Here is a 112963-nt window from a genome sequence, read left to right as displayed (position 1 = left end):
CGAATTCACGCGCTACCCCAGGGCGCAGGTGGTGCTTGACTGGCTCGCTACAGGCCTGCCCCCCGGCCTGGCAATGGCGGAAGTTGTCGAGTAACACGGTCGCATTGCCTTCATTGCCCACCCGCAATTGCCCGCCAGCCTGGCGCATGGATGTCTGATAGCGGGTATCGTTCGGTCGGGTGAACAGCAACGTGCCGTAGCCTGCCAGGAACTGCACACCCGCGCTGAGTGTTTCGCGGTACTGCTCGATTTGCGTTTCACTGAGCGCGAAGCGGTCGTCCTTGTCCGGCAGCACCGGCATGAAGCGCAGGCGGAAATAGCGCTCCGTGTCGCGCTCGCCGCGGTACAGCAAGCGCACCGACTGCATTCCCTGCGCCGGAATGATCAACCGCGCCGGGCTGGCCACCACGCCGCGCTGTTCGAGCGGAAGGTGCTCGATTTCCACCTCCTTTGGCTTGCCCTCGCCGTCATACACCAGCTCCAGCACACTAACCTTGACGAAAGCTGTGCTGTCGCCGCTGTTGTAGATACGTTTGGCCAGCGTGGTCTTGCCCGCTTCGAGGTAATCGTACAGCCCACCCACATTCAACTGCGGCCCGGCCTGGGCCGTCAGCGGCAACAGCGCCAACATGATCAACAACCGTGATATCTGCATTCTCAACCTCGTTCATTTTATGGGTTCAAACCGGTTCGGCCTGATTGGGCGGGGGCACGCAACGCTGGTCGCCCACCATCAACACGTCGTCTTCACGCACCTGCTGTTCGGGGGGCAGGGTCAACAGGCACGCCTGCACACCGGCCAGCTGTATTTCCAGCGTTGGCCGGGCCTCGCTCATTTCCACGGTGAAATAGCCGTCGGCTTCACTCACCGAGCGGCCGGCATCATTGATGACCCGGGCACCCCGTATCGCCTGGCCGTGGCCATCGACCAGGCGGCCAAGCACGGTGACCGTGCGTAACACTTTCAACTGGCGATACTCGACCCCGCCACGGTTAAGGTGGTAATCCATGCTCGCCGGCTGGATCTGCGCCGCCGGCGCTTGCCGGGCGGCAAAATCGAACGTCACATGGCCTTGCTGGTATGCGTTCACCGGAATGACATTGCGCCCGGCATGCAGCTCGCTGCTGCTGCCTTGCTCGTCACTGGCGACCAGGGCCAGGCCCTCAAGGTCGGTGTCGAGATCGATGATCAACCCGGCTTGTTCAGCCATGCCTTGCCCGCTCAAGGTCAGCTTGCCGCCGCCCATGGCGAGGGTGCTCTGCAGGTTCAGGCCGCCGCTGGCCTTGTTGTCGTAAGTGGAGGTCTGGGCGTACAGGTCACCCTCGAAGGTTTGCCCGTGCACGCGACCGTTGGCCGACAAGCCGGTCCCGTAGCGGTCGATCACCGCCCCACCCCCCAGGCTGTGCACGGGGCCAAGCTCGACGTCCTGTTGGTACCAAAGCGAGGCGTACTGGTCTGCGCCCTCGCCGTCGCGGCCTGCGCGGCTGCCAAAATCCATACCCGCCTGGCGCTCGGTCAGGGCCAGGCTCATGCTTACACTCAGGTTGACCCCACGGTTGCGGCGCCCTTGATGGCGACCGGCGGCGGGCCGGTCGAACAGCGACAGCCGGAAATTGCTGTCGCTGCCCAGCAGCTTGCCGTGAAACACCCAGCCGAGGTCGACGCCCAGGCCACTGGCCGCGCCGCTGTCATGCTCCAAGCGCAAGGTGGCGGAACTGCGCGAGGTAACCCGGTGGTTGAGCGAGATGCTGCTCTGGCTGCTCATTTCCAGGCGCGACGCCCCACCCTTGGCATACGACCGGCTTTCGAGCCACAGCTGGTTATGGCTGAGCAACAGCGAGCCATTTGCGTAGGTGTGAGTCACCTGCAGGTCGTAGCCGCTGCCCCGTCCGCCGGTATGGTTGAAGTTGCCGTAAAGCTTTAGTTGCTCGGCTGCATCCCAGTCCAGCGACGTGCCATATTGGCGGGCGCCATCCACTTGCTGGGCGGACAACCCAAGCACCGCGCTGGGGTGCAGCAAGTAGTTGCTCATGATACCGGCCGCCAAGCCATGGGCCTGGGGTTCGTCCAGGTTACTGAGCACGCTGGCCTGCTGGCCCAGGTACAGGTTGTAGCGCCACCGGCTGTCAGGGTTCTGCCATTGCGTTGGTTTGTAGATGAAGGCTTCACTGCGGGAAGTTTCACGGCCATCTTCGATCAACCGCACTTGCACTTCGTAGATCCCCCCCGGCAGCACGCGGGTATCCAGCGTCTGCAACCCAGGCTGCACTTGTTGGCTGTTGATCAGCGAGCCGTTGCGGTAAATCTCCACCAGGCCCGGTCGGTTGGGGGTTACATAAATAGGCACGGTACTGGCCTGGCCGTTTTCCACCAACAGGCTGTCGCTGCTGCCAAACATCACCCCCAGGGTGGTACGTGGGGCGCTGCCGAGCATTGTGGGCTGGCGCACCAGCCCTTGCGCCTCTGGCATTACATAGCCAAGCCGCCAGAAGTGTTCGTCCTGCAGGCGCTCGGCGTACAGCTGCGCCACGCGGTGCGCAACCCTGCCCTGGCGCTGGTCGCCGCGGTCAACCTGGGCATCGGCCAGCCCGGTCCAACTGCCCAGGCTGCCTTGGCCCATCAAGTTGATGCGGCCGCTGGTGCTGTTGCCATCATTCACCATATTGAGCTGATTGCGCAGCAGCAGGCCCGCACTGCCCTGCTCGGGAACGCGGTGATAGCGTGCCGCTTGCGCGGTTTTTTCAGCATTGCGGGTCAGCAACGACAGCTGTGAGTTGGCCAGGCTGTAATGCACGGTCTTGAGGCCGTCCGGGCAGTCAGTTTGACAATCGCCCAGCGCGCGCCCGGCTGCCAAGTGCCGCTGCCACAGGCTCCGTAGCTGGGGAGGTTCATGACTGTCCTGGGTATCGGTGAAATCCAGCAGTTGCACGCGGTTGTCGCGGGACAGGATGACCAGGGCATCGCCCAGGTAACGCCCATCCAGTTCTACGCGTACGGCCAATGGCACATCGAAAAAGTGAGCTTCGAATTCCGCCGGTAACCCTTCGACAGCGCTCAGGGCGGCAGGCGTTTGGCCGTCACGCGCCCAGCTGCAGAACGGCGACAGGCAGGCGCAGACGATCAGCCAGCGACAGTGCTGTCGGCCGACTGCAAGCAAATTGAACATGATTCAAACCAGGGACCAGCCCCCGGCGCCCTCGGTGAACCGAGAGGCCGAGGCGGTTGCATGCTAGGTTTCAGCGACCACTGGGCGCGGCAGTTTCGAACAGGATGCTTACGGTGCCGCTGTAGGTGCCGGCCACGTAACCGCTGCTCGGCTTGATGGCCTCAATGGAAATGGGCAGGTCTTTGCCTTCTTTAGCGTCTGCCTCGCTCATGACCTCCAACGGGGTGAGCAGCAGCGATTGATTGCCCACCTTCACATTCAGCTCGATCGTTCCACTCTCGCTGTTGAGGGTGGCGGCTTGTTGCAGCTTGGCATCGATTGCGCCAACGGAGCTTTTGGCCTGAAACTTGTTGCTGAACGGTACGAATGCCTCTTTGTCCGCTTGATAGTCTAGGACGACGGGTTTATTTGCCCAACTGGCATCGGCTTGGACGGTAAACTCTACAGCCGGAACAATGGCCTCGACCGTAATATCCTTCCTGATAGGTTCAATTGCCAATGCCGAACTTGCGACCAATGCCAAGAACGGCACAGCCATGAAACGCGCTTTCATCTTGATAACTCCTGATTACATTGCACTACAGCCTGCTGCGAAACCGCATCAAGGCGCTAAAACTTCAAACAGCAAGTTGAGGTCTGCGCTGTAACTGCCGGGTGTCAATCGCTGGCCGGGAGGAATGGCTCTTTCGGTCCACAATGCAACATTGAAGTCAGCCCAGCCTGGCGCCTCCATCAACACCAGCGGTGTGCCGTCGCCCGGCACCAACCCGCCTGCTCCCCCCGCCCCGGAGATGGCCACTAGAAGGTCGAGTTCTTCATTGACCTGGTTGTTTTCGTCAACCAACCTGAAATTGCTCGTTTGCCTGACCTGGACGCCCCCCACCGTGCTCTTGATATCCAAGTCTCGGGAGAACTCACTGAAGTCGTCGGCTTCCGGCAGGTAGGTCAACCGGGTTCGCTCCGGCCAGTGGCCGATGGGGTCTACCCGGAATTCTGCAGCTTTCACGGTGGCCGAGAGCTGCAGGTCGTGGTGGACCGCATTCACGGCGAACGCTGGCGTCAACGTCATCGCCCACAGCGGCGCGACGAACTTGAATAGCTTCATGACCAAGGTCTCCCGACTCACAGTGGCGCTTCTGTTTCGAAAAGCAGTTCTACCTGTGCGGTATAAGTGCCCGCTCGGGCGGACCAGCCAACCATCGTCATGGGCCTGAAATAGAAGTCGACCTGTTTGCCAACCGCTGCCTCTGCGGCTGGCAGTATCTGAACGGGCGAGCCGTTGTCCGAAAGTTTCTTGCCATTTATCGACATGATGTAGCGCAGGCCAACCGGTTTGCCGTTGCCATCCAGAAATTCCGGTGTTTTGCCCGCGTATTTAACGGTAACGGCACCGTTCGGACTTTTGATGAAGGCATCATGTTTAACGGCGGGAAAGTTCTGGGCGTCGTTGTTGTACTGCAACGTTACCGGTGAACTTCCCCACTCACCAATCGGCCTGTATTCGAACGCGGGTGCAGCCACCACGGCATTGACCGCAACATCAATCTGTTTGGGTTCCAACGCAATGGCGTAACCACTGGCAACGGTCAGCGCAGACGCCAGCCAAACTCGTATGTTCACGCAGTCCTCCTGAAAACCGGTCAGCCGCCAGGGGCTCAGTAGCGGCAGGTTTTATTCTTGAAATCGGGAGGAATTATTTGCGCCAATGCACGGCGATTGATGTAGGCGTTTACTGCATTAAGGCAGGACAATTTCGGGGAAAAACTTCATGGCCACTAAAAAAACACCCCGCCTAGGCGGGGTGTTTTCATGCACAGCAGCTGGTGCTGCCTGGAGGTCGCTTAGTGAGACACGGCACCACTGGCACCCAGGCCAGTCTGCGAACGCACGAACTGCGGGTAGAACAGTGCACGTTCATCGTCAGCCGCTTTGGACTTGTCGGTGACCGAGAAGAACCAAATACCGACGAAGGCAATCAGCATCGAGAACAACGCTGGGTACTCGTACGGGTAGATGGCTTTTTCATGGCCGAGGATCTGTACCCAGATGGTCGGGCCGAGCACCATCAGCGTCACCGCACTTACCAGGCCCAGCCAGCCGCCGATCATCGCGCCACGGGTGGTCAGCTTCTTCCAGTACATCGAGAGCAGCAGCACTGGGAAGTTGCAGCTGGCGGCGATGGAGAACGCCAGGCCAACCATGAAGGCGATGTTCTGCTTCTCGAACAGGATGCCCAAGCCGATCGCCAGCACGCCCAGGGCGATGGTGGTGATCTTCGACACGCGGATCTCGTCCTTGTCGTTGGCTTTGCCCTTGCGCCATACACTGGCATACAGGTCATGCGACACCGCCGAAGCACCGGCCAGGGTCAGGCCAGCAACCACCGCCAGGATGGTGGCGAAAGCCACCGCCGAGATGAAGCCGAGGAAGATGCTGCCACCCACGGCATTGGCCAGGTGCACCGCTGCCATGTTGTTACCACCCAGCAGGGCGCCGGCGGCGTCCTTGAATTCTGGGTTGGTGCTGACCAGCAGGATGGCGCCAAAGCCGATGATGAAGGTGAGGATGTAGAAGTAGCCGATGAAGCCGGTAGCGTACAGCACGCTCTTGCGGGCTTCCTTGGCGTCACTGACGGTGAAGAAGCGCATCAGGATGTGCGGCAGGCCGGCAGTGCCGAACATCAGCGCCAGGCCGAGGGAAAACGCCGAGATCGGGTCTTTGACCAAGCCGCCCGGGCTCATGATCGCTTCGCCCTTGGCGTGCACCTTGATCGCCTCGGAGAACAGCGTGTTGAAGTCGAAGCCGACGTGCTTCATCACCATCAGCGCCATGAAGCTGGCACCGGACAGCAGCAACACCGCCTTGATGATCTGTACCCAGGTGGTGGCCAGCATGCCGCCGAACAGCACGTACAGGCACATCAGGATACCCACCAGGATCACCGCCACGTGGTAGTCCAGGCCGAACAGCAGCTCGATCAGCTTGCCAGCACCGACCATCTGGGCGATCAGGTAGAAGGCCACCACTACCAGCGAACCGGAGGCCGACAGAGTACGAATTTCCTTTTGCCCGAGGCGGTACGAGGCCACGTCGGCGAAGGTGTACTTGCCCAGGTTGCGCAGGCGTTCGGCAATCAGGAAGAGGATGATCGGCCAACCGACCAAGAAGCCGATCGAGTAGATCAGGCCGTCATAGCCAGAGGTGAACACCAGCGCGGAAATACCCAGGAACGAGGCGGCCGACATGTAGTCACCGGCAATCGCCAGGCCGTTCTGGAAGCCGGTGATCTTGCCACCGGCAGCGTAGTAGTCCGCCGCCGACTTGTTGCGCTTGGAGGCCCAGTAAGTGATACCAAGGGTGAAAGCGACGAAGGCCACGAACATGGCGATCGCCGAGACGTTCAGCGGTTGTTTCTGCACCTCGCCGGTCAGGGCATCGGCGGCCCACACGGCGGGTGCGAAGGCTCCGCAGGCCAGTACGGCCAGGGCTTTGGCGTGGCGAATCATTGTTGCGCCTCCTTCAGGATGGCCTTGTTCAGCTCATCGAATTCGCCGTTGGCGCGGCGCACGTAGATGGCGGTCAGGACGAATGCCGAAATGATCAGGCCGACGCCCAGGGGAATGCCCCAGGTAATCGACGACTCAGGGCTGAGCTTGGCACCCAGCAAATGAGGACCGTAGGCGATCAGGAGGATGAAGGCACAGTACAAGCCGAGCATGATCGCCGAGAGAATCCAGGCGAAGCGTTCGCGCTTGGTAACCAGCTCCTTGAAGCGGGGGCTGTTTTGTATCGAGAGGTAAATGCTGTCGTTCATTGTTTTTGTCCTAGCAGCACAGGTAGGGGTGGAACCCACGCCCTTACTTTATGCGGCTGTAGAACGCCAACCAGACGACCTTAGTCTTAGATGCAACGGTGTTTTACCGATTGCGTAACAAAGTGACGGCCCATTCGCGGGTAAACCCGCTCCTACAAGGGATTTGCACACGCCCGAAGACTGTGGAAATCCCTGTGGGAGCGGGTTTACCCGCGAAGAAACAAAACTGGCCCTGGAAGGTTATTACTTGCCAGTCCACTCCTTCACGCGATCAGGGTGCTTGGCCACCCAATCCTTGGCCGCCGCTTCAGGCTTGGCGCCTTCCTGAATCGCCAGCATCACCTCGCCAATTTCGTCTTTCGACTGCCAGCTGAACTTCTTCAGGAACTCCGCCACTTCCGGCGCCTTGGTCGCTAGCTCCTTGCTGCCGATGCTGTTCACGGTCTCCGCGGCGCCGTACACGCCTTTCGGGTCTTCGAGGAACTTCAGCTTCCACTTGGCGAACATCCAGTGCGGTACCCAGCCGGTCACCGCAATCGACTGCTGCTTGGCATAGGCACGGCCCAACTCCGCTGTCATCGCCGCGCCGGAGCTGGCCTGCAGCTTGTAACCGGTCAGGTCGTAGTCCTTGATGGCCTGGTCGGTCTTCAGCATCACGCCGGAGCCGGCGTCGATGCCGACGATCTTCTGCTTGAAGGTGTCATCCGTCTTGAGGTCGGCGATGCTCACCGCCTTGACGTACTCGGGGACGATCAACCCGATCTTGGCATCCTTGAAGTTCGGGCCGTAATCGACCACGTTGTCCTTGTTCTTGGTCCAGTACTCGCCATGGGTCACCGGCAACCAGGCCGACAACATGGCATCGAGCTTGCCGGTCGCAACGCCCTGCCACATGATCCCCGTGGCCACCGCCTGCAACTTCACGTCGTAGCCGAGTTTCTGCTTGATCACTTCGGCGGCCACGTTGGTGGTCGCCACGCTGTCGGCCCAACCATCCACGTAGCCAATGCTTACTTCTTTAGCCATTGCCTGTGCAGCGCTCATGGCCAGTACCAGGGCGGTGCCCACACCCAGCACACGTCGCATTTTTTTCAAAGTTGCCATCAAAGCATCCCCTCGTCAGGTCTTGGAGATTGCATCATCTGCCTGCAACACAGGGCGACCTGATCCAGCTGCGACCTGTACCCGCCCCATATACGACAGCACTATGCCATTAGCGCCATCGGCCTACGCCGGCCTGCGCGTTCCTTGCATGCCAAAGGTTTGGCGCCGGGCTACTATCTACCCTTTTGCGCCTGACGATGGACCGCCCGATGCCCAGTTCTGCCCGCCTGCTGCTGCCGTTGTACCTGCTTGCCTGCCTGTTGGCCCTGCTTGGGCTGGGGGGGCTCTGGTACGGGCTTGGCAAGCCTGTGCAGCTGCCCGATGTGGCCAGCCCGACGCACAAGCTGCAATGCGCCTCGTATACGCCGTTCGACAAGGACCAGTCGCCCTACGACCAGCCGTTTCGCCTGCGCCCAGCCCGCATGGACGCCGACCTGGCGTTACTGGCTGAGCGATTTCAGTGCATCCGTACCTATTCCATGAGCGGCCTTGAGGCCATCCCGGCGCTGGCGCGCAAGCATGGGCTGAAGGTGATGCTAGGGGCCTGGGTCAATGCCCACCCGGCAAACACCGAAAAGGAAATCGAGTTACTGATCGCCGCTGCCAACGCCAACCCCGATGTCGTTAGCGCGGTGATCGTCGGCAACGAGACGCTGCTGCGCAAGGAAGTGACCGGCGCGCACCTGGCCAAGCTGATCGCCCGGGTGAAACGCCAGGTCACGGTGCCGGTGACCTACGCAGATGTCTGGGAGTTTTGGCTGCAGCACCCGCAGGTGGCGCCGGCGGTGGACTTTTTGACTATCCACCTGCTGCCCTACTGGGAAGATGACCCGCGTGGCATCGACGCAGCCTTGGCCCACGTTGCCGATGTGCGCCGGGTGTTCGGCACACGCTTCGCTCCCAAGGACATCCTGATTGGCGAAACCGGCTGGCCCAGCGAAGGCCGCCAGCGCGAGACGGCGCTGCCCAGCCGGGAGAACGAGGCACGCTTCATTCGTGGTTTCGTCGCCCTGGCCGAAAGCAACGGCTGGCATTACAACCTGATCGAAGCCTTCGACCAACCGTGGAAGCGCGCCAACGAGGGTGCGGTGGGCGGTTATTGGGGGCTGTACGACGCCGACCGGCAGGACAAAGGCGTGCTCGAAGGGCCAGTGAGCAACCTGCCTTTGTGGCCGCAGTGGTTGCTGGCCAGTGCCGTGCTGATGGTGCTGATGCTGGTGCTTGCCGGGCGCCCCGCGACTGCCTGGGCGGCCTTGCTGCTGCCGTTGCTGGCAGCGTTCGGGGCGGGCTGCCTGGGACTTTGGGGCGAGTTGATGCGTACCCATGCGCGGTTTGCCGGGGAATGGCTGTGGGCGGTGGTGCTGGCGGGGCTGAACCTGCTGGTGCTGGCCCATGCCATGCTGGCCTTGGCGCGGCGGGAGGGCTGGCGTGAACGGCTGTTCGCCGGGCTGCAGGCACGGGCCGGCTGGCTGCTGCTAGCGGCGGGCTTTGCCGCGGCGGTGAGCATGTTGGCGATGGTGTTCGACCCGCGCTATCGCAGCTTCCCCAGCGCGGCGTTGGCGTTGCCGGCACTGGTGTTCGCCCTGTGGCCGGTGCGGGCGCGGCGCGCGGAGGTGGCATTGCTGGCGTTCATCGTGGGTGCCGGGGTGGCGCCGCAGTTGTTTGTCGAGGGGCTGCACAACCAGCAGGCCTGGGGTTGGGCAGTGGTGAGTGCGTTGATGACGGCAGCGTTGTGGCGGAGCTTGCGGCTGCGCTCGGCTTGATACCTCGGGGGCGCGCAGCGGCCCCTGTCTGCCTCACCGCGATTGCCTGACCAGGCGCAACCCCGCCAGCACCATCGCGAACACCGCAACGCTGGCGGTATACAGCACCAGCGCTGGCACCGAGAACACCAAGGCCAGTACCGCCAGCCACCAGCCAGCGCGGCCGGTAACTGCCTGTGCCAGCAGCGCCAGGCCCAGCCCGCCCCAGGCCAGCACCTGGTGGTGAATGGCCAACCCCAGCAACGCCCGCACCTCACACTGCCAATAAGCCGCCGGCGCCGTGCACAAGCCCACCCACTGCCCATCTTCCATCAGCCCATAGCGCACGCCATAACTGGCCGCGAGCCACAGCCCCAGAAACAGCACCAGCAGTGCAGCCGGCAGTGAACGAGACATCCAGTTCTCCAATAGCGGTAATCGAAAGCATCCATGATCGCTTATGCCCTGTTGTAAGGCAAAATCACCTTCCTGCAGCTATGTTGCAGATAGCCAGCACACCAAAGGCCACCGCACTGGGCAACTTTGCCCAGCCTGACGTGGTCCTAGGCTGCACACCGCTCGACCTTGCGTTCTTTTGGGGGATTACATGCTTCGATCTTTGCGCCTCGCTGCCTTGCTCGGCGGCCTGCTCATGGCTGTGGCCGCTTCGGCGCGGGATATCGACGCCGCGAGCTATGGATACCCGTTGACCAACCCGTTCGAGGCAACCATCGCCACCACCCCGCCAGACCAGCGCCCGACCTTGCCCAGCGACGAAGAGATTACCCAGTCCGATTACAGCCTGAACCTGCGCCCCGAGCGCGAATTCACCTTGCCCGACAACTTCTGGTCGGTGAAAAAGCTCAAGTACCGCCTGGCCCGCCAAGACCGCGAGGCGCCGTTGATCTTCATCATTGCCGGCACCGGCGCGCCCTATACCAGCACCATCAGCGAATACCTGAAGAAGCTGTTCTACCAGGCCGGCTTCCACGTGGTGCAGCTGTCTTCGCCCACCAGTTACGACTTCATGAGCGCCGCTTCGCGCTTCGCCACCCCCGGCATCAGCCAGGAAGACGCCGAGGACATGTACCGGGTCATGCAGGCGGTGCGCGCTCAGCACCCACGCCTGCCCATCAGCGAGTTCTACCTCACCGGTTACAGCCTGGGCGCGCTAGATGCCGCCTTTGTCAGCCACCTGGACGAAACGCGCCGCAGCTTCAACTTCAAGCGCGTGCTGCTGCTGAACCCACCGGTCAACCTGTACACCTCGATCAATAACCTCGACAAGCTGGTGCAAACCCAGGTCAAGGGCATCGATCACAGCACCACCTTCTACGAACTGATGCTGGAAAAACTCACCCGCTACTTCCAGGACAAGGGCTACATCGACCTCAACGATGCCCTGCTGTACGACTTCCAGCAGTCACGCCAACACCTGTCCAACGAGCAGATGGCCATGCTGATTGGCACCTCGTTCCGCTTCTCGGCGGCCGACATCGCCTTCACCTCCGACCTGATCAACCGCCGTGGCCTGATCATTCCACCGAAGTTCCCGATCACCGAGGGCAGTAGCCTCACGCCGTTCTTCAAGCGCGCCCTGCAGTGCGACTTCGACTGCTACATGACCGAGCAGGTCATCCCTATGTGGCGTGCCCGCACCGACGGCAACAGCATTCTGCAACTGGTCAACCAGGTCAGCTTGTATGCCCTGGAAGACTACTTGCGCAGCAGCGACAAGATTGCCGTGATGCACAACGCCGACGACGTCATCCTCGGCCCGGGCGACATCGGTTTCCTGCGCAAAGTGTTCGGTGATCGCCTGACCCTTTACCCCCACGGCGGCCATTGCGGCAACCTCAATTACCGCGTCAACAGTGACGCCATGCTGGAGTTCTTCCGTGGTTAACAAACTCCTCTTCGCCACTGCCCTGCTTACCGCCGGCCACGCCCTGGCCGCCGAAACCGCGCCGAGGGCCAGCGTGGTCGAGGCCGACCCGCAAGTGACTGCCGCACCGTTGGCACCCGAGGCCGATGGTTTTCTCGACCCGCTGCGCGAGCTGAAATTCAACCCAGGGCTGGACCAGCGCGAATTCGAGCGCTCCACCCTGGAGGCGCTGAACGTGTACGACCCGCTGGAGTCGATCAACCGCCGCGTCTACCACTTCAACTACCGCCTGGACCAGTGGGTGCTGCTGCCACTGGTAAGCGGCTACCAGTACGTCACCCCGCGCTTCGTGCGCACCGGGGTGAGCAACTTCTTCAACAACCTGGGCGATGTGCCGAACCTGTTCAACAGCGTGCTGCAGCTCAAAGCCAAGCGCTCGGCGGAGATCACTGCGCGGCTGATGTTCAACACCATCATCGGCGTGGGTGGGCTGTGGGACCCGGCGACCAAGATGGGCCTGCCGCGCCAGAGCGAGGACTTTGGCCAGACCTTGGGCTTCTATGGCGTACCGGACGGGCCGTACCTGATGCTGCCGGTGCTGGGGCCATCGAACCTGCGCGACACCACCGGGCTGGTGGTGGACTATGCGGGCGAGCAGGCGATCAACTACCTGAACGTGGCCGAAGCCAGCACTGACCACCCAGAAATCTTTGCCCTGCGCGTGGTGGACAAGCGCTACACCACCAAATTCCGCTATGGCCAGCTCAACTCGCCGTTCGAGTATGAGAAGGTGCGCTATGTGTATACCCAGGCGCGCAAGTTGCAGATAGCCGAGTAGGCAGGCCTCGCCCTTTCGCGGGCAAGCCCCCGCTGTAGGCGCGGGCTTGCCCGCGAAAGGGCCGAAACAGGCAACATCAAACCCCCAGGAACTGGCACAACTCGCGCTTCTTGGCCAAGGCATCCCGCCGCCCCAGCTCGATCAGCTCGCTGCAGTAACTGGCCTCGAACAGCAAGTAACTCAACACCCCCGCCCCGCTGGTGCGCGTCGCCCCCGGCCCACGCAGGAACAAGCGCAACGCCGCCGGCAACTCACGGCGGTGGCGCGCGGCAATTTCGTCCAACGGCTGGCTGGGCGCCACCACCAGCACGTCGATTGGCGCCAGCCCCAGGCGCCGCGCATCAAGGTGGGCCGGCAACAAGCGGCTCAGGTGGTTGAGGCGCTGTAGCAGCTCGATGTCGTCTTCCAGGCTGTCGATGAAGGTGCTGTTGAGCATGTGCCCACCAATCTGCGCCAGGCTTGGCTGCTGCCCGCTGAACACCCGCTGGGTCGGCATGGGTGGCGCTGGCCGCTGTGGGTTGCCGCTGACGCCGACCACCAGCACCCGGCTAGCGCCCAGGTGCAAGGCTGGGCTGATCGGTGCCGACTGGCGCACCGCACCATCACCGTAATATTCGTCGCCCAGTTGCACCGGGGCGAACAGCAGCGGGATCGCCGCGCTGGCCAGCAGGTGGTCGATGGTCAACGGGGTGGGCACGCCGATGCGACGGTGGCGCAACCAGGCATCGATGGTGCCGCGGCCCTGGTAGAAGGTCACCGCCTGGCCCGATTCGTAGCCAAAGGCGGTTACCGCGACAGCGCGCAGTTGCTCGGCGGCCAAGGAATGGGCAATGCCATCCAGGTTCAGGTGCGCCTGTAGCAGGCCGCGCAGGGGGCGGCTATCGAGCAGCGCCACTGGCGCCGGGCCACCGAGCCCCAGTAGGTTGTGGCCGACGAAGCGGCTGGCTTGGCGAACCACGCCGGGCCAGTCGCTGCGAATGACCAGGTGGCTACGGAAATTCTGCCAAAAGGCGGTAAGCCGTTGCACAGCCTCGCTGAAATGGGTCGCGCCGCTGGCCAGGGTGACGGCGTTGATGGCCCCGGCGGAGGTGCCGACGATGACCGGGAACGGGTTGTGCGCACCGGCCGGCAGCAGCTCAGCGATGCCGGCCAGCACGCCGACCTGGTAGGCGGCACGGGCGCCGCCGCCAGAAAGGATGAGACCGGTTACCGGGGGTGGGGCCATGGCGTCCTTCCTGGGGTTGGTGTGTTTCAGGCCTGGCCTCTTCGCGGGTAAACCCGCTCCTACAGGGGGCGTGGCTCAGCGCTTTTTCTGGTCATACAGCCGCGGCGCCCCTTCGGGCCGCGACTTGAACCGGCGGTGCGCCCACAGGTACTGCTCGGGGCACTCACGCAAGACGCTCTCGACCCACTGGTTGATGCGCAGGCAATCGGCCTCTTCGCTTTCCCCCGGGAAGTCCGCCAGCGGCGGGTGGATGACCAGACGATAGCCGCTGCCATCCTCCAGGCGCTTCTGGGTGAACGGAATTACCTGCGCCTTGCCCAACCGGGCGAACTTGGTGGTGGCCGTCACCGTCGCCGCCGGGATGCCAAACAGCGGCACGAACAGGCTCTGCTTGGCGCCGTAGTCCTGGTCCGGTGCGTACCAGATCGCCCGGCCCGAGCGCAGCAACTTGAGCATGCCGCGCACGTCCTCACGCTCCACCGCCAGCGAATCAAGATTGTGGCGCTCACGACCGCTGCGCTGGATGAAGTCGAACAGCGCGTTGCCGTGCTCACGGTACATGCCGTCGATGGTGTGCTGCTGGCCAAGCAGCGCGGCGCCGATTTCCAGGGTAGTGAAGTGCACCGCCATCAGGATCGCACCCTGCCCCGCCTGCTGGGCGGCTTGCAGGTGCTCCAGGCCCTCGATATGCGCCAAGCGCGCCAGCCTGGCCTTGGGCCACCACCAGCTCATGGCCATTTCGAAGAAGGCGATGCCGGTGGAGGCGAAGTTGGCCTTGAGCAAACGCTGCCGTTCGTCGCCCGATAACTCCGGGAAGCACAGTTCCAGGTTGCGCGCGGCAATGCGCCGCCGTTCACCGGCAAAGCGGTACATCACTGCACCCAGCGCGGCACCGACGTTCAACAAGACCCGGTACGGCAACTGGACCACCAGCCACAGCAGGCCCAGGCCCAGCCACAGGCCCCAGAAACGTGGGTGAAGGAAATAGGGTCGAAAACGCGGGCGTTCCATTGAAGCTTCCGGAAAGACAAAGGCCGCGCATTCTACAACGGATCAGCGCATGTTGCGGGCAACCGGTGTTCTCGTTATAAGTCAGGGCACTTTTTTCGCAACAAGCCGTCTATGCAGACCATGAGCCCAAACCACACACCCGACACCGCCTCCGTGTTCCAGCTCAAGGGCAGCATGCTCGCCATTACCGTGCTGGAACTGGCGCGCAATGACCTTGAAGCCCTCGACCGCCAGCTGGCGGCCAAAGTTGCCCAGGCACCGAACTTCTTCAGCAACACGCCGCTGGTGCTGGCGCTGGACAAACTGCCGGCCGACGAAGGGGCAATCGACCTGCCCGGCTTGATGCGGATCTGCCGCCACCATGGCCTGCGCACCTTGGCCATCCGCGCCAACCGCATCGAGGACATTGCCGCCGCCATTGCCATCGACCTGCCGGTGCTGCCACCGTCCGGCGCCCGCGAACGCCCGCTGGAGCCCGAGCCCGAAGTGCTGAAGAAGCCCGAGCCGGCGCCGGTACCGCCACCCGCCCCAGAGCCTGAGGTGCGCCCCACCCGTATCATCACTTCGCCAGTACGCGGCGGCCAGCAGATCTATGCTCAAGGTGGCGACCTGATCGTTACCGCCTCGGTCAGCCCGGGTGCGGAACTTCTGGCCGATGGCAACATCCATGTGTACGGCGCCATGCGCGGCCGGGCCCTGGCCGGCATCAAAGGCAATACCAAGGCACGTATTTTTTGCCAGCAGATGACTGCCGAAATGGTCTCTATCGCTGGCCAGTACAAGGTCTGCGAAGACCTGCGCCGCGACCCGCTTTGGGGCACCGGTGTGCAAGTCAGCCTGTCTGGCGACGTGTTGAACATCACCCGTCTTTAACGGATACTTGCCAGCATTTTTAGAGCAACTTTTTTACCGTTGCCTTTATTTGAGCTATTTCAGTTTTTTGCAGGGACAAGTGTCCCGACTATTTTAGGGGTGAAACACCTTGGCCAAGATTCTCGTGGTTACTTCCGGCAAAGGGGGTGTGGGCAAGACCACCACCAGCGCCGCCATTGGTACCGGCCTCGCACTGCGTGGCCACAAGACCGTCATCGTCGACTTCGACGTGGGCCTGCGTAACCTCGACCTGATCATGGGCTGCGAACGCCGCGTGGTGTACGACTTTGTCAACGTGGTCAACGGCGAAGCCAACCTGCAACAAGCCCTGATCAAGGACAAGCGCCTCGAGAACCTGTACGTGCTGGCCGCCAGCCAGACCCGTGACAAGGACGCGCTGACCCAGGAAGGCGTTGAAAAGGTGCTGATGGAGCTGAAGAAAGACTTCGAATTCGTCATCTGCGACTCGCCAGCCGGTATCGAGAAAGGCGCGCACCTGGCCATGTACTTCGCTGACGAAGCCATTGTGGTCACCAACCCTGAGGTGTCCTCGGTACGTGACTCGGACCGTATGCTGGGCATTCTGTCGAGCAAATCGCGCCGCTCCGAGAACGGCGAAGATCCGATCAAGGAACACCTGCTGATTACCCGCTACCACCCAGAGCGCGTGGAAAAGGGCGAAATGCTGAGCATCGCCGACGTGGAAGAAATCCTGGCGATCAAGCTCAAGGGTGTGATTCCCGAGAGCCAGGCAGTACTCAAGGCTTCCAACCAGGGTATCCCGGTCATCCTCGACGACCAGAGCGATGCCGGCCAGGCCTATAGCGATACCGTCGACCGTCTGCTGGGTAAAGAACTACCTTTGCGGTTCATCGAAGTGCCGAAGCAAGGATTCTTCGCGCGCCTGTTTGGAGGCAAGTAAACCATGAACCTTTTTGACTTCTTTCGTGGCAGACAGAAACAGACCAGCGCGTCGGTAGCGAAAGAGCGTCTACAGATCATCGTGGCGCACGAGCGCGGCCAACGCAGCGAGCCGGACTACCTGCCGGCACTGCAGAAAGAACTGCTGGAAGTGATCCGCAAGTATGTGAACATCGGCAACGATGATGTGCACATCGAGCTGGAAAACCAGGGCAGCTGCTCGATTCTGGAGCTGAACATTACCTTGCCGGATCGCTGATCTGCGCTACCGGCAATTTTTGGGGCTGCTTTGCAGCCCTTCGCGGGCAAGCCCGCTCCTACATAGGGTATGCATTCCCCTGTAGGAGCGGGCTTGCCCGTGAAGGGCCGCAAAGCGGCCCCGCTGTTTTCCCCCGATATAACCGAGACCATGCAATGCCGCTGTCCAACATCCAGATCCTGCACGAAGACGCCGCCATCCTGGTGATCAACAAACCAACCCTGCTGCTGTCGGTGCCCGGCCGCGCCGACGACAACAAGGACTGCCTGATCACCCGCCTGCAAGAAAACGGCTACCCCGACGCGCTGATCGTGCACCGCCTGGATTGGGAAACCTCCGGCATTATCCTGCTGGCCCGGGATGCCGCCAGCCACCGCGAGCTGTCGCGCCAGTTCCACGACCGCGAAACCGAAAAAGCTTACACCGCGCTGTGCTGGGGCCAGCCGGCGCTGGACAGCGGCAGCATCGACCTGCCGTTGCGCTACGACCCGCCAACCAAGCCACGGCATGTGGTGGACCACGCGCAGGGCAAGCACGCGCTGACCTTCTGGCGCATCGTCGAACGCTGCGGTGATTACTGCCGGGTCGAGCTGACGCCGATTACCGGGCGCTCGCACCAGTTGCGCGTGCACATGCTGTCGATCGGGCACCCGCTGCTGGGCGATCGGCTGTATGCCAACCCCGAGGCGCTGGCGGCCCATGAGCGGCTGTGCCTGCATGCTTCGATGCTGAGCTTTACCCACCCGGTGTCCGGGGCACGGGTGAAGTTCGAGTGCCCCGCTCCTTTCTGATTTTTCAGCGCCTGTCCTGGCCTCTTCGCGGGCTTGCCCGCGAAGAGGCAGGCACATATTGTCGACATTCTGCGCTAAACTCGCGCCACTGCTGTCTGGAGTGAGCTATGCGCGATGTACTGAATTCTGGCCTTATCGACTTCCTCAAGGCCTCCCCCACGCCGTTCCACGCCACCGCCAGCCTGGCCCTGCGCCTGGAGGCTGCCGGCTACCAGCGCCTGGACGAACGCGACAGCTGGGCCACGGTGGCTGGCGGTCGCTATTACGTCACCCGTAACGACTCTTCGATCATCGCCATCAAGCTGGGCAAGCAAGCCCCGCTGCTGAACGGCATCCGCATGGTCGGCGCGCACACCGACAGCCCGTGCCTGCGGGTCAAGCCGCAGCCCGAGCTGCAGCGCCAGGACTTCCTGCAACTGGGCGTTGAAGTGTATGGCGGCGCCCTGCTGGCGCCGTGGTTCGACCGCGACCTGTCGCTGGCCGGCCGGGTCACCTACCGCCGGGATGGCAAGGTCGAAAGCCAGCTGATCGACTTCAAGCTGCCCATCGCGATCATCCCCAACCTGGCTATCCACCTCAACCGCACCGCCAACGAAGGCTGGGCAATCAACCCGCAGCACGAACTGCCGCCGATCCTGGCCCAGGTCGCGGGTGACGAGCGTATCGACTTCCGCGCCCTGCTCACCGAGCAACTGGCCCGCGAACACGAGCTGATCGCCGACGTGGTGCTGGATTACGAGCTGAGCTTCTACGACACCCAAGCCGCCGCGTTGGTGGGCCTGAACGGCGACTTTATCGCCGCTGCCCGCCTGGACAACCTGTTGTCATGCTACGCCGGGCTGCAGGCCCTGCTGGCCGCCGACAGTGACGAAACGTGTGTGCTGGTGTGCAACGACCATGAAGAGGTCGGCAGCAGCTCGGCCTGCGGCGCCGACGGCCCGATGCTGGAGCAGACCCTGCAGCGCCTGCTACCGGACGGCGACGCCTACGTGCGCACCCTCCAGCGCTCGCTGATGGTATCCGCCGACAACGCCCACGGCGTGCACCCCAACTACGCCGACAAGCACGACGGCAACCACGGGCCCAAGCTCAACGCCGGGCCGGTAATCAAGGTGAACAACAACCAGCGCTACGCCACCAATAGCGAAACCGCCGGGTTCTTCCGCCACCTGTGCATGGCCGAGGAAGTGCCGGTGCAAAGCTTTGTGGTGCGCAGTGACATGGGGTGTGGCTCGACCATCGGCCCGATCACGGCCAGCCACCTGGGCGTGCGCACGGTGGATATCGGCTTGCCGACCTTTGCCATGCATTCGATTCGTGAGCTGTGCGGTAGCCATGACCTGGCGCACCTGGTGAAGGTGCTGACGGCGTTCTACCGTAGCCGCGAGTTGCCGTGATGTAAGCAGGCCTGGCCTCTTCGCGGGTGAACCCGCTCCCACAGGTATTGCACAGCCTTTGAGAGCGGTGCGGTCGCTGTGGGAGCGGGTTCACCCGCGAAAGGGCCGGCCCTGTTCAAGGTCAATCCGCTTCGCTCGCTACCCGCTATGCTTGTCACATGGCCCTACTGCAAAAGGATTGCTGTCCATGTCTCCCTTCCTGTCCCTGTTCGTGCCGGTGTTCCTGTTCCTGTTGCTACTGACCGTCGGCTTCAGCCTGCGCGAGCGCAACATCGGCGTGCTGATGATGTGGGTTGGCACCCTGGGCATCTTCGGCCTCACCTGCTGGAAGATCCTGGAGCAACTGCCGTCATAAACCTCTACACTCGGTCAATCGTTTGACCTGAGGTAGTTTTACCCGTGCCCGCCTTCCTGCGCTGCCTGTTCCTGCTGCTGTTGCTGTTCATCACCCCGGCACAGGCCGCCGGCCTGCCCGGCCTACTTGGGGGCAGCGCGCCCGCGCAACCGGAGGCCACCGAACCGCTGGGCAAGTCGCTGGACGAGGTCATCAAGAACCTGGAAAACGACCAGCAGCGGGCCAAGCTGCTGGCCGACCTGAAAAAGCTGCGCGATGCCACCAAACAGTCGCAACCCAGCGTCGAACAGGGCGTGCTCGGCATGATTGGTGGTGCCCTGCATGATTTCGAACAACAGTTCAGCGGCGACGCCAGCCCGTTCAACCGCTGGGCCACAGAAATCGAACAAGCCCAGGCCGAACTGACCGAGTTGATGGTGCCGGTGCACCAGTGGCCGGCCATCCTGTTCGGCTTTGCTGCCGTCATCGCCGTCTGGAGCCTACTGGCTTACGCCTTTAACTGGGTCGGCCACCGGGTTCGCCTGCGCTTTGGCTTGAGCGAGGAACTGCCCCAGCACCCGCGCACCTGGGACTTGGTGCGCTTTGCCCTGCGCAAACTGGGCCCGTGGCTGGTAGCACTGGTATTCACTGTGTACTTGAGCTTCGTACTGCCGCCGTCGTTGGGTAAATCGCTGGCCATGGTGTTGGCTTATGCACTGGTGGTGGGCACCTGCTTCTCGGCCATCTGCGTGATTGCCTTCTCGTTACTGGACGGCCCCCACCGCCACCGCGCCTTGCACATCCTGCGCCACCAGGCGTTCCGCCCGCTGTGGTTGATCGGCAGCTTCGCCGCGTTTGGCGAGGCCATGAGCGACCCGCGCCTGACGGTCACCCTCGGCACCCACCTGGCCCACGCCTTGGCCACCCTGGCCAACGTGATTGCAGCGCTGTGCACCGGGTTGTTCATCCTGCGCTTTCGCAGGCCCATCGCCCACCTTATTCGCAACCAGCCGCTGGCCCGGCGCCTGACCCGGCGTACCCTCAGCGACACCATCGAAATCCTCGGCAGCTTCTGGTTCATCCCGGCGCTGATCCTGGTGGCCATCTCGCTGTTCGCCACCTTCGTTTCCGCCGGCGACACCAGCACTGCTCTGCGCCAATCGCTGATGTGCACGGTGCTGGTGGTGGTGTGCATGGTGCTCAATGGCCTGGTCCGCCGCCACGCCGCCAACCCCAAGCGCGCCAACAAGCGCCAGGCGGTGTACGCCGAGCGCCTGCGCAACTTCGGCTACCTGCTGGTGCACCTGTTCATCTGGCTGGTGTTCATCGAACTGGGTTTGCGCGTGTGGGGCTTGTCGATGATCAACTTCGCCGAGGGCGACGGCCACGACATAAGCCTGCGCCTGCTGGGCCTGGCCGGCACGCTGATCGTAGCGTGGTTGGTGTGGATCCTGGCCGACACCGCCGTACACCATGCCCTGGTGCGCTCGCGCCGGGGCCTGGCCAACGCCCGCGCGCAAACCATGATGCCGTTGATCCGCAACGTGTTGTTCGTGGTCATTTTCATCATCGCGGTGATCGTCGCCCTGGCCAACATGGGCATGAACGTCACGCCGTTGCTGGCCGGTGCCGGGGTGATCGGCCTGGCCATCGGTTTTGGCGCGCAGTCACTGGTGGCCGACCTGATCACCGGGCTGTTCATCATCATCGAAGACTCGCTGGCCATCGACGACTACGTGGATGTAGGCGGCCACCTGGGCACGGTGGAGGGGCTGACCATCCGTACCGTGCGCCTGCGCGATATCGACGGCATCGTGCATACCATCCCGTTCAGCGAAATCAAGAGCATCAAGAACTACTCGCGGGAGTTTGGCTACGCGATCTTCCGCGTGGCAATCCCGCACAGCATGAACATCGACCAAGCCATCACCTTGGTGCGCGAAGTAGGCCAGAAGCTGCGCAACGACCCGCTGATGCGGCGTAATATTTGGTCGCCGCTGGAGCTCCAGGGGGTGGAGAGCTTCGAGTCAGGGTCGGCGATCTTGCGGGCACGGTTCAAAACCGCGCCGATCAAGCAGTGGGAAGTGTCGCGGGCGTTCAACCTGGCCTTGAAGCGCCAGCTGGATGAGGCCGGGCTGGACTTGGCGACGCCGCGCTTGTCGGTGCAGGTGGTCACTGCCGGCGGTGGCGGGATGGCGGAATCCGGCTCGTAGGAGCGGGTTTATCCGCACCTTATCCAGCCTGGGCGCGGATGCGGATGGCATCATGCCGCCAATATTCCAGGTCACAGTCGATCAGATGCCCATGCTGGTCACTGTTGACCCGGGTGATATGCAGCCCGGGGCTCCCCGCCGACACTTTCAACGCACTGGCCGCCGCCACCGGCAACGCCGTCGGCAAGATCTCGAAGCACACCTGCCCATACTGGATGCCATACACCCGCCCATAAATCTCGGTCAGCGACTGCGCCAGGTCGTGTTCGAGAACCTGCGGGAAGTACCGCGGGTTGAGGTGATGTTCGGCATACAGCACCGCCCGCCCATCGATGCGCCGTAGCCGACAGATGCGCACCACGCTGGACAACGCTGGCAACTGCAAGCGCGCGCAGATGGCCGCCGAGGCAGGTTGCAACCGCGCTGACAGCAGTTCGGTACTGGGCACCCGCCCCTGGTCGCGCACCATGGCATGGAAGTGGCTGCGCTCGATCAGGTCGTAGGTCAACCGCTCGGGCGCGACGAACCAGCCACGCCGCTCTTCGCGGTAGATCAAGCCCTGGGCTTCCAGCTGCACCAACGCTTCACGCAGGGTAATGCGCGTGGTGTCGAACACCTCGCTGAGCCGGCGTTCGGCCGGCAGCTTGCCGCCCGGCGCCAGCAGGCCGTGCTCGATCTGCTCCTGCAGGGCGTGGCAAATGGCTGTTACCGCACGCGGTGGCATCGACTGCATCAAAGGTTACCTATCTGGACTAGTCCAGCCCCATAACAGGGCAGTTGGAGAATAGTGCAAGCCTAGGCAGGGCTGATGAACATCCTGTGACATAGCTGCGCCCAAGGCACTGCCAGAATCGGGCCAGCCCCACAAAACCCGGGGTGTTACATGGTCTACGCTGTATTGCCAGGAGCCCGCAGCCACCCGTGTGGGACCGTTCCTACATCAAACTGTCACGCAAGCGGCCTACCTTGGCTCAAGGTTTGCTGACCTAGACCAAAGGTGCCAGTCAACGGCTTGCAACGGCTTCACCCAGAACAACGATCGCAAAGGCACCCACCCAAAGGAGCTTCGGATGAAAAAGTTCTTCATGGCGTCACTGCTTGGTTCGGCCATCGCGTTGTGTACCACGGCCATGGCCGCCGGCACCGACCTCAAGGCCCTGGAAGACGCCGCCCGCAAGGAAGGCAACGTCAACAGCGTGGGCATGCCCGATGCCTGGGCCAACTGGAAAGGCACCTGGGAAGACCTGGCCAACAAGTACGGCCTCAAGCACAGCGATACCGACATGAGTTCGGCCCAGGAAATTGCCAAGTTCGAAGCCGAGAAAGACAACGCCAGTGCCGACATCGGCGACGTCGGCGCCGCCTTCGGCCCCATCGCCGTGACCAAGGGCGTGAGCCAGCCCTACAAACCCAGCACCTGGGACCAGGTACCGGCGTGGGCCAAGGACAAGGACGGCCACTGGGCACTGGCCTATACCGGCACCATCGCCTTCATCATCAACAAGGACTTGGTCAAGGAAGGCGAGCGCCCGAGCAGCTGGCATGACCTGGAAAAAGGCAAATACAAGGTTGCCATCGGTGACGTCGGCACCGCGGCCCAGGCCGCCAACGGCGTGCTGGCCGCGGCCATCGCCTACAAGGGCGACGAAAGCAACGTAGCGCCGGGCTTGCAGTTGTTCACCAAGCTGGCCCAGCAGAAGCGCCTGTCGCTGGCCAACCCAACCATCCAGACCCTGGAAAAGGGCGAAGTGGAAGTTGGCGTGGTGTGGGATTTCAACGGCCTCAGCTACCGTGAACAGATCGACCCCAAGCGCTTTGAAGTGCTGATCCCGTCGGATGGCTCGGTGATCTCCGGCTATACCACCGTCATCAACAAATACGCCAAGCACCCGAATGCGGCCAAACTGACCCGCGAATACATCTTCAGCGACGCCGGGCAGATCAACCTGGCCAAAGGGCATGCGCGGCCAATCCGTGCCGAGCACCTGAAGCTGCCGGAAGACGTGCAGGCCAAGCTGCTGCCCAACGAGCAGTACAAGGCCGCTCAGCCGATCAAGAACGCCGAGGCCTGGGAAGCGACCTCGAAGAAACTGCCGCAGATGTGGCAGGAGCAAGTGATCATCGAGATGGAGTAAGGGGCTAGCTTTTGTAGTGCCTGATCCGGCCCTTTCGCGGGTAAACCCGCTCCCACAGGTACAGCGCGCACCTCAAGGCTGGCGCATGCCCCTGTGGGAGCGGGTTTACCCGCGAAGAAGCCAACGCGGTTTATGACTGGAGCCACCATGCAACACAACGTCATCCTGGTCCTGCTAGACGGCCTCAACTATCAGGTCGCCCACCACGCGATGGGCCACCTGCATGCCTATGTCGAGGCCGACCGTGCCGCGCTGTACCGCGTGGAGTGCGAGCTGCCATCGCTGTCTCGGCCGCTGTACGAATGCATCCTTACCGGCGTCCCGCCCATCGACAGCGGTATCGTGCACAACAACGTCAACCGCCTGTCCAACCAGCGCAGCGTGTTTCACTACGCCCGCGAAGCCAACCTGGGCACCGCAGCGGCGGCCTATCACTGGGTGAGCGAGCTGTACAACCGCTCCCCCTTCGACCCGCAGCGCGACCGCCATACCCACGCGCCGAAGTTGCCGATCCAGCACGGGCTGTTCTACTGGGACGACCGTTACCCCGATTCGCACCTACTGGCCGACGGCGAATACCTGCGCCGCCGCCATGCACCCAATTTCCTGCTGGTGCACCCAATGAGTATCGACGACGTCGGCCACCATCACGGCCTGGACAGCAGCCAGTACCGCAACGCCGCGCGCAGTGCCGATATCCTGCTGGCCGACTACCTGCCGGGCTGGCTCGAGGAGGGCTACCAGGTACTGGTCACGGCCGACCACGGCATGAACAACGACCGCTCGCACAACGGCCTGCTGGCCGAGGAGCGTGAAGTGCCGCTGTTCGTCTTCGGCGACGCCTTCAGCCTCGACCCGGCCGCCAAGCCGCTGCAAACCGAGCTGTGCGGGACCATCTGCGAACTGCTCGGCGCGGCGCACGACAAGAGCGTTTGCCGGGAGCTGCTGAAGTGAATGGCGGCACCCGTGGTCGCTACTTGGCGCTGCTCTGCCTGCTGCCGTTCGGCGTGTTCTTCATCATCTTCCAGATCGCCCCACTGGCCTGGGTCGCGATCAACAGTGTGCAATCGGAAGCGGGCTGGGGCGTGGACAACTTCAGCAAGGTGTTCGCCTCGAAGTTTTACCTGCAAGCCCTGCAACGCAGCCTGGAAATCAGCTTCTGGTCGAGCCTGTTCGGCATTGTCATCGCCACCCTCGGCGCCTACTCACTGCGCCAGGTGGACTCCAAGCTGCGCGACTTCGTTAGCGCCTTTGCCAACATGACCAGCAATTTCGCCGGGGTGCCGCTGGCCTTCGCCTTCATCATTCTGCTCGGGTTCAACGGCGCGCTGACCCTGCTACTGAAGCAGGTTGGCCTGTTGGAAGACTTCAGCATCTATTCCAAGAGCGGGCTGATCCTGGTGTACACCTACTTCCAAATCCCGCTGGGCGTGCTGCTGCTGTACCCCGCCTTCGACGCCCTGCGTGAAGACTGGCGCGAGTCGGCCGCATTGCTGGGCGCCGGCCACTGGCAATTCTGGCGGTACATCGGCCTGCCGGTGCTGACCCCGGCATTGCTGGGTACCTTCGTCATCCTGCTGGCCAACGCCCTCGGTGCCTACGCCACCGTGTACGCATTGACCACCGGCAACTTCAACGTACTGCCGATCCGCATCGCTGGCCTGGTGGCCGGTGACATCAGCCTCGACCCGAACCTTGCCAGCGCCTTGGCGATGGTGCTGGTGGGGCTGATGACGCTGGTCACGGTGGTGCATCAATGGCTGCTGAAAAGGAGCTACCATGCGCGCTGACGCCCGTCCCGGCGGCTGGTACCACCGCGTGGTGGTGTACCTGCTGTTCCTTATCCTGCTGCTGCCACTGGCCGGCACCCTGCTCTACTCGTTGGCCACCAGCTGGTCCGCCAGCCTGCTGCCCAGCGGCCTGACCCTGAAATGGTACGTGGCACTGTGGAGCGAGCCGCGCTTCCTCGCTGCCTTCGGCCAGTCGCTGCTGGTGTGCGTGGGGGCGCTGCTGCTGTCGGTGGTGCTGATCCTGCCGCTGCTGTTCGTGGTGCACTACCACTTCCCCAAGCTCGACGCGCTGATGAACATCCTCATCCTGCTGCCGTTCGCGGTGCCGCCGGTGGTGTCGTCGGTGGGGCTGCTGCAGCTGTATGGCAGCGGGCCGATGGCCATGGTCGGTACGCCGTGGATCCTGATCGGCTGCTACTTCACCATTGCCCTGCCATTCATGTACCGGGCCATCACCAACAACCTGCAGGCGATCAACCTGCGCGACCTGATGGACGCCGCCCAGCTGCTGGGCGCCAGCACCTGGCAGGCGGCGCTGCTGGTGGTGCTGCCGAACCTGCGCAAAGGCCTGATGGTGGCGCTGCTGCTGTCGTTTTCGTTCCTGTTCGGCGAGTTCGTGTTCGCCAACCTGCTGGTCGGCACCCGCTACGAAACCCTGCAGGTGTACTTGAACAACATGCGCAACAGCAGCGGCCACTTCAACAGCGCGCTGGTGATCTCCTACTTCGCCTTCGTGCTGGTATTGACCTGGGTCGCCAACCGCCTGAACAAGGACAAGACCTGACATGAGCTTCGTCAGTGTACAAAACCTGCAAAAAAGCTACGCCGGCAGCCCGGTGTTCGAAAACATCGACTGCCACATCGAACGCGGCGAATTCGTCACCCTGCTCGGCCCGTCCGGTTGCGGCAAGTCCACGCTGCTGCGCTGCATCGCCGGGCTGACCCCGGTGGACAGCGGGCAGATCCTGCTCGATGGCCACGACATCGTGCCGCTGAGCCCGCAAAAGCGTGGCATCGGCATGGTGTTTCAGAGCTATGCGCTGTTCCCCAACATGACCGTTGAACAGAACGTTGCCTTTGGCCTGCGCATGCAGAAGGTCAAGGCCAATGAAAGCCAGGCACGGGTGCGCGAGGCGCTGGAGCTGGTGGAGCTGGGCAGCTTCGCCGGGCGCTACCCGCATCAGTTGTCCGGCGGCCAGTGCCAGCGCGTGGCCCTGGCCCGCTCGTTGGTCACCCGCCCGCGCCTGCTGCTGCTCGATGAGCCGCTGTCGGCGCTGGATGCACGCATCCGCAAGCACCTGCGCGAGCAGATCCGCGCCATCCAGCGCGAACTGGGGCTGACTACCATCTTTGTCACCCACGACCAGGAAGAGGCGCTGACGATGTCCGACCGCATCTTCCTGATGAACCAGGGGCGCATCGTCCAAAGTGGCGATGCCGAAACCCTCTACACAGCGCCGGTGGACCTGTTTGCCGCCGGCTTCATCGGCAACTACAACCTGCTCGATGCCGACAGCGCCAGCCGCCTGCTGCAGCGCCCGGTGGCCTGCCGCCTGGCGATCCGCCCAGAGTCGATAACCTTGGGTGTGCACGGCGAGCTCGACGCCGAGGTACGTAGCCACAGCCTGCTGGGCAACGTGATCCGCTACCGGGTACGGGTGCGCGAGGTAGAACTGGTGGTCGATGTGCTCAACCGCTCGCCAGGCGACCTGCACGCGGACGGGCAGCGGGTAAGCTTGGCGATCGACCCCACGGCACTGCGGGAAGTGGCCTAAGGAGAATCAACAGCATGGCACTGGCAATTTTCGATCTGGACGAAACCCTGATCCACGGCGACTGCGCGTCGTTGTGGAGCGAGCAGATGGCCCGGCTGGGCTGGGTCGACGGCAAGGAGTTCCTGCGCCGTGACCATGAACTGATGGAGGCCTACGGCAGGGGGCACCTGCAAATGGAAGACTACATGGCCTTTAGCTTGGAACCGATTGCCGGGCGTACCCTGGAAGAGGTCGAGCACCTGGTGGCACCGTGGGTCGAAGAGGTGATTGAGCCGATCATCTACGGCGATGCCTGCCGCTGTATTGCCGAGCATCGCAAACGCGGGGACCGGATCTTGATCATTTCGGCTTCGGGCGCGCATCTGGTCGGGCCGATTGCGGCGCGGCTGGGGGTGGATGAATACCTGGCTATCGAGCTGGCAGCGGTGAACGGGGTGTATACCGGCAAGACCCATGGGGTGCTGACCTACCGCGAGGGCAAGATCACCCGGCTGCTGGAGTGGCTGGATCAGGAGCAGGAGAACCTGGAGGGAGCAAGCTTCTATTCCGATTCGCGCAACGATCTGCCGCTACTGCTGAAAGTGGATTACCCGCATGTGGTGAACCCGGATGCGGTGTTGCGTGAGCATGCCGAGATCAACCAGTGGCCGATCTTGAGCTGGACCTGAAGCTGTACCGGCCTCTTCGCGGGCAAGCCCGCTCCTACACGGACCGCACGATGTTGGAGTGGGTGCTGACCTTGTAGGAGCGGGCTTGCCCGCGAAAGGGCCGGGCCTGGTTACACCAGGCTAGGGTCGATCACCATCACCAGCTTGCCCGACACCTGGTTGGTCTCAAGCTCGGCATACGCCGCCTGGGCAAACTCTACCGGGTAGGTGTCCACCAGTTGCGGCGACAAACGCCCTTCGCCAAAAAGCGGCCACACCTGCTGCAACAAATCGCGCAGCAGCTCGGCCTTGAAACCGTCGTCACGGTTGCGCAGCGTGGAACCGGTAATCTCCAGGCGCTTGCCCAGCACCTGTGCCAAATCCAGCTCGAACTTGCGCCCACCCATCAGGCCGATGATCACCCAGCGCCCGTCGCGCGCCAGCAACTTCAGGTTGAGCTCGCCGTAACTGGCACCCACCGGGTCGAGAATCACGTCGAACGGGCCCAATGCTTCTAGCGCCTCCAGGTTCTCGTTACGTACCACACCACCCGCAGCCCCCAGCGCTTGGCAATAGGCCAGGCGGTCCTGCGAACCGACGCTGACCCACACTGGGCTGCCAAACGCTTTGCACAACTGGATGGCGGCCGAACCAACGCCGCTCGCGCCAGCGTGCACCAGCACCTTCTCGCCCGCCTTCAAGCCACCCAGCTGGAAGATATTCAGCCAGGCGGTGGCATACACCTCCGGCAACGCCGCCGCTTCTTGCAAATGCAGCCCATCGGGCACCGGCAACACATGGCGGGCATCCACCACCACTTCCTCGGCCATGGCGCCGCTGGCAAGCAGCGCGCACACCCGGTCGCCCACGCGCCAGTCGGCACCGGCCCCCACCTCTTGAATGACCCCAGCGCACTCCAGGCCCATGTACGGGCTGGCGCCTGGCGGCGGTGGGTACAGGCCCTTCATTTGCAACAGATCGGCGCGGTTCAGCCCCGCAGCAGCCACGCGAATGCGTACTTGGCCCGCGTCACAGGCCGGGCGTTCGGCCTCGACCCAAGCCACATGTCCGTCAACGCCTTGCAATGCCTTCACAGTGCCTCCATAGTTGAATCATATGACCGAGCCTGGGGTCGCTATGCCCCAGGCTTTTTGCAGTATGCGCCCGGCTCTGATGGAGCTGGCGAACGGAATAGACGGCCTACTATGCGTGATCAAATGCCCCCACGTCGAATCAGCATGAAGCATTTCCTCCCAAGCACTGCCCTGGCCATGATGATCGGCCTGGGTAGCCTTGCGCTCGGCGGCAATGCGGCGGCCGCCAACAAGTGGGACAGCCTGCAACCGGACCGTGACGAGATCGTCGCCAGCCTCAACGTGGTGGAGTTGCTCAAGCGCCACCACTACAGCAAGCCACCACTGGACGACGCTCGTTCGGTCATCATTTACGACAGCTACATCAAGTTGCTGGACCCGGCGCGCAGCTACTTCACCGCCGCCGACATCGCCGAATTCGACAAATGGAAAACGCAATTCGACGATTTTCTCAAGAGCGGTAACCTGGACCCGGGCTTTACCATCTACAAGCGCTACCTGGACCGCGTCAAGCAACGCCTGGACTTTGCCTTGGCCGAACTGAACAAGGGCGTGGACAAGATCGACTTCAACGCCAAGGAAACCTTGCTGATCGACCGCAAGGACGCGCCGTGGATGAAAAACCAGACCGAGCTCGACGATTTGTGGCGCAAACGCGTGAAGGACGAAGTGCTGCGCCAGAAGATCGCCGGCAAAGAACCTAAGCAGATTCAGGAAACCCTGACCAAGCGCTACAAGAACCAGCTGTCGCGCCTGGACCAAACCCGTGCCGAGGACATCTTCCAGGCCTACATCAATACCTTCGCCCAGTCCTACGACCCGCACACCAACTACCTGTCGCCGGACAACGCAGAAAACTTCGACATCAACATGAGCCTGTCGCTGGAAGGTATCGGCGCAGTGCTGCAAAGCGACAACGACCAGGTCAAGATCGTGCGCTTGGTGCCGGCAGGCCCGGCGGCCAAGACCAAGCAAGTGGCCCCGGCCGACAAGATCATCGGCGTGGCCCAGGGCAACAAGGAAATGGTCGACGTGGTTGGCTGGCGCCTGGACGAAGTGGTCAAGCTGATTCGTGGCCCGAAAGGCTCGGTAGTGCGCCTGGAGATCATCCCTGCCAGCAACGCGCCTAGCGATCAGACCAGCAAGATCGTGTCGATCACCCGCGAGGCGGTAAAACTCGAGGAGCAGGCAGCGAAGAAGTCGGTGCTCAAGCTGAAGCAGGACGGGCGTGACTACAAGCTGGGCATCATCGAAATCCCCGCCTTCTACCTGGACTTCAAGGCCTACCGCGCCGGTGACCCGGAGTACAAGAGCACCACGCGTGACGTGAAGAAGCTGCTCACCGAACTGCAGAAAGAAAAAGTCGACGGCGTGGTCATCGACCTGCGCAACAACGGCGGCGGCTCGCTGCAGGAAGCCACCGAGCTGACCAGCCTGTTCATCGAGAAAGGCCCAACCGTACTGGTACGCAATAGCGACGGCCGTGTCGACGTGCTGGAAGACGAAAACCCTGGCGCCTTCTACAAGGGCCCGCTGGCACTATTGGTCAACCGCCTATCGGCCTCGGCCTCGGAGATTTTCGCTGGCGCCATGCAGGACTATCACCGGGCACTGATCATCGGTGGCCAAACCTTCGGTAAAGGCACCGTGCAGACCATCCAGCCGCTTAACCATGGCGAGCTGAAGCTGACCCTGGCCAAGTTCTACCGGGTTTCCGGGCAGAGCACCCAGCACCAGGGCGTACTGCCGGACATCGACTACCCGTCGATAATCGACACCAAGGAAATTGGCGAGAGCGCCCTGCCCGAGGCCATGCCGTGGGACACCATCCGCCCAGTGGTCAAGCCGGCGGCCGACCCGTTCAAGCCGTTCCTGGCCCAGCTCAAGGCGCAACATGAAGCGCGCAGCGACAAGGACGCGGAGTTCACCTACATCCGTGACCGCCTGGCCCTGACCCAGAAGCTGATGAACGAAAAAACCGTCAGCCTCAACGAGCAGGACCGCCGCGCACGCCACGACGACATCGAGGCCAAGCAACTGGCGCTGGAAAACATCCGCCGCAAGGCCAAAGGTGAAGAGCCGCTGAAAGAGCTGAAGAAAGAGGACGAGGATGCGCTGCCGACCGAGGATGAAAACACCAAGCCGGAAGACGACGCTTACCTGTCGGAGACTGGTCGCATCCTGATCGACTACCTGAGTGCGAGCACCAAGGTGGCCAAGAAGTAAGGCAATGGGGCAGTGATGGCAAATTAACGCGAGCTGAGCAAGGCCGCTCCTATAAAAGTGTAGGAGCGGCCCCATAAGGGACCGCGTTACCCGCTACCAATCAGGCTGTTTCGGGGTAGCTGTATTCAAATACCCGCACAACCTCGGAGGCATGCCACGACGCCGCCTCCATGCCATCGACCGGCCCGGAGAAACGCCCCAGGCGCTCCACACATTCAAAAAAGCCGGTACGCGGCAAACGGCTGGCACCTTGGCTAATGACCAATGAGCTGCGCAATGGCTGCTCGGCGCGGGCATCCAGCACCGCCAGGTACTCCAGCGCGGCGGTCAGCGTTTGCATGGCCGGGCTGGGCAACTGCAAGCGCTCGATCAGCGCTCGGTAAGTCAGCAAGTGGCGTTGACGACGGGCCAGGTCAAGCTCGCCCAGCAGGTTATCCCAGTGCTGTCGGCTGATCCTGACCTGGCTCATGAGGGTTCACTCCAGCCAGCCACCCCCAGATGCCAGGCCAGGGCTCGACGGATGGCCGCGTCCGGCTGCCGTTCGCCCGATTCGATCATGGCCAGGTAAGCCGGGCTCACCCCCACATTGCGCGCCAGCTGCTCAGGGGCAATGCCCTTGGCCTGGCGAATTTGCGCCACTTCGCTGAACGCGGGCAGTGGTGCAGTGGCTGCGGCACTGGCTGGCGCGCTGGTAACTGCCTCGGCTGGTGCCTGCCCCGCGGCCTTGAGCAGTGCCTGATACTGCTCCCAGGGAACGACGGCGTACTCGGGTTGACCGTCCCGGCTGATGACCTGAATACCCATTACAAACCCCTTTAAAAAGGATTACAGCATGTAATCCGTAGGCATAACCCTTATGCCAATTATATTACCAACTCCGGGGTCTGTGCAGTTGCGGTGCAGTTCAGGCGGTATTCATGGCGTATTGCGCTCCAAGCGCAAGGCTTCGGCGCTGGCGGGCAGGCGCTCGACCACACGCAGCCGCTCGGGCGCCTGGCTGTCACGCCAGGCTTTGAAACGCGCCAGTTCATCGGCCACGGTCTTCAACACCCAGCCCAGTACCGCAATGTCATCGAGAAAGCCCACACCCAACAGCCAGTCGGGGATGGCATCGATGGGGCTGACGAAATACAGCAGGCCAGCCACGATGGTGACCAGTGCCTTGGGGCTGATGGCGCGGTATTCGCCGCGCCACCAGGCCAGGCACAGTGACTGCAGTAACTTCACGTCTTCCCGCAGTTGGCCGAGGCGCGGGCCTTTACGGGCCACCGCGAACAGCAGGGCCGGCAACCGGCCACGGCTGAGCAGGCGCTCAGCCAGCGGCAGGAAACGGGCAAAATTCCAAGGTGCGCTCATGGAGCCTCCGAGAGGGAAAGGTTATCCACATTTATTGTGGATAACCTTGTGAACAGGGCGATATTTCTGACCTCAGGTGCCTACCAGGCAAGGGCCCCGGTCAGATCGGGCGTTTTTTACACAACCGTTTCACACCCGCTGGGTGTATGCCGCAAACGATTTGCGTCAGAAGCGTCCTACTTCTTCACGCTGCATTTCCTCGGACAGTATCAGCAGTTGCTGGTTCGTCCAACCATCCGCCACAAACGAAAACGCCCCGTTATGACGGGGCGTTTTGCACAGACCGGCCAGCGTTACTTGGCAGGTGCTTCGGCGGGTGCTTCAGCTTCCGGCTCTGCGCCTTGCAGCTGGGCCGGGTCCTTGATGGCGATCAGTTCCAGGTCGAACACCAGTACCGAGTTGGCCGGGATCAATGGGCTTGGGCTCTGCGCGCCGTAGGCCAGTTCAGCTGGGATGAACAGCTTGTACTTCTCGCCGACGTGCATCAGCTGCAGGCCTTCGACCCAACCTGGGATCACGCCGCTGACCGGCAAGTCGATCGGGCTGCCGCGCTCGACGGAGCTGTCGAACACCTTGCCATCGATCAGCTTGCCTTCGTAGTGGACGGTAACTACATCGGTCGGCTTAGGCTGTGGGCCATCGGCTTTCTTGACCACTTCGTACTGCAGGCCCGAAGCGGTAGTGACCACGCCTGGCTTCTTGGCGTTTTCTTCGAGGAATTTCTTGCCGGCCGAGGCGGCTTCTTCGCTGGCCTTGGCCAGGCGCTCTTCGGCACGCTTCTGCAGCGCGGTGAAGGCCTCTACCAGCTCTTCGTCCTTGAGACGCTGTTCTTTCTTGCCAACGGCGTCTTCGATGCCGAGGGCGACTGCTTTCGAATCAAGGTCTTCCATGCCTTCCTGCGCCAGGCTCTTGCCCATGTTCAGGCCGATACCGTAGGAGGCTTTCTGTGCCGGAGTCTTCAGCTCGGGGCTGCTGGCTTGTTGATCGCAGCCAGCCAGTACCAAGCCTACCAGGGCAACCGCAGCCGCCAAACGATGCTGTTTCATGCTATTTCCTTGTTCATGCGCCATAAGGGCAATCAGGGTAAAGCCGCGAGCTTAGCAGGCGGCCATGACCAATGGCTACCGGCATAGGAGCGGGTTTTGCTAAGGAAGTTCAGTCGTTAAACGCTTATTCATCCAAGGCATTGCAGCCACTGGCCAGTATTGACCCTGTGGGATGGTTTTGCCGGTTTTCTTGGCTAGGTTGGGGAAGTCTGCAGCCAGCCAACAGAGCGGGGGCCTTCCACCGTGCTCAGGGGTAATTACCTTCGCGATACTGCCCCGCCACTTCGCGCAACACTTCGCACACCCACTGCCCTGGCAGGCTCTGCGCCAAGGCAGCATTGCGGCAGATGCCCACCGAACCGCCCGGCTCGCGCACCCCCAAGTCGAGTTCGACCAGTTCGCCACGGCGCAAGTCGAGCAACACCGCATCGCGCGGTGCTACCCACACTGCATCGCTGCCCAGCAGGTAGCGCCGGCTCAACGCCAGTGACAGGGTTTCCAGGCGCTGGGCCGGCATCTGGATACCGCACTGCACGAACAGGCTGTCAGCATGCTGGCGGATGGTGGTGCCGGCGGGCGGCAACACCAGCGGGTAACGCCCCACCTGCGCGCGCTCCACCGGAGTACTGGCCAGCAGCGGGTGGTCCGGGCGCACCACCAGGCTCATCGACTCGCTGTACAGGTGCTCGAACGACAGGCCTTGGATCTGCGGGCTGTCGGTCATGCGCCCGACCACCAGCTCCAACTCCCCTACGCGCAACTGGCCAAGCAGTTGCGCGCTAACCCCGGTGACCACACTGATCACCAGCGCTTCATGACGCTGGTGCAAGCGGCACAGCACTTCGGGCATGAGCAGGCCTTCGACCGTGGACAGCACACCGATGCGCACCTGCGACGGTGCCCGGGCTTCGCCACGCAGGCTGCTTACACCATCACGCAGGGCCTGCACGCTGGGCCCGGCGTAGCGCATGAATCGCACCCCGGCTGGGGTCAGCTCGACGCCCTGGCGGCTGCGCGCGAACAGACGCGCCTCCAGCAGGTCTTCGAGTTCCTTGAGGGTCTTGGAGATCGCCGGCTGGCTGATCGCAAGCATGTCGGCAGCCCTGGCCAGGCTGCCCTGCCGGGCAATCTCCAGAAAGCACAGCAGGTGGCGGTATTTGATGCGGGTATCGAGGTTCATGGCCTCAAGCTTAACGCATTGCCTGGGCGGGTTAGGTATTTCGCCTGCACTGGCCTCTTCGCGGGTAAACCCGCTCCTACAGTATCTGGCAGGCGAGCCCGAGGTGATGCTTGTAGGAGCGGGCTTGCCCGCGAAAGGGCCGGGGTGGGCTGCCGATGAATATCAAGCCACTGCCAACTCCACCGCCCCCTCCTTCAAGCGCACCGGCCACACCCGCAAGCACTGCCCGGCATCCTCAAGGCACTCGCCGCTCTGTAGGCTGAAGTGCTGCTTATACAACGGCGCCGCCACCACCAGTTCCCCCTGCACACTGCCCACCAACCCCCGGCCGATAATATTGGCCCCGGAGCGCGGGTCGCGGTTATCCACCGCATACAGCGGCTGCGCCTGCCCCGGCAGGTAGAACAGCGCTACCTGAGCCCCCTCAAGCCACACCACCACCCCGGAATCGGCCACCAGGTCATCCGCCTGGCACACCGCCTGCCAGTTCTCTTGACTTTTTACAGCAGCATTGGACAGGTTCATCAGACAGCCTCTTCGACGGTTGGGATCAGGTGCAACGGCGCAGCAGGCCGGCGTTGTTGGCGTTCGCGCACGAAATGCACGTCTGGGTCGGCACGCCGGTCGTTGACGAAAGTACGGAAGCGCTTGAGCTTCTCGGGGTCGTTCAAGGCGTTGGCCCACTCGCATTCATACTGGTCGACCACATGCTGCATCTGCGCTTCCAGCTCGCAGGCCAGGCCCAGGCTGTCGTCGATGACCACCTGCTTCAGGTAGTCCAGCCCGCCCTCCAGGTTCTCGCGCCATACCGAGGTGCGCTGCAGCTTGTCGGCGGTGCGGATGTAGAACATCAGCACGCGGTCGATCAGGCGCACCAGGGTTTCGTCGTCGAGGTCGGTGGCGAACAGTTCGGCGTGCCGTGGGCGCATGCCGCCGTTGCCGCACACGTACAGGTTCCAGCCCTTGTCGGTGGCGATCACGCCGATGTCCTTGCTTTGCGCCTCGGCGCATTCACGGGTGCAACCAGACACCGCGAACTTGAGCTTGTGCGGGCTGCGCAGGCCCTTGTAACGGTCCTCCAGGCGCAGCGCCATGCCGACGCTGTCCTGTACGCCGTAGCGGCACCAGGTGCTGCCGACACACGACTTCACCGTGCGCGTCGACTTGCCATAGGCGTGGCCGGTTTCGAAGCCGGCCTCGATCAGCTCACCCCAGATCAACGGCAGTTCATGCAGCTGAGCGCCGAACAGGTCGATGCGCTGGCCGCCGGTGATCTTGGTGTACAGGTCGTACTTTTTCGCCACCTGGCCGATGACGATGAGCTTGTCGGGGGTGATTTCACCGCCGGGGATACGCGGCACCACCGAGTAGGTGCCGTTTTTCTGCATGTTGGCCATGAAGGTGTCGTTGGTGTCCTGCAGCGGCACCAGCGCGGGGTCCATGATCGGCTGGTTCCAGCACGAGGCGAGGATGTTGCCCACTGCCGGCTTGCAGATGTCGCAGCCAACGTGGCCCTTGCCGTGGCGCCCGAGCAATTCGTTGAAGGTGCGGATGCCCTCCACCCGCACCAGCCCGTACAGCTCCTGGCGGGTATAGGCAAAGTGCTCGCACAGGCTTTTGTCCACCGCTACGCCACGCGCGCTCAGCTCGTGCTCGACCACCTGCTTGAGCAGTGCCGCGCAACCACCACAACCGCTGGCGGCCTTGGTGCAGCCCTTGACCGCAGCAAGGTCGCCACAGCCGCTGTCGATGGCGGCGCAGACTGCGCCCTTGCTGACGTTGTGGCACGAGCAGATGGTCGCGCTGTCGGGCAGCGCATCGGCCCCCAGGGCCGGCGCGCCAGTGCCTTGCGGCAAGATCAGCGCCGCCGGGTCGGCTGGCAGGGTAATGCCGTTCTGGGCGTACTGCAGCAGGGTGTCGTAGTAGCTGTTGTCACCGACCAGCACTGCGCCAAGCACGTATTTGCCGCTGGCATCGACCACTAGCCGGCGATAGGCGCTGTTGGCCTCGTCGATGAAGCGGTAGCTGCGCGCGCCCGGCGTGGCGCCATGGGCATCGCCGATCGAGCCGACATCCACGCCCAGCAATTTCAGCTTGGTCGACATGTCGGCGCCGGTGAACTCGCCAGCGGCTTCGCCCATCAACAACGCCGCCAGGTTACGCGCCATGCTGTAGCCAGGGGCTACCAGGCCGAACACGCTGCCGTTCCACGAGGCGCACTCACCGATGGCGAAGATGCGCGGATCGCTGCTGCGGCAGTGGTTATCGATCACCACCCCGCCACGCGCGGCGATCTCCAGGCCGCAGGCACGGCCTAGGGCATCCTGCGGGCGAATACCGGCCGAGAACACGATCAGGTCGGTTTCCAAGTGCTCGCCGCCGTCGAAATTCATGCGGTAGCGGTAGTCTGCGCCCGCACTGATCGACTGGGTGGCACGTGACAGGTGTACGCCCACCCCCAGGGCTTCGATCTGCGCCTTCAGCGCAGCACCGCCCTCGCCGTCCAGTTGCACCGGCATCAGCCGTGGGGCGAACTCCACCACGTGGGCTTCTAGGCCCAGCGACTTCAGTGCGTTGGCCGCTTCCAGGCCAAGCAGGCCACCACCAACTACCACGCCACGGCGCGCTTCACTGGCGGCAGCGCGGATAGCGTCAAGGTCATCGAGGGTGCGGTAAACCAGGCGGGCATTGCCGCTGGAGCCTTCGATCGGCGGCACGAAGGGGTAGGAACCGGTGGCCAGCACCAGCTGGTCGTAGCCGTAGCGGCCCTCGGCGGTGACCACTTCGGCGCGCTCACGGTCGATTTCCAGCACCGCTTCGCCCAGGTGCAGGTGCACGCCGTTGTCGCCGTAGAAGCCCTGCTCGCACAGGGCCAGGGTTTCGGCACAGCTGCCGCCGAAATACTCGGACAGGTGCACGCGGTCGTAGGCGCGCTGGCGCTCTTCGCCGAACACGTGCACCTCGAAGCGCTGCAGGGCGCCGCGGCTGACCAGTTGTTCGACGCAATGGTGGCCGACCATGCCGTTGCCGACGATGACCAGTCGCTCTCGTTGCCCGCTGCTCGCTGTTGCCTTCATAAGCCGATCCTCGATCAAAAAAAAAGCGCCTGGAGCCGAAGCTCCAGGCGCCTTTGCCTGTATTCATCACGGTAGGGGGCCCAAGTTGATCGCCGTTGATCAGTGGGCTTTGTTGTTGCTGGGATAAAGCAGGGACTGTGCCAACTGGGTTGCCTGTACTGCCCTCTTCGCGGGCAAGCCCGCTCCTACAACGGTCTGCGCAGCGTCATGCACTGGTAGGAGCGGGCTTGCCCGCGAAGAAGCCGGCACAGGCCATGCACATTCACAGTGCACAACACCCCATCGCGGTGCATTCAGTACACATCCCGCCGATACCGCTTGGCCCTGCCCAGCGCTTCGACATAGGCCGCAGCCGCCGCTGCATCCATGCCGCCATGCTCGGCCACGATCGCCCGCAACGCCGCATCCACATCCTTGGCCATGCGCTGCGCATCGCCACACACATAGACGTACGCCCCCGCCTGCAGCCACTGCCACAGTTGTGCCCCCTGCTCGAGCATGCGTTGCTGCACATAGACCTTCTCGGCCTGGTCGCGCGAAAACGCGGTGTCCAGGCGCAAGTGCCCTGCTGCCTGCCAGGCCTGCAGTTGCTCTTGGTAATAGAAGTCGCTGGCCGCGTATTGCTCGCCAAAGAACAGCCAGTTGCTGCCTTTCGCCGCCCGTGCCTCACGTTCTTCGAGGAAGGCACGGAACGGCGCAATGCCGGTGCCGGGGCCGACCATGATCAGCGGCACGCTGTCGTCCTCGGGTAGGCGGAAGTGCTTCGACACCTGCGGGAAAATCGCCACCTTAAGCGCTTGCGCGCGGTCGGCGAGGAAGCTTGAACACACGCCTTTACGCGCGCCATAGCGCACCGTGGACACGGTCAAGTGCACCTGCTGCGGGTGCGCCAGCGGGCTGGAACTGATTGAGTACAGGCGCGGCTGCAACGGTTTCAGCAGCTCCAGCCAACGGGCCAGAGACAGCTGCTGAGGGAAGGCGCGCAGCACATCGACCAGCTGCCGGCCCCACAGCCAGTCGTGCAACTCGGCCTTGCACTCAGGTAGCAGCAGGCGCTGCAGGTCTGGGGCGTTGGCGGCGAAGGCCTGCAGTTGCTGCGCGGTGACCTTGGCGATTTCCAAGTGCGCTTGCAGAGCTTCAGCCAGCGGCATGGCTGGCTGGCCTTTCAGCTCGACCGGTGCTTGGCCATCGAGCTGCATCAGCGCCAGCAGTTCGTCGACCAGCGCCGGGCAGTTGCGCGGCCACACGCCCAAGGCATCACCAGCGGCATAGGTGAAACCACTGCCGCTCAGGTCAAACACCAGCTGCCGGGTTTCTTTGCTGGCACCCGGGCCGTTAAGCAGGCGGTTCTCCAGCAAGGTGGCGGCCCAGGGTTGCTGCTTGTTGTAGGGCGCCACCGCAGCCGGTGCGCTGACCGGCGGCGACGCCGCGGCACTGCCCAGGGTGGGCAGCAGCGCGTCGAGCCAGGCGGCGAAGGCTTCGTCGAAGTCCGGTTCGCAGTCCACCCGCGGCAACAGGCGTCGCCCGCCCAGCTCGGCCAGGCGCTGATCGAGCTTACGGCCAAAGCCACAGAACTGCTCGTAACTGGAGTCGCCCAGGGCTAGCACGGCATAGGGCAGTTCGGCACAGTGGCTACCCTCCTCGCCCTGCAAGGCGTGCCAGAACCCGGCAGCGCTGTCGGGCGCGTCGCCATCGCCAAAGGTGCTGGTGATCAGCAGGACACTGGCGGCGCCCTGCAACTGACGCGGGCTGAGCGCTTGCATGCAATTGAGCTGCACGTCCAGGCCGGCATCGCGCAAGCGCTCGGCACAGCGCTCGGCAAGCAGTTCGCCGTTGCCGGTTTGCGAGGCCCACAGCACCTGGTGCCGTGGCGCCGCCACCGCGGTATCGGCGAGCAGCGCCGGCTGGGCGAACAGCCCGGCCAGCAAGCCATCAACGAACAACCGGCAGTTGGCAGCCAACGGCGCACTGGCCGGCAAGCTGGGCACGCCAGCGGCACGGGCCTGCTCCAGGCCGAGCAGGAAACCTTGCAAGTACTGGCGTTCCTGCTCGGCCAGTACCGGCGCTGGCAGGGTATCCAGGCCAAGCAGACGGGACAGGGTGGCGGTGGGCATGCGGGCTGGCTCCGGCAGGGGGGCGGTGGCGCCCAGTTCAAGGGCGTCGATACGTTCGCCGGCAACCCGTTGCAAGGCCACCGCGCAGTGTTTGAAGGCCGGCTGCAGCGATAGCGGGTCAACCGCATCGCAGGTGACGGCGTTGATCGCCAGTTGCGCGCCAAACAGGTCGCCCCAATGGAACGGGGCGAAGCAGTTGCCCGGCAGCACGCGGTCACTGATGCGCGCGGGCAGCACGGCTTGGCCACGGCGCGAGCGAATGGCTACCTGGTCCTTTTCGGCAATGCCCAGCCGCGCAGCGTCTTCAGGATGAATTTCGACGAAGGGGCCGGGCGCCAGTTTGTTCAGCGCCGGCACCTTGCCGGTCTTGGTCAGGGTGTGCCACTGGTGCTGCACGCGGCCGGTATTGAGCACAATGGGGTAGTCGTCATTCGGCAACTCCGGCGCGGGCAACCAGGGCCGGGCGAAGAAGCGCGCCTTGCCGCTGGCGGTGGGAAAGGCCAGCGCCGGGCAGCCACCCTGGGCGTCTTGCCGCAGCGCCTGGCTGTTGCCATCGTTGAGGTAGCGAACCGGGCTGCGTGGGGTGTCGCGGCCTGGCGCGCAGGGCCACTGGCGTGGTTGCTCACGCAGTTCGGCATAGCCAATGCCCCGCAGGTCGTAGCCGGTTGCCGGGTTGTGGAAGCGGCGGATTTCCTCATACACCGCTTCGGCATCAGGGTAGTCGAAGGCGTCGGCGTAACCCATGGCGCAGGCGACCCGGGCAATGATCTGCCAGTCCGGCAGGCTCTGCCCTGGCGGTTCGACGGCGCGGGGCATCAGGGTCAGGTTGCGCTCGCTGTTGATCATCACACCCTCGCCTTCGGCCCACAGCGCAGCCGGCAGGAGGATATCGGCGTAGCGGTTGGTTTCGCTGTCGAGGAAGGCATCCTGGGTAATTACCAGCTCGGCCTGGCGCAGGCCGTCGATCACTTGCTGGCGGTTAGCGACGCTGGCTACCGGGTTGCTACAAATGACCCAGCAGGCTTTCACCTCGCCAGCCTTCATCTGCTCGAACAGCGCAATGGTGCCCTCGCCGCCTTCGCTACGCAGGCTGCCCGGCGGCAAGCGCCACTGCCCCTCGACGAAGGCGCGATCCTCTGCCACCAGCGCCGAGCGCTGGCCGGGCAGGCCCGGGCCCATGTAGCCCATCTCGCGGCCGCCCATGGCGTTGGGCTGGCCGGTCAGCGAGAAAGGCCCGCTGCCGGGACGGCAAATGGCGCCGGTGGCCAGGTGCAGGTTGCAGATGGCGTTAGTGTGCCAGGTGCCGTGGATGCTCTGGTTCAGGCCCATGGTCCAGCAGCTCATCCAGTTGCTGGCAGTGCCGATCCACTCAGCGGCCTTGAGGATGTCGGCCTCGGCCAGCCCGGTGATAGCGGCCACGCGTGCCGGGGTGTAGTCATCAAGAAATGCCGGCAACTCGTCCCAGCCTTCGGTGTGGCGGGCAATGAAACCGGGGTGGGTGTGGCCGTTGCGCTGCAGCAAGTGCAGCAAGCCGTTGAGCAAGGCCAGGTCGCTACCAGGGCGCACCTGCAAGAACAGGTCGGCCTTGTCGGCGGTGGCGCTGCGCCGTGGGTCGACGACGATGAGCTTGGCGCCAGCCTTGACCCGGTCGAGCAGGCGCAGGAACAGGATTGGGTGGCAGTCGGCCATGTTAGCGCCGATCACCAGGAACACCTCGGCGTGCTCGAAGTCCTGGTAGCTGCCGGGTGGGCCGTCGGCGCCAAGCGACAGCTTGTAGCCACTGCCGGCGCTGGCCATGCACAGGCGCGAGTTGGACTCGATGTGGCGGGTACGGATAAAGCCCTTGGCCAGCTTGTTGGCCAAGTACTGGGCCTCCAGCGACATTTGCCCGGACACATACAGCGCCACGGCGTCGGGGCCGTGCTGGTCGATGATGCCGCGCAGGCGGGCGGCGGCATCGGCGATGGCCTGGTCGATAGCGGTGCGCGCCGGCTGCTGGCTGCGCTGCTGGCGCACATAGGCATCTTCCATGCGCCCGGCGGCAGCCAGCGGCAGGTGCGCGGTGAGGCCTTTGGTGCACAGGCGGCCAAAGTTGCTGGGGTGCTGCTTGTCGCCGCTGATCTTGCCGACCTTGCCATCGGCGACGCTCATGACGATGCCGCAGCCGACGCCGCAATAGGGGCAAACGCTGCGTACTTCGCTGTTGGCCATGGGGCGGGCTCCTGTGGGAAACGCAAAAAGGCGCCGGCTGCCCGGCTTGCTTGGCAAGCGGGCAACACGGCGCCTTTGTCGTGAAGTTGTGCGGGCTGTCGACGTTGATAGCCCTGAATGGGGGTGAAACAGCAATTTATGGGCCAGCTGTGCCGGCCTCTTCGCGGGTAAACCCGCTCCCACAGGGATATGACAAGGCCTGACGGCGGTGATGTACCTAAGGGAGCGGGCTGGCCCGCGAACGGGCCGGCACAGGCAACGCACCATACGGTGGCAAATCAAGGCACCCGGGCGCTATGCTGGGGCATATTCCAGCCTGAGCCATTGCCATCCCCTCATGCCCCAAGTGATCCTCAAAACCCCTGCCCAACTCGCCGTGATGCGCCGTGCCGGCCAACTTCTGGCCCAGGTGTTCGCCGACCTCGACAGTTTCATCCGCCCCGGCGTGACCACCCTGCAAATCAACGACCGCGCCGAGGCGTTCATCGTCGGCACGCTCAAGGCCCGCCCAGCGAGCAAGGGCCAGTACGGTTTCCCCTATTCGCTCAACACCTCGGTCGACCACGTGGTGTGCCACGGCATGCCCAAGGTCGATGAAGTGCTGAAGGAAGGCTCCATCGTTAACGTCGACATCACCTTGGAACAGGGCGGCTACATTGCTGACTCGTCGAAGATGTACAGCATCGGCAAAATCAGCGCTGAAGCCCAACGCTTGGTCGACACTGCTTATGACGCGCTATGGAAAGGCATCGAGCAGGTACGCCCTGGGGCAACGCTGGGCGATATCGGCCATGCCGTCCAGGCCCACGCTGAGGCCGCTGGTTACAGCGTGGTGCGTGAGTATTGCGGGCATGGCATTGGCCAGCAGATGCATGAGGCGCCAGAGGTGCTGCATGTTGGCGCGCGTGGCATCGGTATGAAGCTGAAGCCGGGGATGGTGTTTACCATCGAGCCGATGATCAACCAGGGCGGGCGTGGCACGCGCGAGTTGAAGGATGGCTGGACGGTAATTACCCGCGACCACAGTTTGTCAGCGCAGTGGGAGCATACGGTGGCGGTGACCGAGGATGGGTTTGAAGTGCTGACGTTGCGGGCAGAGGAGCTTCGCCGCTGACATTGCGCAGGAGGCAGAAACAAAAAAAGCGACCCTAAGGTCGCTTTTTTTGTTACTTCCGGGTGTTCAGTGGGCCCTGGAAGTGGAATATGGCGCAGCGGACGGGACTCGAACCCGCGACCCCCGGCGTGACAGGCCGGTATTCTAACCGACTGAACTACCGCTGCGCTATACATCGAGTGGTGGGTGATGACGGGATCGAACCGCCGACCCTCTGCTTGTAAGGCAGATGCTCTCCCGGCTGAGCTAATCACCCATGTCTCTCGGTGTGGCGCGCATTCTACGGGCGACTTGGCGCTCTGGCAAGCACTTATCGAAATTTTTGCAAACTTTGATGAAACACCAAAAAACAGGCGAAAAAAAAGCGACCTTAGGGTCGCTTTCTTTGTTACTTCCGGGTGTTCAGTGGGCCCTGGAAGTGGAATATGGCGCAGCGGACGGGACTCGAACCCGCGACCCCCGGCGTGACAGGCCGGTATTCTAACCGACTGAACTACCGCTGCGCTATACATCGAGTGGTGGGTGATGACGGGATCGAACCGCCGACCCTCTGCTTGTAAGGCAGATGCTCTCCCGGCTGAGCTAATCACCCTTCGTCTCGGTGTGGCGCGCATTCTACGGACGCCCCCTCCCCCTGGCAAGCACTTTTTTTACTTTCTTCAAAAAAAACCTCAGGCCTTTCAAAGACCTAGCGTTGCCGGGCGTTTTCTTCATCGACAACCCGCTACTGGCCCTCTGACAGGGTTGGCCTCGGAGCACTGCTCGGAGAATAATGCCCGCCTTATGCATTAAGGAGAGATTGCCCCTCATGTGGTTCAAGAACCTGCTGACCTACCGCCTGACCCAGGAAGTCCCGTTCGAGCCTGAAGCGCTGGAAGCGGCCCTGGCCAGCAAGCCGGCCCGCCCCTGCGCCAGCCAGGAGCTGACCACCTATGGTTTCGTCGCGCCGTTCGGCAAAGGCGAAGACGCTCCCCTGGTGCATGTCAGCGGCGAGTTCCTGCTGATTGCCGCACGCAAGGAAGAACGCATCCTGCCTAGCAGCGTGGTCAACGACGCGGTCAAGGAAAAGGTCGAAGAGATCGAGACCGAGCAAATGCGCAAGGTCTATAAGAAGGAACGCGACCAGATCAAGGACGAGATCATCCAGGCCTTCTTGCCGCGCGCGTTCATCCGCCGCTCGATGATCTTCGCTGCCATCGCCCCGCGCCTGGGTGTGATCCTGGTCAACTCGGCCAGCGCCAAGCGCGCCGAAGACCTGCTGTCGACCCTGCGTGAAGTGATGGGCTCGCTGCCCGTGCGCCCGGCCACGGTAAAAATCGCCCCGGTGGCCACCATGACCGATTGGGTCAAGTCGCAGCAGGCGGCCGAAGGCTTCTATGTGCTGGACGAATGCGAACTGCGCGACACCGCCGAAGACGGCGGCATCGTGCGCTGCAAGCGCCAAGACCTGACCGGCGAGGAAATCCAGCTGCACCTGAGCACCGGCAAGGTGGTCACCCAGCTGGCCTTGGCCTGGCAGGACAAGCTGTCGTTCATTCTGGACGACAAAATGGTGATCAAGCGCCTGAAGTTCGAAGAGCTGCTGCAAGAGCAGGCCGAGCAGGATGGTGGTGATGAAGCTGCGCAGCAGTTCGATGCCAGCTTCCTGCTGATGATGATGACCTTTACCGAGTTCCTGCCGGTGCTGTTCGAAGCGCTGGGTGGCGAGGAGATTCCGCAAGGGGTCTGATTGGCATGAAATGCCGGTGCCGGCCTGGGAACTACGTTCAGGCAGCACCGGCCCTTCCGGCCTGTTCGAGGTCGGCTGGGCCGTCGGCCTGAACGTCAGCGCCAGCTATACCCTCGCCTAGCGCAGGTTGCCGCGTAAACGGCTGACTTGCTCACGCAACGTTTCTGGCTGCGCTGCCTCCACCGGAATGGCAGCGCCTGCCACGATGGTTACCCGCGACCACAGCCGCTTGAAAAAGCCCTTGGCCGGGTCACGGCTGAAGAAGCTGCCCCACAGCCCCTGCAAGGCCAACGGAATCACCGGCACCGGGGTTTCTTCGAGTATGCGGTTGACGCCGCCTTTGAACACATCGATCTCGCCGTCCCCGGTCAGCTTGCCCTCCGGAAAGATACACACCAGTTCGCCATCGGCCAGGTATTGGGCAATGCGCGCGAAAGCGCGTTCGTAGGTTGCTGGGTCTTCGTTACGCCCGGCAATCGGGATAGCGCCTGCGGTGCGGAACACAAAGTTGAGCACCGGTAAGTTGTAGATCTTGTAGTACATGACAAAGCGGATAGGCCGGCGGATGGCCCCACCGAGCAGCAGCGCGTCGACGAACGATACATGGTTGCATACCAACAACGCCGCGCCTTCGTCAGGGATGCGCTCGAGGTCACGGTGCTGCACGCGGTACATCGAATGGCTGAGCAGCCAGATCAGGAAGCGCATGGTGAACTCGGGCACGATCCTGAAGATATAGGCGTTGACCGCGATATTGAGCAGCGACACCACCAAGAACAGCTGCGGGATGCTCAGCTCGGCCAGGCCGAGCAGGATGATGGTGAGCACCGCCGACACCACCATGAACAAGGCATTGAGGATGTTGTTGGCAGCGATCACCCGGGCACGCTGGTCTGCGGCGGTGCGGGCCTGGATCAGTGCATACAACGGCACGATATAGAAGCCACCGAACACGCCTAGGCCGACGATCGACAGCAGAATCCACCAGGCCTCGCTCATGCCCAGCAGCGCCAGCCAGTCGTGCGGCGCCGGCGCAACCGGCACATCGCCGGAATGCCACCACCACAACAGGCCGAACAGGGTCAGGCCGAACGAACCGAACGGCACCAGGCCAATTTCCACCTTGCGCCCGCTCAGCCGCTCGCACAGCAGCGAGCCCAGGGCGATGCCCACCGAAAACAGGGTCAGCACCAGGGTGACTACCGTGCCGTCACCGTGCAGCCAGTCCTTGGCGTACGCCGGGATCTGCGTCAGGTAAATGGCACCGACGAACCAGAACCACGAGTTGCCAACGATCGAACGCGACACCGCGGGCGGCTGCCCCAGGCCCATGCGCAAGATCGCCCACGACTGCCTGAAAATGTTCCAGTCGAGCGCCATGTGCGGTGAGGCGGCCGCGGCCCGCGGGATCCAGCGGCTGGCCAGGTAGCCGAGCAGCGCAGTGCCGACCACACCAGCGGCCACCACCGTGGCATAGCTGGCGGACGACATCATCACCCCGGCGCCGATGGTGCCGGCGAGGATCGCCAGGAAGGTGCCGGTTTCCACCAGCCCGTTGCCGCCAACCAACTCCTCCTCGCGCAGGGCCTGCGGCAGGATCGAATACTTCACCGGGCCAAACAACGCCGAATGGGTACCCATGCCGAACAGCGCCACCAGCATCAGCGCCAGGTGGTTGGTGATGAAACCGAGTGCACCGACCGCCATGATCGCGATTTCGGCCAGCTTGATCGCGCGGATCAGCGCGTCCTTGGCAAACTTTTCGCCAAACTGACCGCCCAGCGCCGAGAACAGGAAGAACGGCAGAATGAACAGCAAGGCACACAGGTTGACCCAGATCGACCGGTCACCGTCGCCCAGGCTGAGTTTGAACAGTATCGCCAGGATCAGCGACTGCTTGAACAGGTTGTCATTGAAGGCACCCAGTGACTGGGTAATGAAAAACGGCAGGAAACGCCGTTTGCCGAGCAAGGTAAATTGCGAGGAGTGACTCATCGTCCTTGGTCCTGGGGCTTTTTCAATTGGAGGCGCGCCGGGCGCGACAAGCCACAAATCTGCATGGGAAATGCGCTGACTGGCAAGCGCTGGCTATATAGCCGCTACAACGCGCGGTGTGTGGCTTATGCTAGTGCCTGGCAACTTGGAACAAGGACGTGGCAATGTTCGCCGCAATAAGACACTACCCGCACACCGTTCGCCTGCTGCTGCTCACCACCTTCACCTTAACCGTCGCCCGCGCCCTCACGCTGCCCTACCTGGTGGTGTACCTGGCCGACAACTTCCAGCTGCCGATCAGCCAAATCGGCCTGTTGATCGGCGGCGCGCTGATCGTCGCCTCGCTGCTGAGCCTGTATGGCGGCCACTTGGTGGACACTTTGCGCAGCCACATGCTGGTCAGCGCCAGTACCCTGCTGTTTGCCCTGGCTTTCCTTGGCGCCGTCGCCAGCCGTTCGGTACTGCTGTTTTTCCTGTGCTTGGTGCTGATCAACCTGGCCCTGGCCGTGGTGGACATCGCGGCCAAGGCGGGCTTTTGCGCCTTGCTGCCAGTGGAGGAACGGGCCGAGGTGTTCGCCATCAAGTACACCCTCAGCAACGTCGGCTACGCCGCCGGGCCGTTGCTGGGCGTGGCCATGCTGGAGCTGAACGACGGGATGCCGTTCATCGCCTCCGCCCTGCTCGGCCTGGGCATGTGCCTGGCCTACTGGCGCCTTGGCGACCGCAGCCTGCAGGCCAGCCCGCCAGACAAGCCTGCGGCCGGCTTTGGCCAGGTGGCGCTGGGGCTGGCCGGTGACCGGCGGCTGGTATGCTTCACCCTGGGTGGGGTGCTGAGCGCGGTGGTGTTCGGCCAATTCACTGCCTACCTGTCACAGTACCTGGTGGTGACCCGCAGCCCGGCGGAGGCGGCGCGCCTGGTCGGCTACCTGGTCACGACCAACGCGCTGACGGTGATTGCTTTGCAGTACCTGATCGGCCGACGTATCAGCCGCCAGCGCCTGATGCCTTGGCTGCTGGCCGGAATGGGCCTGTTCATCGCCGGGTTGCTGGGCTTTGCCCTGGCCGGCTCGGTGCTGGCGTGGTGCCTGGCGATGCTGGTGTTCACCCTGGGTGAAATCATCGTGATACCGGCCGAATACATGTTCATCGACCTGATCGCACCGGAGCACTTGCGTGGGGTGTATTACGGCGCGCAGAACCTGTGCAACCTGGGGGCGGCGTTGGGGCCGGTGATGGTGGGGTTTGCCCTGGTGCATCTGTGGCCGGGGGCGATCTTCTACCTGCTGGTGTTGTCGGTGATACTGGCGGGGGTGTTCTACTGGCTGGGCACCTGCAAGCGTTGAGGTTGGCAGTAGCGGCCTCTTCGCGGGCAAACCCGCTCCTACAAGGGATATCGCTACCCTCAGGGCTTTGATATCCCAGGTCGGACCTGCGACCACCTGCCACTGCGACCATCGTCTGCGCTGACGAAGCGGCACCTGCGTGCCAGACTGATTGATCGGGACCGCGTTATCTTTTTTGCTTCGGAGTTTTCATGTCGTTGTCCAGCGGGCTGATCGCCGTGGTCGCCCTGGCCTATATGGCCATCATGTTCGCCATCGCCTTCTATGGCGACCGCCGCAGCACGCCGTTGCCGCCGAAGCTGCGTGCCTGGGTGTACAGCCTGTCGCTGGCCGTGTACTGCACCAGCTGGACCTTTTTCGGCGCGGTCGGCCAGGCCGCCGAACAGCTTTGGGCCTTCCTGCCGATCTACCTGGGCCCGGTGCTGCTGCTGATCTTCGCGCCTTGGGTGCTGCAGAAGATGGTGCTGATCAGCAAACAGCAGAACATTACCTCGATTGCCGACTTCATCGCCGCGCGCTACGGCAAGTCGCAAACCCTGGCGGTGGTGGTGGCGCTGATCTGCCTGGTCGGCGTACTGCCGTACATCGCTCTGCAATTGAAGGGCATCGTGCTGGGCGTCAACCTGCTGATCGGCGCCAACGCTGATGCCACCGGCACCCGCGTGCAGGACACCGCGCTAGTGGTGTCACTGGTGCTGGCACTGTTCGCCATCGTCTTCGGCACCCGCAGCCTGGACGTAACCGAACACCACCGCGGCATGGTCCTGGCGATTGCCTTCGAATCGCTGATCAAGCTGCTGGCCTTCCTTGCCGTGGGCATCTTCGTCGTCTTCAACCTGTACGACGGTTTCGACGACCTGTTCAGCCAGGCACGCCAGTCGATCCACTTGCAGGACTATTGGCAAGAGACCATCAACTGGCCGTCAATGGTGGTGCAAACCGCCGTGGCGATGATGGCAATCATCTGCCTGCCACGGCAGTTCCACGTCACCGTGGTGGAGAACATCGAACCGCAGGACATGCGCCTGGCGCGCTGGGTGTTCCCGATGTACCTGGCGCTGGCCGCGCTGTTCGTGGTGCCAATTGCCCTGGCCGGGCAGATGCTGCTGCCGGGCACGGTGATTTCCGACTCGTTCGTCATCAGCCTGCCGCTGGCCGAGGCGCACCCGAGCCTGGCCCTGCTGGCGTTCATTGGCGGTGCCTCGGCGGCCACAGGCATGGTCATTGTCGAAGCGGTGGCGCTGTCGACCATGGTGTCCAACGACATGCTGCTGCCTTGGCTGCTGCGCCGTAACAATGCCGAGCGGCCGTTCGAAGCGTTCCGCCACTGGATGCTCTCGGTACGCCGGGTAACCATCGTGGTGATCCTGCTGCTGGCCTATGTCAGCTACCGCCTGCTGGGCTCCACCGCCAGCCTGGCGACCATCGGCCAGGTCGCCTTCGCCGCCGTGACCCAGCTCACCCCGGCCATGCTCGGTGCGCTGTACTGGAAGCAGGCCAACCGCCGCGGCGTGTTCGCCGGCCTGGCCGCCGGTATTTTCCTGTGGTTCTACACCCTGGTGCTGCCGATTGCCGCGCACAGCGTGGGCTGGTCGCTGCAGCTGTTCCCGGGGCTGGCGTGGCTGCACGGCAACCCGCTGAACCTGCCGATCAGCCCGCTGACCCAAGGCGTGGTGCTGTCGCTGGCGGGTAACTTCACCCTGTTTGCCTGGGTCTCGGTGCTGTCGCGCACGCGGGTTTCCGAGCACTGGCAAGCCGGCCGCTTCATCGGCCAGCAGACCAGCGCCCGCCCTAGCAGCAAGCCGCTGCTGGCAGTGCAGATCGATGACTTGCTGACCCTGGCCTCGCGCTTTGTCGGTGAGGAACGTGCCCGGCAAAGCTTCATCCGCTTCGCCTACCGCCAGGGCAAGGGCTTCAACCCCAACCAGAACGCCGACGGTGACTGGATCGAACATACCGAACGCCTGTTGGCCGGTGTACTGGGCACCTCGTCGACCCGCGCCGTGGTCAAAGCTGCCATCGAAGGCCGCGACATGCAGCTGGAAGACGTGGTGCGCATTGCCGACGAAGCCAGCGAGGTGCTGCAGTTCAACCGCGCGTTACTGCAAGGGGCCATCGAGAACATCAACCAGGGCATCAGCGTGGTCGACCAGAACCTGCACTTGGTAGCCTGGAACCGCCGCTACCTGGAGCTGTTCAACTACCCCGACGGGCTGATCAGTGTCGGCCGGCCGATTGCCGACATTATCCGCTACAACGCCGAACGCGGCCTGTGCGGCCCAGGCGAGGCGCAGGTGCATGTGGCGCGGCGCCTGCACTGGATGCGCCAGGGCCGTGCGCACTCCTCCGAGCGGCTGTTCCCCAATGGCCGGGTGATCGAACTGATCGGCAACCCGATGCCGGGCGGCGGCTTCGTCATGAGCTTCACCGACATCACCCCGTTCCGCGAGGCCGAACAGGCCCTGCGCGACGCTAACGAGGGCCTTGAGCAGCGGGTGGCAGAACGTACGCATGAGCTGTCGCAACTGAACCAGGCGCTGTCCGAAGCCAAGAGCCACGCCGAAGCCGTGAGCCAGTCGAAAACCCGTTTCCTGGCCGCAGTCAGCCATGACCTGATGCAGCCGCTGAACGCCGCGCGGCTGTTCTCCGCAGCCCTGTCGCAGCAGGCCGAAGGCATGAACGAAGAGGCCCAGCAGTTGGTGCAGCACATGGACAGCTCGCTGCGCTCGGCCGAAGAGCTGATCAGCGACCTGCTGGACATCTCGCGCCTGGAAAACGGCAAGATCACCCCCGACGCCAAACCTTTTGCCCTAAACGAACTGTTCGACACCCTGGGCGCCGAGTTCAAGGTGCTGGCCGCTGAGAAGGGCCTGGAATTCCGCCTGCGTGGCAGCCGCCTGCGGGTGGACAGCGACATGAAGCTGCTGCGCCGGGTGCTGCAGAACTTCCTGACCAACGCCTTGCGCTATGGCAAGAGCCCGATCCTGCTGGGCGCGCGTCGCCAGGGCGAGCGCCTGTGGTTGGAGGTGTGGGACCGTGGCCCAGGCATCGCCGACGACAAGCTGCAAGTGATTTTCCAGGAGTTCAAGCGCCTGGACAGCCACCAAACCCGCGCCGAAAAAGGCCTGGGCCTGGGCCTGGCGATCGCCGACGGCCTGTGCCGGGTGCTGGGGCACACGTTGGAAGTACGCTCATGGCCGGGCAAGGGCACGGTGTTTCGTGTCAGCGTGCCGATTGCCCGGCACGCCGCCCCAGCGCCCAGCGCCCCAGTGGAACAGGGCGGCCAGCCACTGGCCGGGCTGCAAGTGCTGTGTGTGGACAACGAAGACAGCATCCTGATTGGCATGAACAGCCTGCTCAGCCGCTGGGGTTGCCAGGTATGGACCGCGCGCAACCAAGCCGAATGCGAAGCCCTGCTGACCAAGGGCATCCGCCCGCACCTGGCACTGGTGGACTACCATCTGGACGATGGCGAGACCGGCACCGGGCTGATGGGCTGGTTACGTACGCGCCTGGGCGAGCCGGTACCGGGTGTGGTGATCAGCGCCGACGGCAGCAAGGAAACCATTGCCATGGTGCATGCGTCGGGCCTGGACTACCTGGCCAAGCCAGTCAAGCCGGCAGCCTTGCGCGCCCTGCTCAATCGCCATCTGAGCCTGGTTCAGTAACGGCTGCGTCTGGCAACGCCTCGTCGGACAGCGCCCGCTCCAGCAGGTCTGCCGGCAGGCTCTTGCTGGCGCGGGCACCCAGCAGCTTCAACTGTTCGCTGCGGCTCACCAGGTTGCCGCGCCCTTCGCACAGTTTGTTGCGCGCTGCAGCATAGGCCTTGTCCACCTGTTGCAGGCGGTTGCCTAGCTCGTCCAGGTCCTGGATGAACAGCACGAACTTGTCGTATAGCCAGCCGGCGCGCTCGGCGATCTCTCGGGCGTTCTGGCCTTGGCGCTCCTGCTTCCACAGGCTGTCGATCACCCGCAGGGTGGCAAGCAAGGTGGTTGGGCTGACGATCACGATCTGGCGGTCGAAGGCTTCCTGGAACAAGTTCGGCTCAGCCTGCAGGGCTGCCGAGAAGGCCGCCTCGATAGGCACGAACAGCAGCACGAAATCCAGGCTGTGCAGGCCTTCGAGGCGGTTGTAGTCCTTGCTCGACAGGCCTTTGACGTGGTTGCGCAGCGACTGTACGTGCTGCTTGAGCGCGGCCTCGTCATTGCCGGCGACAAATTGCTGGTACGCCGTGAGGCTGACCTTGGCATCTACCACCACCTGCTTGTCGCCGGGCAGCATGATCAGTACATCGGGCTGGAAACGCTCGCCATCGGCGCTCTTCAGGCTTACTTGGGTCTGGTATTCGCGGCCTTTTTCCAGGCCAGCATGCTCCAGCACCCGCTCGAGAATCAGCTCGCCCCAGTTGCCCTGGGTTTTCTGGCCCTTCAGGGCCTGGGTCAGGTTGGTGGCTTCGTCGGACAGGCGCAGGTTGAGCTGCTGCAGGCGTTCCAGCTCCTTGCCCAGCGAGAAGCGTTCGCGGGCTTCCTGCTGGTAGCTTTCTTCCACGCGCTTTTCGAAGGACTGGATGCGCTCCTTGAGCGGGTCGAGCAATTGGCCGAGGTGCTGCTGGCTGGTCTGGGCGAAGCGCTGCTCGCGCTCGTCGAAGATCTTGGTGGCCATGTCGGCGAACTGGGCACGCAGGGTGTCGCGGGCTTCCTGCAGGTCTTCCAGGCGCTGCTGGTGGCTTTCCTGCTGCTCGCGCAATTCTGCTTCCAGGCGTGCGGCCTGGGCCTCCAGGCGACGCAGCTCGGCTTCCCGGTTGGCACGCTCGAGGCTCCAGGCGTGGGCGGCATCACGGGCGTTGTCACGGTCGATCTGCAGCAGTTCCAACTCACGGCCCTGGGCGGCCAGCTGGGCCTGTTTGACGGTGTTGGCCTCGCTGAGGTCGCTGACCTCGTCGCGGCTGGCTTCCAGTTGCGCCTGCAGACCGGCCTGGGCCAGCAGGGCGGCGTTGAGGCGCTCTTCGAGCAAGGCCTGCGCGCCTTGCCGTGCGCCCTGGCGGCGCTGTAGTTGCATGACCCACCCCAGGCAGGGTAAAGCACCTGCCACCAAGCCCAGCAGAATGCTGGCCAGATCCACTGTCATGCTTACCCCGAAAGATTCTGGATGATTGCTGCGCAGCTTATCAGCCTAAGCGCTGTGCTGCCTGTTCCGGCCTGTTCGCGGGCAAGCCCGCGCCTACATGGATTTGAGCGGGTTTGCCCGCGAAGAGGCCGGTGCAGGCAATACACCTCAGGCAGGAAACCACTGCCGCAGCAGCCGTCGTGCCTCCTGCGAGCCCTGCCCCGCCGCCAGCTCCAGCCAATACCGCGCCTGCTCCGGTTCGTTGTGCTGGCACAGCCGGGCATATTCCAGCTGCGCACGTCGGTCACCCGCGCGGGCGGCCTGGCGTAGCAGTTCATGGCCGATGCGCCGGTCGCGGGCATTGCCACAATCGCGGCACAGCATCTGCCCCAAGCGGCTTTGCGCCACCACCACGCCCTGGCGCGCAGGCTGCTTCAGCAGGCGCCCGGCCAGGTGCTTGACCTGTGGCTTGTCGCCCAGGCGCGGGTTGTCGAGCAACCACAAGGCTACTTTGAGCGAAAACCGTTTTGGGGGAGGCACAGACATCAATGCCGTAGGGCTGGCGAGGGGTTTACCGCGAAACTTCATGAGCAACAGGTTTGGCAACTCGAAAGGCGCGCCACTCTACCCGTTTTTTACCGCTGTGACGTGGCGATTTTTGGCCAATTGAAAAAAAATCCAATGATCTTTTCTTGACGTTTTCGAGTGGATGACCAACCGGTCTGTTGGAGCATGTCGATTGTCGGACAGTTCGCTGTATTGCTGGCACGCCCGTCCTAGAGCAAGCGCTTGGGACAATCCACAGTTCCTGTGGATAACTCGGTGGACAACCCCCTCGCACGGCCCGCAAACCCTTATGAATTGGGGCTTACAGTCAAACTGACGATTTTTTCACCAGCAAAAAATAGTGTTTTTTTTCATTGACTTAACCGTGCAGTCAAGGCATTGGCGAGGCAATTGGGCGGTGTTGCAGCACTGCTACAGGGGCTGCACCGAATGTGTACAAGTGCGCCGTGAGCCTTCATTTGGATGCACAAAATGAGGACAACAGGCCGAATACCGGCCTTTTCCCCCTCTTCCCAGCAGGGCAAATACGCGCCATACTGCTCGGCTCACCTGCCTCGACGCAAAATACTTGCCAAGTGTGTTCACTTTCGGTAAGGTGGCCCTCGTTAGTACCAAGCTGAAAGTCAATTCTGGCCTCAAGCGTCCTTGCAGACCTGCTCCCCATGAGCGACCTGCTGAAACCAGGACCGGCCCACTCAATGATTCACTCGCCAGCCCCGCGCTGTTCAAGCACGAATCATGTAAAAGATTGATCAGGATCCCACCCCGACGGCCTAGAACCTTGGCCCCGGCGTGCTGCCTGCCTTCCTAAGTACCTACCAGTCAGCCCAAGCGCCCACCTTTGATTGCGCTCCCTCTGGCTGCTTTGTTCCAGTCAGGTTCGTTTCGTCCCTTAATAATGGCGTCACTGGAACGTTTCTATCATGCACGGATCATAACCCCCGTGTTTAAAGCAGGAACCTCCAACAATATGCAAACTCATCATCAGATTCAGGCTGCCATTGGCACCCTCTCCCAAGCCTTCTCGCCGTTGAAGTGCCTTATCGTTGCTCCCCGCAAGGGCAGCTTCAGCTTCACCCTGGTAGACGAACACGGCGTCGCCTGCCACACCGAGCGCCTGTACCCTGAACAGTACAGCCGCAACGAACCGCTGCAGGCAGTCATTGCCCGGACCCGCCAGTCGCTCGTTGCGTGAACGGCGAATACTCCGGTATTCAAGCGCTGAATCATCCCATCGCGAGCCTGCCTGAACGTTCCTGGCGTAATTGCCTTAGGGCATATAGCCCGGTACGTCAGGCAGCAATCGATTTAAAAACAGCCTTTTACGCCACGGTTATCACACTACACTTCAACTCGAGCGGTACTTACCGCTTCCGGCGGGCCTGAACATTCACCAGCTGCCAAGCTCCAGCGCCCGTCCGGCCCTTTACTGCTCGAGGGCATCATGGGTATCGCGGCGAATGAATTGTGTCAGTATGTGATCCGACCAACCTTGGTCTACCTGAACCGTCACTGCGCCAGCGCCGAAGCTTTGTTGCTGGGCATCGCCGCCAGTCAGTCAGCCTTGGGCTCGGCCTTGCACGACCGGCGAGGGCATGGCCTGTACCGCATCGGCGCGCACCGTCACCAGGCTCTTTGGGACGACTTTCTGGCCCGTGACCCCGATCTAGCCAGCCTAGTCCGCGGCCTCGCCAGCCAGCACGCCTTCCTTGGCGGCCCGCACCTGGAACTCACCGTAAACCTGCGCTACTCCACCGCCATTGCCTGGATGCTCGTCGAAGAGCAATCCACGCCCTTGCCTGCCCCCGACGATCTGCTGGCCCTGGCGCGGATCTGGCGCCAGATTTTCAACCCTCAAGGTCGCCTGCGCGACTTCACCCACGCCTGGCATACCTGCATAGATCAGAGGTTGCCTCAGGCATCTTAGGAAGCGTCCTACAAAATACTCGGAAAAAATGGAATTTTGGTCGGATTGTCCTACAAAACCGCTCTATCTCCTGCGATCGAGGCTATAGCGCGGCGCGTAATTTGTTGGTAGCTTTTCGCCCCGGAGATCCCAAGGAGTTTTCTAATAATGAAAAAAGTAATGCTCAAAACCTCCCTCGGCATTGCCGTTGCACTTGCTTCAAGCCAATTGCTCGCCGCCGGTTTCGCGCTGAACGAACAAAGCATCAGCAGCATGGGTACCGGTTTTGCGGGGCGTTCGTCTTCTGCCGAAGATGCCAGCACGGTGTATGGCAACCCTGCCGGCATGTCGCGCCTGAAGCGTGAACAGGTCACCGTGGGCGGCGCTGCCGTCATTGCCAAGTCTGATATTTCGGGGCGCGGTAGCAACTTCGGGGGGGAAACCGATGGCGACATGGTGCCGGTGGTGGGCGTACCCATGGGCTATTACGTCAAACCTATCGATGATCACTGGAGCGTAGGTTTCGGCGTTTACGTGCCTTACGGCCTGATTACCGACTACGGTAGCGATGACGCGGCACGCTACTGGGGCAAGAAGAGCAAGGTCGAGGTTGTCACCTTCCAACCAACCATCAGCTATGCCTTCAACGACAAGGTGTCGATCGGTTTTGGCCCGACCATCAACCGCATCAAGGGTGAACTCGGCTCGAACCTGAGCAGCAAGGCCCTGCTGGGGCCCAATGGCCCTGATGGTGAAACCAAGATCAAGGGCGACGACACCGCGATTGGCTACAACATCGGCGTACTGGTGCAAGCCACAGACCGTACCCGTGTGGGCCTGACCTATCACTCGATGGTCGATTACGAACTGGAAGGCGATACCCGTGTTTCCTACCCGATTCCTCAGCTTGGCCTAAGCGGCAAGTTCGACGCCAGCCTGAAAATCAAGACGCCAGAGTCCGTGGACTTCTCGGTCACCCATGAATTGGATGACAACTGGACACTGTATGCGGGTAGCACCTGGACGCGCTGGAGCCGCCTGGAAAGCATCGTTGTCAAAAACGACGCACCAGCGGGCTACCCACTGCAAACAATCACCGAAGAGCAGAACTGGCATGACACCTGGGCACACGCCATTGGTGCAGCCTACAAGGTGAACAAAGAGTGGACCCTGCGTGCAGGCTTCTCCGTCGACCAGTCGCCCACCAACAACCACGACCGCTCGCCGCGCATTCCTACCGGCGATCGCAAGGCGGTCAGCTTTGGTGCTGGCTGGAGCCCCAACGATGACATGACCATCGATGTTGCCTACTCCTACCTGTGGGAAGAGGACACCAAGGTCAACAATTTGCCGAGCTCGCAGACACAAGGGCTGTTGAAAGGCACCTACCAGGCCAAGTACGAGAACAGCGCCCACGGTATCGGTGCATCCCTCACCTACCGTTTCTGATTGGTACGCGTTACCTGAAAAACCGCCCTCGTGGCGGTTTTTTCATGCCCGCACCTGCCACCTGTCGCCCAGGCATCCGTGCAGGTAGTCCATGAACACACGCACCTTGGCGGTCATGGCGAAGCGGTCAGCCACGCACACGTAGATATCCATGGGTTCGGTCTGGGCGTAGGCCTGGCCACTGTCGCTGTATTCGAACAGCGGTACCAGCGCGCCGGAGGCCAGGTGCGGTTGCACGATGAACTCGGCCAAGCGGGTAATACCGCCATCGTGCACTGCCATCTGGGTCAAGGCATCGATGTCATCGCTGATCAATACGCTGCCGAACTCGGCCTCGAAACGCAGCCCGTCACGCACGAACCCCCAACGCAGGAAGCGCCCCTCCACCGGGTAGCGGAACACCAGGCAGCGGTGATCGCGCAAGGTCTCGGGCGTGGCCGGCACCCCGGCTTTTTGCAGGTAACCGGGCGAGGCGCAGCAAATGAAGGGGATACGAGCGATGTGCCTGGCCAGCAGTTGGTCTTCCAGTTGGGGGGAGATGCGCAGGCTCACATCGACATCTTCCCGCGCATGGTTGACGCGCCGATCAGTCGTTACCAACTCTATCGAAAGCAGTGGGTAGCGGGCACTGAATGCGGGGATCAACGGTGCCAGGACGTGGCGACCAAAGGCAGAGGTAGAGGCAATGCACAGCCGCCCCTGAGGCTCAGTGTCGGGGGTTGAGACGGCCTGCTCGGCCAGGGCGAGGTCACGCTCGATGTGCCTTACGCGTTGATAATACTGGGCGCCGGCAGGCGTCAGCGCCATGCTGCGAGTGGTGCGGCTGAGCAGGCGCGCCTGCAAGTGGCCCTCCAGACGGGCCAGGTTCTGGCTCACCGCCGCCGGGCTCAGGCCCAGGTTACGGGCGCCAGCGGCGATGCTGCCGGCTTCGACTACCTTGATGAAACTGCGGATGGCGTTGAGCAGGTCCATGCTGAGCTCTTCGAATCGTAAGAATCTCTTTATAAAGAACTCATTACCGCTGGTCTACAGCTGCCGTCCGGCGCCTTGCTAACCTGCGCCTCCACTGACCTTTCAGGAGTTCGCATGAGCAACCTGTCCCAGGCGCGCAGCCGACGCAAATTGCACCCGGGCGCCACGCCCTACGTCTTTGCCTTCTACATGTCGTCGATCATGGCGCTGTTGATGTGCTTCGTGATTACCGCGGCGAATGCTGGGGTTAACCCGGAGTACCTGAACAATGTGCTGAAGGCTTACCAATTGGCGATGCCAGTGGCGTTCGTTTGTGTGTTGATGGTGAGGCCGATGGTGGTGCGATTGGTGGCGATTACGGTGCATGCAAAGTGACGCAAGCCCGCCCCCCCGAGCACAGTACCCGCTCTTGATCTTGATCTTGATCTTGATCTTGATCTTGATCTTGATCTTGATCTTGATCTTGATCTTGATCTTGATCTTGATCTTGATCTTGATCTTGATCTTGATCTTGATCTTGATCTTCGCGACTTCAGGAGGCCGAACGCAGGTCTTGCGGAGGGAGGTGACGGGCATGGATGCCCGTCAAGCGCTGGGCCCCAGGATGGGGCCTGCAGCGCGGTCCTCCCGGGAGCAAGGCCGGAGAGAGGGGACCCCGGAGCGCAGCGTAGGGGCCGGATGATGGGAGCGCAGCGTTTTTTGGTTACTTTTTGTCGCGTTTGACAAAAAGTGACTCGCCGTAAGGGCGAAAAGGTGAGTCAGCGTCGCCATCGCCAATGGACTATGCGCTATAGAAAAACCCGCACTATCCCGCTTTTCGGGCATCCATGCCCGCCCTCCCCCTCCGCAAGCCCGTCGCTCGGCCTCCTGAAGTCGCAATCGGCGGCGCCTGAACTATCGCGCGCTTAGAAGCAAAAGCCGAAGCAAGAGCAAGAGCGGCTACATCACTGCTGTGAGGCTATAGCCTTTTCGATGGCTGCCCGGAACGCCGGATCATCCGGCTTGGTCAGGCTGGAGAAGTTGCCGATCACCTTGCCCTTGCGATCAACCACGTACTTGTAGAAATTCCACTTCGGCGCACTGCTCTGGCTGGCCAGCCCAGCAAACAGCGGAATCGCATCCTTGCCCCGCACCGCCTGTGTCTTGGTCATGGTGAAGGTGACGCCGTAGTTGGCATAACAAACCTTGGCCGTTTTCTCGCTGTCAGCATCTTCCTGCTTGAAGTCATTGGACGGCACGCCAAGCATTTCCAGGCCCTGTTCGTGATACTCCTTGTACGTCGCCTCCAGCCCCTCGAACTGTGGCGCGAAACCGCAATAGCTGGCCGTGTTCACCACCACCAGCGGCTTGCCGGCAAAGCGTTGGCACAGGTCGACCTGCCCCTTGCCGCGCAACTCGGGTAGGCTGCCCTGCAATAACGCCGGGCAATCGGCGGCCCAGCTCGAGGCGCTGGCAAGCAGGGCCAGCACCGGCACCGTCAACCACTGTCCACGCATGGTTCGTTTCTCCCGCAAAACTATCCTTGAGCTTGCAGGGTAGCGCCTAACAAACACTCATGCCCAGCTGCATCAACGCCATGCCGCCTTTGTGCCAGCCCCACCACACCAGCGCCAGCAGCAGCAAGGCGGTGATGGCCAGCAGCCCGCGGGCCAGGTAGCGGTTCATGCGGCCTGGGCCTGCAGGCGCGCGACCGGGCGTTCGCGCACCGGCCAGTTGAGGGCGGCGGCCAACAGGCTAAGCAGGATGGAAATCTGCCAGACCAGGTCGTAACTGCCGGTGCGGTCATACACCACCCCACCCAACCAGCCACCCAGGAACGCGCCCAGCTGGTGGAAGAGGAAGACGATACCGCCAAGCATCGACAAGTTGCGCACACCGAACAGCGTAGCCACCGTGCCATTGGTCAGCGGCACCGTGGACAACCACAGCAGGCCCATGGCGATGCCGAACAGGTAAGCGCTGTATTCCGTTACCGGCGCCCACAGGAACAGCACGATCACCACCGCGCGCAGCAGGTACAGCCCGGTCAGCAGGCGCGGCTTGGACATGCGCCCGCCCAGCCAGCCGGCAGTGAAGGTGCCGACGATATTGAACAGCCCGACCAGCGCCAGCACCGTGGTACCGGTGGTCGCGGCCAGGTGCTGGTCAACCAGGTAGGCCGGCAGGTGCACGCCAATGAATACTACCTGAAAACCACAAACGAAGAAGCCCAGTGCCAGCAACCAGAAGCCGGAGTGCGAGCACGCTTCGTGCAGGGCCTGGCCGAGGGTCTGTTCCGTGCCATGGCTGGGCAGCGGGCGGTCGCGCAGCAAGCCGACGAAGGGCACGATCAGTGCCACCATCAAGCCCAGTACCAGCAACGCTGCGGACCAACCCAGCCACTGGATAAGCCCGAGGGTGCCCGGCAACATCGCGAACTGGCCAAACGAGCCGGCAGCACTGGCGATACCCATGGCCATGCTGCGCTTGTGCGCCGGCACGGCACGCCCGACCACGCCGAGGATGACCGAGAAAGAGGTTCCGGACAGGCCGATGCCGATCAGCAAGCCGGCACTCAGCGACAGCGACCAAGCCGAATCGGCCGTGCCCATCAGCATCAACCCGACGGCGTAGAGAATGCCGCCAATGATCACCACCCGCGCCGCGCCCAAGCGGTCGGCCAAGGCACCGGCGAACGGTTGCGCCAGCCCCCAAATCAGGTTCTGCAAGGCAATGGCGAAAGCGAACACTTCACGCCCCCAGCCAAAGTCGGCGCTCATCGGCGCCAGGAACAGACCAAAGCCGTGCCGCACGCCCAGGGACAGCGCCAGGATCAATGCCGCCCCCACCAATACCCACCCGCTGGTTCGCCACACCGAAGTCATTGTCGTTATCTCCAGCACATCGCAAGGATTTTACGGGTATATACCCGCTTATAGTCGTATCAATTCAAGCCAGTTGATTGAGCAAGCGCACCAATTCATCCCGCTGCCCGACCCCTAACCGCTCGACCAGTTCGGCCTGGGCCTGTTCCCAAGCCGGATGGGCAGCGCCCAGCAGCTGTTTACCGGCCTCAGTCAGTAGCACCACGCGGTTGCGCTGGTCGTCGCCATCGGCCAAGGCCACCAGCCCTTCAGCCTCAAGCACGCGCAGGTTGCGGCCCAAGGTACTACGCTCCAGGCCCATGGCCTCGGCCAAGGTCGTGATACTCGGGCGGTCGAGCCGCTGCAGATGCCGCAGAAGGGAAAACTGGGCGACATTGACCCCGAAGCCGGCAAGGGCCTCGTCGTAATGCCGGCTCACCCCACGGGCGGCACGACGCAGATGGGTACAGATACATTCACTGGTCAGCATGAATACGTGTATATACCCGCGTCATGATTGTTGCAAGAAATTTCAGGATGCCAGGATACTGGGCGGAGTGCTCGGGCTTCGACCTTGTTAGCGCGCACGCCCGCCCCTGCAGGGCGCGTCGGCCTGGAGATCAAAGGCCCAACGCCAAGCCCAGCACCACGGCCAATTCCAGCAACTCCAGCAATGCGCCAGCGGTATCGCCGGTGGTCCCGCCCAGGCGTCGGCACATCACTTGCCGCAGCCAGGCAAACACTGCCAGCGCCAGCGCCACGATCCATCCGCCCATCAGCAGGCAGAAAAGCGCACAACCCAGCAGTACCCACCCCGCTACACGCCGGGGCAGATGCTCGGCCAACGCCTGCCCCAAACCACCCTGTCGCACATAGGGCGTAGTCAGAAACAGCCCGAGCATCGCCGCCCGCCCAATCAGCGGTGCCAGCAGCAACTGCGCACCGATCCCCTGCTCAACCAGTACCCATAAAGCGCAGAACTTCAGCAACAGCACCAGCACCAGGGTGACCACGGCAATCGGCCCGCTGCGCGGGTCTTTCATGATCCGCAGGGTGCGTTCGCGGTCGCCAAAACCGCCCAACCAGGCGTCTGCACTGTCAGCCAGGCCATCCAAGTGCAAGGCACCACTGAGCAACACCCACAAGGTCAGCAACAACGCCGCATGCAGCGGCGCCGGCGTGCCCTGCAGCAGATAGCTGGCCAGCCACAGCAACAGGCCGAACAGCAACCCGACCAGCGGGTAGCACAGCAACGAACGCCCCACCTCACGCGGTGCCGGCATGCCCGGCAGGCGCACGGGCAGGCTGCTAAGAAACTGCACGGCGATCCACCATGGCAACATCTCAGCGCACCTCGACCAGCTGGCCATCATCCGCCGGCACCAGCCGCATCAGCGCAGCGTGGCCAACTTCGACCTGCAACAACTGCGCCCTCGGCAAGCCACGGGCGCGGGCCAGCAACAGCCGCATCACGCCACCATGGGTGACCAGCAGCACCCGCTTGCCAGCATGCTGACAAGCCAGGCGCTCGACAGCAGCCAACACACGCTCGGCAAACGCCGCGACCGGCTCGCCGTTGGGCGGCGTAAACGCGTAAGGGTCTGCCCAGAATTGCCCTAGCGCGTCCGCCTGGTCTTCCATGATCTGCGCCGCGCTGCGGCCTTCCCAATCGCCAAAATGCAGCTCCTGCAGGGCAGCCTCACGTTGCACTGGCAGGTTTAGCCGCGCCCCTAGCTCATCGGCAAAACGCGCACAACGCTGTAGCGGCGAGCTGACCAGCACCTGCCATGGCCCGGCCCCTGCCACGGCGCTGCGCATCTGCGCCCAGCCCTTGTCGGTCAGGGCATCGTCGAGGCTGCCACGCAGGCCGCCCTGTTCCGTTTCACCATGGCGCAGCAAGTCGAGGATCATGCCGGGCGGTCCGCCACCGCGGCCTCGGCGAAGGTCGCCATCTGCCCGTGCAACGCACAGGCCAGGCGCAACAGTGGTACGGCCAGCGCCGCGCCACTGCCCTCGCCCAGGCGCAAGCCCAGGGCCAGCAAAGGTTCGGCCTGCAGCGCGGCGAGCAAGGCTTTGTGCCCAGGCTCTGCACCTTGATGGGCGAACAGCAGCCACGCCCGGCATTGCGGGTTGAGGCGCACTGCCACCAGCGCGGCGACGCTGCAGATGAAGCCGTCCACCAGCACCGCGATACCGGCCTGCGCGCAACCAATGTAGGCACCGGCCAAGGCAGCGATCTCGAACCCCCCGACACAGCCCAGTGCCTGCAATGGCTCTTCGCCGCGCAGGCTATGCAGGCTCAGCGCGCGCTCGATGACCTCGGCCTTGTGCCGCACACCGGCGTTGTCCAGGCCGGTGCCCGGGCCGCTCAGCTCAGTGGCTGGGCACCCCAACAGCACGCTGGCCAGGGCTGCAGCGGACGTGGTGTTGCCAATGCCCATCTCGCCACCGATGAACAGCTGCGCACCTTGTTCGGCAGCGCGCAGGGCGCTGTCGCGACCTGCCTGCAAGGCGGCTTGCAGTTGGCCCGCGGTCATCGCTGGCTGGCGGGCGAAGTTGGCAGTACCGGCACCCAGGCGCAGATGGCGCACGCCGGGCAGCTCCAGATGCGGGTCGATGGTACCCAGGTCGACGACCTCCAGGCTGGCTTGCAGTTGGCGCGCCAGCACGCTGATCGCCGCACCACCGCCGACGAAGTTGTGCAGCATCTGCCCGGTCACCGCCTGCGGGTAGGCCGAGATGCCCTCTTCGACCACGCCGTGGTCGCCGGCAAAAATGCTGATCGCGACGCGCTCCAGGGTTGGCCGTTCACAGCCCTGCAGGCCAGCCAGCTGGATGGCCAGGCCTTCCAGCTGGCCGAGCGAGCCGGCAGGTTTGGTGAGCTGCTGCTGACGGGCGCGAGCCTGGTCCATGGCGGCGGTGTCTTGGGATTGGCAGGGGGTTTGCCACCAGGGTTGAGTCATGGTTATAGGCCTGTTTGGGAATGGGTAATGGGGGTTATCAGTGCGTGGTGGGGCTGGCGGGTGCTTGGCTGGAGATCTTCACCCCCCCCTTGAGATCGAGCCCCCGGCGGCGCTCGATCTCACAGGCGCCACACACCCCAAGGCAAGCACCTCTGCGCGCCAATACAATCTCAACCCAGCCCCCCTCACAACGCAGGCCCTTTCAGCATCAAGGGCAACCCCGCCACGGTCAGCACCACCCGCTGACAGCGCTCAGCCACAGCCTGGTGCAGCCAGCCGGCCAGGTCGACATAGCGCCGAGTCAGCTCGCCCATGGGCACCACGCCCAAGCCGGTTTCATTACTGACCAAGATCACAGTGCCCGGCAACTCTTCAAGGCAGGCCAGCAAGGCATCACGCTCCTCGGCCAGGCGCTGGTCATCTTCAAGCATCAGCAAATTGGTCAGCCACAAGGTCAGGCAATCCACTAGCAGGCAGCGCCCTTCGGCCGCTTCGGTGCGCAGCACTGCGGCCAGGGCCAGGGGTTCTTCGATGAGCCCCCAGTCATCAGGGCGACGCTGGCGGTGCAACCGTACGCGTTCGCTCATCTCGCCATCCAGCGCCTGGCTGGTGGCGACGTAGGTCACCGGCAGGTCACTGGCACTGGCCAGCTGTTCGGCCAGGCGGCTCTTGCCAGAGCGGGCGCCGCCGAGGATCAGGTTGCGCATGTCAGGCTACCCCACACAGTTGGCGCAGGCGCGCGGTGTCCAGGTGGTTTTCCACCAGGTCGGCCAAACGCTCGATGTCGCGTTCGCGCAAGGCCTGGTAATCGATGGTTTGCACATCCTCCAGGCCAGCCCAACGCAGCAGTGCCGCGCACGACTGGCTGCCTTCGAACAGGCCGTGCAGGTAGCTGGCGAGGATCTGACCATCGGCGCTGATTGCGCCATCACAACGGCCATCGGCCAACTGCACGGCAGGCTGCTGCAAGGCAGGCCCGGTGGTGACGCCGGCATGAATTTCATAACCGCTCACCGGTACAGCTTCAAGGCTCAGCGCGCCGGCAACGTTGCGCAGTTGCTTCTCGGCTTCGAGCACCGTGGCGTAATCGAGCAGTCCAAGCCCTGGGCTTGAGCCAGCAGCGCCTTCCAAGCCCAGCGGGTCATGCACTTCACGGCCAAGCATCTGCAGGCCACCGCAGATGCCAATCAGCTTGCCACCATAACGCAGGTGCCGTTCGATGGCCTTGTCCCAGCCGCGTTCGCGTAGCTGCGCCAGGTCACCACGCACGCTTTTCGAGCCCGGCAGAATGATCAGGTCGGCAGCCGGGATAGGCTGGCCCGGGCCGATGAACTGCAGGTCAACCTGCGGGTGCAGGCGCAGCGGGTCGAAGTCGGTGTGGTTGCTGATGCGCGGCAGCACCGGCACGATCACCTTGAGCACACGCTCGGTCTTCACCCCCTGACGCACATCGATGCCGTCTTCGGCTTCCAGGTGCAGGTCGGTGACATACGGCAGCACGCCCAGCACCGGTTTGCCGGTACGTTGCTGCAGCCAATCCAGCCCCGGTTGCAGCAAGGCGATGTCGCCACGGAAGCGGTTGATGACAAAGCCTTTGACCCGCGCCTGTTCACTGGCCGACAGCAGCTCCAAGGTGCCCACCAGGTGGGCGAAGACGCCACCGCGATTGATGTCGGCGACCAAGATCACCGGGCAGTCCACCGCTTCGGCAAAGCCCATGTTGGCGATGTCGCCGGCACGCAGGTTGATCTCCGCCGGCGACCCCGCGCCTTCGACCATGACCACTGGCCAGGCGCTGCTCAGGCGTTGGTGCGAGGCCAGCACCGCCTGCATGGCAACCGCTTTGTAGTCGTGGTAGGCCACCGCATTCATGCTGGTAACGGCCCGGCCGTGGATGATCACCTGGGCGCCGGTGTCGCTGTTGGGCTTGAGCAGCACTGGGTTCATGTCGGTGTGGGGCGCCAGCCGGCAGGCCTGGGCCTGCACCGCCTGGGCCCGGCCGATTTCACCGCCGTCAGCGGTCACCGCGCTGTTCAGCGCCATGTTCTGCGGTTTGAACGGCACCACGCCGACGCCCTGGCGCAACAACCAGCGGCACAATGCGGTCACCAGGGTGCTCTTACCGGCGTCGGAGGTGGTGCCTTGCACCATGAGGGTGGTCATGCCGTTTCCTTTTGGTAGGCCGCCAGGGCCTGGGCCAGGCGCTGTTCGTCTGCGGCACAGGCAGGCAGCCCCAGGCGTACTGCCGGTGGTTGCTCGAACAAGCGCACCAGGATGCCGCGACGGGCGAGAAAATCGTGCAGGTGCGCAGCCTGCTCGCAGCGCACGTACTGGAACAGCTCGCAGCCACCGCTGGGCGCCAGGCCAGCGGTGCGCAACAGCATCGCCAGCCGCTGGCTGGCAGCGGCACAGCGCTCGGCCTGCAGCCGCTGGGCGGCGTGGTCGGCCAGGTTGGCCTGGGCCAGCACCCGGGTGGGGCCATTGACAGTCCACGGGCCTAGCCACTCGGCAAGGCGCAGCAGCAGGCTGCGTTCGGCGGCAACGAAGCCCAGGCGCACGCCAGCCAGGCCGAAGAACTTGCCGAACGAGCGCAGTACGATCAGGCCAGGGCGCTCGGCACAATCGACCACGCTGTCGACAGGGCTGTTGTCCATGAACGCTTCGTCGACCACCAGCCAACCACCGCGGGCGGCCAGGCGCGCGTGCCAATCCAGCAGGCGTTCACGCGGCACCCGACGGCCGGTGGGGTTGTTGGGGTTGACCAGCACCAGCACGTTGAGGCTATCGAGCGCCGCGTCGACTTGCGCTTCAGCCAGCTCCACCAGCTGGTGCCCTGCCCGCTGCCAGGCATAAGGGTGCTCGGCATAGCAAGGCGTCAGTACCCCAACCCGGCTGGCCGCACGCAGCAGCGGCAAGGCCTGGATCGCGGCCTGGGAACCGGCCACCGGCAGCAATTGGCTGGCACCGTAGTAGGCACGCGCAGCGTCTTCCAGGCCGTCCTCGGTCTCTGGCAGACGCGCCCAGGCGTCAATGGGGATCGACGGGATCGGGAACGGCCAGGGCGCAATACCGCTGGACAGGTCGAGCCACTGTTCGCGGGCGACGCCGTATTGCCGCACCGCGCGTAGCAGGCGGCCACCGTGTTCAAGCATTGATATAAGCCCCCAGGCAGATCACCAGCAGCCACAGCCACACGCCGCGCTGCACCAAGCCCCAGCCGCGCTCGATGGCGTCGGCGTCGGCCATTGGCCCGTCACCCAGGCGTGGCCGCTCATGCAGCTCGCCGTGGTACACCGCCGGGCCACCCAGCTCCACACCCAGTGCACCCGCACCGGCGGCCATCACCGGTCCAGCGTTGGGGCTGTCCCACAATGGGCCCTGTTTGCGCCAGCAGGCCAAGGCCAGGCGGGTTTTGCCCAGCAGCGCGTAGGTCAACGCTACCAGCCTTGCCGGGATGTAGTTGAGCACGTCGTCGACGCGCGCGGCGCACCAGCCGAAGCGTTCGAAGCGTTCGTTGCGATAACCCCACATAGCGTCCAGGGTGTTGCTCAGGCGGTACAGCACCACGCCCGGCGCACCGGCCACGACGAACCAGAACAGCGCGGCGAACACCGCATCACTGCCGTTTTCCAGCACCGACTCGGTGGCCGCCCGGGCCACGGCGGGTTCGTCCAGCTCGCGGGTTTCGCGGCTGACCAGGTAGCCGACACGGCGCCGAGCTTGCGCCAGGTCGCCGTGACGCAAGGCCGTGGCCACTGGCAGCACATGCTCACCCAGGCTGCGTAGCCCTACCGCGCAGTACAGCGCCAGCATATCGACCAGCCAGCCGATGTACGGCAGCCAGGACAGGATCAGCGCCAACAAGGTCAGCGGCACCACCGCCAAAAACCACGCGCTGACGCCGTGGCTGCGCCAGCCGCGCCCACCGGCATTCAGGCGGCGCTCAAGGTTGCCAGCCATGTTGCCAAAGGCCACCAGCGGGTGGCGCCGCTGCGGTTCGCCCAGCAAGGCATCCAGGGCCACCCCGGCCACGGTCAGCAAGGCCACGCTCATTGGCGTTCTCCCCATTGGTTCTCAAACAGCATTTCACTCAAGGGCCGTGGTTCGGCCCAGTTTTCCAGCGCCAGCATGGGTGCCGGATAAAACGCCGTTACCGGCCCCAGGCACAGCACCGCGACTGGCTTGGCCCCGGCCGGCATGCCCAGCAGCGCCGCCAGCGCCAATGGGTCGAACAGCGACACCCAGCCCATGCCCAGCCCTTCGCCACGGGCCGCCAGCCACAGGTTCTGGATGGCGCAGGCCAGCGAGGCGAGGTCCATTTCCGGCAGGGTGCGCCGGCCAAAGATATGCGGCTCGCGGTTGTCCATCAGGGCGGCCACCAGCAACTCGGCACAATCGTTGATGCCTTCCACCTTCAGTTTCATGAAGGCGTCGGAGCGCTCGCCCAAGGCCTCGGCAGTGCGCACCCGCTCCGCCTCGACCAAGGCCTGGATGCGAGTGCGCAGGTCGCGTTGGGTAATGCGGATAAAACGCCAGGGCTGCATCAGGCCGACGCTGGGCGCCTGGTGCGCGGCGGCCAGCAGGCGGCCGAGCAGCTCTGGAGCCACCTCGCCACCGGCAAAATGGCGCATATCGCGGCGTTCGCCGATGGCCCGGTAGATCGCGGCGCGCTCGGCGTCACTGAAAGCGTGCTCGCTCATGGTCGCAACAGCGCCGCCGCCGCATCCGGGTTGGAGGGGAAATAGAAGTGCACGTAGGAAGCCGTCAACCGCCCCAGGCGGTACACCGCTTCGTTGCCGCGCCCGCCGTTGGGGCTCAAGCCACGGGCGATCGGCGCCAGCGCGGTGTTGGTCAGCGAGTGGTGATAGGTGTGGCCGCGCAGGGTACCTTCTGGCAGTTCAACCGCCTGCAGTGCCAAGGCCGCCAGGCGCTTCTGCATGGTCGCCTCGCCCGGCAGCAGGCCGAGCAGTTGGGCACGCTCACCGGCTACGTCGGTCAGCGCATCAAGCAGATACAGCATGCCACCGCACTCGGCCAGCAAGGGTTTGCCCTGGGCGTGATGGGCACGGATTGCCTCGTTCATCGGCGCATTGCCAGCCAAGGCGTGATGGTGCAGCTCGGGATAGCCGCCTGGCAGGTACAGGCTGTCTACCGCCGGCAGCTCGCGGTCGTGCAATGGCGAGAAGAATTCCAGCTGCGCACCAAGGTTGCGCAGCAGGTCGAGGTTGGCGCCATAGGTGAAGGCGAATGCCTCGTCCCGTGCCACGCCGATGCGTACGCCGGCCAGCGAGGCAGCGCCCGTTTGCGGTTCAGGTTCGGCAAACGTCACCGGCGGTGGCAAGGCGGCGTCACAGCTTGCACCCAGCGCCTCGGCGGCCGCGTCCAGGCGGGCGTCCAGGTCGTTCAGTTCACTGGCTTGGACCAGCCCCAAGTGGCGGCTGGGCAGTTCGATGCCGCGCTCGCGAGACAAGCCGCCATACCAGCGCAGGCCTTCGGTCAGGCTGCCTTCCAACAATTGCGCGTGGCGCAGGCTGCCCACCCGGTTGGCCAGCACCCCGGCAAACGGCAGGTCGGCCTGGTAACGTGCCAGGCCCAAGGCCAGGGCACCGAAGGTCTGGGCCATGGCCGTGCCGTCGATTACCGCCAGCACCGGCACGCCGAAGTGGCGCGCCAGGTCGGCGCTGGACGGGGTGCCGTCGAACAGCCCCATTACCCCTTCGATCAAGATCAGGTCGGCTTCGCCCGCGGCTTCCCACAGCAGGCGGCGGCTTTCCTCGGCACCAATCATCCACAGGTCGAGCTGATACACCGGCGCGCCGCTGGCCCGCTCAAGGATCATCGGGTCAAGAAAGTCGGGCCCACACTTGAACACCCGCACGTTGCGCCCGAGGTTGCGGTGCAAGCGGGCCAGGGCGGCGGTGACGGTGGTCTTGCCCTGGCCAGAGGCCGGCGCCGCGATCAAGACGGCAGGGCAATGACGGGGCTGGCTCACAGTTCGACGCCCTTCTGTGCGCGGATGCCCGCCTGGAAGGCATGCTTGAGCATGCCCATCTCGGTCACCGTATCGGCCAGCTCGATCATCTCTGGCTTGGCCGCACGACCGGTAACGATCACGTGCTGCATCGGTGGGCGGGCCTGGATGTCGGACAACACCTGGTCAAGGTCGAGGTAACCGTGCTTAAGGGCGATGTTCAGCTCATCCAGCACCACGAACTGCACGCTCGGGTCTTGCAGCAGCTGGCGCGACACCGCCCAGGCTGCTTCGGCGGCAGCGATGTCCCGCTGGCGGTCCTGGGTTTCCCAGGTAAAGCCCTCGCCCATCACGTGGTAGCGCACCTGTTCTGGGAAGCGGCGGAAAAACAGCTCTTCGCCGGTGCTGTTGCGGCCTTTGATGAACTGCACCACACCGCACTGCATGCCATGGCCCAAGGCCCGCGCGAGCATGCCGAAGGCCGAGCTGCTCTTGCCCTTGCCATTGCCGGTCAGCACCAGCAGCAGGCCGCATTCGTTAGGGGAATTGGCGATGCGTTCGTCGATGATCGCCTTCTTGCGCTGCATGCGCGCCAGGTGGCGTTCGTCGCGTTCGGTGGTTTCGCTCATCAGGGCTCTCCGCTGGCTGGCGCCACGGCAACGCGCGGCGACAGGTAAAAGGCAGGCAGACGGAGAACACGCAGGGGCCGTGGCCGGGCGCCACGGTGCACTGCGCATCACCCTCCGTGATGCCGTTGGCAGTATCAGGCCGGTCTCCGGGCTTGTGAGCGGGCCTTGGCCCAAGCCTGCGCGCCTTCCCGGGTGCTGGCACCCAGTGGCCTTGCGCGGCCGCGACTCACCTACCGTTGCGGGGGCAGCGCCGGAATCGCGCCATGCTGGCGCCCACCGGCTTCCCTGTTTCACCCTGCCCAGACAAGGCTGGCAGGGCACCTGAAACACGCGCGAAGGTTAGAGGGTTGCACCCGGAGCGTCAATCGGAGCGGGCCGCTTCGCAGGCCCACAGGCCCCACCTGGGCAGTGGCCAAGTTACCGATGTGTGCCACACTGGACAGGGTGATATCACATAGCCATCACCCTCAGCTGGACGCGATCACAACAACAAGAGGAGAGCGCAGCATGCGAGGCCATATCATCAACAACCCACACCTGGAGTTTCTCGGCCCGGTGCTGGAGCGCTGGGTCGACTGTGTAGACCGCTTCAACCAGTTTGCCGGCGATGCCGAAGCCCCCTATTGGCATGGCGCTGCCGCCAACAGTGGGTTGCTCGCGGCTGCAGCCTGGCAGGCCGAGTTAACGGCGCTGCAGCAATTTGCCGGGAAGAAGCAGCGTGACGAAGGCGAGTATGAGGGGCGCTGCGACCTGTCGATCAGCAGTGCCGACGAAGCGCTGTACCTTAGTGTGAGCCAGCGCTGGCCGAAAATTGCCCGGCTGGACATGGCAGCCGCCTTGCAGCAAACCGCCGCCCTCGCCCGTCAGGTGGCGTACCCCAGCCAATTGAAAGCTGGGGCGCTGTTCATCAGCCCGTGGAAGGCTGGCCAGCACGCCAGCCCCGAAGAGCTGCAAGACCTGGTCGACGACCTGCACAAGCACACCGCCTGCGCCATCGCCTGGTATTTCCCGTATGCCTACCGCAAGTTGCATAACGAACTGGGGCAGTATTTCCCGGGGGTAGCGCTGCTGCTCAAGCAGGCCTGAGCCAGCTATTTGCGAGAGGCGAAGGAAGTGCGCAACCAGAAGCCAAGACCTTGATCTTGATCTTGATCTTGATCTTGATCTTGATCTTGATCTTGATCTTGATCTTGATCTTGATCTTGATCTTGATCTTGATCTTGATCTTGATCTTGATCTTGATCTTGATCTTGATCTTGATCTTGATCTTGATCTTGATCTTCGCGACTTCAGGAGGCTGAACGCAGGTCTTGCGGAGGGAGGTGACGGGCATGGATGCCCGTCAAGCGCTGGGCCCCAGGATGGGGCCTGCAGCGCGGTCCTCCCGGGAGCAAGGCCGGAGAGAGGGGACCCCGGAGCGCAGCGTAGGGGCCGGATGATGGGAGCGCAGCGTTTTTTGGTTACTTTTTGTCGCGTTTGACAAAAAGTGACTCGCCGTAAGGGCGAAAAGGTGAGTCAGCGTCGCCATCGCTGCTGGACTATGCGCAATAGAAAAACCAGCGCTATCCCGCTTTCGCTTTTCGCTTTTCGCTTTTCGGGCATAGGCTTTGACAACAACGTCAACATTCATTGCCGAAGGTGGCGCTCAGTCACCTTTCCGCCCTTACGGCGGGTCACTTTTTGTCAAACGCGACAAAAAGTAACCAAAAAACGCTGGCTCCCATCATCCGGCCCCTACGCTTCGCTCCGGGGTTCCCTCGCTACGGGCTTGCTCCCGGGAGTACGCGCCGCAGGCCCCATCCATGGGGCCTCAGCGCTTGACGGGCATCCATGCCCGTCACCTCCCTCCGCAAGCCCTTCGCTCGGCCTCCTGAAGTCGCAATCTGTGTTGCCTGAACTATCGCGCGCTTAGAAGCAAAAACAAAGGCAAAGGCAAAGGCAAAGGCAAAGGCAAAGGCAAAGGCAAAGGCAAAGGCAGTTGGATGATGGCCGGGAACCGTTCGAACATCGCTGACCTCTCAAGCTCATAGGCCTTCTCCGGAGCAAGCCGCCCATGAAACCCTTGATGCCTTGGCTGCTGGTCGCAAGCCTCACCGCCTGCGGCGAATCCGCCATGCTGGATGTACGCGATGGCAGTGGCCCGACCCCTCGGCTGCCTGATCCGGTCAAGACTGTCTTGCCCACCGTGAACATCGCCCCGGCAGTGGGCTGGCCCAAAGACGCCAAGCCCAAAGCAGCACCGGGCACTCAGGTAACGGCGTTCGCCAGCGAACTGGACCACCCCCGCTGGCTATATCTGTTGCCCAACGGCGACGTGCTGGTGGCCGAGACCAACGCACCACCCAAACCCGAAGATGGCAAAGGCCTTCGCGGCTGGGTCATGAAGAAGGTGATGAAACGCGCGGGGGCGGGTGTGCCCAGCGCCAACCGCATCACCCTGCTGCGGGATGCCGACCATGACGGCGTTGCCGAAATGCGCATCACGTTCATCGAAGGGCTGAACTCACCTTTCGGCATGACGCTGGTAGATAAGGATTTGTACATCGCCAACACCGACAAACTGCTGCGTTTCCACTATGAACCTGGGTCGATGCTGCTTCGCGGTAAAGGACAGCCAGTGGTTGAACTGCCTGGCGGCCCCCTCAATCACCATTGGACCAAGAACGTGATCGCCAGCCCCGATGGCAAGAGGCTGTTCGTGACCGTCGGCTCCAACAGCAACGTAGGGGAAAACGGCCTTGACCAGGAGCAAGGCCGCGCGGCCATCTGGGAAGTGGACCCCGCCAACGGCCAGCAGCGGCTATTCGCCACCGGCCTACGCAACCCCAACGGGTTGGCTTGGGAGCCCAACACAGGTGCGTTGTGGACGGCCGTCAACGAGCGGGACGAGATCGGCAGCGACCTGGTGCCCGACTACATCACCTCGGTAAAGGACGGGGGGTTCTATGGCTGGCCTTACAGCTACTACGGCCAGCATGTCGACGAACGGGTACAACCGCCCGCCCCTGACAAAGTGGCCCAGGCGCTGGTACCCGATTATGCCGTGGGCCCGCATACCGCATCGCTGGGGTTGGCGTTCGCAGAACCGGGCGCGCTGCCGCCACCGTTCGACCACGGCGCATTCGTAGGCCAGCACGGCTCATGGAACCGCAAGCCCCACAGCGGCTACAAGGTGATTTTTGTGCCGTTCGACCGCTCAGGAATACCTTCGGGCCCGCCTGTAGACCTGCTCACCGGGTTTCTCGACGAGCGGGGCAAAGCCATGGGACGCCCAGTCGGGGTTATCACCGATGGGCGGGGTGGCGTGCTGGTGGCCGATGATGTTGGCAATGTGGTGTGGCGGGTAAGCAAGGCACCGTGAGCCCGGTAGTGCACCGGGCTGGTATTCAGGGGATCTGCGCCAGGTTCCCTTGCGGTATTACCCGCTTGGCCTGCAGGTAGGCCTTGGCCCAATAGCTGTTGGACAGGTAATCCAGGCGCACCGTACCGCCCGCAGAAGGCGCATGCACGAAGCGCCCTTCACCGACATAAATACCTGCATGGCTGACCTGCGAGCCGCCACTGGTGGCGAAGAATACCAAGTCACCAGACTGCAGCGCCTTGGCATCCACCGTGGGTGCCCGCATGACGATCATCTCCCGCGTAGAGCGCGGCAGGCTGATGCCCGCGGCATCACGGTAAACGTACTTGATCAAACCACTGCAGTCGAAACCGGCATCCGGCGTATTGCCGCCCCAGCGATAGGGCGTACCTACCAAACCGATGGCGCGAATCAACACGTCGTCGGCAATTGGCGAAGGGCTAGGCTGACTATAGGTGACTTGCGGCTGTACCACAGGGGCCGGTGCAGGCGCACGGCTGGAGCAGGCAGCCAACAGGGCCGCCAGGGAAATAAATGCAAAGCGCGCCATCTTTACCATGGCCAGAACATCCTGTCTGAGATCGCTGGGCCGCAGCCGAAAAGAGTTGAGAATTTAGATTAGACGCTTTCTATAAATGCGCACGGCGGCGAGCTTTTTTCAAAGCATCGCCGCCGCGGCAGGATATATCATTTTGCTATCAGTTGCGCGCGATATTGGTCGGCGCCATGGCCAAGGCACGCTTGGCTTCGATGAAGGTCTTGCTCCAGTAACGGTCACCGAGGCTGTCGATGCGCACGCCACCGCTGCGGCGGCTGCTGGAGTGGATGAACTGGTTGTCACCCAGATAGATGCCGGCATGGCTGACACGCCCGCGACCATTGGTGCTGAAGAACAGCAGGTCACCTGGCTTGAGCTTGTTGCGGGCCACTTTTGGGGCATCGACGTTGATCATTTCACGCGTCGAACGTGGCAGGGTCACGCCCGCCTCTTCGCGGAACAGGTAACCGATGAAGCCACTGCAGTCGAAGCCGGACTTTTCCGAGGTACCACCAAAGCGGTAGCGGGTGCCGATCAACGACATGCCGCGCTCGAGAATGCTGTCAGCCAGCACCGGCAGCTGGTAAGGCTTGCTGCTGGAGAAAGCCGCCAGGTCATCTTCGCCGGCCAGCTCTTCCGGCTCGCCGAATACCGACGAAGACGAGGCTTTGGCTTTGAATGCCGATTGTGCAGTGATCGAAGTGTGATCCTGGGGCTGCAACTCTGAATGAGAAGCCGGGCCTTGGGCCGCGCAGCCAAAAAGCAGGGTCACGAGTGCGAGTGGCACGAGGGGTGCGAAGCGCTTTAGCATGGGCACGACCGTGTCTGTAATCCTTTAGAAGGGTGAAACTATGCCCTCTATCAAAGCCATTTGCAAATTTTATCGAAAAACATGTGACTTTTTTGTTTTGCCGCTCTGGCCCAGCGTTTTCAGGGGGTTACCAACCCAGCGTTTCCTTCAGGAATGGGATGGTGAGTTTGCGTTGTGCCTGCAGCGAGGCCTGGTCGAGGCGCTCGAGCAGGTCGAACAACGCACTCATGCTGCGTGCACCACGGGTAAGAATGAAGTGGCCGACTTCGTCGGTGAGGTGCAGGCCACGACGTGAAGCACGCAGTTGCAGGGCACGCAGCTTGTCTTCGTCGGACAGGCCACGCATCTGGAATACCAGCGCCAGGGTCAGCCGCGACTTCAGGTCCGGCAGCTTGATCGGCAGCTCGCGCGGCGATGCCGACGCCGCCAGCAGTAAGCGCCGGCCGCTGTCACGCAAGCGGTTGAACAAGTGGAACATGGCCTCTTCCCAGTCAGCCTTACCGGCGATCACGTGCAGATCGTCGATGCAGACCAGTTCGTATTGGGCCAGGTAATCGAGCAACTCCACGCCACGTTCGAGCAGTTGCGCCAATGGCAGGTAGACGGCGGGCTCGCCACGCTGCTGGAAACGATGGGTTGCAGCCTGCAGCAGGTGGCTGCGGCCCACACCCTGCTTGCCCCAAAGGTAGATGAGGCTCTCGGTCCAGCCGGCGTCGGCTTCGCACAGCCGCTCGACGTAGCCCAATGCCGCAGCATTGGCGCCCGGATAGTAGTTGATGAAGGTGGCGTCATCGCGCAGGCGCACACCTAGGGGCAACTGGATCGGTGGTTTCATGCTCGCGGGCGGTCGGCAGGACCGCAGGGGGCCTTTGGTGAACAATCTGCAAAGTCTATACCCGCAACGCAGGGTGCACAATCACGACGGCGGATAGCATAAACAAAATCAATAAGTTGCGCGCTAAACGCCGGCAATGCGTGGCCTAGGGTCACAGCTCCGGGTCGACACCGCCAGCGTACATGTCCGATTCCTTGTACAAGTCGTGCACGTGGCGCAGCAACACCATGATCACCGCCGCCACCGGCAGTGCCAGCAATACCCCAGTAAAGCCGAACAGCTCACCGCCGGCCAGGATGGCGAAAATAACCGCCACCGGGTGCAGGCCGATGCGGTCGCCCACCAGCAAGGGGGTCAACACCATGCCTTCCAGCGCCTGCCCGACCATGAACACCGAAACGATGCCCAGCATCGGGTACAGGTCGCCACCGAACTGGAACAGGCCAGCCACCAGGGCAGCGCCGATGCCGATAATGAAGCCCATGTACGGCACGATGGCCGCCAACCCGGCGAGCATGCCGATCAGCAGCCCCAGCTCCAGCCCTACCAGCATCAGCCCAGCTGAATAGATGACGCCCAGGGCCACCATCACCATCAATTGCCCGCGCACGAACGCCCCCAATACTTCGTGGCATTCGCCCGCCAGGCCCACTACTTGAGGCTCGCGCTGGCGTGGCAGCAGGCCGCGCAGCTTAGCCATCATCAGGTCCCAATCGCGCAACAGGTAAAAGCCCACCACCGGGATCAGCACCATGTTGGCCAGCCAGGCCAGCAGCGCCAGGCCAGAGGCGGTGGCATGGGACAGCAGCATGCCGACAATGTCGGTGGTTTGGCCCATGTGCGCGCCAATGGCGGCCTTGATCTTGTCGAACTTCCAGAAGCCGTCAGCCAGGCCCAGGCGGCTTTGCGCCCAGGGCAATGCCACATGCTCGAGCCAGTCGAGCATCTGCGGCGCCAGTTCGTACAGGCGCAGCAGCTGCTTGGCCAGCAGCGGCACCAGCACCAGCAGCAAGGCCAGCAACAGCAGGGTGAAAAGACCGAACACCACCATCACGCCCCAGGCGCGCGACAGCCCCAAGCGTTCGAGGCGATCGACCAGCGGGTCGGCCAGGTAGGCCAACAGGATGCCGACCAGAAACGGGGTAAGAATGTTGTGCAGGCTATACAGCAACACGGCGACCAGCAGGGCAGCGCCCAGCCAGATCCAGCGACGTACATCGGTCACAGTGTGCGCCCCTTACCAGCGAAAACGCAGGCCGTCGAACGGCTTGGGCGCTGGCTGGGCCGGTGCCGGCGGCTCGCCCCCGGTGCCCACCACCGGGGCTGGTGCAGCCGGCAACGCAGGTGCCTGCTCTAGCGGTACTTCCTGCAGCTTGGCGAGGGCCAGCTGGGCGCGCAGCTGTTCGCGGTTGGCGGTTATGCCATAGGTCAAGGTTCTGCCTTCGGCCATTTGCAGGCGCGGGCCATAGGGTTCGAGCACGCGGGCAAGCTCGGCGTAACGCTGCAGGTTCATCCCCTGCACTTGCACCTGCAACTGGCCGCTAGCGCCTGGGCGGGTGACATAGCGCGGCGCCAGGCGGCTGCTGACCGCCAGCATCACGGCGTCGGCCAGGGCTGCCGGGTCGGCGGCCTCGGCAGTGCCTTGCTCGCGCTGGTCGCCCAACCACAGCTGCCACTTGCCCTGCCACTTGTCGTCGGCTTGCTGGGCATGTACCGCCAGCAAGGCATCGGCGCCATAACGCTCGGACGCTTCGCGCAGCGGTGCCGGGTCGCCGCCTTCGAGCTGCTTGGCATTGGCCACCAGTTGTTCCTGCAGGTCGGCCAGCGGCAGGTGCAGCGGCAGGCCACGGTGCTGGGCGGCACGGCGCAAGGTTTGCGCGCTGGCCTGGCCGTCACCGACCAGGTTGCTGCCGTCGGCGCTGTCGTTCAGCCACCAACCAAGAATCGACGGCCGATTACTGCCCCACAGGGCCAGGCCAGCCTTGCGCAGGGCCCGTTCGGTACTGCCGGGGTCGAATTCGACCAGCACAGACTCGGGCGGGCCGGCTTCACTGCCCACCTGGTTGATGATTTGCTGCGGGTCCTTGCGCAGTTCGGCCAATGCCGGGCTTTGCGCCGCCTTGGGGTCGCCGGTCAGGCGCAACACCAAGGTGTCGAGGGCCTTGACGGTCGCTGCGGCACGGGCTTCGGCGCCCTGGCCGGTGACCGCCTCGCGTACCTGATAAAGGCCGGAGATATTTTCAGCCTGGGCAGTGGCCGCGATCAGGGCCAGGCAACCGAGTGCCAGAAAGTTGATGAAGCGCATGGAGGATTCCTGTCCAGTCGAGCTTCAAGCCGTAAGCTTCAAGCAGCAAGAAAAAGCAGGCCGAGCAGCGAGCTGCTTTTTTTTGCAGCGTGAAGCTCGTTGCTTGCAGCTTATACACATGCAACCGTATCAACCACTCTCTGCCATTTTTCACAAATTTACCGCCCTGCCCGTCGGCCTGAGGATGGCCGCTGCCCGGCAACCCTGATAAAATCGCGCGCCTTCACAGACCACTGAACGTTTCAGGCAGCCGCCGCTTATCCGCCGGCCTTGGCCGTCATGGTCGTTTTTAAGAATCCCTCCCTCCTAAAGGCCTGGATCAATGAGCAAGCAACCCTCCCTGAGCTACAAGGACGCCGGTGTAGACATCGACGCCGGCGAAGCACTGGTCGAACGCATCAAGGGCGTGGCAAAACGCACCGCACGCCCTGAAGTCATGGGTGGCCTGGGTGGCTTCGGCGCCCTCTGCGAGATCCCGGCCGGCTACAAGCAGCCGGTGCTGGTCTCTGGCACCGACGGCGTCGGCACCAAGCTGCGCCTGGCGCTGAACCTGAACAAGCACGACAGCATCGGCCAGGACCTGGTCGCCATGTGCGTCAACGACCTGGTGGTGTGCGGCGCCGAGCCGTTGTTCTTCCTCGACTACTACGCCACCGGCAAGCTCAACGTTGACGTGGCCGCTACCGTGGTCACCGGCATCGGCGCAGGTTGCGAACTGGCCGGCTGCTCGCTGGTCGGTGGTGAAACCGCCGAAATGCCTGGCATGTACGAAGGCGAAGACTACGACCTGGCCGGTTTCTGCGTGGGCGTGGTGGAAAAGGCCGAGATCATCGACGGTTCCAAGGTCGCTACCGGCGACGCGCTGATCGCTCTGCCGTCCTCGGGCCCGCACTCCAACGGCTACTCGCTGATCCGCAAGATCCTCGAAGTGTCCGCCACCGACATCGAGAACACCCAGCTGGACGGCAAGCCACTGACCGACCTGCTGATGGCGCCGACCCGCATCTATGTCAAGCCGCTGCTGCAACTGATCAAGAACACCGGCGCGGTCAAGGCCATGGCCCACATCACCGGTGGTGGCCTGCTGGACAACATCCCGCGCGTACTGCCGAAAAACGCCCAGGCCGTGGTCGATGTGGCCAGCTGGCAGCGCCCGGCAGTGTTCGACTTCCTGCAAGAAAAAGGCAACGTCGACGAGCATGAAATGCACCGCGTACTGAACTGTGGCGTGGGCATGGTCATCTGCGTGGCCCAGGACCAGGTCGAAGCCGCCCTGAACGAACTGCGCACCGCCGGCGAGCAGCCATGGGTGATCGGCCACATCGCCGAAGCCGCCGAAGGCGCTGCCCAGGTCGAGCTGCAGAACCTCAAGGCACACTGATGCCGGGTAAGACGTGCAATGTAGTCGTACTGCTGTCGGGTTCCGGCAGCAACCTGCAAGCCCTGATCGACAGCTGCCAAGGCCCGGACAGCCCGGTGCGCATCCGTGCGGTGGTTTCCAACCGCGCCGATGCCTTCGGCCTGCAACGCGCCGCGGCGGCCGGCATCGACAGCGTCGTGCTCGAGCACACCCAGTTCGACGGCCGTGAAGCCTTCGATGCCGCGCTGATGGCGCGCATCGACGGCTTCGCCCCAGACCTGGTGGTGCTTGCCGGTTTCATGCGTATCCTGAGTGGCGACTTCGTGCGCCACTACCAGGGCCGCCTGCTCAATATCCACCCGTCGTTGCTGCCCAAATACAAGGGCCTGCATACCCACCGCCGGGCGCTGGAAGCAGGCGACGCCGAGCATGGCTGCAGCGTACACTTCGTGACTGAGGAACTCGATGGCGGCCCACTGGTCGTACAGGCTGTGGTACCCGTGGCGCTTGACGACACCGTCGATAGCCTGGCCCAGCGGGTACACCGCCAGGAGCACCAGATCTACCCACTGGCAGTGCGCTGGTTCGCCGAAGGGCGCTTGCGCCTTGGCGAACAGGGTGCATTACTGGATGGCCAGCCCCTGGCGGCCAGCGGTCACTTGATTCGATCCTAGGAGAATTTATGCGTCGCGCCCTGCTCTTGGCTCTCGCCGTGCTCGCCCTGCCCCTCCAGGCAGCTGATCTGAAGCCGTTTTCGGCCAGCTACACCGCCGACTGGAAGCAGTTGCCCATGAGCGGCACCGCCGAGCGCAGCCTGGTCAAAAATGCCAACGGTACCTGGGACCTTAACTTCAAGGCTTCCATGATGATCGCCAGCCTGACCGAGCAAAGCACCCTGCGCCTGGACAACGACACCCTGCTGCCGCAGAAGTACCACTTTGAACGCGGCGGCCTGGGCAAGGCCAAAAAGGTTGACCTGACCTTCGACTGGAACGGCAAGAAGGTCACTGGCAGCGACCGTGGCGATGCCATCAACCTGCCGCTGAACCGTGGCGTGCTGGACAAGTCTTCCTACCAACTGGCCCTGCAACATGACGTGGCCGCTGGCAAGAAGAGCATGACCTACCAGGTGGTCGACGGTGACGAGATCGACACCTACGACTTCCGCGTGCTGGGCACCGAAAAGGTCACTACCAAGACCGGCCAGGTCGATGCGGTGAAAGTTGAGCGTGTGCGCGACCCGAGCCAAAGCAAGCGCATCACCGAGCTGTGGTTCGCCAAAAGCTGGGATTACCTGCTGGTGCAACTGCGCCAGGTCGAGACCGATGGCAAGGAATACGTGATCGTGCTGCAGGAAGGCACGGTCGATGGCAAGTCGGTAAAAGGCAACTGAGCCAGCACTGCCAGCCGCTCCCGAAGCCCCGCCTTGTGCGGGGCTTTTTCATACCTGCCCTGCGCAGGCCGCTCCTACATTCGGACCGCGTCTGCCTACATGAAAGTTGTTTCATGGCGGTTTTACTTACTTAGCCAGCTATCAAACTCTATAAAGGGGGTGTGCGACAGAGTGTCGCAGCCAACCGAAACAGTGGAGTTTACCGATGACAGTCCAAGTAACCGAACGCGACGAATCGAGAATGTCCCACGAAGGCCTGGCCGCTGGCGTGCGGATCTGGGATGTGCACCAGCAAGGCCAGCTGGTAGGGATGTTCCATAGCGAACACGATGCACAGCAGTACCGCGTAGAGCTGGAAGACCTGGAAAACCAGCGCACCACACAATGACGCCCTCTTCAAAAAGAAACCCCGCCTAGGCGGGGTTTTTCGTGTTTACCACATCAGATCATCCGGGATCTTGTACGCCGCATACGGGTCGTCCGCGTCCGATTCCTCGACATGGGTGTTAAGCAGCAGGATGCGGTTGGGGTCGCGCTCCTGAATTTTCACCGCCGCCTCACGGGGGATGACTTCGTAACCGCCGGCATGGGCCACCACGGCCAGCGCACCGTTGCTCAGCTTGGTCCGCATCAGGGCGTTGACGGCAATGCGCTTGACCTTCTTGTCGTCGACGAAGTTGTAGTAATCCTCAGTATTCAGCTTCGGTAGGCGGGTCGCTTCGATCAGTTGCTTGATCTGCGCGGCACGGGCCTTCTGCTCGGCTTTTTCCTGTTGCTGACGGTTGAGCTCCTGGTCTCGCTTGGCCTTTTCGGCCATGGCTTCCTTGGCGATGCGCTGCTGGCTGTCGTCGACTTCGACCTGGCCTTTGTGCTCCATGCGCTTCTGTTTCTTTTCAGCTTTGTTGGTCTGCGAGACCTGTTTCTGGTTGACCAGACCGGCTTTGAGCAATTGGTCGCGAAGGGAAAGGCTCATGAATATTCACTCACTTATGCAACAGCTCAGCCGCAGCTGGGCAGGTTCTTTTCCTGACGTTTGGCTTCACCCCAAAGGGCGTCCAACTCGTCAAGGCTACAATCTTCAATGGGGCGACCACTGTCGCGCAATGCCTGCTCGATAAAGCGGAAGCGTCGCTCGAACTTGCGGTTGGCCCGGCGCAGGGCGTTTTCCGGGTCGTGCTTGAGGTGGCGGGCCAGGTTTACGACGGCGAACAGCAGGTCACCGACTTCGTCCTCGAGCGCATCGGCATCGCCGTCGGCCATGGCCTGCAGCACTTCGTCCAACTCCTCGCGGACCTTGTCCAGCACCGGTAGTGCCGCAGGCCAGTCAAAACCGACCGTGGCCGCGCGCTTTTGCAGTTTGGCTGCCCGCGACAACGCCGGCAATGCCGCCGGCACGTCGTCGAGCAGCGACAGCTGTTCTGGCTGGCTTTTTTCCGCGCGCTCTTCGGCCTTGATCTCTTCCCAGCGTGACTTTACCTGGGCCTCGCTCAGGCTGGGGGTGTCTACCGGCGCGTACAGCTCACCGGTGGGGAAAACGTGCGGGTGACGGCGGATGAGTTTGCGGGTGATGCTGTCGACCACGCCGTCGAACTCGAAACGCCCCTCCTCCCGGGCCAGCTGGCTGTAGTAGACCACCTGGAACAGCAGGTCACCCAGTTCACCTTGCAGGTGCTCGAAGTCGCCGCGCTCGATGGTGTCGGCGACCTCGTAGGCCTCTTCGATGGTGTGCGGGACGATGCTCGCATAGTTCTGCTTCAGGTCCCATGGGCAGCCGTACTGCGGGTCGCGCAGGCGGGCCATGAGGTGCAGCAGGTCATCAAGGGTGTAGGTCATGTAAGCAGGTCCTTCGACGGTGGCTGCTTCGCGGGCTTGCCCGCTCCCGCAGGTACCCTACAGATCTTGAATCCTGTAGCCATCCTGTGGGAGCGGGCAAGCCCGCGAAGCCGGCGCCGCGGTGTCAAGGGGTACGATTACGCCGCGTTTCGATGATGTTCGGCAACTGCGAGATACGCCCCAGCAGGCGCCCCAGCGCGTCCAGGCCTGGAATCTCGATGGTCAGCGACATCAGTGCGGTGTTGTCTTCCTTGTTCGAGCGGGTATTCACCGCTAGCACGTTGATCTTCTCGTTCAGCAGCACCTGCGACACGTCGCGCAGCAGGCCCGGGCGGTCGTAGGCACGGATGACGATGTCGACCGGGTAGGTCTGCACCGGGATCGGCCCCCAGCTGACCTGGATCATGCGCTCCGGCTCCTTGCCCGCCAACTGCAACGCCGAGGCGCAGTCCTGGCGGTGAATGCTCACGCCTCGGCCTTGGGTGATATAGCCGACGATGGCGTCACCCGGCAGCGGCTGGCAGCAGCCGGCCATCTGCGTCAGCAGGTTGCCGACACCCTGAATCTGGATGTCACCACGCTTGCCAGTCCGCGGCCCGGTAGGCTTGCGCGGTACCAGTTCGATCTGCTCGATGCGCTCGGGCTCCAGCAACTGCTGGGCGGCGTTGACCAAGTGGGCCAGGCGCAGGTCGCCGGCACCCAGCGAGGCGAACATGTCCTCGGCGGTCTTGACGTTGGTTTTCTCGGCCAGGCGCTCAAAGTCCACTTGCGGCAGGCCCAGGCGGCTGAGCTCGCGTTCGAGCAAGGTCTTGCCGGCAGCGACGTTCTGGTCACGTGCCTGCAACTTGAACCAGTGCACGATCTTGGCCCGCGCCCGCGAGGTAGTGACGTAGCCCAGGTTGGAGTTCAACCAGTCACGGCTAGGGTTGCCGTGCTTGCTGGTGATGATCTCGACCTGCTCGCCGGTCTGCAAACTGTAGTTGAGCGGCACGATGCGCCCGTTGATCTTGGCACCGCGGCAGTTGTGGCCAATTTCGGTGTGCACGCGGTAGGCGAAGTCCAGCGGCGTAGCGCCTTTGGGCAGGTCGATGGCGTGGCCGTCGGGGGTAAATACGTAGACCCGGTCGGGCTCGATATCCACCCGCAACTGCTCGGCCAAGCCACCGATGTCGCCCAGTTCTTCGTGCCATTCCAGCACTTGGCGCAGCCAGGAGATCTTTTCTTCGTAATGGTTGGAGCTGGGCTTGACGTCGGTGCCCTTGTAGCGCCAGTGGGCGCAAACCCCCAGCTCGGCTTCCTCGTGCATGCCATGGGTGCGGATCTGCACCTCCAGCACCTTGCCCTCGGGGCCGATCACTGCGGTGTGCAGCGAGCGATAGCCGTTTTCCTTGGGGTTGGCGATGTAGTCGTCAAACTCCTTGGGGATGTGCCGCCACAGGGTGTGCACGATACCCAGCGCGGTGTAGCAGTCGCGGATTTCCGGCACCAGCACGCGCACCGCACGCACGTCGTAGATTTGGCTGAACTCCAGGCCCTTGCGCTGCATCTTGCGCCAGATCGAATAGATATGTTTCGCCCGGCCGCTGATATCTGCGTTAACGCCGGTGGCTAACAGCTCGTTCTGCAGCTGGTTCATCACGTCGCTGATGAAGCGCTCGCGGTCCAGCCGGCGCTCGTGCAGCAGCTTGGCGATTTGCTTGTACTGGTCGGGTTCAAGGTAGCGGAAGGACAGGTCCTCCAGCTCCCACTTGATGTGGCCAATACCCAGGCGGTGCGCCAGCGGCGCATAGATGTCAGCCACCTCGCGCGCGACGCGCAGGCGTTTCTCGTCGTCGGCGGCCTTGACCGCACGGATCGCGCAGGTGCGCTCAGCCAGCTTGATCAGCGCCACGCGCACGTCGTCGACCATGGCCACGAGCATCTTGCGCAGGTTTTCGACCTGCGCCTGCGAGCCCAGCACCAGCGACTGCCGTGGGCTGAGGCTGGCGCTGATAGCGGCCATGCGCAGCACGCCGTCGATCAGCTTGGACACCACCGGGCCAAACCGCTGGCTGACCTCAGCCAACGTCACCTTGCCCTCGCGCACCGATCGGTAGATAACCGCTGCCACCAGGGAGTCCTGATCGAGCTTGAGGTCGGCGAGTATTTCGGCGATCTCCAAACCTGCCTGGAAGCTGGAGGTACCGTCCGCCCAGGAATGCTTGGCCGGGTTACCCTTTCTCTCGACCTCATGGGCAAACTCGCAGGCTTCTTTCAGCGCTGCGCGATCCAGTGCCGAATCGACGCTTACCACATGGTCCAACCATGCTTCGAGATTGATACTGCCGTCGGTGTTGACCGGCTGGTGCACTCTCACCTGTACCATCTTTTTTTACCTTTCCATACAGCGCAGCTCTTATGGCTGCGCTGGCGATCACCGTACGGCCGCCATTCCGTGGAAGCCGCACCAAGGGGCCAGTCAGCTAGCCCGCTTCGAATAACGCCATGGCCTCGACATGCGCCGTCTGAGGAAACATGTCGAGAATCCCGGCCCTTTTTAACCGGTACCCCTGGCCGACCAACACCTGGGCGTCTCGCGCCAGCGTGGCCGGGTTGCACGATACATAGACCAGTCTGCTGGCCTTGAGGCGGGCGATGCCTTGCACCACCTCGAAAGCACCGTCGCGCGGTGGATCCAAGAGTACCGCAGAAAAGCCTTCGGCGGCCCATCCGGCGCCAGCCAAAGGCTGCGATAAATCGGCCTGAAAAAACCGTGCGTTATGCACATTGTTGTTTCGGGCATTGGCCGCGGCTCGATCGACCATGGCCTGCACACCTTCCACTGCCACCACCTCACGCGCCTGGCGGGCCAGCGGCAGGGCAAAGTTGCCCAAGCCGCAGAACAAGTCCAGTACGCGCTCGTCGGCCTGCGGTGCGAGCCAGGCCAGGGCCTGCTCGATCATCGCCGTGTTGACCTGTGCGTTCACCTGCACGAAGTCGCCCGGGCGCCACGCCAGTTCCAGCTGCCACGGTGCCAGGGCAAAGCCCAGGGGTGCGGCTTGGCCCACCTGCGCCGGCTCACCTTCGCCTTGCAGCCACAGTTGGGCATTGGCCTGCTCGCAGAACGCCTGAAGCTTAGCCAGGTCTTCTACTGGCAGCGGCGCCACATGGCGCACCAACACCGCCTCGGCGGTACCGCTGAACAATTCCACATGGCCCAGCGCCTGTGGCTTGCTCAACGTGCGCAGCACGGTCGGCAAGTGGCGCAGAATCGATTGCAAGGGCTGTACCAGCACCGCGCAATCGTCGATCGCGATGATGTCCTGGCTGGCTTCGGCGCGCAAACCCACCTCTAGCTGGCGTGCCTTGACATCCCAGCGCACTGCCACCCGGGCGCGGCGCCGGTAGCCGAATTCTGGCCCGCTCAGCGGTGCAGCCCATTCCTCGGGCTGCACGCCAGCTACCCGTTGCAGCTGCTCGGCGAGGGTGCGCTGCTTAAGTGCCAACTGCGCTTCGTGCGGCAGGTGCTGCAGGTTGCAGCCACCGCAGCGCTGGTAATACGGGCACGGTGCCTGACGGCGCTCGGGGCTGGCTTGCAGCAAGCGCTCCAGGCGGGCTTCGACCACTTTGCCACGGGCATTGAGCACCCGCGCTTCCACGGCCTCACCGGCCAAAGCACCACTGACAAACCAGGTGCGCCCTTCGTGGAAGGCGATGCCCCTGCCGTCACCGGCCAGGCGCTCGATTTCCAGGTGCTGCTTTTTGCCCACGGGTACCTGGGGGCTGCGGTTGCCGCCGGCCGGCTGAAAGCGCAGGCCGCTGCTGTTGCTTTTTTTCTTGGACATTTAGCTCGGGTCGAACAGGCCGGTGGACAGGTAACGGTCGCCGCGGTCGCAGATGATTGCGACCATCGTGGCATTTTCCACCTCGCGGGACAGGCGCAGCATGGCTGCGACCGCACCACCGGAGGACACACCGCAGAAAATGCCCTCTTCACGGGCAAGGCGGCGGGTGATGTCTTCGGCTTCCTGCTGCGACATGTCGACCACGCGGTCGACGCGGGTGGCGTCGAAGATCTTCGGCAGGTACTCCTCAGGCCAGCGGCGAATGCCTGGGATGGCCGAGCCTTCCATGGGCTGCAGGCCAATGATCTGCACCGCCGGGTTCTGCTCTTTGAGGTACTGCGAGCAGCCCATGATGGTACCGGTGGTGCCCATGGAGCTGATGAAATGGCTGATGGTGCCCTGGGTTTGCTGCCAGATCTCAGGGCCGGTGCTGTTGTAGTGGGCAATTGGGTTGTCGCCGTTGGCGAACTGGTCCAGCACCAGGCCACGGCCTTCGGCCTGCAGCTTCTCGGCCAAGTCACGGGCGCCTTCCATGCCCTCCTCCTTGGTCACCAGGATCAGCTCGGCGCCGTAGGCGGTCATGGCAGCCTTGCGTTCGGCGGTGGAATTGTCGGGCATGATCAGGATCATTTTGTAACCCTTGATCGCCGCCGCCATCGCCAGGGCGATACCGGTGTTGCCGGAGGTGGCTTCGATCAGGGTGTCGCCGGGCTTGATCTGGCCGCGCAGTTCGGCGCGAGTGATCATCGACAATGCCGGGCGGTCCTTCACCGAGCCGGCGGGATTGTTACCTTCGAGCTTGAGCAGGAGGGTATTGCTGGTTTTGCCAGCAATGCGCTGCAGGCGAACCAGAGGCGTATTGCCGACGCAATCGGCGATGGTTGGGTACTGCAAGGTCATGGCGTATTTCACAATCCGGACGGCAGGGGCGCCTATCATACCGGCAAACCCTTGCCGGCCATATCACGCAATCTGTGGTGCATATAGCTACAAGATATAAAGGTGTGACCTGTGCCGGCCTCTTCGCGGGTAAACCCGCTCCTACAGGTACCGCACTGCCCGCGAGAACAATGTTCTACCTGTTGGAATAGCCGGCACATGTAACGGCAAGCGCATGCACAAGCGCAGCCCACGTTGGCCGTTCTGCGCCCACAAGGTCCCGCCCTGGCGCTGGATGGCGCTGCGGGCGATGCTCAGCCCCAAGCCGAAGCCACCATCCCCCGGGCGCGAGCCATCCAGCCGCGAAAATGGCGCAAAGATCCGCTCCAGGTCCGTTTCGGCCACGCCGCCGCCGTCATCTTCCAACCACAGCCGCCAGTAGCTACCCTCACGCTGCCCACCCAGGCGCACCACCCCCTCGGCTGGCGAGTGACGGATGGCATTGCGCAACAGGTTCTCAAGCGCCTGGGCCAGATGGTTGAGGTTGCCCTGCACCCAGCAGTCGGTAGGCACTTCGCAACGCAGCCGTGCCAGCGACCAGCCGCTCTCGTAGCTGGCATTTTCGGCCAGCAGCTCCCACAACGCGTGGACCTCGATCGGCTCCAAGTTCATCGGCGCACGCTCAGCGTCCTGCCAGGCCAGCTGCAGGGTGTCCTCGACCAGTTGCTGCATGCAGTCCACCTCGCGCGACAGGCGTTCGCGTAGGCGCTGCAGGTCGGCCTCCCCCTCGCAAGCCACCCGCAGTCGGCTGAGTGGCGTGCGCATTTCGTGGGACAGGTCGCGCAGCAGTTGTTGCTGCATGGCTACCGTGCCCTGCAACCGTTCCGCCATCTGGTCGAAGGCGCGGGCCAGCTCGCCCAGTTCGTCATGCCGGGCGATGGTGCGCGAGTCGAGGCGTGCCGACAGCTGATCGGCACGCCAGGCATTGGCCTGCTCGCGTAGCTGGTTCAGCGGCACGATCAACATGCGGTAAAGGCCCACGCACAGCAGCAAGGTGAACAGGCCAGGGATAATGCCGTTGGTGACGATGCGCCACAGCAACCGGTGTTGATCGGGGTTGAACCGCTGCGGCAGCTCGATCACCAGCATGCCCAGCTCCGGCGCCCCGGGGAACGGGATGCGTAGCCACGGTTGATCGACGCTGCGCCGGCTCATCGGCCAGTCGACACCGCGCAGGCGGGTCAGGCGCTGCATGATCTGCGGGTCTAGGGTGGCACTGTCGAGCGGCAACAGGTTGCGGTCGAGCACGCCAACCCAGCCGCGCTCGCGCTGTTGCATCGCCGCCACCCATTGGTCCAGCCCTGCCCGTCCGCCGCTGCGCAGGGCGTGCTCGGCCTCGGCGGCATAGCCGCGCAAAACCTGCCGCGCGGGCTCCGAAAGGAATGCGTTTTGGGCTTCGATGTGCCGGCCCCAAGTGTAGCTGAGGCCGATCATCAGCAGGCAGAAGCCCACCAGCAGGATCGCCAGCTTCCAGAACAGCGAATGGCGGTCAAGCATGGGTCACTCCACCTCGCTGGCACTGAGCACGTAACCCTTGCCCCACACGGTGCGGATCTGCCGTTCGTGATAGCCGATACCCTTCAACTTGCGGCGGATCTGGCTGACGTGCATGTCCAGGCTGCGGTCATGCCGCGAGTAGCCCCGCTGCAGCACTTGCTGGTAAAGGAACGGCTTGCTCAACACCTCGTCGAGGTTGCGGTGCAGGGTATCGAGCAGGCGATACTCGCTGGGGGTCAGGCCGGCCAAGCGGCCATCGAGACGTACGTCGCACAGCCCCTCGTCGAACTGCAGCTCGCCGCAGGCGGCCTGTACCAGCGGCGCTTGATGGCGACGCTCGAGCGCCACCCGACGCAGGATCGCCTCGATGCGCACCCGCAGCTCGGCGATGCTGAACGGCTTGGGCAGGTAGTCGTCAGCACCGCGCTGGAAACCGTTGATACGGTCGGCCTCGGCGCCCAGCGCCGACATCAGGATCACCGGCGTGGCACTGTGCTGGCGCAACTGCGCCAAGGCGTCCAGGCCGTTGAGACCGGGCAACAGGATGTCCAAGAGCACCACATCGAAGGCCTGGCGACCCGCCGTTTCCAGGCCCTCCAGGCCATTGCGACACCAGGTCACCTGGAAGCCGCCACGCTGCAGCTCTTCGTGCAGGTAGGCACCGAGGACCGGGTCATCCTCGATAGCAAGGATATTGGAATTGTGAATGGCTACACGATTCATTGGCAATCGCTATAAATTCTCAATTACCTGATTATTGAGCATCCAGCACCTGCCAGGCAACCGCCCTGCGACCAACGCCCCGGCCAAGGCGCAAAACCCGTACTAAAGAGGTGCAATAGCGCGACAGGCGGAGTAACTTCCCGGCTTGGCCGTCAGCACTTGACGGCGTCCAGGCACATGACAGGAGGCGAGTGTGCTCGATCGCTTGGGAATTCGTAGCCGAGTCATGCTGCTGGCCCTGCTACCGGCCGGCCTGATGGCCGTGGTGCTGGGCAGTTACTTCACCTGGCTGCAACAGAACGACCTGCGCACCCAGCTGCTGCAACGCGGCAAAATGATTGCCGAGCAACTGGCCCCGCTGGCCGCGCCGGCCATGGCCAAGCTGGCGCCAGCGCAACTGGAGCGCATTGCCGCGCAAACCCTGGAACAAGCCGATGTGCGCGCGGTCGCCTTCCTGGCCCCGGACCGCACGCGCCTGGCCCATGCCGGCCCGAGCATGCTCAACCAGCCCCCCAGCGGCGGCAGCGGCACCCAGCTGCTGCAACGTAGCGGCAATGACGCCACCCGCTACCTGATGCCAGTGTTCGGCCACCACCGCGACCTGGCCACCGATGCCGTGCCGGCCGAAGCCGAGCGCCTGCTGGGCTGGGTCGAGATCGAACTGTCCCACGACGGCACGTTGCTGCGCGGCTACCGCAACCTGTTCACCAGCCTGTTGCTGATCCTCGCCTGCCTGGTGCTCAGTGGCCTGCTGGCACTGCGCATGAGCCGCACCATCAACGACCCTATCGAGCGCATCAAGCATGCGGTCAACCAGCTCAAGGACGGCCACCTGGACGCCCGCCTGCCAGCGCTGGGGAGCCATGAACTGGACGAGCTGGCGCGCGGTATCAACCGCATGGCCGAAACCCTGCACAGCGCCCACGAAGAACTGCAGCACAGCATCGACCAAGCCACCGAGGACGTGCGCCAGAACCTGGAAACCATCGAGATCCAGAACATCGAGCTGGACATGGCGCGCAAGGAAGCCCTGGAGGCCAGCCGCATCAAGTCGGAATTCCTGGCCAACATGAGCCACGAAATCCGCACGCCGCTCAACGGTATCCTCGGCTTCACCCACCTGCTGCAGAAAAGCGAGCTGCCGCCGCGCCAGCTGGACTACCTGAACACCATCGAAAAGTCTGCCGACAACCTGCTAGGGATCATCAACGAGATCCTCGACTTCTCCAAGATCGAGGCTGGCAAGCTGGTGCTCGACAGCATCCCGTTCAACCTGCGCGACCTGATCCAGGACACCCTCACCATCCTTGCCCCGGCCGCCCACGCCAAGCAGCTGGAATTGCTTAGCCTGATTTACCGCGACACCCCGTCGTCGCTGATTGGCGACCCGTTGCGGCTCAAGCAGATCCTCACCAACCTGGTCAGCAACGCAATCAAGTTCACCCGTGAAGGCACCATCGTCGTGCGGGCCATGCTCGAAGACGAACACGAAGACAGCGCCCAGCTGCGCATCAGTGTGCAGGACACCGGGATCGGCCTGTCGCCGCAGGATGTACGCACGCTGTTCCAGGCCTTCAGCCAGGCCGACAACTCGTTGGCCCGCCAGCCCGGCGGCACCGGCCTTGGGCTGGTGATTTCCAAGCGCCTGATCGAGCAAATGGGCGGCGAGATTGGCGTCGACAGCACCCCGGGCGAGGGCTCGCAGTTCTGGATCAGCCTTAACCTGCCCAAGGCCCACGACGATGTCGAGCAGCTGCCGCTGCAGCCACTGCTGGGGCGCCGTGCGGCCATCGTCGACGGCCACGAACTGGCACGCCAGGCCTTGGAACACCAGCTGGAGGACTGCGGCCTCAGCGTCAGCCTGTTCGCCTCCTACGACCAGTTGCTGCAGGCAGTACAAGCCGCCAGCCAGGCCGGCCAGCCGTTCGAGTTCGCCGTGCTTGGGGCCACCCTGGGCAGCCTGTCGCCTGAACAGTTGAGCCATTACCACCAGCAGCTCGAACGCTACCATTGCCAATGCGTGGTGCTGTGCCCCACCACCGAGCAGGCGCTGTACCACCCGTACCTGCCCAACGGCCATGGCCAGTTGCTGTCCAAGCCAACCTGCACGCGCAAACTGCGGCGCCTGTTGCTGGAACTGGTGCAACCGCGCCGCCCGCAGGGCGAGGCGAATAGCGTCAACGGCCGGCGCCAGCCGAAAGTGCTCTGCGTCGACGACAACGCCGCTAATCTGCTGCTGGTGCAGACCCTGCTCGAAGACTTGGGCGCCGAGGTGCTAGCCGTCAACAACGGTTATGCTGCCGTGCAGGCGGTACAGGATGAGCCTTTCGACCTGGTGCTGATGGACGTGCAGATGCCCGGCATGGACGGCCGCGCGTGCACCGAGCAGATCCGCCTGTGGGAAAACACCCAAAGCGGCCACCCGCTGCCGATCGTCGCCCTCACCGCCCACGCCATGGCCAACGAGAAGCGTGCGCTACTGCACGCGGGCATGGATGACTACCTGACCAAGCCGATCAGCGAGCGGCAGCTGGCCCAGGTGGTGATGAAATGGACCGGCCTGAGCCTGGGCGCACCGCACCCAGAGCGCCTGGCCGAGCAAACCGCCAGTGGCGACGAACTGAAGGTGCTCGACCCCGAAGAAGGCCTGCGCCTAGCCGCCGGCAAAGCGGACCTGGCAGCCGACATGCTGAGCATGCTGCTGGCCTCGCTGGACGCCGACCGCCAAGCCATACGCGCCGCCCGCGAGGCCGATGACCGCCCTATGCTGATCGAGCAAGTGCACCGCCTGAACGGCGCCTCGCGCTATTGCGGCGTACCGCAGCTACGTGCCGCATGCCAGCGCAGCGAGACCTTGCTCAAGCAGGAACACCCTCAGGCGCAGCAAGCATTGGATGAGCTGGATGCGGCAATCAATCGCCTGGCTGCACAGGCAAGATTGAGCGCCTGAGTGCTTTGGGGGGCTGGCTTGACAGATGTGTTGGCTGGGAGATCGAGCGCCGCCCGCGCGGCGCTCGATCTCACAGGCACTGACTCCCCCAAGACATGCACCGCAAAAGGAAACCCCACCATGCGCGCCCTGTTGTTCAGCAGCCAGCACTACGACCAGGAAAGCTTCACTCAAGCCGCCAGCGGCACCGCCCTGGACTTGCATTTCCAAGCCGCCCGCCTGACCCTCGACACCGCCGCCCTGGCCGACGGCTACGAGGTGGTCTGCGCCTTCATCAATGACCAACTCGACGCCCCGGTGCTGCAACGCCTGGCCGAAGGCGGCACGCGCCTGATCGCCCTGCGTTCGGCCGGCTACAACCATGTCGACCTGGCCGCAGCCCAGCGCCTGGACCTGACCGTAGTGCGGGTACCGGCCTACTCGCCGCACGCCGTAGCCGAACACGCCGTAGCGCTGATCCTGGCCCTCAACCGGCGCCTGCACCGGGCCTACAACCGCACCCGCGAAGGTGACTTTTCCCTGCACGGGTTGACGGGCTTCGACCTGCACGGGAAAACCGTCGGGGTGGTCGGCACCGGCCAGATCGGCGCCGCCTTCGCCCGCATCATGGCCGGTTTCGGTTGCCAGTTGCTGGCCTACGACCCCTACCCTAACCCAGAGCTGCTGGCCCTGGGCGCGCGCTACCTGCCATTGCCCGAACTGCTACGCGAAGCCCGCATCATCAGCCTGCACTGCCCGCTGACCGAGCACAGCCGGCACCTGATCAATGCGCAAAGCTTGGCGCAACTACAACCCGGCGCCATGCTGATCAACACCGGCCGGGGCGCGCTGGTCGACACCCCGGCGCTGATCGACGCGCTGAAAAGCGGCCAACTTGGCTACCTGGGCCTGGACGTCTATGAAGAAGAAGCCCAGCTGTTCTTCGAGGACCGCTCTGACCTGCCGCTGCAGGACGACGTGTTGGCCCGCCTGCTGACCTTCCCCAACGTGATCATCACCGCCCACCAAGCCTTCCTCACCCGTGAGGCGTTGGACGCCATCGCCGCGACCACGCTGGACAATATCAACCGCTGGGCGGCAGGCAATCCACAGAATCTGGTGATGGGTTAGTGCTAGGATACGCGGCATTTCTGGAGGACCCATGGTCGAGCACGATTTCCGCTACACCCTTTTCAACCCGCAACACACCCTGATCGAGTGCCGCGCACTGGTACCGGGCCGTTACCAGGTCACTGGCAACGGCGGTTCGATGCACAAAGGCGATACTCTGCTGGTCACCCTGAAGGGCAGCAAGGACTTGTCCATGCGCCTGATCGTGGAGAGCGTGCGCCACCTGATCAACCCGCGCGGCCAGTGGGTTGCCGTGGCCAGCGGCCCGGTATTCAACGAGCTGGAAATCCTCACCTGGCAAGTCGCGTGCGACAGCTGCGATGCCGTGCTGGACTTCGAGTTTGCAGTGGACGCCAAGCTGGGCAAAAAAGCCCGTCAGCCTGCTGCCAGCGCACGCATCGCCGAACTGGGCTGGGCCAGCCGTGGCGACAAACACCTGTGCCCGCGTTGCCAGGAGAGCGCCGAGTGAAGAATCTGCTGACCGGCGTGCTGATTGCCACCGGCCTGCTCGGCTGCGCCGCACAACCTTCAAAGCTGCAGCAAGAACGCAGCTACGTGCTGGAGTGGATTGGCGAACGACCGCTGATCGACTACAGCCACCTGACCCTGACGTTGGCCAGTGATGGCCGTGCCTATGGCAACGGCGGCTGCAACCACTGGTTTGCGCCGTACACGCTGGATGGCGAGCACCTGAGCTTCGGCAAGGTCGGCAAGACCCGCAAGCTGTGCGCACCGGCGTTGATGGAGCAGGAAAAGCGCTTTTTGCAGGCGCTGGAAACGGTGCAGCGCTGGGACGTGTCGCCCGTGGAGCAGATACGCTTCTGGCCGGCCGAAGGCAAGCCGCTGCGGTTCTGGCCTGAGGAAGGCTGACAGAGCTGCAAGCTGCAAGAGAAGGCGGGGCAGCGCTCGGTCTGCTTCTTCTTGCAGCTTGCAGCTAGCAGCAGGTCAGGCGCCTTTCAGGGCCTTGATCTTGGTTTGCAGCCCTTCCAGGGTCTGCTCGCCCATCAACTGTTCACGCACCTTGCCCTTGTCATCGATGATGTAGGTTACCGGTAGCGCCTCACTGCGGGGCAGGTCGTAACGCTCGGCCGGGTCCTGCGCCAGCACGGTAAAACCGATGCCCAGGGTTTCGGCTGCCTGTTTCAGGTCCGGCCCCTGCAAACCATCGAAGTTAACCCCCACCACCTTGATACCGTCAGCTGCCCATTGCTTGGCCGCTGCGTTCAGCTCGGGGATTTCGGTACGGCACGGCCCGCACCATTCGGCCCAGTAGTTGAGCACCAGCCAGTGCCCATCGATCTGTTCGGCCTTAACCGTATTACCGTGTTGGTCCACGCCATAATCGGCACCGCAACCACCGAGCAACAAGCTTGCGGTGATGGCCAGTACTGCTGCCAGACGCCTTGCCATGGGTCAATCCTTCTCGAGTTTTCAAGCAAATAGGTCAGTCGCTGCGGTTAGAATAGCCGCCAAACCCTGCTGGATGCGACCCGACATGACCGACCTCACGCTCTATCATAACCCGCGCTGCTCAAAATCCCGCGGCGCGCTGGAACTGCTCGAAGCCCGCGGCCTGGCACCTACCATCGTGCGCTACCTCGAAACCCCGCCCGACGCCGCCACCCTCAAAGCCCTGCTTGGCAAGCTGGGCATCGCCCCGCGCCAACTGCTACGTACCGGCGAGGACGAGTACAAAGACCTGAACCTGGCCGACCCGGCGCTGACCGACGCACAGCTGATCGACGCCATGGCACAGCACCCCAAGTTGATCGAGCGGCCGATCCTGGTCGCCGGTGACAAGGCCGTGGTTGGCCGCCCGCCCGAGAAAGTGCTGGAGATCCTACCGTGAGCGCGCCCTACATCTTGGTGCTGTATTACAGCCGCCACGGTTCGACCAGCGAAATGGCCCGGCACATCGCCCGCGGCATCGAGCTGGCCGGCATGGAAGCCCGCCTGCGCACGGTGCCGGCGATTTCCACCGAGTGCGAAGCGGTAGCCCCGGACATCCCTGCCAGCGGCGCGCTGTACGCCACCTTGGACGACCTGCGCCACTGCGCCGGCCTGGTGCTGGGCAGCCCAACCCGCTTCGGCAACATGGCGGCGCCGCTCAAGTACTTCCTCGATGGCACCAGCAGCCTGTGGCTGGGCGGTGAGCTGGTCGGCAAGCCGGCGGGCGTGTTCACCTCCACCGCCAGCCTGCACGGTGGCCAGGAAACCACCCTATTGTCGATGATGCTGCCGCTGATGCACCACGGCATGCTGGTAATGGGCCTGCCGTACAGCGAGTCGGCCTTGCTGGAAACCCGCGGCGGCGGTACGCCGTATGGTGCCAGCCATCATGCTGGCGCCGATGGCAAGCGCGAGCTCGATAGCCATGAGATTGCCCTGTGCCGTGCCCTTGGCCAACGCCTGGCAACTACAGCCAAGGCCCTGGAGGCCGCACGTGGCTAAAAAGCCCAAGGTGTTGCCGCCGCTGCAATGGCTGGCACCGCGCCTGCGCCTGACGCGGGCGTTGAGCCTGGCATTCTTCTTTGGCCTGATCGCCCTGCTGGTGGTGAATAACCTATGGTTCGCCAACCTGCACGGTGCCCGGGTAACGGTGATCCTGGCAATCGAACTGGTGCCGCTGCTGCTGTTGCTGCCGGGCATGCTGACCGGCAGTGCCCGGGCGCATGCCTGGACCTGCTTCGTGGTGAATATCTATTTCATCAAGGGCGTACTGGCGGCGTTCGACCCGGCGCGGGCGGTGCTTGGCTGGGTTGAAGTACTGATGAGCCTGGGGCTGTTCATTGCCGGGCTGCTGTATGTGCGCTGGAAGTTCCAGCATGAGCGGCGCCTGGCGGGCGAAGGCAATTGAATTCGGGGCCGCTTTGCGGCCCCAGCGATCTCAATGGTTGACGGTATGCGCCAGCATCACCGACAACTGGCACAACGGCCGCCCACTCTCCGCGTGCCACTGATTGAACGCCTGCTGCACCAAGGCCAGGTCACGCTGGCTGGTCGGCTGCTTGTCGATCACCTTCTGCGCAATCAACGCTGCGGCCATGTCATCGGTAGGGATGAACGTGTCCTTGCCGACCATGCGCAAAAACCGCGGCGCCGACAAGCCACCCAGCTGATTGCCGTGCTTGGCCAGGTACTTCCACAATCCGACGATATCGGTCACCGGCCAATCGGCAATGAACGCGCCGAAGCTGCCCTTCTCTTTTGCGATATCCATCACCATCTGGGCATTGCGCGGCACGCTCTTGAGCTTGCCCAGGTGGCGGATGATGCGCGCGTCGTGCATCAACCGTTCCAGGTGCTCGGCGCCCATCAGCACCACCTTCTCCGGGTCGAAGCCGAAGAATACCTGCTCGAACGCCGGCCACTTGGCATCCACCAGGCTGTGCTTGAGCCCGGCGCGGAACACGCGCAGGGCCAAGGTCGACAGGTAGCGGTCATCACTGATGTCACGCAGTTGCGCCGGCGTGCGCGGCTGCGGCAGGAACGCTTCAAGGGCCTGGGCCGAGCCGAAGCGGTTCAGGCAATACGCATGCAGCCACTGGTAATCGCGCATGGTCTCAGATGTTCAGCACATCAAGGAAGCGCGGGGTGGCGCTTTCGTCGATCTTCAGGCTGGTGAAGTCGAACAGGTTGCGGTCAGCCAGCTGCGACGGCGCCACGTTCTGCAGGGCGCGGAAGATGCTCTCGGTGCGGCCTGGGTGCTTGCGCTCCCACTCCACCAGCATGTCCTTGACCACCTGACGCTGCAGGTTTTCCTGCGAGCCGCACAGGTTGCACGGGATGATCGGAAATTCCTTCATGTCCGAGTAGGCCTGGATGTCCTTTTCGCTGCAGTAGGCCAGCGGGCGGATCACCACGTTGCGGCCATCGTCGGCGCGCAGCTTCGGCGGCATGCCCTTGAGCGCGCCGTTGAAGAACATGTTGAGGAAGAAGGTTTCGACGATGTCGTCGCGGTGGTGCCCCAGCGCCATCTTGGTCGCGCCGATTTCGTCGGCGAAGGTGTACAAGGTGCCACGGCGCAGGCGCGAACACAGCGAGCAGGTGGTCTTGCCCTCGGGTACCAGCTCCTTGACCACCGAGTAAGTGTCCTTCTCGACAATGTGGTACTCGACCCCCAGTTCCTTGAGATAGGCCGGCAGCACGTGCTCGGGGAAGCCCGGCTGCTTCTGGTCCATGTTCACCGCGACGATCTGGAAATTGATCGGTGCCACCTTCTGCAGGTGCAACAGAACGTCGAGCATGGTGTAGCTGTCCTTGCCGCCGGACAGGCAGACCATGACCTTGTCGCCATCCTCGATCATGTTGTAGTCGGTGATGGCTTCGCCGGCGAGGCGACGCAGGCGTTTTTGCAGTTTGTTCTGGTTGACCGAGAGGGTGCCCATAGCGCTTGGATCCGCGAGGTGTGACAAAAGCCGGCTATTTTACGCACAAACGCGGCGGTGCTGTAGGCATTCCGATAAAGACTTCAAGGTAATCAACAGCGCAGCGTAAAGCGCAATTTGCTCTAAAAAGCACGGTTTATGCGGGTAACGGCTTCCTATACTGCGACATAAGGCCACATTACCGCTTGCTTCGGTGTTCGGCCTCGGGCCGCTTGCGCTCCATCTGGGGGGCGTTTGGCAACATTCAGAGGAGTGACCGGCATGATTCATCACGTTGTGGGGCTGTTTACCCATCCCGACCAGGAATGGCGGGAAATTCGTGGCGAAGAAGAAACCATCAGCCACATGTACCTGACGCACACCTTGATCCTGGCAGCAATCCCCGCCATTTCGGCGTTCATCGGTACCACCCAGGTCGGCTGGGTGATCGGCGACCGGCCGGCAGTGATGCTGACCATGGAAAGCGCTATCTGGATGAGCATCATGTCGTACCTGGCGATGCTTGCCGGGGTAGCGGTAATGGGGGCGTTCATCCACTGGATGGCCCGCACCTACGATGCCAGCCCGTCCATGGCGCAGTGCATCGCCTTTGCCACTTATACCGCCACCCCGCTGTTTGTCGGTGGTTTGGCGGCACTGTACCCACACCTGTGGCTGGGCATGTTGATCGGTACCGCCGCCATTTGCTACACGGTGTACCTGCTGTACGTTGGTTTGCCGACGTTCATGAACATTCCGTCCGACGAAGGCTTCCTGTTCTCCAGCTCGGTGCTGGCAGTGGGCCTTGTAGTACTGGTGGCGATCATGGCCGCCACGGTGATTATCTGGGGACTGGGCGTGGGGCCCGTCTACACCAACTAGAACAGACTCAACCAACACTGGGGCATATCAACCAGGGGCCGCCGCAAGGCGGCCTTTGGCTGTGCGCTGACCGGTGGCTCGGCAGGCTGCCAGGGGTTGCGGCATAATGCCCGGTCAGGAGAACCATCCCGTCATGCCCGAGCTGCTCAAGCAACGCGTCGAAACCTGTTACCAACAAGCCGAAACCTTCTTCAAACGCCCTTTCCCGCGCCCGCAAGTCAGTTTCAAGCTGCGCGGGCAAAAGGCCGGTGTCGCGCACCTGCACGAGAACCTGCTGCGCTTCAACTTGCAGTTGTATCGCGAAAACCAGGACGACTTCCTGCGCCAGACCGTGGCCCATGAAGTGGCGCACCTGGTGGCCCATCAATTGTTCGGCGACCGTATCCAGGCGCATGGCGAAGAGTGGCAGTTGATCATGCGCGGGGTGTATGAACTGCCGCCCAACCGTTGCCACAACTACGAAGTGCAACGGCGCGTGGTGACCCGTTACATCTACCGCTGCCCGTGCCCACAAAGCGACTTCCCGTTTACCGCGCAACGGCACAAGTTGGTGCGCCAGGGGCGGCGCTACCTGTGCAAGCGCTGCCGGGAGATATTGGTATATAGCGGTGAAACGCGCGTCGAATAAACTGGGTTTGCCTGCACTGGCCCCTTCGCGGGCAAATCCGCTGCTACACCTCAGGGCTTGTGATAACCCTGTAGGAGCGGGTTTACCCGCGAAAGTGCCGGAACAGCCAATGCAATAATTTCAGGCAAAAGAAAGGCGACCCGAGGGTCGCCTTCTTGTACCAGACAGCGCCTTACTTCTCGACGAAGGCACGCTCGATCAGGTAGTCACCCGGCTCACGCATGCGCGGGGAGATCTTCAGGCCGAAGCTGTCCAGCACTTCACTGGTTTCGTCGAGCATGCTCGGGCTGCCGCAGATCATGGCGCGGTCGTCCTGCGGGTTGATCGGTGGCAGGCCGATGTCGCTGAACAGCTTGCCGCTGCGCATCAGGTCGGTCAGGCGCCCCTGGTTCTCGAACGGCTCGCGGGTCACGGTTGGGTAGTAGATCAGCTTGTCGCGTACCGACTCACCGAAGAACTCGTTCTGTGGCAGGTGCTCGGTGATGAACTCGCGGTAGGCCACTTCGTTCACGTAGCGCACGCCGTGCACCAGGATCACTTTTTCAAAGCGCTCGTAGGTTTCCGGGTCCTGGATGACGCTCATGAACGGCGCCAGGCCAGTGCCGGTGCTCAGCAGGTACAGGTGCTTGCCTGGGTTCAGGTCGTCGAGTACCAGGGTGCCGGTAGGCTTTTTGCTAATGATGATCTCATCGCCTTCCTTCAGGTGTTGCAGCTGGGAGGTCAGCGGGCCGTCCGGCACCTTGATGCTGAAGAACTCCAAATGCTCTTCCCAGTTCGGCGAAGCGATGGAATAGGCACGCATGAGCGGACGGCCGCTTTCCTGCTGCAGGCCGATCATCACGAACTGACCGTTCTCGAAGCGCAAGCCCGGGTCGCGGGTGCACTTGAAGCTGAACAGGGTGTCGTTCCAGTGGTGCACACTGAGGACACGTTCGTGGTTCATGTTGCTCATCGATGGGGCTCCTGAAGAAAAACGCAGCGCGTGCAACACGCACAGTTGCGCGATAGTTTAGGGGCAGCGACAATATCTGTTAACTGGATTATCAAGATATGTGTTATCGGTTATATCGATATGCGATTTACACTTCGTCAGCTGCAAGTCTTCGTTGCCGTGGCCCAGCATCAAAGCGTCTCTCGAGCCGCTAGCCTGCTGGCTTTGTCGCAGTCGGCAGCCAGTACCTCCATCACCGAATTGGAGCGGCAATCGAGCTGCCAATTGTTCGACCGAGCCGGCAAGCGCCTGGCCCTCAATGCATTGGGCCATCAACTATTGCCCCAGGCGGTGGCCCTGCTCGACCAGGCCAAGGAAATCGAAGACCTGCTCAACGGCAAGTCCGGTTTCGGCTCATTGGCAGTGGGCGCCACACTGACCATCGGCAACTATTTGGCTACCCTGCTGATCGGCAGCTTCATGCAGACCCACCCAGAAAGCCAGGTAAAGCTGCATGTACAAAACACTGCGCATATCGTGCAGCAGGTCGCACACTACGAAATTGACCTGGGTCTAATCGAAGGCGACTGCAACCATCCGGACCTGGAAGTGCAGCCGTGGGTAGAGGACGAACTGGTTGTGTTCTGCGCGCCCCAGCATCCGCTGGCCAAGCTGGGCCGTGCCAACATCGAAAGCCTGTCGCAAGAGGCGTGGATTCTGCGTGAACAAGGCTCGGGCACACGCCTGACCTTCGACCAGGCCATGCGCCACCACCGTGCCAACCTGAATATCCGCCTGGAGCTGGAGCACACCGAAGCGATCAAGCGCGCGGTGGAATCGGGCCTGGGCATTGGCTGCATCTCGCGCCTGGCCCTGCGTGACGCTTTCCGCCGTGGCAGCCTGGTGCCGGTGGAAACCCCCGAACTGGACCTGATGCGCCAGTTCTACTTCATTTGGCACAAGCAGAAGTACCAAACCTCGGCGATGCGCGAGTTTCTTGAGCTGTGCCGCAACTTCACCGCGGGCTTTACCCGCAGTGATGAGATCGTATTGCCGCCAATCGCTTAAAGCAGGATCACGCCCCACACCAGCGCCACCATGGTCAGCGCCACCAGTTGCGCTGCGCTGCCCATGTCCTTGGCGTTTTTCGACAGCGGGTGGCGCTCCAGCGAAATGCGGTCGATGGCCGCTTCCACCGCCGAGTTGAACAGCTCGACGATCAAGCCCAGCAGGCACACCGCGACCATGATCGCCCGCTCGGCTCGGCTGACCGGCAGCCAGAAGGCGATCGGGATCAGCAGTACGTTGAGCAGCACCAGTTGGCGGAACGCGGCCTCGCCCTTGAAGGCGGCGCGCAGGCCGTCCAGCGAATAGCCGGCGGCGTTGAAGATGCGTTTGAGGCCGGTCTGGCCTTTGAATGGCGAGGTCATGTGAGTCACTTCACAACAGAAAGGCCAGCAGACTAGACCGGCTCGGGTCAAAAAAGCGTGAAGCCACGCGCAGTCAGTTGCTGGCAACCGATTCAAGTTGTTGCAGCAGCAGCGCGGCCTGGGTCCGGGTACGCACGCCCAGCTTGCGGAAGATCGCGGTCACGTGGGCCTTGATGGTCGCTTCCGACACACTCAGCTCATAGGCGATCTGCTTGTTCAACAAGCCTTCGCAGACCATGGTCAACACGCGGAACTGCTGCGGTGTAAGGCTAGCCAGGCCTTCGCTGGCGGCCTTGGCCTCGGCCGAGACATCGACCTTTTCGAACGCCTGCGGCGGCCACCACACCTCGCCATCGAGCACCTTGCGCACCGCATCCTGAATCACTTCCAGGGTGCTGGACTTGGGAATGAAACCACTGGCGCCGAACTCGCGGGACTTGACCACCACCGCGGCCTCTTCCTGCGCAGAAACCATCACCACGGGAATTTGCGGGTATTGCCCGCGCAACAGTACCAGCCCAGAAAAACCGTAGGCGCCCGGCATGTTCAAGTCCAGCAACACCAGGTCCCAGTCGGCTTTTTCGCTCAGGCGGGTTTCCAGTTCGGCAATGCTTGCAACTTCGACCAGGCGCACATCCGGCCCCAGGCCGAGGGTAACGGCCTGGCGCAGAGCGCCACGGAACAGCGGGTGGTCATCGGCAATCAGGATTTCGTAAGTGGCCATCGATCTAAGGATCCTGTTCTGTGCCAGGCGCTCGGGGGTAAGGGAAGCGCCCGGCGGGGAATCGGCGCCAAGGATGCCGAGCACGGTCGAGGGTGGTCAAGCCAATCGCCCCGCCGTCTCGCCCACCCTGGCTGCCAGCCCCGTCATTATGAACCAAAGCAGGGGTTGTGCCCCTTGTACTATAGGAAGGTATGCAAACGCTGATGGGTGTCGTCCTGCTCGTCCAACGGCAGGCGCCGCTTGCCGCTCAGGTAATGCAGGCTGAACACGTCCAGGTAGGCGTCTAGCGCCTGCGAGGCGTGGGTATCGCCCGCCAGCTCCAGGCACATGGCCGCAACTTCCGCCGTGCAGAAATGATCATCGCGCTTGGAGCGCCGCAGGCGGTAGCGGGACATCTGCTCAGCCTGCAGGCTCAGCACCGGGAAGCGCTCAAGGTACGGGCTTTTGCGGAACATCTTGCGGGCTTCGGTCCAGGTGGCATCCAGCAGGATGAACAATGGGCGCTTGCCTGGCACACGCACCACTTCGTTGACTACCCGCTCCTGGGCAACGAATTCGCCGGGAAAAACGATGTAAGGCTGCCAGCACGGGTCGTTTAGCAAGGCCAGCAAACGTTCGTCGACCGAAGTGCGCAGCCAGCCGAAGGCTGAGGTGTCTTCGATCAGGTCGGCGATCAGCCAGCCGGTATTGGTAGGCTTCAGCGGCTCGGTATCGTGCATCAGCAGGCATACGCCCGACTCAGCCTGCACCCGGGGCTTCCAGGCACACAAACAATGAGTGGCGATAACCCGGCAATCGGGGCAGCGCTCGGCACGCGAGCCACGGGCGATAAAGGGCTTGTTACTGCGGGCCAGGCGTTCGGCGCGCAGGCGCGCTACCGCATGGCTCATGCCGGCAGGCCTCTGAACAGGTTGGGAATGCACACAAGGATGACTCGGAGAAAACAAGGGCGCCAGTCTACCAGAACAGGGGGCAATTGCTGTGCAGGTGGCAAGGCGGTCCTTATAATCGACGTTTACCGTGCCCGAATCTCGCGCCCGCGATTTTCACGGAACACCGTCGACCCGCGCCTGTCAAAGCGCCAGTCATCGAACCAGGAGAGATTCATGCTGCGCCTTATCGTCCCGACCCTGAGCCTGCTGCTCGCCCTGCCCCTGGCAGCCCAGGCGGCTTCAAAGCAGGATTACGACCTCAACAACATGCTGCAGAAGGTCGCCAAAGAGAGCAGTGTCGGCACCCCGCGCGCCATCAACGAGGATATCCTCGACCAAGGGTACACCGTGGAAGGCAAGGCCTTGGTCAACCACCTGAGCGTGCGCCAAGAGCACGCCGAGCGTATGCAGGCCAACCCCGCACAAGTACGCAGCCAACTGGGTGACAGCGTGTGCCGCAACGCCGGCTTTCGCAACCTGATGTCCAAAGGCGCGGTCATGGTCTACCGCTTCACGGTGTACAAGACCAACCAGCCGATCATGGACCAGGCTTTCGACAAAGCCAGCTGCATGGCCGGTAACAAGAAGAAGTAACGGTAGCGCTCAATCGCTAGACCTTTTCGTCCTCCCGGGTGCACCAGCGCCCTTCAGCAGCATCGGCACGCATCTCTGCCAGCAGCGCCTGCAAGTAGCGCGACTGGCACTCCAGCCCCGATAACCGGCGTCGGCACTCGGCCTCAAGGCTCAGGTGATGCACCTGGGCCGCATTTTCCAGCTGCTGGTATAGCTGCCGGTCCACCTCGATGATCAAGCGATGCATACCGCCACCTCCTGCATCGACACGTTTCGCTTCTCCAGTTAACCAAACCCGCATCGCCCGTGGCTATGTGCCGACGAGCGGCGCTGCGAAACGCCCCGGCACAATCGCGCGCGAGGGTCTAGATTGAGGTCATAGGTATTGATGCAGAAGGAGACGTTGCATGCCTTACCAATCGAATGACCTGCTGTTCAGCCACTTCCGCGATAACAACATCGACCTGAGCAACATCGACGCACAATTACAATTGGTGGCGCCAAACAGCCCCAACCTGCCGCTGTACCGCGACATGATGCTGACCATCCTGCGCATGGCCCATGACGACACCGACCGTTGGAGCGCCAAGATCACCCTGCAGGCCCTGCGCGAACTCGACCAATCGTTCCGAACCCTGGAGCGCTACAAGGGCCGACGCAAGGTGACCGTGTTCGGCTCGGCACGCACCCCACTGGAACACCCGATGTACGCCCTGGCACGAGAGCTTGGAGCTACCCTGGCGCGTTCCGACCTGATGGTCATCACCGGTGCCGGGGGCGGCATCATGGCCGCCGCCCATGAAGGCGCTGGCAGCGACCACAGCCTGGGTTTCAATATCACCCTCCCTTTCGAGCAACACGCCAACCCCACAGTGGGCGGTACCGACAAGCTGCTGCCGTTCCATTTCTTCTTCATCCGCAAGCTGTTTTTCGTCAAGGAAGCCGATGCCTTGGTACTGTGCCCAGGCGGCTTCGGCACCCTGGATGAAGCACTGGAGGTGCTGACCCTGATCCAGACCGGCAAGAGCCCGCTGGTACCGGTGGTGCTGCTCGATTCGCCGGGCGGAAGCTTTTGGCGCGACTGCCTGGACTTCATCAGCCGCCAGCTGGAAGAAAACCGCTACATCCTGCCCAGCGACCTGAAGCTGTTACGCTTGGTGTACAGCGCCGATGAAGCCGTGGAGGAAATTAACCAGTTCTACAGCAACTATCACTCCAGCCGCTGGCTGAAGAGCCAGTTCGTGATCCGCATGCTCCACCCGCTTAGCGAGGCGGCGCTGTATGACATCCAGGAAGGCTTTGCCGACTTGCGCCTGAGTGGCAAGTATCACCAACAAGCGGATAGCAGCGCCGAACACGAGGTGGGCAAATTCAGCCACCTGACGCGTTTGTCATTTGCCTTTAATGGCCGCGACCAGGGGCGCTTGCGTGAGCTGGTCGACTTTATCAACCTGCCGGAGAACTGGGCCAAACCGCAGCCCATGCATACCACGCAGCGGGCCAGGGATGCGTTGAAGGTCAGTTGATACCTGTGCCATTGGCACTGCGGGAGCGGGCTTGCCCGCGAAACATCCGACGGTGCCTGGCACCCGCTGCGCCGGTGTTCGCGGGCAAGCCCGCTCCTACAAGGATTTGCGCGGTTTAAGATTGGTTCGGGAGTCAGTAATCGTCGAGCTCACGCCCGCTGAGCAGGCGGCCGATCATATCCATGGGGAAACCCCGGTAAGCCAGAAAGCGGGTCTGTTGGGCGCGGCTGCGGGGGTCGAGGGGGCGCTGCCCGGCAAATTTGCGCTGCCACACCTCCCCCATACGCTCACCCCAATCGACATCGCTGTCGCGTAACGCCTGCTCGATATCAGCACGCGCCAAACCGCGCTGGCCTAACTCCTCGCGGATACGCAAAGGGCCATAGCCGGAACTGGAACGGTAGCGAATGAAGCTTTCGAGGTAGCGGGCTTCACTAAGCAGCCCTTCTTCGGCGAGCCGGTCGAGCTCAGGCTCGATCAGCTCGTCCGAAGCGCCGCGCTGACGCAATTTGCGCGTCAGCTCGACGCGACCGTGCTCGCGTCGCGCGAGCAGGTCCATGGCTGTCCGCCGGATGGCGACGGGGGTGTCGAGTACGGCGGACATTCAGCTATCTACCGCGCAATCAATAACCGGCGTCAGCGTCAGCCATGTCGTCGGCATCAGCTTCGGCAGCAGCAGCTTTGCTGGCTTCAGCAGCAGCACCTGCTTTCAGCAGCTTCTCACGAATCTGCTTCTCGATTTCGGCACCAATCGCCGGGTTCTCCGCCAGGTACTTGGCAGCGTTAGCTTTACCTTGACCGATCTTGTTGCCCTGATAGGCGTACCAGGCACCCGACTTCTCGACCAGACCCTGGGATACACCCAGGTCGATGATCTCGCCGTTACGGTAGATACCCTTGCCGTAAAGAATCTGGAACTCAGCCTGACGGAACGGAGGCGATACCTTGTTCTTGACGATTTTGACGCGGGTTTCGCTGCCGACCACCTCGTCGCCTTCCTTGACCGCGCCGGTACGGCGGATGTCCAGACGCACCGAGGCGTAGAACTTCAGGGCGTTACCACCGGTGGTGGTCTCCGGGCTGCCAAACATCACACCGATCTTCATGCGGATCTGGTTAATGAAGATAACCAGGCAGTTGGCATTCTTGATGTTACCGGTGATTTTGCGCAGCGCCTGGGACATCAGGCGAGCCTGCAGACCCACGTGCATGTCACCCATCTCGCCTTCGATCTCGGCCTTGGGCACCAGCGCGGCCACGGAGTCGACGATGATCACGTCGACGGCGTTGGAACGCACCAGCATGTCGGTGATTTCCAGGGCCTGTTCACCGGTGTCCGGCTGCGAAACCAGCAGGTCGTCGACGTTGACGCCCAGCTTGCCGGCGTACTCTGGGTCGAGGGCGTGTTCGGCGTCGACGAAGGCGCAAGTAGCACCGTTCTTCTGGGCTTCGGCGATGACCGACAGGGTCAGCGTGGTTTTACCCGACGATTCCGGGCCGTAGATCTCGACGATACGGCCTTTTGGCAAGCCGCCGATACCAAGGGCGATATCCAGGCCAAGGGAGCCGGTGGAAATAGCCGGAATGCCTTGACGCTCCTGGTCACCCATGCGCATGACCGCGCCTTTACCGAATTGGCGTTCGATCTGACCCAGGGCCGCAGCCAAGGCGCGCTTCTTGTTGTCGTCCATTGAAATCCTCACGTGTTCGACGTGGCCCTGACGGCCGGAATACCTGTATAAGTAGCCAGTATTATTCCACAGGCAGGCGCCCACGCAAACCCCTGTCGTCGATTTACTCGGCCCCAAGCTGTAACAAGCCGTCTAACGCAGCGATCACCGTTTGTCGGCGCACCGCCTCGCGGTCGCCGTCGAACTGGCGGCGCTCGCTGAACACCTGGTTGCCGTCACCCCAGGCCAGCCACACGGTACCCACTGGCTTGGCAGGCGAACCACCGTCCGGCCCGGCTACGCCGCTCACTGCCACCGCAAAGCGCGCACCGCTGGCGGCCTGAGCGCCGCGGACCATGGCTTCGACCACTTCCTGGCTGACCGCCCCCACTTGGCCGAACAACGCCGCGGGCACCCCCAACTGGCGGGTTTTCTGGGTGTTTGAATACGTTACGTAACCGGCCTCGAACCAGGCCGAGCTGCCAGGCACGCGGGTAATGGCTTCGGCAATACCACCGCCGGTGCAGGATTCGGCGGTGGTCACCTGCGCATTGAAGCGACGCAGGTGTTCACCCAGGCGGGTGGAGAGCGTGGTGATCGGGTCCATGTCGGGCTCCTTGGAGGCTAGGTAGTCACCCTATCATCCCGGCAGCCTTCTAGTGTGCATCGCCCCAACCCAAGCGCCTGCAACGCAACAAAAAAGCCTGTACCATTACCGGTTTACCATCGCCAACCAGATCACCCGCTGTAAGGCCCTGAATGTCTGATCTCTCCGCACACACACCGATGATGCAGCAGTACTGGAAGCTGAAAAGCCAGCACCCGGACCAGCTGATGTTCTACCGCATGGGCGACTTCTACGAGATCTTCTACGAAGATGCGAAGAAGGCCGCGAAACTGCTGGATATCACCCTGACCGCCCGCGGTCAGTCGGCCGGTCAGTCCATCCCCATGTGCGGAATTCCTTTCCATTCGCTGGAAGGCTACCTGGCCAAGCTAGTCAAGCTCGGCGAATCGGTGGTGATCTGCGAGCAGATTGGCGACCCGGCCACCAGCAAGGGCCCGGTTGAACGCCAGGTGGTGCGCATTATTACCCCTGGCACGGTCAGCGACGAGGCTCTGCTCGACGAGCGCCGCGACAACCTGATCGCCGCGCTGCTCGGTGACGAGCGCCTGTTCGGCCTGGCTGTGCTGGACATCACCAGCGGCAACTTCAGCGTGCAGGAAATCAAGGGCTGGGAAAACCTGCTGGCCGAACTCGACCGCCTCAATCCGGTGGAGCTGTTGATCCCCGATGACTGGCCGCGCGACCTGCCCGCCGAAAAACGCCCCGGCGCCCGCCGCCGTGCGCCCTGGGACTTCGACCGCGACTCCGCGCGCAAGGCCCTGTGCCAGCAGTTCGCAACCAAGGACCTCAAGGGTTTTGGCTGCGACAAGCTGACCTTGGCCATCGGCGCCGCCGGCTGCCTGCTGACCTACGCCAAGGAAACCCAGCGCACCGCCCTGCCGCACCTGCGCAGCCTGCGCCACGAGCGCTTGGACGACACGGTCATCCTCGACGGCGCCAGCCGCCGCAACCTGGAACTGGACATCAACCTGGCCGGTGGCCGTGATAACACCCTGCAGTCGGTGATCGACCGCTGCCAGACCGCCATGGCCAGCCGCCTGCTGACCCGCTGGTTGAACCGTCCGTTGCGCGACCTCAAGGTGCTGCAGGCACGCCAGTCCTCCATCAGTTGCCTGCTCGACAGCTACCGCTTCGAGAAGCTGCAGCCGCAGCTCAAGGAAATTGGCGATATCGAGCGGATCCTCGCCCGTATCGGCCTGCGCAACGCCCGCCCACGCGACTTGGCACGCCTGCGCGATGCCTTGGGCGCGTTGCCCGAACTGCAAAACGCCATGGCCGAACTGGAGGCGCCGCACCTGGCGCGCCTGGCCGCCATTACCGGCACCTATCCCGAGCTAGCCAGCCTGCTGGAGCGGGCGATCATCGACAACCCGCCGGCGGTTATCCGCGATGGCGGCGTGCTCAAGGCCGGCTATGACAACGAACTGGACGAGTTGCTGGCAATCAGCGAGAACGCCGGCCAGTTCCTGATCGACCTGGAAGCCCGAGAAAAGGCCCGCACCGGCCTGGCCAACCTCAAGGTGGGCTACAACCGCGTGCACGGCTACTTCATCGAGCTGCCGACCAAGCAGGCCGAACAGGCCCCCGGCGACTACATCCGCCGGCAGACACTCAAGGGCGCCGAGCGCTTCATCACTCCCGAGCTGAAGGCATTCGAGGACAAGGCATTGTCGGCCAAGAGCCGCGCCCTGGCCCGCGAAAAGATGCTCTACGACGCCTTGCTCGAAACCCTGATCAGCCACTTGGCACCGCTGCAGGACAGCGCCGCCGCCCTGGCCGAACTGGACGTGCTCAGCAACCTGGCCGAACGTGCGTTGAACCTCGATTTGAACTGCCCGCGCTTTGTCGATGAGCCGTGCCTACGCATCGAGCAGGGCCGCCACCCGGTGGTAGAACAGGTATTGACCACGCCGTTCGTGGCCAACGACCTGAGCCTGGACAACAGCACGCGCATGCTGATCATTACCGGCCCGAACATGGGTGGTAAGTCCACCTACATGCGCCAGACCGCCCTGATCGTGCTGCTGGCCCACATTGGCAGCTACGTGCCGGCGAGCCGTTGCGAGCTGTCACTGGTCGACCGCATCTTCACCCGCATCGGCTCAAGCGACGACTTGGCCGGCGGCCGCTCGACCTTCATGGTCGAAATGAGCGAAACCGCCAATATCCTGCACAACGCCACCGACCGCAGCCTGGTGCTGATGGACGAAGTGGGCCGTGGCACCAGCACCTTCGACGGCCTGTCGCTGGCCTGGGCCGCCGCCGAGCGCCTGGCCCAGCTGCGCGCCTACACGCTGTTCGCCACGCACTACTTTGAACTAACCGTGCTGCCGGAGAGCGAACCGCTGGTGGCCAACGTGCACCTGAACGCCACCGAGCACAACGAGCGTATTGTCTTCCTGCACCACGTGCTGCCTGGGCCTGCCAGCCAAAGCTACGGCCTGGCCGTGGCGCAGTTGGCGGGTGTGCCGGCGCCAGTGATCCTGCGCGCACGCGAGCACCTGGGCCGCCTGGAAACCACCAGCTTGCCCCATGAAGCGCCCGCGGCCAAAAAGGCCAAGGACGAGCCGCAAGTCCCGCATCAAAGCGACCTGTTCGCCAGCCTGCCGCACCCGGCCATCGACAAGCTGGGCAAGCTGGACCTGGACGACATGACCCCGCGTCAAGCTATCGAAATGCTATATCAACTAAAGAACCTGTTATAACGGCGACCACTACAAGCTGGTAGAATCCGCCGCGGTTTGCTGGTGCTGCAGGTTATTAGCCTGGCCTGCAGCCAAATACCCGTAAACCGCGCGGCCCTGAGAGGAAGGGCCGCCGCCGTTGCCTGAGGAGAGAACTAGAAATGACCTTCGTCGTCACCGACAACTGCATCAAATGCAAATACACCGACTGCGTGGAAGTCTGTCCGGTGGACTGCTTCTACGAAGGCCCGAACTTCCTGGTCATTCACCCGGACGAGTGCATCGACTGCGCCCTGTGCGAGCCGGAGTGCCCAGCGCAAGCCATTTTCTCGGAAGACGAAGTGCCTACGGGCATGGAAAACTTCATCGAGCTGAACGCTGAACTGGCGGAAATCTGGCCAAACATCACCGAGCGTAAGGATGCCCTGCCGGACGCTGAAGAGTGGGACGGCAAGACCGGTAAGATCGAACAGCTGGAGCGCTGATAGCGCCCGGACACAAAAAAGGCCCCTCGGGGCCTTTTTCGTTTTTCTGCGGGCAAAAAAAGGGGCGGTTTGACCCGCCCACATTTTTTTCCGTAGTCCCTGCTTGTCCCAAACATCATCCTGATGAAATCGCTTCTTGCGATGTCCCTGGCTTTCGTCCTGAAAGCCTGTGCATGTCCCTGTGCACAGTTCGAATACTAGCGGGTTGAGCCGGGCGGACAAGCGCGAAAGCTCACAGGGTGTTGCGAGGGACACACTTCCACACAGGCGAATAAGCCAAGTATTTCAATGGGTTGGAAAAAGGCAGGATATGAAAGCGGCAATGATTTACTGACGCTTACATAGATAGCTTACAAAACAAGTAAGCAAAGGCTTACACGCAATGTTACTGGGGTAGCGCGGTACATATTCGACAGCTGCTCTGCCTATCAATATTTTTGGACGTTGCGCCTGCCCGGCCATACCCAATGAAAAGCCTTTTTACGCCACATACAAAAACGCCCCGAGGTTATCGGGGCGCTCTGTTTACCGGCGTTGACTACTGGAACAACGACTCACTGGACAAACCGTTCTTCTCCAGGATCTCGCGCAAGCGCTTGAGCCCCTCTACCTGTATCTGCCGCACCCGCTCACGGGTTAGGCCGATTTCCAGGCCAACATCTTCCAACGTACTGCTTTCATGCCCACGCAGGCCAAAGCGACGCACCACCACTTCACGCTGCTTGTCAGTCAGCTCACCCAGCCACTGGTCGATGCTCTGTGACAGGTCGTCATCCTGCAACAGTTCGCACGGATCGGTCGGGCGGTCATCGGTCAGGGTGTCGAGCAGGGTTTTGTCCGAATCTGGGCCGAGCGACACATCCACCGAAGACACCCGCTCGTTTAGCCCGAGCATGCGCTTGACCTCAGCGACTGGTTTCTCCAGCAGCGTGGCGATTTCTTCTGGCGAGGGTTCGTGGTCCAGTTTCTGGGTCAACTCACGCGCCGCGCGCAGGTAGACGTTCAGCTCTTTGACCACGTGGATGGGCAGGCGAATGGTGCGGGTCTGGTTCATGATTGCCCGCTCGATGGTCTGGCGAATCCACCAGGTCGCATAGGTCGAAAAACGGAAACCACGCTCCGGGTCAAACTTCTCGACCGCACGGATCAACCCCAGGTTGCCCTCTTCGATCAGATCGAGCAGCGACAGGCCGCGGTTGACGTAACGACGAG

General features: G+C 63.0%; 109 protein-coding genes, 4 tRNA genes and 1 riboswitch (2 of these 114 running past the window's edge). Of the genes, 45 read left to right on the top strand and 68 right to left on the bottom strand.

The genetic code is table 11. From position 1 onward, the window contains the following. From DV532_RS06440 to DV532_RS06405, 8 genes are all read right to left on the bottom strand, one after another. Positions 1-655 carry the 5' portion of a hypothetical protein gene (locus tag DV532_RS06440; protein WP_056807421.1) on the bottom strand. Its footprint begins 80 nt before the window's first position, so 655 of the gene's 735 nt are visible here — the first part of the coding sequence; the start codon lies at positions 653-655; its stop codon lies beyond the left edge, outside the window. A 25-nt stretch (positions 656-680) separates the two neighbouring features. Further along, on the bottom strand, positions 681-3167 hold the full coding sequence (locus DV532_RS06435; protein ID WP_056807423.1) for a TcfC E-set like domain-containing protein: 2487 nt from the start codon (positions 3165-3167) through the stop codon (positions 681-683). A gap of 70 nt (positions 3168-3237) precedes the next feature. Then, positions 3238-3720: a CS1 type fimbrial major subunit gene (locus tag DV532_RS06430; protein ID WP_056807427.1), complete on the bottom strand. Its 483-nt coding sequence runs from the start codon at positions 3718-3720 to the stop codon at positions 3238-3240. A gap of 48 nt (positions 3721-3768) precedes the next feature. Beyond that, positions 3769-4272, bottom strand: coding sequence for a hypothetical protein (locus DV532_RS06425; protein WP_120715310.1), 504 nt, complete (start codon positions 4270-4272; stop codon positions 3769-3771). 17 nt (positions 4273-4289) lie between these two features. Continuing rightward, a complete protein-coding gene (locus DV532_RS06420) occupies positions 4290-4787 on the bottom strand; it encodes a hypothetical protein (RefSeq protein ID WP_056807433.1) in 498 nt (165 codons plus the stop codon). Between the two features lie 221 nt (positions 4788-5008). Then, the gene (locus tag DV532_RS06415) at positions 5009-6673 is read right to left on the bottom strand and encodes a cation acetate symporter (RefSeq protein ID WP_056807435.1); all 1665 of its coding nucleotides are present in this window, start codon (positions 6671-6673) and stop codon (positions 5009-5011) included. Beyond that, positions 6670-6981, bottom strand: a complete 312-nt coding sequence (locus tag DV532_RS06410; RefSeq protein WP_039604303.1) for a DUF485 domain-containing protein — start codon at positions 6979-6981, stop codon at positions 6670-6672. Before DV532_RS06410 ends, DV532_RS06415 begins: the two co-directional genes overlap by 4 nt. A 243-nt stretch (positions 6982-7224) precedes the next feature. Continuing rightward, positions 7225-8085 (bottom strand): glycine betaine ABC transporter substrate-binding protein, encoded by an 861-nt coding sequence (locus tag DV532_RS06405; RefSeq protein WP_056807438.1) that lies wholly within the window; start codon positions 8083-8085, stop codon positions 7225-7227. 197 nt (positions 8086-8282) lie between these two features. On the opposite strand from DV532_RS06405, the gene DV532_RS06400 reads away from it, so the two are divergent. Continuing rightward, positions 8283-9848 (top strand): hypothetical protein, encoded by a 1566-nt coding sequence (locus tag DV532_RS06400; RefSeq protein ID WP_056807441.1) that lies wholly within the window; start codon positions 8283-8285, stop codon positions 9846-9848. Positions 9849-9881: 33 nt separating this feature from the next. Here DV532_RS06400 and DV532_RS06395 read toward each other — a convergent pair whose 3' ends face one another. Continuing rightward, a complete protein-coding gene (locus DV532_RS06395) occupies positions 9882-10244 on the bottom strand; it encodes a hypothetical protein (RefSeq protein WP_056807444.1) in 363 nt (120 codons plus the stop codon). 190 nt (positions 10245-10434) lie between these two features. On the opposite strand from DV532_RS06395, the gene DV532_RS06390 reads away from it, so the two are divergent. Both DV532_RS06390 and DV532_RS06385 read left to right on the top strand, forming a co-directional pair. Continuing rightward, the gene (locus tag DV532_RS06390) at positions 10435-11733 is read left to right on the top strand and encodes a serine/threonine protein kinase (protein ID WP_056807446.1); all 1299 of its coding nucleotides are present in this window, start codon (positions 10435-10437) and stop codon (positions 11731-11733) included. Positions 11734-11806: 73 nt separating this feature from the next. Next, the gene (locus tag DV532_RS06385) at positions 11807-12550 is read left to right on the top strand and encodes a VacJ family lipoprotein (RefSeq protein ID WP_056807567.1); all 744 of its coding nucleotides are present in this window, start codon (positions 11807-11809) and stop codon (positions 12548-12550) included. Between the two features lie 76 nt (positions 12551-12626). Here the strand turns inward: DV532_RS06385 and DV532_RS06380 are convergent, their stop codons facing one another. Together DV532_RS06380 and DV532_RS06375 are read right to left on the bottom strand one after the other, a co-directional pair. Beyond that, positions 12627-13775: a patatin-like phospholipase family protein gene (locus tag DV532_RS06380; RefSeq protein WP_056807449.1), complete on the bottom strand. Its 1149-nt coding sequence runs from the start codon at positions 13773-13775 to the stop codon at positions 12627-12629. Between the two features lie 75 nt (positions 13776-13850). After that, a complete protein-coding gene (locus DV532_RS06375; protein WP_056807452.1) occupies positions 13851-14786 on the bottom strand; it encodes a lipid A biosynthesis lauroyl acyltransferase in 936 nt (311 codons plus the stop codon). A 111-nt stretch (positions 14787-14897) separates the two neighbouring features. Here DV532_RS06375 and minC point away from each other — a divergent pair, with 111 nt between their 5' ends. From minC to DV532_RS06345, 7 genes are all read left to right on the top strand, one after another. After that, the gene (minC, locus tag DV532_RS06370) at positions 14898-15659 is read left to right on the top strand and encodes a septum site-determining protein MinC (RefSeq protein WP_056807455.1); all 762 of its coding nucleotides are present in this window, start codon (positions 14898-14900) and stop codon (positions 15657-15659) included. Between the two features lie 109 nt (positions 15660-15768). Continuing rightward, on the top strand, positions 15769-16581 hold the full coding sequence (gene minD / locus DV532_RS06365; RefSeq protein WP_056807458.1) for a septum site-determining protein MinD: 813 nt from the start codon (positions 15769-15771) through the stop codon (positions 16579-16581). A 3-nt stretch (positions 16582-16584) separates the two neighbouring features. Beyond that, positions 16585-16839 (top strand): cell division topological specificity factor MinE, encoded by a 255-nt coding sequence (gene minE / locus DV532_RS06360; protein ID WP_003252572.1) that lies wholly within the window; start codon positions 16585-16587, stop codon positions 16837-16839. 155 nt (positions 16840-16994) lie between these two features. Further along, positions 16995-17630 (top strand): RluA family pseudouridine synthase, encoded by a 636-nt coding sequence (locus DV532_RS06355; protein ID WP_056807463.1) that lies wholly within the window; start codon positions 16995-16997, stop codon positions 17628-17630. A 107-nt stretch (positions 17631-17737) separates the two neighbouring features. Continuing rightward, positions 17738-19027, top strand: coding sequence for a M18 family aminopeptidase (locus tag DV532_RS06350; protein ID WP_056807466.1), 1290 nt, complete (start codon positions 17738-17740; stop codon positions 19025-19027). 187 nt (positions 19028-19214) lie between these two features. After that, positions 19215-19382 (top strand): hypothetical protein, encoded by a 168-nt coding sequence (locus DV532_RS30175; protein WP_162948969.1) that lies wholly within the window; start codon positions 19215-19217, stop codon positions 19380-19382. 44 nt (positions 19383-19426) lie between these two features. Beyond that, positions 19427-21574 carry a mechanosensitive ion channel family protein gene (locus DV532_RS06345; RefSeq protein ID WP_056807469.1) on the top strand — a complete coding sequence of 716 codons (2148 nt, stop codon included), beginning with the start codon at positions 19427-19429 and terminating at the stop codon, positions 21572-21574. Between the two features lie 19 nt (positions 21575-21593). On the opposite strand, the gene DV532_RS06340 is transcribed toward DV532_RS06345, so the two are convergent. Then, positions 21594-22307 carry a UTRA domain-containing protein gene (locus tag DV532_RS06340; RefSeq protein ID WP_056807472.1) on the bottom strand — a complete coding sequence of 238 codons (714 nt, stop codon included), beginning with the start codon at positions 22305-22307 and terminating at the stop codon, positions 21594-21596. A 337-nt stretch (positions 22308-22644) separates the two neighbouring features. Here DV532_RS06340 and DV532_RS06335 point away from each other — a divergent pair, with 337 nt between their 5' ends. From DV532_RS06335 to DV532_RS06310, 6 genes are all read left to right on the top strand, one after another. Continuing rightward, positions 22645-23709 carry an ABC transporter substrate-binding protein gene (locus tag DV532_RS06335; RefSeq protein ID WP_056807476.1) on the top strand — a complete coding sequence of 355 codons (1065 nt, stop codon included), beginning with the start codon at positions 22645-22647 and terminating at the stop codon, positions 23707-23709. 147 nt (positions 23710-23856) lie between these two features. Next, the gene (locus DV532_RS06330) at positions 23857-24663 is read left to right on the top strand and encodes an alkaline phosphatase family protein (RefSeq protein WP_056807479.1); all 807 of its coding nucleotides are present in this window, start codon (positions 23857-23859) and stop codon (positions 24661-24663) included. Then, the gene (locus DV532_RS06325; protein WP_056807482.1) at positions 24660-25499 is read left to right on the top strand and encodes an ABC transporter permease subunit; all 840 of its coding nucleotides are present in this window, start codon (positions 24660-24662) and stop codon (positions 25497-25499) included. The genes DV532_RS06330 and DV532_RS06325 overlap by 4 nt, the downstream gene beginning before the upstream one ends. After that, positions 25489-26283, top strand: coding sequence for an ABC transporter permease (locus DV532_RS06320; RefSeq protein WP_056807485.1), 795 nt, complete (start codon positions 25489-25491; stop codon positions 26281-26283). The genes DV532_RS06325 and DV532_RS06320 overlap by 11 nt, the downstream gene beginning before the upstream one ends. 1 nt (position 26284) lies before the next feature. Further along, positions 26285-27274 carry an ABC transporter ATP-binding protein gene (locus DV532_RS06315; RefSeq protein WP_056807486.1) on the top strand — a complete coding sequence of 330 codons (990 nt, stop codon included), beginning with the start codon at positions 26285-26287 and terminating at the stop codon, positions 27272-27274. Between the two features lie 14 nt (positions 27275-27288). After that, entirely contained in the window at positions 27289-27942 is a 654-nt protein-coding gene (locus tag DV532_RS06310) for an HAD family phosphatase (protein ID WP_056807489.1), read from the top strand. A 110-nt stretch (positions 27943-28052) separates the two neighbouring features. Here DV532_RS06310 and DV532_RS06305 read toward each other — a convergent pair whose 3' ends face one another. After that, on the bottom strand, positions 28053-29015 hold the full coding sequence (locus DV532_RS06305) for an NAD(P)H-quinone oxidoreductase (RefSeq protein WP_056807491.1): 963 nt from the start codon (positions 29013-29015) through the stop codon (positions 28053-28055). Between the two features lie 144 nt (positions 29016-29159). On the opposite strand from DV532_RS06305, the gene DV532_RS06300 reads away from it, so the two are divergent. Next, entirely contained in the window at positions 29160-31241 is a 2082-nt protein-coding gene (locus DV532_RS06300; protein WP_162948968.1) for a carboxy terminal-processing peptidase, read from the top strand. Between the two features lie 100 nt (positions 31242-31341). Here DV532_RS06300 and DV532_RS06295 read toward each other — a convergent pair whose 3' ends face one another. The 8 genes from DV532_RS06295 to DV532_RS06260 form a co-directional block, all read right to left on the bottom strand. Continuing rightward, a complete protein-coding gene (locus DV532_RS06295; protein ID WP_013971408.1) occupies positions 31342-31710 on the bottom strand; it encodes a hypothetical protein in 369 nt (122 codons plus the stop codon). Beyond that, positions 31707-32045: a helix-turn-helix transcriptional regulator gene (locus DV532_RS06290; RefSeq protein ID WP_056807497.1), complete on the bottom strand. Its 339-nt coding sequence runs from the start codon at positions 32043-32045 to the stop codon at positions 31707-31709. Before DV532_RS06290 ends, DV532_RS06295 begins: the two co-directional genes overlap by 4 nt. A gap of 111 nt (positions 32046-32156) precedes the next feature. Then, on the bottom strand, positions 32157-32597 hold the full coding sequence (locus DV532_RS06285) for a YkvA family protein (RefSeq protein ID WP_056807500.1): 441 nt from the start codon (positions 32595-32597) through the stop codon (positions 32157-32159). 293 nt (positions 32598-32890) lie between these two features. After that, entirely contained in the window at positions 32891-33643 is a 753-nt protein-coding gene (locus DV532_RS06280) for an FKBP-type peptidyl-prolyl cis-trans isomerase (RefSeq protein WP_056807503.1), read from the bottom strand. A 247-nt stretch (positions 33644-33890) separates the two neighbouring features. After that, positions 33891-34823 carry a pca operon transcription factor PcaQ gene (gene pcaQ / locus DV532_RS06275; protein ID WP_056807506.1) on the bottom strand — a complete coding sequence of 311 codons (933 nt, stop codon included), beginning with the start codon at positions 34821-34823 and terminating at the stop codon, positions 33891-33893. 162 nt (positions 34824-34985) lie between these two features. After that, the gene (nirD, locus tag DV532_RS06270; protein WP_056807509.1) at positions 34986-35348 is read right to left on the bottom strand and encodes a nitrite reductase small subunit NirD; all 363 of its coding nucleotides are present in this window, start codon (positions 35346-35348) and stop codon (positions 34986-34988) included. Continuing rightward, a complete protein-coding gene (gene nirB, locus DV532_RS06265; protein WP_056807512.1) occupies positions 35348-37900 on the bottom strand; it encodes a nitrite reductase large subunit NirB in 2553 nt (850 codons plus the stop codon). Before nirB ends, nirD begins: the two co-directional genes overlap by 1 nt. A 293-nt stretch (positions 37901-38193) precedes the next feature. After that, positions 38194-42225, bottom strand: a complete 4032-nt coding sequence (locus DV532_RS06260) for a bifunctional nitrate reductase/sulfite reductase flavoprotein subunit alpha (RefSeq protein ID WP_056807515.1) — start codon at positions 42223-42225, stop codon at positions 38194-38196. A 337-nt stretch (positions 42226-42562) separates the two neighbouring features. On the opposite strand from DV532_RS06260, the gene map reads away from it, so the two are divergent. Next, positions 42563-43339, top strand: a complete 777-nt coding sequence (gene map, locus DV532_RS06255) for a type I methionyl aminopeptidase (RefSeq protein WP_056807518.1) — start codon at positions 42563-42565, stop codon at positions 43337-43339. Between the two features lie 90 nt (positions 43340-43429). Here the strand turns inward: map and DV532_RS06250 are convergent. The 4 genes from DV532_RS06250 to DV532_RS06235 form a co-directional block, all read right to left on the bottom strand. After that, a tRNA-Asp gene (locus DV532_RS06250) sits at positions 43430-43506 on the bottom strand. 13 nt (positions 43507-43519) lie between these two features. Continuing rightward, positions 43520-43595: transfer RNA gene (locus DV532_RS06245), tRNA-Val, on the bottom strand. A gap of 170 nt (positions 43596-43765) precedes the next feature. Further along, positions 43766-43842: transfer RNA gene (locus tag DV532_RS06240), tRNA-Asp, on the bottom strand. 13 nt (positions 43843-43855) lie between these two features. Next, a tRNA-Val gene (locus tag DV532_RS06235) sits at positions 43856-43931 on the bottom strand. Between the two features lie 216 nt (positions 43932-44147). Here DV532_RS06235 and rdgC point away from each other — a divergent pair. After that, a complete protein-coding gene (gene rdgC / locus DV532_RS06230; protein WP_056807523.1) occupies positions 44148-45068 on the top strand; it encodes a recombination-associated protein RdgC in 921 nt (306 codons plus the stop codon). Positions 45069-45185: 117 nt separating this feature from the next. On the opposite strand, the gene DV532_RS06225 is transcribed toward rdgC, so the two are convergent. Further along, positions 45186-47063: an MFS transporter gene (locus DV532_RS06225; RefSeq protein WP_056807525.1), complete on the bottom strand. Its 1878-nt coding sequence runs from the start codon at positions 47061-47063 to the stop codon at positions 45186-45188. Positions 47064-47227: 164 nt separating this feature from the next. On the opposite strand from DV532_RS06225, the gene DV532_RS06220 reads away from it, so the two are divergent. Both DV532_RS06220 and DV532_RS06215 read left to right on the top strand, forming a co-directional pair. Further along, positions 47228-48406 carry an MFS transporter gene (locus DV532_RS06220; protein WP_056807528.1) on the top strand — a complete coding sequence of 393 codons (1179 nt, stop codon included), beginning with the start codon at positions 47228-47230 and terminating at the stop codon, positions 48404-48406. A gap of 191 nt (positions 48407-48597) precedes the next feature. Then, positions 48598-52074, top strand: coding sequence for a hybrid sensor histidine kinase/response regulator (locus DV532_RS06215; protein ID WP_056807530.1), 3477 nt, complete (start codon positions 48598-48600; stop codon positions 52072-52074). Here DV532_RS06215 and rmuC read toward each other — a convergent pair. Both rmuC and DV532_RS06205 read right to left on the bottom strand, forming a co-directional pair. Then, a complete protein-coding gene (gene rmuC / locus DV532_RS06210; RefSeq protein ID WP_162241151.1) occupies positions 52046-53419 on the bottom strand; it encodes a DNA recombination protein RmuC in 1374 nt (457 codons plus the stop codon). The genes DV532_RS06215 and rmuC overlap by 29 nt on opposite strands. A gap of 261 nt (positions 53420-53680) precedes the next feature. Next, positions 53681-54100 (bottom strand): tetratricopeptide repeat protein, encoded by a 420-nt coding sequence (locus DV532_RS06205; RefSeq protein WP_056807536.1) that lies wholly within the window; start codon positions 54098-54100, stop codon positions 53681-53683. A 949-nt stretch (positions 54101-55049) separates the two neighbouring features. Here DV532_RS06205 and DV532_RS06200 point away from each other — a divergent pair. From DV532_RS06200 to DV532_RS06190, 3 genes are all read left to right on the top strand, one after another. Beyond that, positions 55050-55274: a hypothetical protein gene (locus DV532_RS06200; RefSeq protein WP_056807539.1), complete on the top strand. Its 225-nt coding sequence runs from the start codon at positions 55050-55052 to the stop codon at positions 55272-55274. Between the two features lie 249 nt (positions 55275-55523). Further along, positions 55524-56006, top strand: coding sequence for a hypothetical protein (locus tag DV532_RS06195; RefSeq protein ID WP_056807541.1), 483 nt, complete (start codon positions 55524-55526; stop codon positions 56004-56006). A gap of 147 nt (positions 56007-56153) precedes the next feature. After that, on the top strand, positions 56154-57434 hold the full coding sequence (locus tag DV532_RS06190; RefSeq protein WP_056807543.1) for an OmpP1/FadL family transporter: 1281 nt from the start codon (positions 56154-56156) through the stop codon (positions 57432-57434). A 42-nt stretch (positions 57435-57476) separates the two neighbouring features. On the opposite strand, the gene DV532_RS06185 is transcribed toward DV532_RS06190, so the two are convergent. Beyond that, the gene (locus DV532_RS06185; RefSeq protein WP_056807546.1) at positions 57477-58406 is read right to left on the bottom strand and encodes a LysR family transcriptional regulator; all 930 of its coding nucleotides are present in this window, start codon (positions 58404-58406) and stop codon (positions 57477-57479) included. A 114-nt stretch (positions 58407-58520) separates the two neighbouring features. Between DV532_RS06185 and DV532_RS06180 the strand changes: the two genes are divergently transcribed. Beyond that, positions 58521-58781 carry a DUF2798 domain-containing protein gene (locus DV532_RS06180; protein ID WP_056807548.1) on the top strand — a complete coding sequence of 87 codons (261 nt, stop codon included), beginning with the start codon at positions 58521-58523 and terminating at the stop codon, positions 58779-58781. Positions 58782-59350: 569 nt separating this feature from the next. Here DV532_RS06180 and DV532_RS06175 read toward each other — a convergent pair. From DV532_RS06175 to cobO, 14 genes are all read right to left on the bottom strand, one after another. Next, complete coding sequence (locus DV532_RS06175; protein WP_056797532.1) at positions 59351-59902, bottom strand: glutathione peroxidase; 552 nt, start codon at positions 59900-59902, stop codon at positions 59351-59353. Between the two features lie 46 nt (positions 59903-59948). Then, positions 59949-60071, bottom strand: coding sequence for a hypothetical protein (locus DV532_RS30845; RefSeq protein ID WP_256659077.1), 123 nt, complete (start codon positions 60069-60071; stop codon positions 59949-59951). Then, positions 60068-61270: an MFS transporter gene (locus tag DV532_RS06170; RefSeq protein ID WP_056797535.1), complete on the bottom strand. Its 1203-nt coding sequence runs from the start codon at positions 61268-61270 to the stop codon at positions 60068-60070. The genes DV532_RS30845 and DV532_RS06170 overlap by 4 nt, the downstream gene beginning before the upstream one ends. A 64-nt stretch (positions 61271-61334) precedes the next feature. Further along, entirely contained in the window at positions 61335-61739 is a 405-nt protein-coding gene (locus DV532_RS06165) for a MarR family winged helix-turn-helix transcriptional regulator (RefSeq protein ID WP_056797538.1), read from the bottom strand. Between the two features lie 130 nt (positions 61740-61869). Next, positions 61870-62592, bottom strand: a complete 723-nt coding sequence (locus DV532_RS06160; RefSeq protein ID WP_056797540.1) for an adenosylcobinamide-GDP ribazoletransferase — start codon at positions 62590-62592, stop codon at positions 61870-61872. 1 nt (position 62593) lies between these two features. Further along, a complete protein-coding gene (locus DV532_RS06155) occupies positions 62594-63160 on the bottom strand; it encodes a histidine phosphatase family protein (RefSeq protein ID WP_056797542.1) in 567 nt (188 codons plus the stop codon). After that, entirely contained in the window at positions 63157-64212 is a 1056-nt protein-coding gene (gene cobT / locus DV532_RS06150) for a nicotinate-nucleotide--dimethylbenzimidazole phosphoribosyltransferase (protein WP_056797544.1), read from the bottom strand. The genes DV532_RS06155 and cobT overlap by 4 nt, the downstream gene beginning before the upstream one ends. 185 nt (positions 64213-64397) lie before the next feature. Beyond that, the gene (cobU, locus tag DV532_RS06145; RefSeq protein WP_056797547.1) at positions 64398-64919 is read right to left on the bottom strand and encodes a bifunctional adenosylcobinamide kinase/adenosylcobinamide-phosphate guanylyltransferase; all 522 of its coding nucleotides are present in this window, start codon (positions 64917-64919) and stop codon (positions 64398-64400) included. Between the two features lies 1 nt (position 64920). Then, entirely contained in the window at positions 64921-66375 is a 1455-nt protein-coding gene (locus DV532_RS06140; RefSeq protein ID WP_056797549.1) for a cobyric acid synthase, read from the bottom strand. After that, positions 66372-67364 (bottom strand): threonine-phosphate decarboxylase CobD, encoded by a 993-nt coding sequence (gene cobD / locus DV532_RS06135; protein WP_056797551.1) that lies wholly within the window; start codon positions 67362-67364, stop codon positions 66372-66374. The genes DV532_RS06140 and cobD overlap by 4 nt, the downstream gene beginning before the upstream one ends. Continuing rightward, entirely contained in the window at positions 67357-68265 is a 909-nt protein-coding gene (cbiB, locus tag DV532_RS06130; RefSeq protein ID WP_056797554.1) for an adenosylcobinamide-phosphate synthase CbiB, read from the bottom strand. Before cbiB ends, cobD begins: the two co-directional genes overlap by 8 nt. Further along, positions 68262-68912 (bottom strand): 5,6-dimethylbenzimidazole synthase, encoded by a 651-nt coding sequence (gene bluB / locus DV532_RS06125; protein WP_056797557.1) that lies wholly within the window; start codon positions 68910-68912, stop codon positions 68262-68264. Before bluB ends, cbiB begins: the two co-directional genes overlap by 4 nt. Continuing rightward, entirely contained in the window at positions 68909-70204 is a 1296-nt protein-coding gene (locus tag DV532_RS06120; protein WP_056797558.1) for a cobyrinate a,c-diamide synthase, read from the bottom strand. Before DV532_RS06120 ends, bluB begins: the two co-directional genes overlap by 4 nt. Then, entirely contained in the window at positions 70201-70812 is a 612-nt protein-coding gene (cobO, locus tag DV532_RS06115; RefSeq protein ID WP_056797561.1) for a cob(I)yrinic acid a,c-diamide adenosyltransferase, read from the bottom strand. The genes DV532_RS06120 and cobO overlap by 4 nt, the downstream gene beginning before the upstream one ends. Positions 70813-70931: 119 nt before the next feature. Continuing rightward, positions 70932-71152, bottom strand: a riboswitch (cobalamin riboswitch). A 167-nt stretch (positions 71153-71319) separates the two neighbouring features. Between cobO and DV532_RS06110 the strand changes: the two genes are divergently transcribed. Further along, positions 71320-71898: a hypothetical protein gene (locus tag DV532_RS06110; protein ID WP_056797564.1), complete on the top strand. Its 579-nt coding sequence runs from the start codon at positions 71320-71322 to the stop codon at positions 71896-71898. Here the strand turns inward: DV532_RS06110 and DV532_RS30170 are convergent. After that, positions 71885-72145, bottom strand: a complete 261-nt coding sequence (locus tag DV532_RS30170) for a hypothetical protein (protein ID WP_162948967.1) — start codon at positions 72143-72145, stop codon at positions 71885-71887. The two genes, DV532_RS06110 and DV532_RS30170, sit on opposite strands and share 14 nt — an antisense overlap. Positions 72146-72865: 720 nt before the next feature. Here DV532_RS30170 and DV532_RS06095 point away from each other — a divergent pair. Further along, the gene (locus DV532_RS06095) at positions 72866-74173 is read left to right on the top strand and encodes a sorbosone dehydrogenase family protein (RefSeq protein ID WP_056796575.1); all 1308 of its coding nucleotides are present in this window, start codon (positions 72866-72868) and stop codon (positions 74171-74173) included. Positions 74174-74198: 25 nt separating this feature from the next. On the opposite strand, the gene DV532_RS06090 is transcribed toward DV532_RS06095, so the two are convergent. From DV532_RS06090 to DV532_RS06070, 5 genes are all read right to left on the bottom strand, one after another. After that, the gene (locus tag DV532_RS06090) at positions 74199-74732 is read right to left on the bottom strand and encodes a C40 family peptidase (protein WP_056796570.1); all 534 of its coding nucleotides are present in this window, start codon (positions 74730-74732) and stop codon (positions 74199-74201) included. A 139-nt stretch (positions 74733-74871) separates the two neighbouring features. Continuing rightward, a complete protein-coding gene (locus tag DV532_RS06085) occupies positions 74872-75522 on the bottom strand; it encodes a C40 family peptidase (protein ID WP_056796565.1) in 651 nt (216 codons plus the stop codon). A 127-nt stretch (positions 75523-75649) separates the two neighbouring features. Further along, a complete protein-coding gene (gene hda, locus DV532_RS06080; RefSeq protein WP_056796562.1) occupies positions 75650-76357 on the bottom strand; it encodes a DnaA regulatory inactivator Hda in 708 nt (235 codons plus the stop codon). A gap of 151 nt (positions 76358-76508) precedes the next feature. Then, the gene (locus tag DV532_RS06075; RefSeq protein WP_056796560.1) at positions 76509-77582 is read right to left on the bottom strand and encodes an AI-2E family transporter; all 1074 of its coding nucleotides are present in this window, start codon (positions 77580-77582) and stop codon (positions 76509-76511) included. A gap of 12 nt (positions 77583-77594) precedes the next feature. Further along, the gene (locus tag DV532_RS06070; RefSeq protein ID WP_056796557.1) at positions 77595-78662 is read right to left on the bottom strand and encodes a DUF2066 domain-containing protein; all 1068 of its coding nucleotides are present in this window, start codon (positions 78660-78662) and stop codon (positions 77595-77597) included. A gap of 322 nt (positions 78663-78984) precedes the next feature. On the opposite strand from DV532_RS06070, the gene purM reads away from it, so the two are divergent. From purM to DV532_RS06045, 4 genes are all read left to right on the top strand, one after another. Beyond that, positions 78985-80043, top strand: a complete 1059-nt coding sequence (gene purM / locus DV532_RS06060) for a phosphoribosylformylglycinamidine cyclo-ligase (protein WP_056796553.1) — start codon at positions 78985-78987, stop codon at positions 80041-80043. Beyond that, the gene (gene purN / locus DV532_RS06055; protein ID WP_056796552.1) at positions 80043-80696 is read left to right on the top strand and encodes a phosphoribosylglycinamide formyltransferase; all 654 of its coding nucleotides are present in this window, start codon (positions 80043-80045) and stop codon (positions 80694-80696) included. Before purM ends, purN begins: the two co-directional genes overlap by 1 nt. A gap of 8 nt (positions 80697-80704) precedes the next feature. Next, complete coding sequence (locus DV532_RS06050) at positions 80705-81415, top strand: DUF3108 domain-containing protein (protein ID WP_056796549.1); 711 nt, start codon at positions 80705-80707, stop codon at positions 81413-81415. Between the two features lie 205 nt (positions 81416-81620). Then, positions 81621-81803: a hypothetical protein gene (locus DV532_RS06045; protein ID WP_056796546.1), complete on the top strand. Its 183-nt coding sequence runs from the start codon at positions 81621-81623 to the stop codon at positions 81801-81803. A 45-nt stretch (positions 81804-81848) separates the two neighbouring features. Here DV532_RS06045 and DV532_RS06040 read toward each other — a convergent pair whose 3' ends face one another. The 7 genes from DV532_RS06040 to DV532_RS06010 form a co-directional block, all read right to left on the bottom strand. Then, positions 81849-82388, bottom strand: coding sequence for a DUF2058 domain-containing protein (locus tag DV532_RS06040; protein WP_056796544.1), 540 nt, complete (start codon positions 82386-82388; stop codon positions 81849-81851). 26 nt (positions 82389-82414) lie between these two features. Continuing rightward, positions 82415-83248, bottom strand: coding sequence for a nucleoside triphosphate pyrophosphohydrolase (gene mazG / locus DV532_RS06035; protein ID WP_056796542.1), 834 nt, complete (start codon positions 83246-83248; stop codon positions 82415-82417). A gap of 124 nt (positions 83249-83372) precedes the next feature. After that, on the bottom strand, positions 83373-85613 hold the full coding sequence (gene relA / locus DV532_RS06030) for a GTP diphosphokinase (protein WP_056796540.1): 2241 nt from the start codon (positions 85611-85613) through the stop codon (positions 83373-83375). A 97-nt stretch (positions 85614-85710) separates the two neighbouring features. Further along, entirely contained in the window at positions 85711-87072 is a 1362-nt protein-coding gene (rlmD, locus tag DV532_RS06025) for a 23S rRNA (uracil(1939)-C(5))-methyltransferase RlmD (RefSeq protein WP_056796537.1), read from the bottom strand. Then, positions 87073-87972 (bottom strand): cysteine synthase CysM, encoded by a 900-nt coding sequence (gene cysM, locus DV532_RS06020; RefSeq protein ID WP_056796536.1) that lies wholly within the window; start codon positions 87970-87972, stop codon positions 87073-87075. It lies immediately after the preceding gene. 141 nt (positions 87973-88113) lie between these two features. Further along, complete coding sequence (locus tag DV532_RS06015; RefSeq protein ID WP_056796533.1) at positions 88114-89508, bottom strand: cell wall metabolism sensor histidine kinase WalK; 1395 nt, start codon at positions 89506-89508, stop codon at positions 88114-88116. 3 nt (positions 89509-89511) lie between these two features. Further along, positions 89512-90231, bottom strand: a complete 720-nt coding sequence (locus DV532_RS06010) for a response regulator transcription factor (protein WP_056796531.1) — start codon at positions 90229-90231, stop codon at positions 89512-89514. 193 nt (positions 90232-90424) lie between these two features. On the opposite strand from DV532_RS06010, the gene DV532_RS06005 reads away from it, so the two are divergent. From DV532_RS06005 to DV532_RS05990, 4 genes are all read left to right on the top strand, one after another. After that, positions 90425-93181: a response regulator gene (locus tag DV532_RS06005; protein ID WP_056796529.1), complete on the top strand. Its 2757-nt coding sequence runs from the start codon at positions 90425-90427 to the stop codon at positions 93179-93181. Between the two features lie 120 nt (positions 93182-93301). Beyond that, positions 93302-94291: a 2-hydroxyacid dehydrogenase gene (locus DV532_RS06000; protein WP_056796526.1), complete on the top strand. Its 990-nt coding sequence runs from the start codon at positions 93302-93304 to the stop codon at positions 94289-94291. A 31-nt stretch (positions 94292-94322) separates the two neighbouring features. Further along, positions 94323-94760: a hypothetical protein gene (locus DV532_RS05995; RefSeq protein WP_056796522.1), complete on the top strand. Its 438-nt coding sequence runs from the start codon at positions 94323-94325 to the stop codon at positions 94758-94760. Beyond that, a complete protein-coding gene (locus tag DV532_RS05990) occupies positions 94757-95161 on the top strand; it encodes an META domain-containing protein (protein WP_056796520.1) in 405 nt (134 codons plus the stop codon). The genes DV532_RS05995 and DV532_RS05990 overlap by 4 nt, the downstream gene beginning before the upstream one ends. A gap of 75 nt (positions 95162-95236) precedes the next feature. Here the strand turns inward: DV532_RS05990 and DV532_RS05985 are convergent, their stop codons facing one another. Continuing rightward, positions 95237-95701, bottom strand: coding sequence for a TlpA disulfide reductase family protein (locus DV532_RS05985; RefSeq protein WP_056796518.1), 465 nt, complete (start codon positions 95699-95701; stop codon positions 95237-95239). Positions 95702-95786: 85 nt separating this feature from the next. On the opposite strand from DV532_RS05985, the gene arsC reads away from it, so the two are divergent. The 3 genes from arsC to DV532_RS05970 are packed head-to-tail and all read left to right on the top strand — an operon-like array spanning position 95787 to position 97148. Next, a complete protein-coding gene (gene arsC, locus DV532_RS05980; protein WP_056796514.1) occupies positions 95787-96140 on the top strand; it encodes an arsenate reductase (glutaredoxin) in 354 nt (117 codons plus the stop codon). Then, the gene (gene wrbA, locus DV532_RS05975) at positions 96137-96742 is read left to right on the top strand and encodes an NAD(P)H:quinone oxidoreductase (RefSeq protein ID WP_056796513.1); all 606 of its coding nucleotides are present in this window, start codon (positions 96137-96139) and stop codon (positions 96740-96742) included. Before arsC ends, wrbA begins: the two co-directional genes overlap by 4 nt. Continuing rightward, the gene (locus DV532_RS05970; protein ID WP_056796510.1) at positions 96735-97148 is read left to right on the top strand and encodes a DUF2069 domain-containing protein; all 414 of its coding nucleotides are present in this window, start codon (positions 96735-96737) and stop codon (positions 97146-97148) included. Before wrbA ends, DV532_RS05970 begins: the two co-directional genes overlap by 8 nt. 30 nt (positions 97149-97178) lie before the next feature. Here DV532_RS05970 and DV532_RS05965 read toward each other — a convergent pair whose 3' ends face one another. Next, the gene (locus tag DV532_RS05965; RefSeq protein WP_056796509.1) at positions 97179-97850 is read right to left on the bottom strand and encodes a DNA-3-methyladenine glycosylase I; all 672 of its coding nucleotides are present in this window, start codon (positions 97848-97850) and stop codon (positions 97179-97181) included. A 4-nt stretch (positions 97851-97854) separates the two neighbouring features. Continuing rightward, the gene (gene ttcA / locus DV532_RS05960) at positions 97855-98679 is read right to left on the bottom strand and encodes a tRNA 2-thiocytidine(32) synthetase TtcA (protein WP_056796506.1); all 825 of its coding nucleotides are present in this window, start codon (positions 98677-98679) and stop codon (positions 97855-97857) included. A 261-nt stretch (positions 98680-98940) separates the two neighbouring features. Between ttcA and DV532_RS05955 the strand changes: the two genes are divergently transcribed. Further along, positions 98941-99540 carry a Yip1 family protein gene (locus DV532_RS05955; RefSeq protein ID WP_056796503.1) on the top strand — a complete coding sequence of 200 codons (600 nt, stop codon included), beginning with the start codon at positions 98941-98943 and terminating at the stop codon, positions 99538-99540. Positions 99541-99673: 133 nt separating this feature from the next. Further along, positions 99674-100168: a SprT family zinc-dependent metalloprotease gene (locus DV532_RS05950; RefSeq protein ID WP_056796500.1), complete on the top strand. Its 495-nt coding sequence runs from the start codon at positions 99674-99676 to the stop codon at positions 100166-100168. Positions 100169-100340: 172 nt separating this feature from the next. Here DV532_RS05950 and fpr read toward each other — a convergent pair whose 3' ends face one another. After that, entirely contained in the window at positions 100341-101120 is a 780-nt protein-coding gene (fpr, locus tag DV532_RS05945; protein ID WP_004375483.1) for a ferredoxin-NADP reductase, read from the bottom strand. Between the two features lie 120 nt (positions 101121-101240). Here fpr and finR point away from each other — a divergent pair, with 120 nt between their 5' ends. Further along, entirely contained in the window at positions 101241-102167 is a 927-nt protein-coding gene (gene finR, locus DV532_RS05940; protein ID WP_056796498.1) for a LysR family transcriptional regulator FinR, read from the top strand. On the opposite strand, the gene DV532_RS05935 is transcribed toward finR, so the two are convergent. The 3 genes from DV532_RS05935 to DV532_RS05925 all read right to left on the bottom strand — a co-directional run bounded on the left by DV532_RS05935 (position 102164) and on the right by DV532_RS05925 (position 104143). Further along, on the bottom strand, positions 102164-102529 hold the full coding sequence (locus DV532_RS05935) for a diacylglycerol kinase (protein ID WP_056796496.1): 366 nt from the start codon (positions 102527-102529) through the stop codon (positions 102164-102166). The two genes, finR and DV532_RS05935, sit on opposite strands and share 4 nt — an antisense overlap. 73 nt (positions 102530-102602) lie before the next feature. Further along, complete coding sequence (gene erdR, locus DV532_RS05930; protein ID WP_003252375.1) at positions 102603-103253, bottom strand: response regulator transcription factor ErdR; 651 nt, start codon at positions 103251-103253, stop codon at positions 102603-102605. Between the two features lie 179 nt (positions 103254-103432). Next, positions 103433-104143, bottom strand: a complete 711-nt coding sequence (locus DV532_RS05925) for a tRNA-uridine aminocarboxypropyltransferase (RefSeq protein WP_056796493.1) — start codon at positions 104141-104143, stop codon at positions 103433-103435. A 216-nt stretch (positions 104144-104359) separates the two neighbouring features. Here DV532_RS05925 and DV532_RS05920 point away from each other — a divergent pair, with 216 nt between their 5' ends. Then, positions 104360-104779 (top strand): quorum-sensing-regulated virulence factor family protein, encoded by a 420-nt coding sequence (locus DV532_RS05920; RefSeq protein WP_056796490.1) that lies wholly within the window; start codon positions 104360-104362, stop codon positions 104777-104779. Positions 104780-104795: 16 nt separating this feature from the next. On the opposite strand, the gene DV532_RS05915 is transcribed toward DV532_RS05920, so the two are convergent. Next, a complete protein-coding gene (locus DV532_RS05915; RefSeq protein ID WP_056796488.1) occupies positions 104796-105005 on the bottom strand; it encodes a hypothetical protein in 210 nt (69 codons plus the stop codon). A 160-nt stretch (positions 105006-105165) separates the two neighbouring features. Here DV532_RS05915 and DV532_RS05910 point away from each other — a divergent pair, with 160 nt between their 5' ends. Next, positions 105166-106284 (top strand): LOG family protein, encoded by a 1119-nt coding sequence (locus DV532_RS05910; protein WP_056796485.1) that lies wholly within the window; start codon positions 105166-105168, stop codon positions 106282-106284. Between the two features lie 133 nt (positions 106285-106417). On the opposite strand, the gene recX is transcribed toward DV532_RS05910, so the two are convergent. The 3 genes from recX to DV532_RS05895 form a co-directional block, all read right to left on the bottom strand. Beyond that, positions 106418-106888, bottom strand: a complete 471-nt coding sequence (recX, locus tag DV532_RS05905; protein ID WP_056796482.1) for a recombination regulator RecX — start codon at positions 106886-106888, stop codon at positions 106418-106420. Between the two features lie 19 nt (positions 106889-106907). Further along, complete coding sequence (gene recA / locus DV532_RS05900; RefSeq protein WP_056796480.1) at positions 106908-107975, bottom strand: recombinase RecA; 1068 nt, start codon at positions 107973-107975, stop codon at positions 106908-106910. A gap of 103 nt (positions 107976-108078) precedes the next feature. Then, entirely contained in the window at positions 108079-108561 is a 483-nt protein-coding gene (locus DV532_RS05895; protein WP_056796477.1) for a CinA family protein, read from the bottom strand. A gap of 152 nt (positions 108562-108713) precedes the next feature. Here DV532_RS05895 and mutS point away from each other — a divergent pair, with 152 nt between their 5' ends. Then, a complete protein-coding gene (gene mutS, locus DV532_RS05890; protein ID WP_056796474.1) occupies positions 108714-111287 on the top strand; it encodes a DNA mismatch repair protein MutS in 2574 nt (857 codons plus the stop codon). Positions 111288-111427: 140 nt separating this feature from the next. Continuing rightward, complete coding sequence (gene fdxA, locus DV532_RS05885) at positions 111428-111751, top strand: ferredoxin FdxA (RefSeq protein WP_056796471.1); 324 nt, start codon at positions 111428-111430, stop codon at positions 111749-111751. Between the two features lie 538 nt (positions 111752-112289). On the opposite strand, the gene rpoS is transcribed toward fdxA, so the two are convergent. Continuing rightward, on the bottom strand, positions 112290-112963 hold the 3' portion of the coding sequence (gene rpoS, locus DV532_RS05880; RefSeq protein WP_003252351.1) for an RNA polymerase sigma factor RpoS. The gene runs 334 nt beyond the window's last position; the window shows 674 of its 1008 coding nt (coding positions 335-1008); its start codon lies off the right edge, out of view; the stop codon is at positions 112290-112292.

Source organism: Pseudomonas sp. Leaf58 (genome assembly GCF_003627215.1).
Classification (GTDB): domain Bacteria; phylum Pseudomonadota; class Gammaproteobacteria; order Pseudomonadales; family Pseudomonadaceae; genus Aquipseudomonas.
The sequence above is the reverse complement of the archived record's forward strand: the minus strand, read 5'-3'. Positions and strand labels throughout refer to the sequence as shown.

Coding starts and splice junctions, on each gene's coding strand:
- DV532_RS06045 (WP_056796546.1), top strand. CDS start 81,621: ATGACAGTCCAAGTAACCGAACGCGACGAATCGAGAATGTCCCACGAA.
- DV532_RS06375 (WP_056807452.1), bottom strand. CDS start 14,786: ATGGAACGCCCGCGTTTTCGACCCTATTTCCTTCACCCACGTTTCTGG.
- DV532_RS06310 (WP_056807489.1), top strand. CDS start 27,289: ATGGCACTGGCAATTTTCGATCTGGACGAAACCCTGATCCACGGCGAC.
- DV532_RS05950 (WP_056796500.1), top strand. CDS start 99,674: ATGCCCGAGCTGCTCAAGCAACGCGTCGAAACCTGTTACCAACAAGCC.
- DV532_RS06200 (WP_056807539.1), top strand. CDS start 55,050: ATGCAAACTCATCATCAGATTCAGGCTGCCATTGGCACCCTCTCCCAA.
- DV532_RS05965 (WP_056796509.1), bottom strand. CDS start 97,850: ATGCGCGATTACCAGTGGCTGCATGCGTATTGCCTGAACCGCTTCGGC.
- minC (WP_056807455.1), top strand. CDS start 14,898: ATGCAGACCATGAGCCCAAACCACACACCCGACACCGCCTCCGTGTTC.
- DV532_RS05925 (WP_056796493.1), bottom strand. CDS start 104,143: ATGAGCCATGCGGTAGCGCGCCTGCGCGCCGAACGCCTGGCCCGCAGT.
- DV532_RS06050 (WP_056796549.1), top strand. CDS start 80,705: ATGCGTCGCGCCCTGCTCTTGGCTCTCGCCGTGCTCGCCCTGCCCCTC.
- DV532_RS06330 (WP_056807479.1), top strand. CDS start 23,857: ATGCAACACAACGTCATCCTGGTCCTGCTAGACGGCCTCAACTATCAG.
- DV532_RS06400 (WP_056807441.1), top strand. CDS start 8,283: ATGGACCGCCCGATGCCCAGTTCTGCCCGCCTGCTGCTGCCGTTGTAC.
- DV532_RS06435 (WP_056807423.1), bottom strand. CDS start 3,167: ATGTTCAATTTGCTTGCAGTCGGCCGACAGCACTGTCGCTGGCTGATC.
- DV532_RS06010 (WP_056796531.1), bottom strand. CDS start 90,231: ATGAATCGTGTAGCCATTCACAATTCCAATATCCTTGCTATCGAGGAT.
- DV532_RS05915 (WP_056796488.1), bottom strand. CDS start 105,005: ATGCATCGCTTGATCATCGAGGTGGACCGGCAGCTATACCAGCAGCTG.
- DV532_RS06070 (WP_056796557.1), bottom strand. CDS start 78,662: ATGCGCTTCATCAACTTTCTGGCACTCGGTTGCCTGGCCCTGATCGCG.
- DV532_RS06225 (WP_056807525.1), bottom strand. CDS start 47,063: ATGAGTCACTCCTCGCAATTTACCTTGCTCGGCAAACGGCGTTTCCTG.
- DV532_RS05935 (WP_056796496.1), bottom strand. CDS start 102,529: ATGACCTCGCCATTCAAAGGCCAGACCGGCCTCAAACGCATCTTCAAC.
- DV532_RS06180 (WP_056807548.1), top strand. CDS start 58,521: ATGAGCAACCTGTCCCAGGCGCGCAGCCGACGCAAATTGCACCCGGGC.
- DV532_RS06155 (WP_056797542.1), bottom strand. CDS start 63,160: ATGATCCTCGACTTGCTGCGCCATGGTGAAACGGAACAGGGCGGCCTG.
- DV532_RS06355 (WP_056807463.1), top strand. CDS start 16,995: ATGCCGCTGTCCAACATCCAGATCCTGCACGAAGACGCCGCCATCCTG.
- purM (WP_056796553.1), top strand. CDS start 78,985: ATGAGCAAGCAACCCTCCCTGAGCTACAAGGACGCCGGTGTAGACATC.
- DV532_RS06085 (WP_056796565.1), bottom strand. CDS start 75,522: ATGCTAAAGCGCTTCGCACCCCTCGTGCCACTCGCACTCGTGACCCTG.
- rlmD (WP_056796537.1), bottom strand. CDS start 87,072: ATGTCCAAGAAAAAAAGCAACAGCAGCGGCCTGCGCTTTCAGCCGGCC.
- DV532_RS06195 (WP_056807541.1), top strand. CDS start 55,524: ATGGGTATCGCGGCGAATGAATTGTGTCAGTATGTGATCCGACCAACC.
- DV532_RS06340 (WP_056807472.1), bottom strand. CDS start 22,307: ATGCAGTCGATGCCACCGCGTGCGGTAACAGCCATTTGCCACGCCCTG.
- DV532_RS06170 (WP_056797535.1), bottom strand. CDS start 61,270: ATGACTTCGGTGTGGCGAACCAGCGGGTGGGTATTGGTGGGGGCGGCA.
- DV532_RS06190 (WP_056807543.1), top strand. CDS start 56,154: ATGAAAAAAGTAATGCTCAAAACCTCCCTCGGCATTGCCGTTGCACTT.
- DV532_RS06280 (WP_056807503.1), bottom strand. CDS start 33,643: ATGAAACAGCATCGTTTGGCGGCTGCGGTTGCCCTGGTAGGCTTGGTA.
- DV532_RS06260 (WP_056807515.1), bottom strand. CDS start 42,225: ATGGCCAACAGCGAAGTACGCAGCGTTTGCCCCTATTGCGGCGTCGGC.
- DV532_RS30845 (WP_256659077.1), bottom strand. CDS start 60,071: ATGAACCGCTACCTGGCCCGCGGGCTGCTGGCCATCACCGCCTTGCTG.
- cysM (WP_056796536.1), bottom strand. CDS start 87,972: ATGACCTTGCAGTACCCAACCATCGCCGATTGCGTCGGCAATACGCCT.
- DV532_RS06205 (WP_056807536.1), bottom strand. CDS start 54,100: ATGAAGTTTCGCGGTAAACCCCTCGCCAGCCCTACGGCATTGATGTCT.
- DV532_RS06425 (WP_120715310.1), bottom strand. CDS start 4,272: ATGAAGCTATTCAAGTTCGTCGCGCCGCTGTGGGCGATGACGTTGACG.
- erdR (WP_003252375.1), bottom strand. CDS start 103,253: ATGGCCACTTACGAAATCCTGATTGCCGATGACCACCCGCTGTTCCGT.
- minE (WP_003252572.1), top strand. CDS start 16,585: ATGAACCTTTTTGACTTCTTTCGTGGCAGACAGAAACAGACCAGCGCG.
- DV532_RS06430 (WP_056807427.1), bottom strand. CDS start 3,720: ATGAAAGCGCGTTTCATGGCTGTGCCGTTCTTGGCATTGGTCGCAAGT.
- arsC (WP_056796514.1), top strand. CDS start 95,787: ATGACCGACCTCACGCTCTATCATAACCCGCGCTGCTCAAAATCCCGC.
- hda (WP_056796562.1), bottom strand. CDS start 76,357: ATGAAACCACCGATCCAGTTGCCCCTAGGTGTGCGCCTGCGCGATGAC.
- finR (WP_056796498.1), top strand. CDS start 101,241: ATGCGATTTACACTTCGTCAGCTGCAAGTCTTCGTTGCCGTGGCCCAG.
- DV532_RS05895 (WP_056796477.1), bottom strand. CDS start 108,561: ATGGACCCGATCACCACGCTCTCCACCCGCCTGGGTGAACACCTGCGT.
- DV532_RS05910 (WP_056796485.1), top strand. CDS start 105,166: ATGCCTTACCAATCGAATGACCTGCTGTTCAGCCACTTCCGCGATAAC.
- DV532_RS06090 (WP_056796570.1), bottom strand. CDS start 74,732: ATGGTAAAGATGGCGCGCTTTGCATTTATTTCCCTGGCGGCCCTGTTG.
- DV532_RS06040 (WP_056796544.1), bottom strand. CDS start 82,388: ATGAGCCTTTCCCTTCGCGACCAATTGCTCAAAGCCGGTCTGGTCAAC.
- DV532_RS06185 (WP_056807546.1), bottom strand. CDS start 58,406: ATGGACCTGCTCAACGCCATCCGCAGTTTCATCAAGGTAGTCGAAGCC.
- fpr (WP_004375483.1), bottom strand. CDS start 101,120: ATGAGCAACATGAACCACGAACGTGTCCTCAGTGTGCACCACTGGAAC.
- DV532_RS30175 (WP_162948969.1), top strand. CDS start 19,215: ATGTCTCCCTTCCTGTCCCTGTTCGTGCCGGTGTTCCTGTTCCTGTTG.
- DV532_RS06140 (WP_056797549.1), bottom strand. CDS start 66,375: ATGACCACCCTCATGGTGCAAGGCACCACCTCCGACGCCGGTAAGAGC.
- DV532_RS06315 (WP_056807486.1), top strand. CDS start 26,285: ATGAGCTTCGTCAGTGTACAAAACCTGCAAAAAAGCTACGCCGGCAGC.
- DV532_RS06015 (WP_056796533.1), bottom strand. CDS start 89,508: ATGCTTGACCGCCATTCGCTGTTCTGGAAGCTGGCGATCCTGCTGGTG.
- nirD (WP_056807509.1), bottom strand. CDS start 35,348: ATGAACCTGTCCAATGCTGCTGTAAAAAGTCAAGAGAACTGGCAGGCG.
- DV532_RS06295 (WP_013971408.1), bottom strand. CDS start 31,710: ATGAGCCAGGTCAGGATCAGCCGACAGCACTGGGATAACCTGCTGGGC.
- DV532_RS06165 (WP_056797538.1), bottom strand. CDS start 61,739: ATGCTGACCAGTGAATGTATCTGTACCCATCTGCGTCGTGCCGCCCGT.
- cobT (WP_056797544.1), bottom strand. CDS start 64,212: ATGACTCAACCCTGGTGGCAAACCCCCTGCCAATCCCAAGACACCGCC.
- nirB (WP_056807512.1), bottom strand. CDS start 37,900: ATGAAGGCAACAGCGAGCAGCGGGCAACGAGAGCGACTGGTCATCGTC.
- pcaQ (WP_056807506.1), bottom strand. CDS start 34,823: ATGAACCTCGATACCCGCATCAAATACCGCCACCTGCTGTGCTTTCTG.
- DV532_RS06220 (WP_056807528.1), top strand. CDS start 47,228: ATGTTCGCCGCAATAAGACACTACCCGCACACCGTTCGCCTGCTGCTG.
- DV532_RS06095 (WP_056796575.1), top strand. CDS start 72,866: ATGAAACCCTTGATGCCTTGGCTGCTGGTCGCAAGCCTCACCGCCTGC.
- DV532_RS05985 (WP_056796518.1), bottom strand. CDS start 95,701: ATGGCAAGGCGTCTGGCAGCAGTACTGGCCATCACCGCAAGCTTGTTG.
- rdgC (WP_056807523.1), top strand. CDS start 44,148: ATGTGGTTCAAGAACCTGCTGACCTACCGCCTGACCCAGGAAGTCCCG.
- DV532_RS05920 (WP_056796490.1), top strand. CDS start 104,360: ATGCTGCGCCTTATCGTCCCGACCCTGAGCCTGCTGCTCGCCCTGCCC.
- cobU (WP_056797547.1), bottom strand. CDS start 64,919: ATGCGCAACCTGATCCTCGGCGGCGCCCGCTCTGGCAAGAGCCGCCTG.
- DV532_RS06410 (WP_039604303.1), bottom strand. CDS start 6,981: ATGAACGACAGCATTTACCTCTCGATACAAAACAGCCCCCGCTTCAAG.
- relA (WP_056796540.1), bottom strand. CDS start 85,613: ATGGTACAGGTGAGAGTGCACCAGCCGGTCAACACCGACGGCAGTATC.
- purN (WP_056796552.1), top strand. CDS start 80,043: ATGCCGGGTAAGACGTGCAATGTAGTCGTACTGCTGTCGGGTTCCGGC.
- bluB (WP_056797557.1), bottom strand. CDS start 68,912: ATGAGCGAGCACGCTTTCAGTGACGCCGAGCGCGCCGCGATCTACCGG.
- cbiB (WP_056797554.1), bottom strand. CDS start 68,265: ATGAGCGTGGCCTTGCTGACCGTGGCCGGGGTGGCCCTGGATGCCTTG.
- DV532_RS06320 (WP_056807485.1), top strand. CDS start 25,489: ATGCGCGCTGACGCCCGTCCCGGCGGCTGGTACCACCGCGTGGTGGTG.
- DV532_RS06290 (WP_056807497.1), bottom strand. CDS start 32,045: ATGGGTATTCAGGTCATCAGCCGGGACGGTCAACCCGAGTACGCCGTC.
- cobD (WP_056797551.1), bottom strand. CDS start 67,364: ATGCTTGAACACGGTGGCCGCCTGCTACGCGCGGTGCGGCAATACGGC.
- mazG (WP_056796542.1), bottom strand. CDS start 83,248: ATGACCTACACCCTTGATGACCTGCTGCACCTCATGGCCCGCCTGCGC.
- DV532_RS06110 (WP_056797564.1), top strand. CDS start 71,320: ATGCGAGGCCATATCATCAACAACCCACACCTGGAGTTTCTCGGCCCG.
- DV532_RS30170 (WP_162948967.1), bottom strand. CDS start 72,145: ATGCCCGTCACCTCCCTCCGCAAGACCTGCGTTCAGCCTCCTGAAGTC.
- DV532_RS06175 (WP_056797532.1), bottom strand. CDS start 59,902: ATGCGTGGACAGTGGTTGACGGTGCCGGTGCTGGCCCTGCTTGCCAGC.
- recX (WP_056796482.1), bottom strand. CDS start 106,888: ATGTCCGCCGTACTCGACACCCCCGTCGCCATCCGGCGGACAGCCATG.
- DV532_RS06215 (WP_056807530.1), top strand. CDS start 48,598: ATGTCGTTGTCCAGCGGGCTGATCGCCGTGGTCGCCCTGGCCTATATG.
- mutS (WP_056796474.1), top strand. CDS start 108,714: ATGTCTGATCTCTCCGCACACACACCGATGATGCAGCAGTACTGGAAG.
- DV532_RS06415 (WP_056807435.1), bottom strand. CDS start 6,673: ATGATTCGCCACGCCAAAGCCCTGGCCGTACTGGCCTGCGGAGCCTTC.
- cobO (WP_056797561.1), bottom strand. CDS start 70,812: ATGAGCGAAACCACCGAACGCGACGAACGCCACCTGGCGCGCATGCAG.
- DV532_RS06000 (WP_056796526.1), top strand. CDS start 93,302: ATGCGCGCCCTGTTGTTCAGCAGCCAGCACTACGACCAGGAAAGCTTC.
- DV532_RS06390 (WP_056807446.1), top strand. CDS start 10,435: ATGCTTCGATCTTTGCGCCTCGCTGCCTTGCTCGGCGGCCTGCTCATG.
- DV532_RS06405 (WP_056807438.1), bottom strand. CDS start 8,085: ATGGCAACTTTGAAAAAAATGCGACGTGTGCTGGGTGTGGGCACCGCC.
- DV532_RS06285 (WP_056807500.1), bottom strand. CDS start 32,597: ATGAGCGCACCTTGGAATTTTGCCCGTTTCCTGCCGCTGGCTGAGCGC.
- DV532_RS06300 (WP_162948968.1), top strand. CDS start 29,160: ATGAAGCATTTCCTCCCAAGCACTGCCCTGGCCATGATGATCGGCCTG.
- DV532_RS05995 (WP_056796522.1), top strand. CDS start 94,323: ATGGTCGAGCACGATTTCCGCTACACCCTTTTCAACCCGCAACACACC.
- DV532_RS05955 (WP_056796503.1), top strand. CDS start 98,941: ATGATTCATCACGTTGTGGGGCTGTTTACCCATCCCGACCAGGAATGG.
- DV532_RS06335 (WP_056807476.1), top strand. CDS start 22,645: ATGAAAAAGTTCTTCATGGCGTCACTGCTTGGTTCGGCCATCGCGTTG.
- DV532_RS06160 (WP_056797540.1), bottom strand. CDS start 62,592: ATGTTGCCATGGTGGATCGCCGTGCAGTTTCTTAGCAGCCTGCCCGTG.
- map (WP_056807518.1), top strand. CDS start 42,563: ATGCCCCAAGTGATCCTCAAAACCCCTGCCCAACTCGCCGTGATGCGC.
- ttcA (WP_056796506.1), bottom strand. CDS start 98,679: ATGGGCACCCTCTCGGTCAACCAGAACAAACTGCAAAAACGCCTGCGT.
- recA (WP_056796480.1), bottom strand. CDS start 107,975: ATGGACGACAACAAGAAGCGCGCCTTGGCTGCGGCCCTGGGTCAGATC.
- DV532_RS06380 (WP_056807449.1), bottom strand. CDS start 13,775: ATGGCCCCACCCCCGGTAACCGGTCTCATCCTTTCTGGCGGCGGCGCC.
- DV532_RS06350 (WP_056807466.1), top strand. CDS start 17,738: ATGCGCGATGTACTGAATTCTGGCCTTATCGACTTCCTCAAGGCCTCC.
- DV532_RS06395 (WP_056807444.1), bottom strand. CDS start 10,244: ATGTCTCGTTCACTGCCGGCTGCACTGCTGGTGCTGTTTCTGGGGCTG.
- fdxA (WP_056796471.1), top strand. CDS start 111,428: ATGACCTTCGTCGTCACCGACAACTGCATCAAATGCAAATACACCGAC.